Origin of the sequence: Azotobacter vinelandii CA (assembly GCF_000380335.1) — a bacterium.
GTDB classification, from domain to species: domain Bacteria; phylum Pseudomonadota; class Gammaproteobacteria; order Pseudomonadales; family Pseudomonadaceae; genus Azotobacter; species Azotobacter vinelandii.
Genome location: NC_021149.1, coordinates 1423323 through 1534432, shown reverse-complemented (window position 1 = coordinate 1534432; position 111110 = coordinate 1423323). Strand labels below are relative to the sequence as shown.

111 protein-coding genes and 3 tRNA genes (1 of these 114 only partly in view) are annotated in these 111110 nt (G+C 66.4%); 32 read left to right on the top strand and 82 right to left on the bottom strand.

Annotated features, from left to right (window positions below; translation table 11 throughout):
• The 5 genes from AVCA_RS07115 to AVCA_RS07095 all read left to right on the top strand — a co-directional run.
• A protein-coding gene (locus AVCA_RS07115) for a septation protein A (protein ID WP_012700194.1) crosses the window boundary here: on the top strand, nt 1–230 show its final stretch. The gene continues 370 nt to the left of window position 1, outside the view; only the last 230 of its 600 coding nucleotides appear in the window; its start codon lies off the left edge, out of view; its stop codon occupies nt 228–230.
• 1 nt (nt 231) lies between these two features.
• A complete protein-coding gene (locus AVCA_RS07110) occupies nt 232–531 on the top strand; it encodes a YciI family protein (RefSeq protein ID WP_012700193.1) in 300 nt (99 codons plus the stop codon).
• Nucleotides 532–543: 12 nt separating this feature from the next.
• The gene (locus tag AVCA_RS07105) at nt 544–1221 is read left to right on the top strand and encodes a response regulator transcription factor (RefSeq protein ID WP_012700192.1); all 678 of its coding nucleotides are present in this window, start codon (nt 544–546) and stop codon (nt 1219–1221) included.
• 107 nt (nt 1222–1328) lie between these two features.
• A complete protein-coding gene (locus AVCA_RS07100; RefSeq protein ID WP_012700191.1) occupies nt 1329–1778 on the top strand; it encodes a Spy/CpxP family protein refolding chaperone in 450 nt (149 codons plus the stop codon).
• 195 nt (nt 1779–1973) lie between these two features.
• Nucleotides 1974–3314 (top strand): sensor histidine kinase, encoded by a 1341-nt coding sequence (locus tag AVCA_RS07095; protein ID WP_012700190.1) that lies wholly within the window; start codon nt 1974–1976, stop codon nt 3312–3314.
• 12 nt (nt 3315–3326) lie between these two features.
• Here the strand turns inward: AVCA_RS07095 and AVCA_RS07090 are convergent, their stop codons facing one another.
• Nucleotides 3327–3887, bottom strand: coding sequence for an NAD(P)H nitroreductase (locus tag AVCA_RS07090; protein ID WP_012700189.1), 561 nt, complete (start codon nt 3885–3887; stop codon nt 3327–3329).
• A 50-nt stretch (nt 3888–3937) separates the two neighbouring features.
• On the bottom strand, nt 3938–4309 hold the full coding sequence (locus AVCA_RS07085) for a YkgJ family cysteine cluster protein (RefSeq protein ID WP_041807067.1): 372 nt from the start codon (nt 4307–4309) through the stop codon (nt 3938–3940).
• 223 nt (nt 4310–4532) lie between these two features.
• Here AVCA_RS07085 and AVCA_RS07080 point away from each other — a divergent pair, with 223 nt between their 5' ends.
• Nucleotides 4533–5984, top strand: a complete 1452-nt coding sequence (locus tag AVCA_RS07080) for a TrkH family potassium uptake protein (protein ID WP_012700186.1) — start codon at nt 4533–4535, stop codon at nt 5982–5984.
• Nucleotides 5985–6005: 21 nt separating this feature from the next.
• Here AVCA_RS07080 and queF read toward each other — a convergent pair whose 3' ends face one another.
• Nucleotides 6006–6836, bottom strand: coding sequence for an NADPH-dependent 7-cyano-7-deazaguanine reductase QueF (gene queF, locus AVCA_RS07075; RefSeq protein ID WP_012700185.1), 831 nt, complete (start codon nt 6834–6836; stop codon nt 6006–6008).
• 124 nt (nt 6837–6960) lie between these two features.
• Between queF and AVCA_RS07070 the strand changes: the two genes are divergently transcribed.
• Together AVCA_RS07070 and AVCA_RS07065 are read left to right on the top strand one after the other, a co-directional pair.
• Nucleotides 6961–7644, top strand: a complete 684-nt coding sequence (locus AVCA_RS07070; protein WP_012700184.1) for a heavy metal response regulator transcription factor — start codon at nt 6961–6963, stop codon at nt 7642–7644.
• Nucleotides 7641–8936 (top strand): heavy metal sensor histidine kinase, encoded by a 1296-nt coding sequence (locus AVCA_RS07065; protein ID WP_012700183.1) that lies wholly within the window; start codon nt 7641–7643, stop codon nt 8934–8936. The genes AVCA_RS07070 and AVCA_RS07065 overlap by 4 nt, the downstream gene beginning before the upstream one ends.
• Before the next feature lie 28 nt (nt 8937–8964).
• Here the strand turns inward: AVCA_RS07065 and AVCA_RS07060 are convergent, their stop codons facing one another.
• Nucleotides 8965–9744: an ABC transporter permease gene (locus tag AVCA_RS07060; protein WP_012700182.1), complete on the bottom strand. Its 780-nt coding sequence runs from the start codon at nt 9742–9744 to the stop codon at nt 8965–8967.
• On the bottom strand, nt 9741–10673 hold the full coding sequence (locus AVCA_RS07055) for an ABC transporter ATP-binding protein (protein ID WP_012700181.1): 933 nt from the start codon (nt 10671–10673) through the stop codon (nt 9741–9743). The genes AVCA_RS07060 and AVCA_RS07055 overlap by 4 nt, the downstream gene beginning before the upstream one ends.
• A 180-nt stretch (nt 10674–10853) precedes the next feature.
• Between AVCA_RS07055 and AVCA_RS07050 the strand changes: the two genes are divergently transcribed.
• Together AVCA_RS07050 and AVCA_RS07045 are read left to right on the top strand one after the other, a co-directional pair.
• Nucleotides 10854–13301 (top strand): acyl-CoA dehydrogenase, encoded by a 2448-nt coding sequence (locus tag AVCA_RS07050; RefSeq protein WP_012700180.1) that lies wholly within the window; start codon nt 10854–10856, stop codon nt 13299–13301.
• 98 nt (nt 13302–13399) lie between these two features.
• A complete protein-coding gene (locus AVCA_RS07045; protein ID WP_012700179.1) occupies nt 13400–13807 on the top strand; it encodes a PA2817 family protein in 408 nt (135 codons plus the stop codon).
• A 90-nt stretch (nt 13808–13897) separates the two neighbouring features.
• Here the strand turns inward: AVCA_RS07045 and AVCA_RS07040 are convergent.
• The 4 genes from AVCA_RS07040 to AVCA_RS07025 all read right to left on the bottom strand — a co-directional run bounded on the left by AVCA_RS07040 (nt 13898) and on the right by AVCA_RS07025 (nt 15277).
• A tRNA-Gly gene (locus AVCA_RS07040) sits at nt 13898–13973 on the bottom strand.
• Between the two features lie 118 nt (nt 13974–14091).
• Nucleotides 14092–14167 (bottom strand) — tRNA-Gly (locus AVCA_RS07035).
• A gap of 2 nt (nt 14168–14169) precedes the next feature.
• Nucleotides 14170–14245, bottom strand: a tRNA-Glu gene (locus AVCA_RS07030).
• Nucleotides 14246–14395: 150 nt separating this feature from the next.
• Nucleotides 14396–15277 (bottom strand): ATP-binding protein, encoded by an 882-nt coding sequence (locus AVCA_RS07025; protein WP_012700178.1) that lies wholly within the window; start codon nt 15275–15277, stop codon nt 14396–14398.
• Nucleotides 15278–15378: 101 nt separating this feature from the next.
• On the opposite strand from AVCA_RS07025, the gene AVCA_RS07020 reads away from it, so the two are divergent.
• On the top strand, nt 15379–17697 hold the full coding sequence (locus AVCA_RS07020) for a hybrid sensor histidine kinase/response regulator (RefSeq protein ID WP_012700177.1): 2319 nt from the start codon (nt 15379–15381) through the stop codon (nt 17695–17697).
• Between the two features lie 89 nt (nt 17698–17786).
• Here the strand turns inward: AVCA_RS07020 and AVCA_RS07015 are convergent, their stop codons facing one another.
• Both AVCA_RS07015 and msrB read right to left on the bottom strand, forming a co-directional pair.
• The gene (locus tag AVCA_RS07015) at nt 17787–18263 is read right to left on the bottom strand and encodes a glutathione peroxidase (RefSeq protein WP_012700176.1); all 477 of its coding nucleotides are present in this window, start codon (nt 18261–18263) and stop codon (nt 17787–17789) included.
• A 74-nt stretch (nt 18264–18337) separates the two neighbouring features.
• On the bottom strand, nt 18338–18739 hold the full coding sequence (msrB, locus tag AVCA_RS07010) for a peptide-methionine (R)-S-oxide reductase MsrB (RefSeq protein WP_012700175.1): 402 nt from the start codon (nt 18737–18739) through the stop codon (nt 18338–18340).
• Nucleotides 18740–18986: 247 nt separating this feature from the next.
• Here msrB and AVCA_RS07005 point away from each other — a divergent pair, with 247 nt between their 5' ends.
• The 3 genes from AVCA_RS07005 to AVCA_RS06995 all read left to right on the top strand — a co-directional run bounded on the left by AVCA_RS07005 (nt 18987) and on the right by AVCA_RS06995 (nt 22081).
• Complete coding sequence (locus AVCA_RS07005) at nt 18987–20198, top strand: pyridoxal phosphate-dependent aminotransferase (protein ID WP_012700173.1); 1212 nt, start codon at nt 18987–18989, stop codon at nt 20196–20198.
• 266 nt (nt 20199–20464) lie between these two features.
• Nucleotides 20465–21337, top strand: coding sequence for a protease HtpX (gene htpX, locus AVCA_RS07000; protein ID WP_041807065.1), 873 nt, complete (start codon nt 20465–20467; stop codon nt 21335–21337).
• Nucleotides 21338–21433: 96 nt separating this feature from the next.
• A complete protein-coding gene (locus AVCA_RS06995; RefSeq protein WP_012700170.1) occupies nt 21434–22081 on the top strand; it encodes a DUF2959 domain-containing protein in 648 nt (215 codons plus the stop codon).
• 30 nt (nt 22082–22111) lie between these two features.
• Here AVCA_RS06995 and AVCA_RS06990 read toward each other — a convergent pair whose 3' ends face one another.
• Entirely contained in the window at nt 22112–22768 is a 657-nt protein-coding gene (locus AVCA_RS06990; RefSeq protein WP_012700169.1) for a thiopurine S-methyltransferase, read from the bottom strand.
• A gap of 119 nt (nt 22769–22887) precedes the next feature.
• Nucleotides 22888–24564: a DEAD/DEAH box helicase gene (locus AVCA_RS06985; protein ID WP_012700168.1), complete on the bottom strand. Its 1677-nt coding sequence runs from the start codon at nt 24562–24564 to the stop codon at nt 22888–22890.
• Between the two features lie 466 nt (nt 24565–25030).
• Between AVCA_RS06985 and hmgA the strand changes: the two genes are divergently transcribed.
• On the top strand, nt 25031–26332 hold the full coding sequence (hmgA, locus tag AVCA_RS06980; protein WP_175555975.1) for a homogentisate 1,2-dioxygenase: 1302 nt from the start codon (nt 25031–25033) through the stop codon (nt 26330–26332).
• 42 nt (nt 26333–26374) lie between these two features.
• Here the strand turns inward: hmgA and AVCA_RS06975 are convergent, their stop codons facing one another.
• The gene (locus AVCA_RS06975) at nt 26375–27130 is read right to left on the bottom strand and encodes a spermidine synthase (protein WP_041807062.1); all 756 of its coding nucleotides are present in this window, start codon (nt 27128–27130) and stop codon (nt 26375–26377) included.
• A 315-nt stretch (nt 27131–27445) separates the two neighbouring features.
• Between AVCA_RS06975 and AVCA_RS06970 the strand changes: the two genes are divergently transcribed.
• Nucleotides 27446–27694: a DUF2790 domain-containing protein gene (locus tag AVCA_RS06970; protein WP_231876277.1), complete on the top strand. Its 249-nt coding sequence runs from the start codon at nt 27446–27448 to the stop codon at nt 27692–27694.
• Between the two features lie 45 nt (nt 27695–27739).
• On the opposite strand, the gene AVCA_RS06965 is transcribed toward AVCA_RS06970, so the two are convergent.
• Nucleotides 27740–28489, bottom strand: a complete 750-nt coding sequence (locus AVCA_RS06965; protein ID WP_012700163.1) for a sulfite exporter TauE/SafE family protein — start codon at nt 28487–28489, stop codon at nt 27740–27742.
• Nucleotides 28490–28589: 100 nt separating this feature from the next.
• Between AVCA_RS06965 and AVCA_RS06960 the strand changes: the two genes are divergently transcribed.
• The 3 genes from AVCA_RS06960 (at nt 28590) to AVCA_RS06950 (ending at nt 30651) form a co-directional block, all read left to right on the top strand.
• The gene (locus tag AVCA_RS06960; RefSeq protein ID WP_012700162.1) at nt 28590–29546 is read left to right on the top strand and encodes a LysR family transcriptional regulator; all 957 of its coding nucleotides are present in this window, start codon (nt 28590–28592) and stop codon (nt 29544–29546) included.
• Nucleotides 29547–29627: 81 nt separating this feature from the next.
• Nucleotides 29628–30077, top strand: a complete 450-nt coding sequence (locus tag AVCA_RS06955; protein ID WP_175555977.1) for a MarR family winged helix-turn-helix transcriptional regulator — start codon at nt 29628–29630, stop codon at nt 30075–30077.
• Nucleotides 30078–30222: 145 nt separating this feature from the next.
• Nucleotides 30223–30651 carry an organic hydroperoxide resistance protein gene (locus AVCA_RS06950; protein ID WP_012700160.1) on the top strand — a complete coding sequence of 143 codons (429 nt, stop codon included), beginning with the start codon at nt 30223–30225 and terminating at the stop codon, nt 30649–30651.
• 71 nt (nt 30652–30722) lie between these two features.
• Here the strand turns inward: AVCA_RS06950 and efp are convergent, their stop codons facing one another.
• From efp to AVCA_RS06925, 5 genes are all read right to left on the bottom strand, one after another.
• The gene (gene efp / locus AVCA_RS06945; RefSeq protein ID WP_012700159.1) at nt 30723–31289 is read right to left on the bottom strand and encodes an elongation factor P; all 567 of its coding nucleotides are present in this window, start codon (nt 31287–31289) and stop codon (nt 30723–30725) included.
• Nucleotides 31290–31331: 42 nt separating this feature from the next.
• The gene (gene earP, locus AVCA_RS06940; RefSeq protein ID WP_012700158.1) at nt 31332–32465 is read right to left on the bottom strand and encodes an elongation factor P maturation arginine rhamnosyltransferase EarP; all 1134 of its coding nucleotides are present in this window, start codon (nt 32463–32465) and stop codon (nt 31332–31334) included.
• Between the two features lie 637 nt (nt 32466–33102).
• Entirely contained in the window at nt 33103–33750 is a 648-nt protein-coding gene (locus tag AVCA_RS06935) for a hypothetical protein (RefSeq protein WP_236616355.1), read from the bottom strand.
• A 130-nt stretch (nt 33751–33880) separates the two neighbouring features.
• Nucleotides 33881–34576 carry an orotidine-5'-phosphate decarboxylase gene (gene pyrF, locus AVCA_RS06930; protein WP_012700156.1) on the bottom strand — a complete coding sequence of 232 codons (696 nt, stop codon included), beginning with the start codon at nt 34574–34576 and terminating at the stop codon, nt 33881–33883.
• Between the two features lie 79 nt (nt 34577–34655).
• Entirely contained in the window at nt 34656–35396 is a 741-nt protein-coding gene (locus AVCA_RS06925; RefSeq protein WP_012700155.1) for a ZIP family metal transporter, read from the bottom strand.
• Between the two features lie 202 nt (nt 35397–35598).
• Between AVCA_RS06925 and AVCA_RS24505 the strand changes: the two genes are divergently transcribed.
• A complete protein-coding gene (locus tag AVCA_RS24505) occupies nt 35599–35772 on the top strand; it encodes a DUF2897 family protein (RefSeq protein ID WP_012700154.1) in 174 nt (57 codons plus the stop codon).
• Between the two features lie 38 nt (nt 35773–35810).
• On the opposite strand, the gene AVCA_RS06920 is transcribed toward AVCA_RS24505, so the two are convergent.
• The 5 genes from AVCA_RS06920 to AVCA_RS06900 all read right to left on the bottom strand — a co-directional run bounded on the left by AVCA_RS06920 (nt 35811) and on the right by AVCA_RS06900 (nt 39575).
• Nucleotides 35811–36623, bottom strand: a complete 813-nt coding sequence (locus AVCA_RS06920; protein ID WP_012700153.1) for an OmpA family protein — start codon at nt 36621–36623, stop codon at nt 35811–35813.
• The gene (locus tag AVCA_RS06915) at nt 36623–36973 is read right to left on the bottom strand and encodes a DUF4398 domain-containing protein (RefSeq protein WP_012700152.1); all 351 of its coding nucleotides are present in this window, start codon (nt 36971–36973) and stop codon (nt 36623–36625) included. The genes AVCA_RS06920 and AVCA_RS06915 overlap by 1 nt, the downstream gene beginning before the upstream one ends.
• Before the next feature lie 11 nt (nt 36974–36984).
• Complete coding sequence (locus AVCA_RS06910; protein ID WP_012700151.1) at nt 36985–37800, bottom strand: substrate-binding periplasmic protein; 816 nt, start codon at nt 37798–37800, stop codon at nt 36985–36987.
• Nucleotides 37801–37894: 94 nt separating this feature from the next.
• A complete protein-coding gene (locus tag AVCA_RS06905) occupies nt 37895–38824 on the bottom strand; it encodes an electron transfer flavoprotein subunit alpha/FixB family protein (RefSeq protein ID WP_012700150.1) in 930 nt (309 codons plus the stop codon).
• A 1-nt stretch (nt 38825) separates the two neighbouring features.
• Entirely contained in the window at nt 38826–39575 is a 750-nt protein-coding gene (locus AVCA_RS06900) for an electron transfer flavoprotein subunit beta/FixA family protein (protein ID WP_012700149.1), read from the bottom strand.
• Between the two features lie 290 nt (nt 39576–39865).
• Between AVCA_RS06900 and AVCA_RS06895 the strand changes: the two genes are divergently transcribed.
• Complete coding sequence (locus tag AVCA_RS06895) at nt 39866–41518, top strand: electron transfer flavoprotein-ubiquinone oxidoreductase (protein ID WP_012700147.1); 1653 nt, start codon at nt 39866–39868, stop codon at nt 41516–41518.
• Nucleotides 41519–41562: 44 nt separating this feature from the next.
• Here the strand turns inward: AVCA_RS06895 and AVCA_RS06890 are convergent, their stop codons facing one another.
• From AVCA_RS06890 to mhpD, 5 genes are all read right to left on the bottom strand, one after another.
• Complete coding sequence (locus AVCA_RS06890; protein ID WP_012700146.1) at nt 41563–42834, bottom strand: OprD family porin; 1272 nt, start codon at nt 42832–42834, stop codon at nt 41563–41565.
• A 103-nt stretch (nt 42835–42937) separates the two neighbouring features.
• Nucleotides 42938–44179 carry a 3-(3-hydroxy-phenyl)propionate transporter MhpT gene (gene mhpT, locus AVCA_RS06885; protein WP_012700145.1) on the bottom strand — a complete coding sequence of 414 codons (1242 nt, stop codon included), beginning with the start codon at nt 44177–44179 and terminating at the stop codon, nt 42938–42940.
• 83 nt (nt 44180–44262) lie between these two features.
• On the bottom strand, nt 44263–45282 hold the full coding sequence (gene dmpG, locus AVCA_RS06880) for a 4-hydroxy-2-oxovalerate aldolase (RefSeq protein WP_012700144.1): 1020 nt from the start codon (nt 45280–45282) through the stop codon (nt 44263–44265).
• A gap of 10 nt (nt 45283–45292) precedes the next feature.
• Nucleotides 45293–46228 (bottom strand): acetaldehyde dehydrogenase (acetylating), encoded by a 936-nt coding sequence (locus tag AVCA_RS06875; protein ID WP_012700143.1) that lies wholly within the window; start codon nt 46226–46228, stop codon nt 45293–45295.
• A gap of 36 nt (nt 46229–46264) precedes the next feature.
• Entirely contained in the window at nt 46265–47059 is a 795-nt protein-coding gene (mhpD, locus tag AVCA_RS06870) for a 2-keto-4-pentenoate hydratase (protein WP_012700142.1), read from the bottom strand.
• 204 nt (nt 47060–47263) lie between these two features.
• On the opposite strand from mhpD, the gene AVCA_RS06865 reads away from it, so the two are divergent.
• Nucleotides 47264–48085 (top strand): DNA-binding transcriptional regulator, encoded by an 822-nt coding sequence (locus AVCA_RS06865; protein WP_012700140.1) that lies wholly within the window; start codon nt 47264–47266, stop codon nt 48083–48085.
• Nucleotides 48086–48221: 136 nt separating this feature from the next.
• Here the strand turns inward: AVCA_RS06865 and AVCA_RS06860 are convergent, their stop codons facing one another.
• From AVCA_RS06860 to AVCA_RS06840, 5 genes are all read right to left on the bottom strand, one after another.
• Nucleotides 48222–49088, bottom strand: coding sequence for an alpha/beta fold hydrolase (locus AVCA_RS06860; protein WP_012700139.1), 867 nt, complete (start codon nt 49086–49088; stop codon nt 48222–48224).
• A 19-nt stretch (nt 49089–49107) separates the two neighbouring features.
• Nucleotides 49108–49659 carry a flavin reductase family protein gene (locus AVCA_RS06855; protein ID WP_012700138.1) on the bottom strand — a complete coding sequence of 184 codons (552 nt, stop codon included), beginning with the start codon at nt 49657–49659 and terminating at the stop codon, nt 49108–49110.
• Nucleotides 49660–49731: 72 nt separating this feature from the next.
• A complete protein-coding gene (locus AVCA_RS06850; RefSeq protein WP_012700137.1) occupies nt 49732–50925 on the bottom strand; it encodes an acyl-CoA dehydrogenase family protein in 1194 nt (397 codons plus the stop codon).
• Between the two features lie 47 nt (nt 50926–50972).
• On the bottom strand, nt 50973–51911 hold the full coding sequence (locus AVCA_RS06845) for a 3-carboxyethylcatechol 2,3-dioxygenase (RefSeq protein WP_012700136.1): 939 nt from the start codon (nt 51909–51911) through the stop codon (nt 50973–50975).
• Between the two features lie 372 nt (nt 51912–52283).
• Nucleotides 52284–52850 (bottom strand): DUF1285 domain-containing protein, encoded by a 567-nt coding sequence (locus AVCA_RS06840; RefSeq protein ID WP_012700135.1) that lies wholly within the window; start codon nt 52848–52850, stop codon nt 52284–52286.
• Between the two features lie 86 nt (nt 52851–52936).
• Here AVCA_RS06840 and AVCA_RS06835 point away from each other — a divergent pair, with 86 nt between their 5' ends.
• Both AVCA_RS06835 and AVCA_RS25740 read left to right on the top strand, forming a co-directional pair.
• Entirely contained in the window at nt 52937–54070 is a 1134-nt protein-coding gene (locus AVCA_RS06835) for an aminotransferase class V-fold PLP-dependent enzyme (RefSeq protein WP_012700134.1), read from the top strand.
• Between the two features lie 55 nt (nt 54071–54125).
• Nucleotides 54126–54883 (top strand): IS5 family transposase gene (locus tag AVCA_RS25740; protein WP_144061659.1). Its coding sequence is split into 2 segments (ribosomal slippage): nt 54126–54441 and nt 54441–54883, totalling 759 coding nucleotides; the frame shifts between segments, so codons are not numbered across the junction.
• Between the two features lie 363 nt (nt 54884–55246).
• On the opposite strand, the gene AVCA_RS06820 is transcribed toward AVCA_RS25740, so the two are convergent.
• From AVCA_RS06820 to AVCA_RS06760, 13 genes are all read right to left on the bottom strand, one after another.
• On the bottom strand, nt 55247–56032 hold the full coding sequence (locus AVCA_RS06820; protein ID WP_012700132.1) for a TatD family hydrolase: 786 nt from the start codon (nt 56030–56032) through the stop codon (nt 55247–55249).
• 5 nt (nt 56033–56037) lie between these two features.
• A complete protein-coding gene (locus AVCA_RS06815; protein WP_012700131.1) occupies nt 56038–56394 on the bottom strand; it encodes a PilZ domain-containing protein in 357 nt (118 codons plus the stop codon).
• A gap of 34 nt (nt 56395–56428) precedes the next feature.
• Nucleotides 56429–57415, bottom strand: a complete 987-nt coding sequence (locus AVCA_RS06810; protein WP_012700130.1) for a DNA polymerase III subunit delta' — start codon at nt 57413–57415, stop codon at nt 56429–56431.
• Nucleotides 57408–58043 (bottom strand): dTMP kinase, encoded by a 636-nt coding sequence (gene tmk / locus AVCA_RS06805; protein WP_012700129.1) that lies wholly within the window; start codon nt 58041–58043, stop codon nt 57408–57410. The genes AVCA_RS06810 and tmk overlap by 8 nt, the downstream gene beginning before the upstream one ends.
• Nucleotides 58040–59116, bottom strand: a complete 1077-nt coding sequence (gene mltG / locus AVCA_RS06800; RefSeq protein WP_012700128.1) for an endolytic transglycosylase MltG — start codon at nt 59114–59116, stop codon at nt 58040–58042. Before mltG ends, tmk begins: the two co-directional genes overlap by 4 nt.
• Before the next feature lie 6 nt (nt 59117–59122).
• Entirely contained in the window at nt 59123–59938 is an 816-nt protein-coding gene (gene pabC, locus AVCA_RS06795; protein ID WP_012700127.1) for an aminodeoxychorismate lyase, read from the bottom strand.
• The gene (fabF, locus tag AVCA_RS06790) at nt 59938–61182 is read right to left on the bottom strand and encodes a beta-ketoacyl-ACP synthase II (protein ID WP_041807055.1); all 1245 of its coding nucleotides are present in this window, start codon (nt 61180–61182) and stop codon (nt 59938–59940) included. The genes pabC and fabF overlap by 1 nt, the downstream gene beginning before the upstream one ends.
• Before the next feature lie 215 nt (nt 61183–61397).
• The gene (gene acpP, locus AVCA_RS06785; protein ID WP_003283670.1) at nt 61398–61634 is read right to left on the bottom strand and encodes an acyl carrier protein; all 237 of its coding nucleotides are present in this window, start codon (nt 61632–61634) and stop codon (nt 61398–61400) included.
• A gap of 187 nt (nt 61635–61821) precedes the next feature.
• Nucleotides 61822–62565 (bottom strand): 3-oxoacyl-ACP reductase FabG, encoded by a 744-nt coding sequence (gene fabG / locus AVCA_RS06780; RefSeq protein ID WP_012700125.1) that lies wholly within the window; start codon nt 62563–62565, stop codon nt 61822–61824.
• A 14-nt stretch (nt 62566–62579) separates the two neighbouring features.
• Nucleotides 62580–63518, bottom strand: coding sequence for an ACP S-malonyltransferase (fabD, locus tag AVCA_RS06775; RefSeq protein ID WP_012700124.1), 939 nt, complete (start codon nt 63516–63518; stop codon nt 62580–62582).
• A 95-nt stretch (nt 63519–63613) separates the two neighbouring features.
• On the bottom strand, nt 63614–64630 hold the full coding sequence (gene plsX, locus AVCA_RS06770) for a phosphate acyltransferase PlsX (protein WP_072432604.1): 1017 nt from the start codon (nt 64628–64630) through the stop codon (nt 63614–63616).
• Nucleotides 64631–64633: 3 nt separating this feature from the next.
• Nucleotides 64634–64816 carry a 50S ribosomal protein L32 gene (gene rpmF / locus AVCA_RS06765; RefSeq protein ID WP_007160601.1) on the bottom strand — a complete coding sequence of 61 codons (183 nt, stop codon included), beginning with the start codon at nt 64814–64816 and terminating at the stop codon, nt 64634–64636.
• A 13-nt stretch (nt 64817–64829) separates the two neighbouring features.
• Nucleotides 64830–65357, bottom strand: a complete 528-nt coding sequence (locus AVCA_RS06760) for a YceD family protein (RefSeq protein ID WP_012700122.1) — start codon at nt 65355–65357, stop codon at nt 64830–64832.
• Between the two features lie 111 nt (nt 65358–65468).
• Here AVCA_RS06760 and AVCA_RS06755 point away from each other — a divergent pair, with 111 nt between their 5' ends.
• Nucleotides 65469–66047: a Maf family protein gene (locus AVCA_RS06755; RefSeq protein ID WP_012700121.1), complete on the top strand. Its 579-nt coding sequence runs from the start codon at nt 65469–65471 to the stop codon at nt 66045–66047.
• Nucleotides 66048–66078: 31 nt separating this feature from the next.
• Here the strand turns inward: AVCA_RS06755 and AVCA_RS06750 are convergent, their stop codons facing one another.
• Genes AVCA_RS06750 through rluC form a run of 3 tightly spaced genes read right to left on the bottom strand, consistent with a single transcriptional unit; the run spans nt 66079 to nt 68685 of the window.
• Nucleotides 66079–67056, bottom strand: coding sequence for a S49 family peptidase (locus AVCA_RS06750; RefSeq protein WP_012700120.1), 978 nt, complete (start codon nt 67054–67056; stop codon nt 66079–66081).
• Between the two features lie 2 nt (nt 67057–67058).
• Nucleotides 67059–67739 carry an HAD-IA family hydrolase gene (locus tag AVCA_RS06745; RefSeq protein ID WP_175555952.1) on the bottom strand — a complete coding sequence of 227 codons (681 nt, stop codon included), beginning with the start codon at nt 67737–67739 and terminating at the stop codon, nt 67059–67061.
• A complete protein-coding gene (gene rluC, locus AVCA_RS06740; RefSeq protein ID WP_041807050.1) occupies nt 67732–68685 on the bottom strand; it encodes a 23S rRNA pseudouridine(955/2504/2580) synthase RluC in 954 nt (317 codons plus the stop codon). Before rluC ends, AVCA_RS06745 begins: the two co-directional genes overlap by 8 nt.
• A gap of 568 nt (nt 68686–69253) precedes the next feature.
• Between rluC and rne the strand changes: the two genes are divergently transcribed.
• Nucleotides 69254–72673, top strand: a complete 3420-nt coding sequence (gene rne / locus AVCA_RS06735) for a ribonuclease E (RefSeq protein WP_012700116.1) — start codon at nt 69254–69256, stop codon at nt 72671–72673.
• A 98-nt stretch (nt 72674–72771) separates the two neighbouring features.
• On the opposite strand, the gene murB is transcribed toward rne, so the two are convergent.
• The 8 genes from murB to AVCA_RS06695 all read right to left on the bottom strand — a co-directional run bounded on the left by murB (nt 72772) and on the right by AVCA_RS06695 (nt 79599).
• Nucleotides 72772–73791 (bottom strand): UDP-N-acetylmuramate dehydrogenase, encoded by a 1020-nt coding sequence (gene murB / locus AVCA_RS06730; protein WP_012700115.1) that lies wholly within the window; start codon nt 73789–73791, stop codon nt 72772–72774.
• Complete coding sequence (locus AVCA_RS06725) at nt 73788–74252, bottom strand: low molecular weight protein-tyrosine-phosphatase (RefSeq protein WP_012700114.1); 465 nt, start codon at nt 74250–74252, stop codon at nt 73788–73790. Before AVCA_RS06725 ends, murB begins: the two co-directional genes overlap by 4 nt.
• A complete protein-coding gene (gene kdsB / locus AVCA_RS06720) occupies nt 74252–75016 on the bottom strand; it encodes a 3-deoxy-manno-octulosonate cytidylyltransferase (protein ID WP_012700113.1) in 765 nt (254 codons plus the stop codon). The genes AVCA_RS06725 and kdsB overlap by 1 nt, the downstream gene beginning before the upstream one ends.
• Nucleotides 75013–75198 carry a Trm112 family protein gene (locus AVCA_RS06715; protein WP_012700112.1) on the bottom strand — a complete coding sequence of 62 codons (186 nt, stop codon included), beginning with the start codon at nt 75196–75198 and terminating at the stop codon, nt 75013–75015. Before AVCA_RS06715 ends, kdsB begins: the two co-directional genes overlap by 4 nt.
• 60 nt (nt 75199–75258) lie before the next feature.
• The gene (gene lpxK, locus AVCA_RS06710; protein WP_012700111.1) at nt 75259–76260 is read right to left on the bottom strand and encodes a tetraacyldisaccharide 4'-kinase; all 1002 of its coding nucleotides are present in this window, start codon (nt 76258–76260) and stop codon (nt 75259–75261) included.
• Entirely contained in the window at nt 76260–76688 is a 429-nt protein-coding gene (locus tag AVCA_RS06705; RefSeq protein ID WP_012700110.1) for an ExbD/TolR family protein, read from the bottom strand. Before AVCA_RS06705 ends, lpxK begins: the two co-directional genes overlap by 1 nt.
• Nucleotides 76685–77317 carry a MotA/TolQ/ExbB proton channel family protein gene (locus AVCA_RS06700; protein ID WP_041807047.1) on the bottom strand — a complete coding sequence of 211 codons (633 nt, stop codon included), beginning with the start codon at nt 77315–77317 and terminating at the stop codon, nt 76685–76687. The genes AVCA_RS06705 and AVCA_RS06700 overlap by 4 nt, the downstream gene beginning before the upstream one ends.
• Nucleotides 77318–77388: 71 nt before the next feature.
• A complete protein-coding gene (locus tag AVCA_RS06695; protein ID WP_156483617.1) occupies nt 77389–79599 on the bottom strand; it encodes a DNA internalization-related competence protein ComEC/Rec2 in 2211 nt (736 codons plus the stop codon).
• 135 nt (nt 79600–79734) lie between these two features.
• Between AVCA_RS06695 and AVCA_RS06690 the strand changes: the two genes are divergently transcribed.
• Nucleotides 79735–80262 (top strand): DUF2062 domain-containing protein, encoded by a 528-nt coding sequence (locus tag AVCA_RS06690; protein WP_012700107.1) that lies wholly within the window; start codon nt 79735–79737, stop codon nt 80260–80262.
• Between the two features lie 24 nt (nt 80263–80286).
• Here AVCA_RS06690 and AVCA_RS06685 read toward each other — a convergent pair whose 3' ends face one another.
• Genes AVCA_RS06685 through AVCA_RS06675 form a run of 3 tightly spaced genes read right to left on the bottom strand, consistent with a single transcriptional unit; the run spans nt 80287 to nt 83475 of the window.
• Complete coding sequence (locus tag AVCA_RS06685; protein ID WP_012700106.1) at nt 80287–81531, bottom strand: lipoprotein-releasing ABC transporter permease subunit; 1245 nt, start codon at nt 81529–81531, stop codon at nt 80287–80289.
• Between the two features lie 2 nt (nt 81532–81533).
• Nucleotides 81534–82232, bottom strand: a complete 699-nt coding sequence (gene lolD / locus AVCA_RS06680) for a lipoprotein-releasing ABC transporter ATP-binding protein LolD (protein ID WP_012700105.1) — start codon at nt 82230–82232, stop codon at nt 81534–81536.
• Entirely contained in the window at nt 82225–83475 is a 1251-nt protein-coding gene (locus AVCA_RS06675; RefSeq protein WP_012700104.1) for a lipoprotein-releasing ABC transporter permease subunit, read from the bottom strand. Before AVCA_RS06675 ends, lolD begins: the two co-directional genes overlap by 8 nt.
• A gap of 247 nt (nt 83476–83722) precedes the next feature.
• Between AVCA_RS06675 and AVCA_RS06670 the strand changes: the two genes are divergently transcribed.
• Nucleotides 83723–84445 (top strand): glycerophosphodiester phosphodiesterase, encoded by a 723-nt coding sequence (locus AVCA_RS06670; RefSeq protein WP_012700103.1) that lies wholly within the window; start codon nt 83723–83725, stop codon nt 84443–84445.
• Between the two features lie 42 nt (nt 84446–84487).
• On the opposite strand, the gene sthA is transcribed toward AVCA_RS06670, so the two are convergent.
• From sthA to AVCA_RS06620, 10 genes are all read right to left on the bottom strand, one after another.
• Nucleotides 84488–85882: a Si-specific NAD(P)(+) transhydrogenase gene (sthA, locus tag AVCA_RS06665; protein WP_012700102.1), complete on the bottom strand. Its 1395-nt coding sequence runs from the start codon at nt 85880–85882 to the stop codon at nt 84488–84490.
• A gap of 131 nt (nt 85883–86013) precedes the next feature.
• Complete coding sequence (nqrM, locus tag AVCA_RS06660; RefSeq protein WP_012700101.1) at nt 86014–86247, bottom strand: (Na+)-NQR maturation NqrM; 234 nt, start codon at nt 86245–86247, stop codon at nt 86014–86016.
• On the bottom strand, nt 86244–87206 hold the full coding sequence (locus tag AVCA_RS06655) for an FAD:protein FMN transferase (RefSeq protein WP_373878236.1): 963 nt from the start codon (nt 87204–87206) through the stop codon (nt 86244–86246). The genes nqrM and AVCA_RS06655 overlap by 4 nt, the downstream gene beginning before the upstream one ends.
• A 65-nt stretch (nt 87207–87271) precedes the next feature.
• Nucleotides 87272–88495 (bottom strand): NADH:ubiquinone reductase (Na(+)-transporting) subunit F, encoded by a 1224-nt coding sequence (gene nqrF / locus AVCA_RS06650; RefSeq protein WP_012700099.1) that lies wholly within the window; start codon nt 88493–88495, stop codon nt 87272–87274.
• A gap of 15 nt (nt 88496–88510) precedes the next feature.
• Nucleotides 88511–89119, bottom strand: coding sequence for an NADH:ubiquinone reductase (Na(+)-transporting) subunit E (gene nqrE / locus AVCA_RS06645; RefSeq protein ID WP_012700098.1), 609 nt, complete (start codon nt 89117–89119; stop codon nt 88511–88513).
• Nucleotides 89119–89793, bottom strand: a complete 675-nt coding sequence (locus AVCA_RS06640) for an NADH:ubiquinone reductase (Na(+)-transporting) subunit D (RefSeq protein WP_175555953.1) — start codon at nt 89791–89793, stop codon at nt 89119–89121. Before AVCA_RS06640 ends, nqrE begins: the two co-directional genes overlap by 1 nt.
• The gene (locus AVCA_RS06635; RefSeq protein ID WP_012700096.1) at nt 89790–90578 is read right to left on the bottom strand and encodes a Na(+)-translocating NADH-quinone reductase subunit C; all 789 of its coding nucleotides are present in this window, start codon (nt 90576–90578) and stop codon (nt 89790–89792) included. The genes AVCA_RS06640 and AVCA_RS06635 overlap by 4 nt, the downstream gene beginning before the upstream one ends.
• A complete protein-coding gene (locus tag AVCA_RS06630; RefSeq protein ID WP_012700095.1) occupies nt 90571–91782 on the bottom strand; it encodes an NADH:ubiquinone reductase (Na(+)-transporting) subunit B in 1212 nt (403 codons plus the stop codon). The genes AVCA_RS06635 and AVCA_RS06630 overlap by 8 nt, the downstream gene beginning before the upstream one ends.
• A gap of 3 nt (nt 91783–91785) precedes the next feature.
• On the bottom strand, nt 91786–93123 hold the full coding sequence (locus AVCA_RS06625; protein WP_012700094.1) for a Na(+)-translocating NADH-quinone reductase subunit A: 1338 nt from the start codon (nt 93121–93123) through the stop codon (nt 91786–91788).
• A gap of 292 nt (nt 93124–93415) precedes the next feature.
• Nucleotides 93416–94864, bottom strand: a complete 1449-nt coding sequence (locus AVCA_RS06620; RefSeq protein WP_041807044.1) for a glyceraldehyde-3-phosphate dehydrogenase — start codon at nt 94862–94864, stop codon at nt 93416–93418.
• Nucleotides 94865–95023: 159 nt separating this feature from the next.
• Here AVCA_RS06620 and mfd point away from each other — a divergent pair, with 159 nt between their 5' ends.
• A complete protein-coding gene (gene mfd / locus AVCA_RS06615) occupies nt 95024–98473 on the top strand; it encodes a transcription-repair coupling factor (RefSeq protein WP_012700092.1) in 3450 nt (1149 codons plus the stop codon).
• An 11-nt stretch (nt 98474–98484) separates the two neighbouring features.
• Nucleotides 98485–99009: a CsiV family protein gene (locus AVCA_RS06610; protein ID WP_012700091.1), complete on the top strand. Its 525-nt coding sequence runs from the start codon at nt 98485–98487 to the stop codon at nt 99007–99009.
• A gap of 53 nt (nt 99010–99062) precedes the next feature.
• Here the strand turns inward: AVCA_RS06610 and AVCA_RS06605 are convergent, their stop codons facing one another.
• The 4 genes from AVCA_RS06605 to AVCA_RS06590 are packed head-to-tail and all read right to left on the bottom strand — an operon-like array spanning nt 99063 to nt 102108.
• The gene (locus AVCA_RS06605) at nt 99063–99800 is read right to left on the bottom strand and encodes an S-methyl-5'-thioinosine phosphorylase (RefSeq protein WP_012700090.1); all 738 of its coding nucleotides are present in this window, start codon (nt 99798–99800) and stop codon (nt 99063–99065) included.
• Between the two features lie 9 nt (nt 99801–99809).
• Nucleotides 99810–100808, bottom strand: coding sequence for a beta-N-acetylhexosaminidase (gene nagZ / locus AVCA_RS06600; RefSeq protein WP_041807041.1), 999 nt, complete (start codon nt 100806–100808; stop codon nt 99810–99812).
• Nucleotides 100809–100818: 10 nt separating this feature from the next.
• Nucleotides 100819–101343, bottom strand: a complete 525-nt coding sequence (locus AVCA_RS06595) for a L,D-transpeptidase (RefSeq protein ID WP_175555951.1) — start codon at nt 101341–101343, stop codon at nt 100819–100821.
• 45 nt (nt 101344–101388) lie between these two features.
• Entirely contained in the window at nt 101389–102108 is a 720-nt protein-coding gene (locus AVCA_RS06590; protein WP_012700087.1) for a TetR/AcrR family transcriptional regulator, read from the bottom strand.
• Between the two features lie 162 nt (nt 102109–102270).
• On the opposite strand from AVCA_RS06590, the gene lexA reads away from it, so the two are divergent.
• Both lexA and sulA read left to right on the top strand, forming a co-directional pair.
• Nucleotides 102271–102879, top strand: a complete 609-nt coding sequence (lexA, locus tag AVCA_RS06585; protein WP_012700086.1) for a transcriptional repressor LexA — start codon at nt 102271–102273, stop codon at nt 102877–102879.
• A gap of 8 nt (nt 102880–102887) precedes the next feature.
• Complete coding sequence (gene sulA, locus AVCA_RS06580) at nt 102888–103358, top strand: SOS-induced cell division inhibitor SulA (RefSeq protein ID WP_012700085.1); 471 nt, start codon at nt 102888–102890, stop codon at nt 103356–103358.
• Nucleotides 103359–103419: 61 nt separating this feature from the next.
• Here sulA and AVCA_RS06575 read toward each other — a convergent pair whose 3' ends face one another.
• The 6 genes from AVCA_RS06575 to fadB form a co-directional block, all read right to left on the bottom strand.
• Nucleotides 103420–103653 carry a hypothetical protein gene (locus tag AVCA_RS06575; protein WP_012700084.1) on the bottom strand — a complete coding sequence of 78 codons (234 nt, stop codon included), beginning with the start codon at nt 103651–103653 and terminating at the stop codon, nt 103420–103422.
• 86 nt (nt 103654–103739) lie between these two features.
• Complete coding sequence (locus AVCA_RS06570; protein ID WP_012700083.1) at nt 103740–104264, bottom strand: DUF6586 family protein; 525 nt, start codon at nt 104262–104264, stop codon at nt 103740–103742.
• 148 nt (nt 104265–104412) lie between these two features.
• Nucleotides 104413–107019: a type I DNA topoisomerase gene (gene topA / locus AVCA_RS06565; protein ID WP_012700082.1), complete on the bottom strand. Its 2607-nt coding sequence runs from the start codon at nt 107017–107019 to the stop codon at nt 104413–104415.
• A 264-nt stretch (nt 107020–107283) separates the two neighbouring features.
• A complete protein-coding gene (locus tag AVCA_RS06560) occupies nt 107284–107520 on the bottom strand; it encodes a DUF1653 domain-containing protein (RefSeq protein WP_012700081.1) in 237 nt (78 codons plus the stop codon).
• An 84-nt stretch (nt 107521–107604) separates the two neighbouring features.
• Complete coding sequence (gene fadA, locus AVCA_RS06555) at nt 107605–108780, bottom strand: acetyl-CoA C-acyltransferase FadA (protein WP_012700080.1); 1176 nt, start codon at nt 108778–108780, stop codon at nt 107605–107607.
• A 16-nt stretch (nt 108781–108796) separates the two neighbouring features.
• Nucleotides 108797–110944, bottom strand: a complete 2148-nt coding sequence (fadB, locus tag AVCA_RS06550) for a fatty acid oxidation complex subunit alpha FadB (RefSeq protein WP_012700079.1) — start codon at nt 110942–110944, stop codon at nt 108797–108799.
• Between the last annotated feature and the right edge of the window lie 166 nt (nt 110945–111110).

Sequence of the window (111110 nt, the reverse complement as noted above, 5' to 3'; positions counted from 1 at the left end):
GCCTGCCGGCGCCGCTGTGGACGCGTCTGAATCTCGCCTGGGTGGCGTTCTTCGTCTTCAGCGGCTGCGCCAACCTGTTCGTCGCCTTCACCTTCCATGAGTTCTGGGTCGACTTCAAAGTGTTCGGCAGCCTGGGCATGACCGTCCTGTTCCTGGTCGGCCAGGGGGTCTTCCTCGCCCGCCACATGCACGAACACAGCACCGAATCCGCAGCCAAATCCAAGGACTGACATGCTCTACGCCATTATCGCCACCGACGTGGCAAACTCCCTGGACAAGCGCCTGGGCGCTCGTCCCGCCCATCTCGCCCGTCTGCAGCAACTGAAGCAGGAAGGCCGCCTGGTGCTGGCCGGCCCGCACCCCGCCGTGGACAGCTCCGATCCCGGCCCCGCCGGCTTCAGCGGCAGCCTGGTGGTCGCCGAGTTCGAATCCCTGGAGGCCGCCCGCGCCTGGGCCGATGCCGATCCCTATTGCGCCGCCGGCGTGTATGCCGAGGTCAGGGTCAAACCCTTCAACAAGGTCCTGCCCTGACCCCGCACCCCCATGAGCGAACTACTGCTGATCGACGACGACTGCGAGCTGTGCGAGCTGCTGGGCAGTTGGCTGACCCAGGAAGGCTTCCAGGTGCGCGCCTGCCATGATGGCCAGGCCGCTCGCGGCGCCCTCGCCGAAAAGACTCCGGACGTCGTGGTGCTGGATGTGATGCTGCCCGACGGCTCCGGCCTGGAACTGCTCAAGCAGTTGCGCGGCAACTTCCCGGATCTGCCGGTGCTGATGCTCTCCGCCCGAGGCGAGCCGCTCGACCGCATCCTCGGCCTGGAACTCGGCGCGGACGACTATCTGGCCAAACCCTGCGACCCGCGCGAGTTGACCGCCCGCCTGCGCGCCGTGCTGCGCCGCAGCCAGCCGCCGGCGACCTCCAGCCAGTTGGAACTGGGCGATCTATGCTTCAGCACGGTGCGCGGAGTGGTCGACATCGCGGGGCACGAGGTCGCTCTCACCGCCTCCGAGAGCCGCCTGCTCGAAGCCCTGCTGCGCCAGCCCGGCGAGCCGGTGGACAAGCAGACCCTGGCGCAACTGGCCCTCGGCCGCAAACTGACCCTCTACGACCGCAGCCTGGACATGCACGTCAGCAACCTGCGCAAGAAGCTCGGTCCCCACCCCGACGGCAGCCCGCGCATCCTCGCCCTGCGCAGCAGGGGCTACTACTACAGCGCCTGAAGGTACCTTTACCCAGCCTTTACCCTCGCCTGACTCCACCTGACCGTGCTTTCCCTAGACTGAAGTCGTCCGGCAAACAAGCCGATTCCGCACCGAGGAGACATATCATGCGCAAGACCCTTTCCATGCTGCTGCTCGCCGCCGCCCTGCCCGCCGCCGCGCTCGCCGCCGAACCGGGCCATCCGCCCTGCGCCATGGAGCCCGGCCATCACCAGCACAAAGGCCGGGAAGGCATGCACGGGATGATGGGCCCCGAGCACGGACTCAAGCTGACCGACGAACAACGCAAGGCCGTGTTCGAAGCCCGCAAGGAGGCTACCAAGGAGAAGCGCGAGATCACCCAGCGCTACCTGGACAAGCTGTCCGAGGCCGACAAGGAAGCGATGAAGAAAGAATTGCAGGCGAGCCGCGAGAAAGCCGACAAGGCTTTCCGCGACCAGTTGACCCCGGAACAGCAGAAAGCCTTCGACGAGCGCAAGGCCGAGCAGGAGAAGCGCCGCGCCGAGTGGGAAGAGTTCCGCAAGTGGAAGGCCGAGAAGGAAGGCAAGCCGCAATAAATCCACCCAGCCGGGTCGCTCTCGGGCGATCCGGCTTTTCCGTCCAGAGGCCTGCTCGGTTGGCTGGTTGACCCGGATGGCCGGGGCCTCGATCCCGAGCCCGCTTCCCGTCACGACGAGAGGCGGCTCGGGATCGGAGCCCCGGCGCCGCACCGGTCGATCGAAGCGTCCAGACACACCGGCACCGGATTCCCTATGCGCTCACTCTTCTGGCGAGTCCTGGCAGCGTTCTGGCTGGCCCTGGTGCTGGTCGCCGGGCTGTCCATGCTGCTCGGCCGGGCATTGAACAACGATGCCCTGATCATCGCCCGCCACCCCGGCATGCAGGACCTCGCCGCCCGCTGGACGGAGCGCTACGAGGCCCAGGGCGCACTGGCCGCGCAATTCCTGCTGGACGAAAACCGCCGGCAGTACCGCGTTTCCGTCCAGGTGCTGGACGACGCCGGCCGCCACCTGTCCAGCCGCGACCCCATTGTCCGCCACAACCGGCCGCCGCCACCGCCCGAGTCCGACAATCGCCCCCATCTGCCGCGCTTTCCCTGGCGCCAGTTGAGCCAGGAGTACACCAGCCCGAAAACCGGGCAGAGCTACTTTTTCATTTACCGGATTCCCCATGAGGAACTGCAGGAGTGGCGCCACGATAGCCTGCTCTGGCCGCTCAGCGCCCTGTTCATCGCGCTGGTGGTGCTGACCCTGTTCAGCCTGCTGCTGACCGCCTCCATCACCCGCCCGCTGAACCGACTGCGCCGCGCCGTGCACGATCTCGGCCAGACCAGCTATCAGCAGAACAGCCTGGCGCGACTGGCCGACCGGCGCGACGAACTGGGCGTGCTGGCGCTCGACTTCAACCGCATGGGTGCGCGCCTGCAGGGCCTGATCGGCAGCCAGCGCCAGTTGCTGCGCGACGTCTCCCACGAACTACGCTCGCCGCTGGCGCGGCTGCGCATCGCTCTGGCCCTGGCCGAGCGCGCCGATGCGCAGGAGCGTGCCCACCTGTGGCCACGCCTGACCCAGGAATGCGACCGCCTGGAGGCGCTGATCGGCGAGATCCTCGCCCTCGCGCGCCTCGACGCGGATCTCGGCGCGGCCCGCCCGATCGATCTGACCGAACTGGTCGCACGCCTGCGCAACGACTACGCCCTCAGTACTCCGGACCGGGAAATCCGCAGCGAACTGGCGCCGGGACTCGAACTGTCGGGCTGGCCGGACATGCTCGAGCGGGCGCTGGACAACCTGCTGCGCAATGCCCTGCGTTTCAGCCCGGCGGGCCAGCCGGTGGAAATCCACGCCAAACGCCAGGGCGAACACCTGCTGCTCAGCGTGCGCGATCACGGCCCGGGCGTGGCGGAGGAACACCTGGCCCGCCTGGGCGAGCCCTTCTACCGCGCGCCCGGGCAGAGCGCGGCCGGCCACGGATTGGGGCTGGCCATCGCCCGCCGCGCCGCGGAACGCCACAACGGCCGGCTGATCCTCGCCAATCACCCGGACGGTGGCTTCGTCGCCACCCTCGATCTGCCGCTGACCACGCCCCGCTGATCCCTCTTGCCTTCAGCCCGGCCAGGCGTCGACGAACTCGGCCACATCCAACCGGTGCGGCACCCGTGGCTCGCCTTCTGGCGTTCCCAGGTAGAGAAAACCGACGATCCGCTCGTTGCCGGCCAGGCCCAGGCCGGCCGCCACCAGCGGATCGTAGGCCGCATCGCCGGTCCGCCACATGGCGCCGAGCCCCTGGGCATGGGCGGCCAGCAGCAGGGCATGGGCGGCGCAGCCGGCACTCAACACCTGCTCGATCTCAGGCACCCTGGGATGCGCCTTCGGGCTGGCGATCACCACCACCAGCAACGGCGCCCGCAGCGGCGCGTTGCGAGCCTTCTGCAGGACCGTCTCGTGGGCATCCGGCTGGCTGGCGGCAATGGCGCGGGCGAACAACTCGCCGAGACGTACCCGGGCCTCGCCCTCCACGCTCAGAAAGCGCCAGGGCCGCAATTGGGCATGATCCGGCACGCGCAAGGCGGCAGCGAACAGGCGCTCGCGCTGCTCGGCGCTCGGCGCCGGATCACGCAGGCGAGCGACGGAAACGCGGTTGAGCAGGGCATCGAGAGCCTCCATGGGCACCTCCTTGGACTGTGCGGGGAAAAGTCTACGCCGGGCTCCGCCCCTCAGGCCACCCGCTGCGGGGCCAGATCCGGCTGCAACGGCGGCGTCAACGGTGGCAGGCCATGGGCGGCGCGGGCCCTGTCGCAGCAGGGATTGGCCTGGCCGTTGCTCCAGGAGGCCTCGAACTCCCGGCAGGTACTGGAGCGCTGCCCATAGAGGGTACAGCGTACCGAGCCGCCGACCTCGCCGAGCAGTCCGGTGCAACGCACCGGCCTGCTCTCGGTGCCACGCATCGCCACCAGATGCGGGCCCACCGGCAGCACCAGATCGTCGGGAACGGGTCCGCCGGCGGAATGGCACTCGCCCCAATAGAAGGACACGCGAAAGTGCGCGCAGCAGGCGCCGCACGTCAAACAAGGATTCTGATCGGACATGATTGGGAAACGACAAGAAACCGGCACGGGCCGGCGCCCAGGCTGCGTGAAGGAACGGCAAGAAAGCCGCAGGACGCCCTCCGCCCGCCTGCCCCGGAAAAGCGTCGCTATTCTATTCGCCGGCATGCGCTTGTGAAGAGGGCCCGCAGCCGGACGAGCGGTTTACAGGGCGACCGACGCGGGTAGAATGGCCCGCCTTGAACACTCAGCCCAGGCTCTTTCCATGGCTCTGCCGACCCTGCGCATCATCGGCTTCATTCTCGGCCTCTTCCTGATCACGCTCGCCACCGGCATGGTTCTGCCGATGCTGACCCTGGTGATCTACGAACACACCCACGAGATCGAATCCTTCGTCTGGGCGAGCATGATCACCCTCGGCGCCGGGGTCGCCCTGATCCTCCCCGGCCGCCCGGAGCAGGTGCATCTGCGTCCGCGCGACATGTACCTGCTGACCACCGCCAGTTGGCTGGTGGTCTGCGTCTTCGCCGCCCTTCCGCTGAACCTGCTGCAGAACATCAGTTACACCGACGCCTTCTTCGAAACCATGTCCGGCATCACCACCACCGGCTCGACCGTGCTGTCCGGGCTGGACAGCGCCTCGCCCGGCGTGCTGATGTGGCGCTCCATGCTGCACTGGCTGGGCGGCATCGGCTTCATCGCCATGGCGGTGGCGATCCTGCCACTGCTGCGCGTCGGCGGCATGCGCCTGTTCCAGACCGAATCCTCGGACTGGTCGGAAAAGGTGATGCCGCGCTCGCACATGGTGGCCAAGTACATCGTCGGCATCTACGTCGGCTTCACCCTGATCGGCATCCTGGCCTTCCATCTGGCCGGGATGAACTGGTTCGACGCCATCAATCATGCAATGTCGACCATTTCCACTGGCGGCTTTTCCACCTCGGACGCCTCGATGGGCAAGTTCAGCCCGGCCGCACACTGGATAGCCATCGTCTTCATGCTGCTCGGCAGCCTGCCCTTCACCCTCTACGTATCCACCCTGCGCGGCAACCACCAGGCCCTGTTCCGCGACCATCAGGTGCGCGGCTTCCTGCTGATGCTGATTCTCACCAGCCTGCTGTTCGGCCTCTGGTACTGGCGGCACTCCGACCACTCGCTCATCGACGCCCTGCGCGTCGTCACCCTGAACGTGGTGTCGGTGGTCAGCACCACCGGCTTCGCCCTCGGCGACTACACCCAGTGGGGCGGGTTCGCGACCATGCTGTTCTTCTACCTGACCTTCGTCGGCGGCTGCTCGGGCTCGACCACCGGCGGCCTGAAGATCTTCCGCTTCCAGGTCGCCTATGTGCTGCTCAAGTCCAACATGCGCCAGTTGATCCACCCCCGGGCGGTACTCAAGCAACAGTACAACGGCCACAACCTCGACGAGGAAATCGTCCGCTCGATCCTCACCTTCTCGTTCTTCTTCACCATCACCATCGGCGCCATCGCCCTGGGCCTCAGCTTCATCGGGCTCGACCTGATCACCGCCCTGACCGGCGCGGCCACCGCGGTGTGCAACGTGGGTCCCGGCCTCGGCCCCACCATCGGCCCGGCCGGCAACTTCGCCAGCCTGCCGGACTCCGCCAAATGGCTGCTGTCGATCGGCATGCTGCTCGGCCGCCTGGAGATCATCACCGTGCTGGTGCTGGTGACGCCGAGCTTCTGGAAGCACTGAGCGGGCAGTACGCCCGCCCCGTCACTGGCGCGCCAGGCGCCGGTTGTCCGCGACCACCGCCCCGGTGCTGCGCCAGGGGTTGATATCCAGCCCGCCACGGCGCACGTAGCGCGCGTAGACGGTCAGCCGCCCCGGCTCCAGCAGGCGCAGCAGATCGAGGAAGATGCGCTCGACGCACTGCTCGTGGAAATCCGCATGCTGGCGGAAGCTCACCACATAGGCCAACAGACTGGCGGGGTCCAGCGCCGGGCCATGGTAATCCACCACCAGGCTGCCCCAGTCCGGCTGACCGGTCACCGGGCAGTTGGACTTGAGCAGATGGCTGTGCAGCACCTGTTCCACCCGGCGCGCAGGGTCGCAGCGCAGCAGCTCGGCCGACGGCTGCCCATAGCGGCCGATGGTCACATCCAGTTCGTCGATGCACTGCCCGGGCAATGCCGCGACGCCCTGCTCCTGCACTTCGCCCAGACTGCGCAGGCGCACCGCCACCGGCGCGCCGGTGGCGGCGGAAAGATCCCTGGCCAGAGTCTGGCGCAGCGCTTCGCGGTCGGCGAAGACGGTCTGATTGAGCGAGTTGAGATAGAGCTTGAAGGACTTCGATTCGACGATGTTCGGCGAATCGGCGGGGATCACGAACTCGCCAACGGCCACCACCGGCTTGCCGGAAGGCAGCAGCCAGGACAGCTCGTAGCAGTTCCACACATCTACCCCGCGGTACGGCAGGTTTTCGGCCGCCAGCCCCAGCTCGGCCCATTTCGGCGCGCGCGGGATGGGGAACAGCAGGGACGGCGTGTAGGTGTCGAGGTATTCGCTGGACTTGCCCAGCGGGGAATCTTCGGCGGCGGGATGCATGATGCGAAAACCGGGTGACCTGATCGAGCGCGGCAGTGTATCGGGTTCGCGACCGGCTTTCATGCCGCAGGACGAACGGGCCCGCAGCCGGTATAAAGGATCTCCTTTCCTGGCGGACATGACGATGAAATTGCTGATCGTCGAAGACGAACCCAAGACCGGCCGCGCCCTGCTGCAGGGACTCGGCGAGGCCGGCTTCGCCGTCGATCTGGCCGTCGACGGCACGAGCGGCGAACGCCTGGCGCTGGCGGGCAAGTACGATCTGCTGATCCTCGACGTGATGCTGCCCGAGCGCGACGGCTGGCAGATCCTGAACGCTGTGCGCCAGGCGGGCCTGGAGACGCCGGTGCTGTTTCTCACCGCCCGCGATGCGGTGGCGGACCGGGTGCGCGGCCTGGAGCTGGGCGCCGACGACTACCTGGTCAAGCCCTTCGCTTTCGCCGAGTTGCTGGCGCGGGTGCGCAGCCTGTTGCGCCGCGGGCAGGTCTCGGCCCCGGAAACCCGCCTGCAGGCCGCCGACCTGGAACTCGATCTGTTGCGCCGGAGGGTCCGCCGCAACGGCCGGCGCATCGAGCTGGCGCCCAGGGAATTCGCCCTGCTCGAGCTGCTGCTACGCCGCCAGGGCGAGGTGCTGCCCAAGTCGCTGATCGCCGCCGAGGTCTGGAACATGCACTTCGACAGCGGGACCAACGTCGTGGAAGTGGCCGTCCGCCGCCTGCGCGCGAAGATCGACGACGGCTTCGTGCCGCCGCTGATCCATACGGTGCGCGGCCTGGGCTATGTCCTCGAGGTGCGCGAGGCGCCATGAGGCCGCTGTCCCTCGGTACGCGCCTGAGCCTGCTGTTCGCCGTCTGCAGCGCGGCCGTCTCGCTGCTCGCCGGGCTCTTCTTCAACCAGGCCAGCGAGGCGCACTTCGTCGAACTCGACCGGCAACGACTGGCGGGCGAACTGGCGGTGCTGCGCGGCCTGCTTGACGGCGTCGCCGACCAGGCGGACCTGCCGGGCCGCCTGCCCGCCGTGCGGGAAGAGCTGGCCCGGCATCCGGAGCTGAGCCTGCATATCATCGGCGGCGACGGTCGCCTCTGGTTCGACAGCCTCCCCGATAGCGATCCCGCCGCCCAGCGCACCCTGGAGGCACGGAACGCCGATGGCACGCGGCTGGTCGTGCGCCTGAACATCGCTCACCACCGGCATTTTCTCGAAGACATGCAGCGCATGATCTGGCTCGGCGTCGGTCTGTCCGCCCTGGCCACCGCCCTGCTCGGCGCCTGGGCGGTGCGCCGCAGCCTGCGCCCGTTGCGGCGGATGGGCGAGGTGGCGGGCGGGATTTCCGCCAGCTCGCTGACCACCCGCCTGGAACAGGACCGCCAGCCCGCCGAGCTGGCCGAACTGGCGCAGGCCTTCAACGCCATGCTGGCGCGGCTGGAGGATGCCTTCGCCAGGCTCTCGGCCTTCTCCGCGGACATCGCCCACGAGTTGCGCACGCCACTGTCCAACCTGCTGACCCAGACCCAGGTGACCCTCTCCCGGCCACGCGCCCTGGAGGAGTACCGCGAGGCCCTGCATTCCAACCTGGAGGAACTGCAGCGGCTGGCGCAGATGGTCGCCGACATGTTGCTGCTGGCCAAGGCGGACCACGGCCTGCTGTTGCCGAACCGCGAGCCGCTGGCGCTCGGCGCGGAGATCGACACGCTGCTCGACTACTTCGCACCGCTGGCCGAGGATGCCGGGATACGCCTGGAACGCCGTGGCGATGCCCGGCTGATGGCCGACCGCGGCATGCTGCTCCGGGCGCTGTCCAACCTGCTGGACAACGCTCTGCGCTTCACTCCGGCCGGCGGCGAGATCCGCCTGGAGCTGAGCGGCACCCCGGGCCGCCTGCGCCTCGAGGTCGGCAACAGCGGCCCGGCCATACCGCCCGAGCAGTTGCCGAAACTGTTCGACCGCTTCTACCGGGTCGATCCGGCACGGCGCGAAGGCGACGGCGAGCACGCCGGCCTGGGCCTCGCCCTGGCCCGCTCCATCGTCCGCGCCCATGGCGGGGAGATCCGCTGCGAGTCCAGCGAGGGCTGGACGCGCTTCATCCTCGAATTCGCCTGAAGCCGACCATGCGCCGGCTGTGCCCGGCCTACTGGCGCAAGCCGCGTCCGCTCGCCAGCAAACGCAGGCAATAGGCGTACAGCAGCGCGCTGGCCAGCAGCATGAAGCCGATGGCGACGCCGATATGGATGTCGGAGACGCCGAGAATGCCGTAGCGGAAGGCGTTGACCATGTGCAGGATGGGGTTGCCCAGCGACACCGCCTGCCAGAACGGCGGCAACAGGTCGATCGAGTAGAACACTCCGCCGAGGTAGGTCAGGGGCGTCAGGACGAAGGTCGGGATGATCGAGATGTCGTCGAAGTTGCGCGCGAACACCGCGTTGACGAAGCCACCGAGGGAAAAGATGCTCGCGGTGAGCAGCACCACCAGCACTATCAGCCCCAGGTGATGCACCTGCAGATCGGCGAAGAACAGCGACAGCAGGGTGACGATCAGTCCCACCGCCAGGCCGCGCAGCACGCCGCCGATGACATAGCCGAGCAGGATGATGTGCGGCGAGACCGGCGCCACCATCAGTTCCTCAATCGAACGGTGGAACTTGCTGCCGAAGAAGCTCGACACTACGTTGCCATAGGAGTTGGTGATCACCGCCATCATGATCAAGCCGGGCACTATGTAGTCCATGTAGGCGAAGCCGCCCATCTCGCCGATGCGTCCGCCGATCAGGTTTCCGAAGATCACGAAGTACAGCACCATGGTGATCGCCGGCGGCAACAGGGTCTGCGGCCAGATGCGCAGGAAGCGGTTCACTTCGCGGACGACGATGGTCTTCAGGGCGACCAGGTTGGCGCGCAGCTCCAGACTCATGGCGCCACTCCGTCGAGACTCTTCTCCACCAGGGACACGAACAGCTCCTCCAGGCGATTGGTTTTGTTGCGCAGGCTGAGCACCTCGATGCCCTGCCGGTCCAGTTGGGCGAACAGCGCGGTCATGCCGTGGCTCTTCTCCACCTGCACCTCCAGGGTATGGTCGTCCACCAGCCGCGCCGGATAGCCCGATAATTGCGGCTCGACCAGTTGCGGCTCCTTGAGGTCGAGCAGGAAGGTCTCCAGGTGCAACTTCTTCAGCAGCTCGCGCATGCTGGTGTGCTCGACGATCCGCCCGTGGTCGATGATGCCGATATGGCGGCAGAGCTGCTCGGCCTCCTCCAGGTAGTGGGTGGTGAGGATGATGGTGATGCCCTGGCGGTTGAGTTCGCCGAGAAAGCTCCACATCGAGCGGCGCAGTTCGATGTCCACCCCGGCGGTCGGCTCGTCGAGGATCAGCAGGCGCGGCTGGTGGACCAGCGCCCGGGCGATCATCAGGCGCCGCTTCATGCCGCCGGAGAGCATGCGCGACGGCAGGTCACGCTTGTCCCACAGCCCCAATTGGGTCAGGTATTGCTCGGCGCGGACCCTGGCGATGCGCGCCGGGATGCCATAGTAGCCGGCCTGGGTGACGACGATGTCGAAAGTCTTCTCGAACTGGTTGAAGTTGAACTCCTGCGGCACCACGCCGAGGCAGCGCTTGAGACCGCTCGGGTCGCGATCGAGATCGTGACCGAACACCTGCACGCTGCCACCGGTCTTGTTCACCAGCGTCGAGAGAATGCCGATGGTGGTGGACTTGCCGGCTCCGTTGGGGCCGAGCAGAGCGAAGAAATCGCCCTCGGCCACGTCCAGGTCGATGCCCCGCAGGGCCTGGAAACCATTGGCGTAGGTCTTGGTCAGCTGCCGGATGGACAGGGCGGAACTCATGGGAATATGCGCACGTAACTGATCGGGAAAGCGGCATATTGGGGCGAGGCGCCACGATTGCAACCGCGGCCTCGAGAGCCCATCGCCCCGACCGCCTCCAGCCGCACTCGACTATCCTCAGGAGAATCGCGCCTTCCGGCAGGCCCATGCGCCGGTCTGCCCCTACCCGGGAGGATGCCCATGCTGCTCGCCTGGCTTCTGCTTCTGGCCATCGGCCTGCTCGTGCTGGCCCATCTGCGCACGCCGGCCCTGCCCGCCCTGGCACTGCTCGCCCTGTACCTGATCGCCATGGGACTCTCCGGCGATGCCCCCGGCTGGCTGCTGGCGCTGCTCTGGCTGCCCTGGCTGGCGCTCGTCCTGCCGCTGCTCGCGCCGCACCTGCGGCGGCGCTACTTCAGCGGCCCGCTGCTGAGCTGGCTGGGCAAGGCCCTGCCGCCCCTCTCCGACACCGAGCGCGAAGCCATCGAGGCCGGCAGCGTGTGGTGGGACGGCGAGCTGTTCGGCGGGCGACCGGACTGGAACAGGCTGCTGGGTTACCCGAAGCCCAGTCTCACTGCGGAAGAACAGGCCTTTCTCGACGGCCCCGTCGAGGAACTGTGCGCCATGGTCAGCGACTGGGAGATCGGCCAGCGCCTCGACTTGCCGCCCGAGGCCTGGGCCTTCATCAAGGCGCAGGGCTTCTTCGCCCTGATCATCCCGAAGGAGTACGGCGGCAAGGGCTTTTCCGCCCATGCCCATTCGCAGATCGTGATGAAGCTGGCCAGCCGCAGCGGCGATCTGGCCTCGACGGTGATGGTGCCCAACTCCCTGGGCCCGGCGGAACTGCTGCTGCGCTACGGCACCGATGCGCAGCGCCGCCACTACCTGCCGCGCCTGGCCGACGGCCGGGAAATCCCCTGCTTCGCCCTGACCGGCCCGCATGCCGGCTCCGATGCTGGCGCCATGCCCGACAGCGGCATCGTCTGCCATGGCCTGTGGCAGGGAGAAGAAGTACTCGGCCTGCGCCTGAATTGGGAGAAGCGCTATATCACCCTCGGCCCGGTGGCCACCCTGCTCGGCCTGGCCTTCAAGACCTACGACCCCGACCATCTGCTCGGCGACCGCGAAGAGCTGGGCATCAGCCTGGCGCTGATCCCCACCGACACGCCGGGCATCGAGATCGGTCGCCGCCACCTGCCGCTCGGCGCCGCCTTCATGAACGGGCCGAACGCCGGCCGGGACGTATTCGTGCCGCTGGATTTTCTCATCGGCGGCCAAGCGACGATCGGCAGAGGCTGGTCGATGCTGATGGAATGCCTGGCGGTGGGGCGCTCGATCTCCCTGCCGGCGGTCGGTACCAGCGTAGCCAAGAGCTGCAGCTACACCTGCGGGCGCTATACACGCATCCGCGAGCAGTTCGGCGTGCCGCTGGCCAGCTTCGAGGGCATCCAGGAAGCCCTGGCGCGCATCGGCGGCAACGCCTGGCTGATGGACAGCGCGCGCCTGCTCACCGCCGGGGCGGTGGATCTCGGCGAGAAACCCGCGGTACTCTCGGCCATCCTCAAGTTCCAGGCGACCGAGCGTGCCCGCGAATGCATCGCCCATGCCATGGACATCCACGGCGGCAAGGGCGTCATCCTCGGCCCGGGCAATTACCTGGCGCGCCTCTGGCAGATCGCACCGATCTTCATCACCGTGGAAGGCGCCAACATCCTCACCCGCAACCTGATGATCTTCGGCCAGGGCGCCGTGCGCAGCCATCCCTATCTGCTGCGGGAGATGAACCTCGCCCGCCGGGCGGATCAGGCCGGCGCGCTGGACGAATTCGATGCGGTGCTGCGCGGACACCTGGGCCACATCGTCGGCAATGCCGCCAGCAGCCTGCTGCTCGGTCTCGGTGGCGGCCGGCTGGATCGGGTACCGGGCGATGCCCCGAGCCGCCGCCACTTCCGCGCCCTCAATCGCCTGGCGGCGGCCTTCGCCCTGCTCGCCGACCTCAGCCTGCTACGGCTCGGCGCCGAACTGAAACGCCGCGAGCGTCTCTCGGCACGCCTGGCCGACGCCCTGAGCCACCTCTATCTCGGCTCGGCCGCGCTCAAGCGCTATCACGATCAGGGACAACCCCACGAGCAGCGCGCCCTGCTCGACTGGGCCATGGAAGAATCACTGGCCCGGACCGAAGAAGCCCTGGCCGGCATTCTCGCCAACTTCCCCGGTCGTGCCCTTGGCGTGCTGCTGCGCTTCCTGGTTTTTCCCCTCGGTCGTCGCCACTGGGGGCCGTCCGACCGACTGGATGCCCGGATCGCCGCCATCCTCGGCCGTGCCGAGGACGATCCGGCCCTGGCGGCGCTGCTCGACGGCTGTCATCGTCCGCAGTCCCCCGAGCAGCCGCTCGGCGCCCTGCGCCAGGCCTTCGAGCGGCTCACCGCCACCCGGGACAGCGCCGGAAAGTTGCGCGCGGCGCTTCGCGACGGCCGGCTGCGTCCGCCTCCCGGGGTCGATCCGATCGATGCGGCGCAGGCCGGCGGTGTGCTGGACGACGCCGAAGCCGCTGCCCTGCGGGCGGCGGAAGAGGCGCGGATGCGGGTCATACGGGTCGACGATTTCGCCCGCGAAGAGGTCCAATTGAGCGAAGGCAGGGTTCGCTGAGAACGAACCCGCGTGCCCGCGCACATCGGCCCCGCGGTGCGAAGGGAAGCGGCGCAGCGGACTGTTATACTTCGCACCCATTTCATCGCAGGTATCCCATGCCCACGTCCTACCTCGACCACAACCTCGCGCTGCTCGCCCAACTGCGTGCCCTGCTCATCGCACTGGGCGAAGCCGAACAAGTCTCCGACGAGAGCCATGCGCTGTTCATGGAACGCTTCGACGAGTTGCTGATGTCCCTGCCGAAGATCCCAGAGGATCGCCATCTGGGTCAGGACATGATCTGCCAGGTATTCCACCGCTATCCGCAGATCGCCCACCTGGTGCCGCGCGACCTGCTGTGGTTCTTCGGCGGGGACTGCCTGCATTTCATGCCGGACGAGGAAATCGCCCTGTACCAGGAACTCGACGAACGCCGCTTCGAGGCCGAAGAACAGGACAAGCCTTTCGACTGGAACCGGGAAAAACAGATGCTCGCCCTGCCGGAAGACAGCAGCAGGCACTGAACGCGAAAAGCCCGCCGAATGGCGGGCTCGCGAGGTCTGGTCGGGACCGGAAACGAAAACGCCGCCCGAGCGGCGGCGTTTTCGCGAATTTGGAGCGGGAAACGAGACTCGAACTCGCGACCCCGACCTTGGCAAGGTCGTGCTCTACCAACTGAGCTATTCCCGCGCGGGCAGTCCTTTCGGACTTTCGGATCGAACGGCCCTTTCCGGCCAGATCCTCAAGGCTCCTCGCTCGAACCTTGTGGTGAAAGTGACGACTCGTATCATCGACGCCTTCGAGAACTTGGAGCGGGAAACGAGACTCGAACTCGCGACCCCGACCTTGGCAAGGTCGTGCTCTACCAACTGAGCTATTCCCGCTTTGGCGTCCCCTAGGGGACTCGAACCCCTGTTACCGCCGTGAAAGGGCGGTGTCCTAGGCCACTAGACGAAGGGGACGCGGCCTGGAGCTTGTAACGGATCTTCCGGCTTCCAGCACCTGGCTTTCGCGTCGGCGCTGGAAGTGGGGCGCATTCTAGGGAGCCTTTCGAAAGCCGTCAACACCCGAACAAAGATTTTCCAAATCAAGGACTTCCCGGCACTGGACGGTCATCCGAGCAGTTGCAGGCCGACCCAGTGGCGGGCGAACTGGTAGGCGCAGCGACCATTACGGTTGCCGCGCCCTTGGGCCCAGCGAATCGCCGCCTTTTCCAGGGACTCGTCCCAGTCCCAGGCCAGTCCGCACTGTCCGGCCTGCACCGAGATCCAGTGGCGCACCACGGACAGGTAGTGATCCTGGGTGAAGGGATAGAAGGACAGCCACAGACCGAAGCGGTCGGACAGGGCGATCTTGTCTTCCACGGCCTCGTTCGGGTGCACCTCGCCGTCCACCAGTTGCCAGTTGTCGTTGTCGCTCTGCCGCTCCGGCACCAGATGGCGGCGGTTGGAGGTGGCGTAGAGCAGCACGTTGTCCGGCGCACGCTCCAGGGAACCGTCCAGCACGCTCTTGAGCACCCGGTAGTCGCCGTCGCCGGCCTCGAAGGACAGGTCGTCGCAGAACAGCACGAAGCGCTGCGGCAGACCGACCAGCCGCTCGACCACCCGTGGCAGGTCGGCCAGGTGGTCGCGTTCGATCTCGATCAGGCGCAGGCCGGCTCCGGCATGCTCGGCCAGCAGGGCGCGGACCAGGGAGGATTTACCGGTACCACGGGCACCCCACAGCAGGGCGTGGTTGGCGGGCAGGCCGGCGACGAACTGATGGGTGTTGCGCGACAGTTGATCGCGCTGGCTGTCCACACCGATCAGGTCGGCCAGATGCAGGTCCAGGTTCACCTGCAACGGCAGCAGCGCTCCGTCGCGTCCGCTGCGCTGCCAGCGCGCCGCCAGGGTGCGGCTCCAGTCGAGCGGGGGTTGCACGGCCGGCAACAGGGGTTCGAGACGGTCCAGCAGGACCTGCGCCTGGTCAAGAAATTCGTTCAATCTGGCGTTCACAATCCGTCCTTTATAGATAATCAGAATGCATGAAGGGTTCTGCCAGCCCGAGACATGCTTGAGTTATCCTACGCGGCTAGCATCTGGACTCCTGCCACTGCATGAACATAGCGCCAACCAACCGCCTCTCCTACAAGCAGGCCTCGCTGGCGGTACTGGCGGCGTTCGTGCTCGGTACCTTGCTCAGCCTGGCGAAGATCAGCCTGGATTATGCCAGCCAGAGCGCATCCATCGAACGCGAAATCAACAGTCTGCAGCAGATTAGCCTCAACCCGGCGGCGCGCATCGCCTACAACATCGATGCCGAACTGGCCCAGGAACTGCTGCTCGGCCTGCTGCGCTCGCCGGCGGTGATCGGTGCCGAGATCGTCGGCAGCGACCAGCGCCCCCTGGCGGCGGTCAGTCGCCCGGCGATGAACAGCGAATACCGGGTGTTCAGCGACATGCTGTTCAAGCCCAGGCGCTACTTCGAGGCACCGCTGAGCATTGCCCACGCCCCCGACGAAGCCCTCGGCTTCCTGCGCCTGGAAATCGACACCTATGCCTTCGGCAGCGCCTTTCTCGAACGCTCCGGACTCACCCTGCTGACCGGCTTCGCCAGCAGCCTGCTGCTCGCCCTGCTCCTGCTGGTGGTGTTCAACCGGATGCTGACCCGGCCGCTGATCGGCATCATCCAGCGCCTGAGCGAACACAACCCCAACGAGAGCCGGCCGCTGCCCTGCCCGCCGCGCCATGAAAGCGACGAGATCGGTATCCTGGTCCAGGCCATCAACCAGTTGCTGCGCAAGACCGGCCAGGAGATCGAGCAGCGGCGCGAGGCCGAGAACCGCCTGACGGAATATCTCGGCGAGCTGGAGAACATGGTCTCCGCGCGTACCGCCGAGCTGGAGGCGGCCAACGCCCGCCTGACGCAGAGCAACCGCGATCTGGAGGCTGCCCGCAGCACCGCCCTGGAGATGGCCCAGGCGCGCTCGGCCTTTCTCGCCAACATGAGCCACGAGATCCGCACGCCGCTGAACGGCCTGCTCGGCATGCTGTCCCTGTCTCTCGACGGCCCGCTCAGCAACGAGCAGCGCCAGCAGTTGTCGGTCGCGCACGCCTCGGGCAAGGTGCTGGTCCGCCTGCTCAACGATGTACTCGACCTGTCCAAGTTCGAGTCCGGCCAGATGGAGTTGGAGCGGATTCCCTTCGACCTCGGCGCACTGATCGAGGATGCTACCGCCCTGCTCTCGCAGAGCGCGGCGCCCGGCGTCGAGCTGACCTGCCTGATCGACCCCGGGCTGCCGACCCAGGTGATCGGCGACCCGACGCGGGTCAGGCAGATCGCCAGCAACCTGATCTCCAACGCGCTCAAGTTCACCCGCTTCGGACGGGTCGACGTCTGCCTGCAGGCTAGCAGCGAGAACGTACGGCTGGTCATCCGCGACACCGGCATCGGCATCTCCCGGGAAGCCCAGACACGCATCTTCCAGCCGTTCGCCCAGGCCACCGCCAACATCACCCGCCAGTACGGCGGAACCGGTCTCGGCCTGGCCCTGACCCGCAAGCTCTGCGAGGCCATGCAGGGCCAGCTCACCTTCTTCTCCAAGGAGGGCCTGGGCAGCACCTTCACCGTCGAGCTGCCGTTGCCCTGTCACACGCCGGCTACGCCTCGTGTCCCGCTGCACGGCCGCGTCATCGGCATGACCCCCGGCAGCAGCGGCCTGGCGCAACTGCTGGAGATGCACCTGCCGGGCTGGGGGCTGGAGTATCGGCGCCTGGACATCGGCAGCGGCCTGGCGGGAGTCGGCACCGACCTGCTGATCACCGACTGTCCGCAATGCCTGCTGGGCATGCGTCCGGCGGTCAGTGCGCCCTTCCTGGTGGTGGCCGCCTACGGCAGCTTCCTGCCACGGGAGGAGACACACGCCCTGGCGCCCCTCCAGCAACTGGCCCGACCGCTCTCCCGCGCGGCCCTGTACCAGGCGGTGGTACGCGCCCTGCAGGCCGTCGAGGAGCCTCAGCCCGCCGCCCTCGAGGCGGTGCAGGCGACGCCGCGACAGCGCCAGGTCCTGCTGGTCGAGGACAACCCGGTCAACCAGATGGTCGCCAAGGGGATGCTCGCCAAGCTGGGCTACGAGGTCGCCATCGCCCCCCACGGTGCCGAAGCGCTGTCCTATCTGGAACACGGCCCGGTCGATCTGATCCTTATGGACTGCAACATGCCGGTGATGGACGGCTACGAAACCAGCCGGCGGATTCGCCAGGACGGTCGCTGGTCGGAGCTGCCGATCATCGCGCTGACCGCCAATGTCCTGCCAGAGGAACGCGAACGCTGCCGCACCGCCGGCATGAACGACTACCTGGCCAAGCCCTTGCGACGCGAGGACCTGGCCAACATGCTGCATACCTGGCTACCGGGCGGGGCGAATGCCACATGAGCGGAGCCGACGATGGGCCCGACGACCCTGCGGCAAACGAGGAAACAGCACTACACGAGGCCTGCCTGATACTGGCCGTCGGCCAGGCCCTATTCAAGCAGGGCTTCGATTTCGCCGCACAGCTCGCGTGGGCCGGTCGCGGGAGCGAAACGCCTGACCACCCGGCCCTCCCGGCCGATCAGGAACTTGGTGAAGTTCCACTTCACCCTCTGGCTACCCAGCAGGCCTGGCGCGCGCTTCTTCAATTCCACGAACAGGGGGTGTGCCCGGGGCCCATTGACCTCGACCTTCTGAAACAGCGGAAAATCGACGCCATAGCGAAGCTGGCAGAACTCGGCGATTTCGAGTTCATTGCCTGGCTCCTGATGACCGAACTGATCGCAGGGGAAGCCGAGCACCACCAATCCCCTTTCCCGATAACGCTGCCAGAGCATCTGCAGGCCTTCGTACTGGGGCGTGAAACCGCAACGGCTGGCCGTGTTCACGACCAGCCAGGCGCGCCCGGGAAAATCGGCCAGCGTCCGCGGCTGGTCATCGAGGGGAATGCCGAACAACGGGTCGCGCATACGGAACGTCTCCCAAAAGCCCCGGGACTGTTCCGGACACAGCCCGGAACAGATCGGGAATGAAGTCTGCCGACTCAGCCCTCGTCGCGCGGCTTCAGGCGCAGCGAGGCGGAGTTGATGCAATAACGCAGCCCGGTCGGCGGCGGGCCGTCGGGAAACACATGGCCCAGATGGGCATCGCAGCGGGCGCAGAGCACCTCGATGCGGTGCATGCCGTGGCTGTAGTCGTCGCGGCTGGTCAGGGCGCTGGCGGCCACCGGCTGGAAGTAGCTGGGCCAGCCGCAGCCGGCGTCGTACTTGGCGTCGGAATCGAACAGCGGCGCATCGCAGCAGGCACAGTGGTAGACCCCGGGCACGCTGGTGGCGTAGTACTCGCCGCTGAAGGCCCGCTCGGTGCCGCCCAGGCGGCAGATGCGGAAACGTTCATCGGACAGGAGCTCCCGCCAGACATCAAGGGATTTTTCGAGCTTGTCCATGCGTGTTCCTCGTTCGACTGGAAAAAAGCCCGACCGATACCTTTCCACCGAATCGGGCCGCGACGTATGATTCACAGCCAGTTTGTCATCCGCGTCATCCATAGCCAAGGCCGCAAGGCCCGAATCGGCCCGGCGGCGAGGGATGGCTGCGTTCGCCGCCCCCGGTTCCCGGCCCCGGCCGGCACCACCGTCCTCCTTCCCTGCCCCGATTCCAGTTCCTGCGCGCTTCTTCTTCGGGATCACACACATGCAGGTCAGTAAATCGAACAAGCTCGCCAACGTCTGCTACGACATTCGCGGGCCGGTGCTCAAGCACGCCAAGCGTCTGGAGGAGGAAGGCCACCGCATCCTCAAGCTGAACATCGGCAACCCGGCGCCGTTCGGTTTCGAGGCCCCCGAGGAAATCCTCCAGGACGTGATCCGCAACCTGCCCACCGCCCAGGGCTACAGCGACTCCAAGGGGCTGTTCAGCGCCCGCAAGGCGGTGATGCAGTACTACCAGCAGAAGAAGGTGGAAGGCATCGGCATCGAGGACATCTACCTGGGCAACGGTGTGTCCGAGCTGATCGTCATGGTCCTGCAGGCCCTGCTCAACAACGGCGACGAAGTGCTGATCCCGGCGCCCGACTACCCGCTGTGGACAGCGGCCACCAGCCTGGCCGGCGGCAAGGCGGTGCATTACCTGTGCGACGAGCAGTCGAACTGGTATCCCGACATCGCCGACATCGAGGCCAAGATCACCCGCAACACCAAGGCGCTGCTGCTGATCAACCCGAACAACCCCACCGGCGCGGTCTACCCGCGGGAAGTGCTCGAGCGGATCGTCGAGGTCGCCCGGCAGCACAACCTTGTGATCTTCTCCGACGAGATCTACGACAAGATCCTCTACGACGACGCCCAGCACATTTCCACCGCCTCCCTGGCGCCGGACGTGCTCTGCCTGACCTTCAACGGCCTGTCCAAGGCCTACCGGGTGGCAGGCTTCCGCTCCGGCTGGGTAGCCATCTCCGGTCCCAGGCACAAGGCGCAGAGCTACATCGAGGGCCTCGACATCCTCGCCAACATGCGCCTGTGCGCCAACGTACCGGCCCAGCACGCGATCCAGACCGCCCTCGGCGGTTACCAGAGCATCAACGACCTGATCCTGCCCGGCGGCCGCCTTCTGGAGCAGCGCAACCGTACCTGGGAGTTGCTCAACGACATTCCCGGAGTCAGTTGCGTCAAGCCGATGGGCGCGCTCTACGCCTTTCCGAAGATCGACCCCAAGGTCTGCCCGATCCACAACGACGAGAAATTCGTCCTCGACCTGCTGCTGCAGGAAAAGCTGCTGATCGTCCAGGGCACCGCCTTCAACTGGCCGTGGCCGGACCACTTCCGCGTGGTCACCCTGCCGCGGGTCGACGACCTCGAACAGGCCATCGGCCGCATCGGCAACTTCCTCAAAACCTACCGTCAATAAAGGACACGATGGAGCCGGAGATCGACGATTTCCACAAGGATGCCGCAGCCGGCCGGCATGCGGCGGTTCCGCTCCAGCCCGGCCCGGCGGGCCCCGCTGGAAGGCGACGGCGAACACCCGGCAGGCTCCGGCCGTCTGATCATCGAGCAGCCGCCGACCCGCCCAGGGGACACAGTTTGAAATAGTCGCCGGGTTGAAGCCCTTGGGGACGCGACCTTATATAGCCCGGCATGAAACCCATGCCTCTGTGAGGAGAACCTGATTCCATGATGCGCATCCTGCTGTTCCTGGCTACCAACCTGGCGGTGCTGCTCATAGCCAGCATCACCCTGAAACTGCTCGGGGTCGACCGGTTCACCGGCCAGAACTACGGCAACCTGCTGATCTACTGCGCAGTGTTCGGCTTCGCCGGCTCCCTGGTATCGCTGTTCATCTCCAAATGGATGGCGAAGATGAGCACCGGCACGGAAATCATCAGCCAGCCGCGCACCCGCCATGAGCAGTGGCTGCTGCAGACCGTCGAGCAACTGTCCCGCGAAGCCGGGATCAAGATGCCGGAAGTCGGCATCTTCCCCGCCTACGAGGCCAACGCCTTCGCCACCGGCTGGAATCGCAACGACGCGCTGGTGGCGGTCAGCCAGGGCCTGCTGGAGCGCTTCTCGCCGGACGAGGTACGTGCCGTGCTGGCCCATGAGATCGGCCACGTGGCCAACGGCGACATGGTGACCCTGGCGCTGATCCAGGGCGTGGTGAACACCTTCGTGATGTTCTTCGCGCGGATCTTCGGCACCTTCGTCGACAAGGTGGTGCTGAAGAACGAGGAAGGCGAAGGCATCGGCTACTTCATCGCGACCATCGCCGCCGAACTGGTGCTCGGCATCCTCGCCAGCACCATCGTCATGTGGTTCTCCCGTCGCCGCGAATTCCGCGCCGACGAGGCCGGCGCCCAACTGGCCGGCACCCGCTCGATGGTCGGCGCCCTGCAGCGCCTGCAGGCCGAGCAGGAGATCCCGGTGCACATGCCGGACACCATGACCGCCTTCGGCATCAACGGCGCGAAGAAGGCCAGCCTCGCCGCGCTGTTCATGAGCCACCCGCCGCTAGAGGAGCGCATCCGGGCGCTGCTCCAGCGCGGCTGATGCATGCCGCCGGAGACGGCGGCCTGCTAAGATGGCGACAGGAAAAGGGGCGACCGCGGGTCGCCCCTTTCGTTTGTGCCGGAAACGGGAGATCCCATGCGCCGACTGATTCTCGCCTACTGTACCCTGCTCTCCCTCGGCGGCTGCCAGAGCGCCTACTACTCGATGATGGAAAAGGCCGGCGTCCACAAGCGCGACATCCTCGCCGACCGGGTCGAGGCCGCGCGCGACAGCCAGCAGGCGGCCAAGGAACGTTTCAAGGATGCACTCGAACGCTATCGCAGCGTGGTGCAGGTCCAGGGCGGCGATCTGGAAGAGCGCCATGCCGCCCTCGATCGCGAATACCGGGCCGGCGAGGCCAGCGCCAAAGCCGTGCGCCAGCGCATCGACGCCGTCGAGGACGTGGCCGCGGCGCTGTTCGTGGAATGGGAAGGCGAGCTCGACCAGTACCACAACGCTACCCTGCGCCGGGCCAGCGCCAAGGAGCTGGAACGTACCCGCAAGCAGTACAAGACCCTGCTGACCCGCATGCAGGCGGCCGAGAAACGTATCGAGCCGGTGCTCAGCGTGCTGCGCGACCAGGCGCTGTTCCTCAAGCACAACCTCAATGCCCGCGCCATCGGCGCCCTGCAGGGCGAATACCGCAGTCTGGAAAGCAACGTCGATCAACTGCTGCGCGACATGCAGCGCTCCATCGACGAAGCCGACAGTTTCGTGCGCCGCCTGCAGGCACCGCTCGGCTGAACGGCATGCAGCCGAATCGCCGCCGCTGCCCTAACGACGCTCCAGGCGGTAGACACGCTCCTCGAGCCGATCCAGCCCGCGCTGAAGGAACTTCCAGTTCTCCCTGAGCACGTCTGGTGCCTCCAGCAACCGGACTTGCCAGTCCGTCCCCAGAAGACGCCGCACCTCATGGTCATCGACGGCGAAAGGCGGGCCGCCCATCCGCGTCTGGTCGTAGTCGAGGCAGACCAGCAGCCCCCGGCAGCCCGACGGCAGGATCGCTGACAGATGGGCGGCATAGCGCTCGCGCATTTCCGTCGGCAGGGCGATCAGCGCCGCGCGGTCGTAGAGGCCCCGGCAGTCGGCGACATCCGCAGCGCTCAGGGCGAAGAAGTCGCCACAGCGGATCTCCAGCGAACCGACCCGGTAGACCCTGAAGACCCCCTGCGAGTCGACCTGCGGGATCAGTCGCTGCTCGTCGAAAAAATCGCGCACCGCCTTTTCCGCCAACTCGACGCCCAGCACCGCGAAGCCCTGCCCGGCCAGCCAGGCCAGATCCAGACTCTTGCCGCACAGCGGCACCAGCACCCGGCTTCCCGGAGCCAGCCCCAGGGTCGGCCAGTGGCGGCTCAGATAGGGATTGACCTGCGCCTGGTGGAAGCCGATCTCGTCGCGCGCCCAGCGCGCCTGCCAGAAATCCTCGTGCACGTGTTGCTCCTTCGAGTCGATGATGCGCAGACGACTTTACACACGAAATGCATGAGTGGGATGCACCAACGAAAAAGCCCTGCCTGCCGGCAGGGCTTTTTCTTCGCTTCGCCGAAAAATCAGTCTTCGCGATAGCGGCGCAGCTTCAGTTGCTTGCCGGCGACGCGGGTGTCGCGCAGCTTGCCGAGCAGACGCTCGAGGCCGTCCTCCGGCAACTCGATCAGGCTGAAGCTGTCGCGAACCTGGATGCGACCGATGGCGTCGCGGGCCAGACCGCCTTCGTTGAGGATGGCGCCCAGCAGGTTCTTCGCGGCGATCCCGTCGCGCGCGCCCAAGGCGGCGCGGCAGCGGACCCGGCCCTCCGGCAGGGGCATGGGTGCACGCCGCTCGCGGTGCACGCCGCGCTCCATGGAGCGATCGCTGCGCTCGCGACGTTCGCGCGGCGCCGAAACGCTCGGCACCGGAGGCTGTTCGCGCTCGACCTCGGACAGGGTCAGCGCCTGGCCGTTGGTGGCCTTGCGCAGCAGGGCCGCGGCCAGGGCGCGCGGACTGCAGCCGAGGCCGGCGGTCAGGCGGTCGAGCAGTTCGCCGTGGCTGGACTCGGACTCGGCCAGCAGCGGCTGCAGAGCGGCGGTCAGCTTGCGGATGCGCGCATCCAGCACCTGCTGGGCACCAGGCAGGTGCACCTCGGCGACCTTCTGCCCGGTGACCCGCTCGATCACCTGCAACATGCGCCGCTCGCGCGGGGTCACCAGCAGCAGGGCACGACCGTCGCGGCCGGCCCGGCCGGTACGACCGATGCGGTGCACGTAGGATTCCGGATCGTAGGGCATGTCGACGTTGAACACGTGGGTGATGCGCGGCACGTCGATACCACGGGCGGCCACGTCGGTGGCGACGACGATGTCCAGGCGGCCATCCTTGAGCGACTCGATGACCCGCTCGCGCTGGTTCTGGGCGATGTCGCCGTTCAGTGCGGCGGCCTTGTAGCCCTTGGCTTCAAGGGCACCAGCGAGGTCGAGGGTGGCCTGCTTGGTGCGCACGAAGGCGATCAGCGCGTCGAATTCCTCGACTTCCAGCAGGCGCAGCACGGCGGCGGTCTTCTGGTCGGCGTGGACCATCAGGTGGGCCTGGTCGATACGCGCCACGGTCTGGGTCTTGGCGGCGATCTTGACGTGCTGCGGCTCGTGCAGGTGCTTCTCGGCGATCTCGCGGATCGAGTGCGGCAGGGTCGCGGAGAACAGCACCGTCTGGCGGCTTTCCGGCAGGGCCGCGAAGATCACTTCGAGATCCTCCATGAAGCCGAGCTTGAGCATCTCGTCGGCCTCGTCGAGGACCAGGTGCTTCACGGTGGACAGCAGTTGCTCGTCGCGGCGCAGGTGGTCGCACAGACGACCGGGAGTGGCCACCAGAATCTGCGCGCCCTGGCGCAGCGCCTTCAACTGCGGGCCCATCGGCGCGCCGCCGTAGACCGCCACCACGCCGACACCGGGCAGTTGGCTGGCATAGGTCTCGAAGGCGGTGGCCACCTGCAGGGCCAGCTCGCGGGTCGGCGCGAGGATCAGCAGCTGCGGCTCGCGGCGCGCCGGGTCGATGCGCGAGAGCATCGGCAGGGCGAAGGCGGCGGTCTTGCCGGTGCCGGTCTGAGCCTGGCCGATCATGTCGTGGCCGGCAAGGATCACCGGGATCGCCTGGGCCTGGATGGGGGACGGTTCTTCGTAGCCCACCGCGGTGATGGCGGCGAGTACAGCGGGATGAATACCGAGTGCGGCGAAGCCGCCGGTCTCCTGGGTCATGGGATCTGCCTCATGTGCATCCGCAAACCCAAGACCCAAGGCTGCGCGCATGCCATGCAAAGACCCGAAGGTCACCCTGGCAGCCCGGTTGGCAGGAATTTGCGAGAACGCGTGATGGATGGGATGAATCGTCAAGGATAGTTCGCAGGACTGGCCTGCAGCCGAAGACAAGGCTTCGGAAAGGGTGCTACCTGAACGCAGCCGCTTGGGCTGGTGCCTACTATACAGGAAAAAGCTGGCAGATGTGCGCTCTTTGCACGACGGCTCGCACCGCCATTGGTCAGTCTGGAACGGAGTCGACCGGAAACGACGGCCCCGTGCCGATCGCGGCCGCCGACGTTGCGCGACCGAAGTCCTCCGCCACACTGAGGTTCAGGAGGGCATGCCTTTCGACAACCCCGCCGATGGGCCGGAACACGGCGCACGATGCTCCGGCGCACGGATCGATACTGACAGAGAGGTCGCCATGCACACGGCAGAACCATCCGCCCCGGGCTACCAGACGGGCTTCGGCAACACCTTCAGCAGCGAGGCCCTGCCGGGCGCCCTGCCCATCGGACAGAACTCGCCGCAACGTCTCCCCTACGGCCTGTATGCCGAGCAACTCTCCGGCACCGCCTTCACCGTGCCGCGCAGCGAAGCGCGGCACGCCTGGCTGTACCGCATTCGCCCCTCGGCCAACCACCCGGATTTCAAACGCCTGGGCTCACAGATCAGCGGCATCGAGCAGGGGCCGATCACCCCCAATCGGCTGCGCTGGGCGCCCTTCGAAGTACCGGCGGAGCACACCGACTTTCTCGACGGCCTGATCCGCCTGGCGGCGACCGCAGCGGCGGAACAGGCCGACGGCGTGAGCCTCTACGTCTATCGCGCCAACGCCTCGATGGAATCGGTATTCTTCGACGCCGATGGCGAACTGCTGCTCGTGCCCGAATCTGGGCGCCTGGGCATCGACACGGAACTGGGACGGCTGGAGATCGGCCCGCTGCAGATCGCCGTGGTGCCGCGCGGGGTGCGCTTTCGCGTCGAACTGCTGGACGCCACGGCGCGCGGCTACCTGTGCGAGAACCACGGCAGCCCGCTGCGCCTGCCCGAACTGGGCCCGATCGGCAGCAACGGCCTGGCCAACCCCCGCGACTTCCTCGTCCCGGTCGCTCGCTACGAGGACCGCGACGGGCCGGTGCAACTGGTGCAGAAGTTCCTCGGCGAGCTATGGGCCTGCGAGTTGAACCACTCGCCGCTGGATGTGGTCGCCTGGCACGGCAACCACGTGCCCTACAGCTACGACCTGCGCCGCTTCAACACCTTCGGCACGGTCAGTTTCGACCATCCCGACCCGTCGATCTTCACCGTGCTGACCTCACCCGGCAGTGTGCCCGGCCAAGCCAACGTCGACTTCGTGATCTTCCCGCCGCGCTGGATGGTGGCCGAGCACACATTTCGCCCGCCCTGGTTCCACCGCAATCTGATGAACGAGTTCATGGGCCTGATCCAGGGCGTCTACGACGCCAAGGCCGGCGGCTTCCTGCCCGGCGGCGCCTCGCTGCACAATCGCATGAGCGCCCACGGCCCCGACGCGGCGACCACCCGCCAGGCCATCGCCGCCGACCTGCAGCCACAGAAGTTCGAGAACACCATGGCCTTCATGTTCGAGACCGGCCAGGTCCTGCGCCCGAGCCGCCTCGCCATCGACTGCCCGCAACGACAGACCGACTACGATGGCTGCTGGTCGGGGCTGGCCGGGACCTTCGATCCGAACCGGAAATAGGCTCCGTTCGACGCGTCTACCCAAGGCACGCGCCTCGGCAGATCAGCTCGCCGGCCGCAGAGCCTCGATCAGCGGCCGCAGCGAGTAGCCCAGTTGCGGCGCCAGGGCCTCGGCACGCGCCAATAGCCCCTCGCGATCGAGGGACTGGTCGAGATCGGCGGGCACCAGCAGGATCACGTTGCCCTCCTTCACCGGACACTCCCAGTAATGGCGATGATAGAGTCCGCGCAGCAATGCGGCGCCGAGGGGCTTGCCATCGTCCCCGGCCCACTGGTTGATGACCAGCCAGCCGCCCGGATTGAGGCGCTTCTGGCAGTCGCCCAGAAAATTCCATGCCAGATGGGCCACGTTCGGCCCGGTATCCGTATACAGATCGACGAAGATCAGATCGGCGTGCTCCGCGCTGGGCAACAGCTCCAGGGCATCGCCGATGCGGATGGTCAGCCGCGGATCGTCGGCGAGTCCCAGGAACTCCATGGCCAGGCGCGGCACCTCCGGACGAAGCTCGATGACTTCGACATCCTCCAGCGACAGGAAGGCGAGGCAGGCCTGGGTCAGATTGCCGGCCCCCAGGCCGAGGAACAATGCGCTCTCCGGGGCCTCGTGGCAGAGTGCGCCGAGCAGCATGGCGCGGGTGTAGTCGTACTCCAGCCAACTGGGATCGGTGGTGAACACGCAACTCTGCTCCACCGCCTCGCCGAATTCGAGAAAGCGGTAATCGCCGACCTCCAGCACGCGGATCAGGCCGAACTCGTCATGGACCTCGGCGAGCAGGCGCTCCTCTTTTTCCATTGCCATTCCCCTGCGATGAGGCGGCTATGTTAGCGGGCGGCGATGGCCCGGCACAGCACGGCTGACCCGCCGGCCCCCTGGAACGGCTGCGCCATCGGGGTGCAGAGCGGCCTCCCGATGCCCCCTCGCGGACGACTGTCGGACGACGAGCCACACAGGCGCCTGTCCGTCAGGCATTGGCAACGAACTTGCAAGATCGCCCTGGCCATCGAAAGTGGCCTAACCTTTCAGAAAATGGAGCAGTCCGAACAACAACAATGCCGAACCATCGGCCCTGATATCTGAGGGGGTTGGATAAATCTCGTTTCCGAGGTGATCGACATGAAACTCTCGTATCTGGTGTTGCCTTTCTGCTGCGTGGCCTCTCTCACCCTGGCCGCCGAACCGCCCGTCCAGCAGTACCATTACGGCCTGCCCCTGGACATCGCCAAGGTCATTTCCATCGACGCTCCGTACGACCCCTATGTCTGCGAAGTCATAGACGCCAAGATGACCTACTTGAACTCCACGGGCGAAACCAAGGTCGTGGCCTATCGCAAGCTGTCCGCGGGCTGCCTCCTGAAGACCTGATGGCGCAGCCTTCTGCCCCCACGCAAAAGCGGGGGGCAGACCCCCTCAGTCGAGCAGCAGGAGCAACGCGCAGAACGACATGAGGCCACAGAACAGCAGGCCCAGAGCCCGCTCCGGCAACGCATGGGCCAGCCGTACGCCCCAGCCGACGCCGGACAGCCCGCCGATCGCCAGGGAAATGCCCAGCATCCAGTCGACCCGCCCGTGCAGGGCATAGGTCGCCAGACTGACCAGCGTGCTGGGGACGGCCAAGGCCAGCGACAGTCCCTGGGCGACGACCTGGCTGGCACCGAACAGGGCGATCAGCAACGGCGTAGCCACCAGCGCCCCGCCCACGCCGAACAACCCGCCCAGAGTGCCCGATCCCATCCCCAGCGGCACCAGCCAGGGCCAGGGCCGACACAGTTCGCCACCGGGTGCCGGACGCAGGAACAGGCGCAGGCCACTCCATGTCGCCAGCGCCAGGAGAAAGCCGCAGAAGGCCTGGCGCATATGCCCGGCATCCAGCAGGTTCGCCGCCTGGGCACCGAGCCATGCGGTGCAGAGGCCGCTGCCGGCCATCACCAATGCATGGCGCGGATCGATACGGTTGCGCTGGTGGTAGCGCCGCAGCGCCAGCAGCACGTTGGGCACCACCATGACCAGGGCCGAGCCCTGGGCCAAGTGCTGATCGAGACCGAACAGCAGGCCGAGCACCGGAATGGCGATCAGTCCGCCACCGATACCGAACAACCCGCCCAGGAAGCCCAGCACGAGCCCCAGGCCGATGTCGAGAAGAAACTGCAGCAGGTCCATTGCATCTCCGGCAAAAGACACATGCTAGAAAGACCTGGCTAGCAGGTAAACGCAAAGCCATGCACAATAGCTTTGCGCAATTCGCATAGCAGGAAGATATATGAATTCCGATGCGCTCGGCGGCCAGTTGGAACTGTTCCTCGACGTGCTGGAATGCGGCAGCTTCTCCGCCGCGGCCCGGCGCCGCCAGTTGACGCCATCGGCGGTGGCGCGGCGCATCGACGGGCTGGAACAGACGCTCGGCAGCCCGCTGTTCCAGCGCAGCACCCACGAGGTGCGCGCCACCCCGGCCGGCCTGGCCTTCGCAGAACGTTCCCGGCGTATCCTCGATGAGTTGCGCCTGGCACGGGCCGAAGTGGTCTCCCTGGACAGCGCCCCGGAAGGTCTGATCCGCGTCGATGCCCCGGCGCCCTTCGGCCGCCGCCGGCTGGCTCCGGTCATCGCCGAATTCCTAGCCGCCTATCCGGGAGTGGATGTGCAGTTGCGGCTGATCGACAGCTTCATCGATCAGCAGGGCGAACACCTGGGGCAGGTCGATCTGGTGTTACGCATCGGCCCCCTGGCCGACAGTCGCCTGGTCGCCACGCCGCTGGCGCCGATGCGGCGTATCGCTTGCGCCAGCCCCGACTACCTCGATCGCCGCGGCATTCCCGGCGATCCATGCGAACTGCCGGAGCACGACGGCCTCGACTGGGACGGGCTGGCACCGCCACACGCCTGGCGCTTCGCCATCGATGGCCAGATCCGCACCATCCGCCCCGGACGCCGCCGGATGACCGCCAACAATGCGGAAACCCTACTGTTCGGCGCCCTCGCTGGACTCGGTATCGCTCACCTGCCGACCTGGCTTATCAGCGAGCACCTGCTGCGTGGCGAACTGCTGCCGCTGTTTTGCGAGAACGGCCTGCCGCCCCCCGAATCCAGCGGCGTCTATGCCCTGCGCCAGCGGCCGGCCGGCGCCTCGCGCACACGACTTCTGCTGGACTTCCTGAAAAGCCGCTTCGGCCCGGTACCGCCCTGGGACCTGGCCCTGGATAACAGCCTGAATCGCTCCTGATTCGCCAGTTGCCGCACCGGTTGCATTTTGCCCACGAAAGGCTTGCGCGCTAAATTAGTCGATCATTACCGGGAGATCGCCATGGCCACCGACGAAACCTGCCAAGAGCTGCTGCTCGACAATCAGTTGTGCTTCGCCCTCTACTCCACCTCGCTGTTGATGACCAAAGTCTACAAACCGTTGCTGCAGGAGCTTGGCCTGACCTACCCGCAATACTTGGCCATGCTGGTGCTCTGGGAACGCGACGGCATCACCGTCGGCGAACTCAGCGCGCGCCTGCTCACCGATCCCGGCTCGCTCACGCCCCTGCTCAAACGCCTGGAGGCCGAAGGGCTGCTGAACCGCACCCGCAGCAGCAAGGACGAGCGCGTGGTGGAACTCCATCTCACCGAACGCGGCCGGGTCCTGTACGACAGGGCCAGGAATATTCCCTCCTGCATCGTCGCCGCCAGCGAGCAAACGCCGGACGCCCTTGCCGCCCTCAAGGAAGAACTGGTCAGCCTGCGCAACAGCCTGCAAAAGGCCGTCTGAACGGCTTATTCCAGTTTTCTCGGATCGTTATCTCGAAATCCTCCAAAAATTATCTTGCGCACAAGATAATTACGCCCTAACTTTAGCCCTGCGCAATTACTTATCGCGCAAAATTTTAACGATCAAATTTACTGGAGATAACGCCATGCAACGCATTCAAGCGCTCTACACCGCCACCGCCACTGCAACCGGCGGCCGTGACGGCCGTGCCGTCTCCTCGGACGGCGTCCTCGACGTGAAGCTGACCACCCCGCGCGAACTGGGCGGCCAGGGCGGCGAGGCCACCAATCCGGAGCAACTCTTCGCGGCCGGCTACTCGGCCTGCTTCATCGGCGCCCTGAAGTTCGTCGCCAGCCAGGGCAAGCGCCAGATTCCCGCCGACACCTCGATCACCGGAAAGGTCGGCATCGGCCAGATCCCCGGCGGCTTCGGCCTGGAAGTGGAACTCGACATCCACCTGCCGGGGCTGGAGCGCAGCATGGCCGAGGAACTGGTCGCCGCCGCCCATCAGATCTGCCCCTACTCCAACGCCACCCGCAGCAACATCGAGGTACGCCTGAACGTCGCCGTCTGAGCCTGCGGCAGGTGGACGCCGGAAACGAAAAAGCCCGGCGCAAGGCCGGGCTTTTCGTAACGCCAGGGAGATCAGGCCTTGGCGCGGGACTTGTATTCGAAGGTACGGGTATCGATCTCGATGTAGTCACCGATGTCGCAGAACTCGGCCACCCTCAGCTCATAGCCGCTGTTCAGGCGCGCCACCTTCATCACCTTGCCGGAAGTGTCGCCGCGCACGGCCGGCTCGGTGTAGGAGATCTGGCGCACGATGGTGGTGGGCAGTTCGATGGAGATCACGCGGTCGTTGTAGAACACCGCCTCGCAGACGTCCTGCATGCCATCTTCGATGAAGTTGTAGGCGTCGCCCAAGTCGTCCTTCTCGATCTCGTACTGGTTGAATTCGTTGTCCATGAACACGTACATGGGATCGGCGAAGTAGGAGTAGGTCACCTCCTTGCGCTCGAGGATAACCGGCTCGAACTTGTCGTCGGCCTTGTACACGGTCTCGGTGGCCTGGCCGTTGAGCAGGTTCTTCAGCTTCATCTTGACCACGGCGGCGTTGCGGCCGGACTTGTTGAATTCGGCTTTCTGGATGACCCAGGGCTCGCCATTGATCATGGCTACCTGGCCGGCACGGAATTCTTGAGCGGTTTTCATACGGGTATCCGTTTGGATGAATAACGAAAAATAGGCCGCGTATCATAGCCAATCCGCGTAAAACTGCACCAGTGCCGCGGCCAGATCCGGCCGGGCGGCCTGTCGGGCGCACCAGCGCTCGGCATGCGCGCGCAGCTCCGGCCACTGATCCGCCAGCGCCGACCAGGCCGGGCCCATCGCCGCCCCGGCGTTCCAGGCGCGCCAGAGCTCCTGCAGGGCGCCCGCGGCGGCCGGCGACAAACCCTCGAGATAGAGGGAAAGGAAGGCTTCCAGCTTGTCCCGGTGGGCGCCGTCCGCCTGCGGATAGATATGCCAGAGCAACGGCCTGCCCGCCCACTGGGCGCGCAGGAAGGAGTCCTCGCCGCGCACCGCGTTGAAATCGCAGCACCAGAGCAGGCGGTCGTAAGCCTCCTGGCGGACGAACGGCAGCACCTGGACGCGCAGGGCGCCACGCCGCTGGCCATCGCCGACGGCCAGCGCCGGCACCGCCAGCCAGCGCCGCAGATCGTCGAGAATGCGCCCCTCCGGCACCAGCAGCAGCGTCGGACGCCCTTCCGACGCCATGGCTTCCAGCCAGCTCGACAGAGCTGCATTTTCGTAGGCGAACAGCGAGATCAGCCGTTCGCCGGGACATGCCTGCACGCCGACCGACTGGAGAAAATCCGCGCGCGCCGCGGCATCGGCCTGGAAGGCCCGGCGTCGCTCGATCAGGCCCCGTTCGCGGAGCAGCCCGCCGGTATCCGTGGTGAATCCGGGGAAGAAGAAGAACTTCTGCAGCCCGCCGGGTTGCAAGGACGGCAGGCCGTGGCAGCCACCCACCCAGTCCTCGGCACTCAGGTATTCCAGGTTCAGCCAGAGCACCCGGCGCCGGCGATCCGCCATGGCCGCGACATGCGTCTCGGGCAAGCGGCAGGCGAAGGCCTCGATCACCACGTCGGCCGGCTCGACCGGCTGCCAGTGCGCGGGCCAGCGGCATATTTCCACGCCGGCCCGCCACTGCCGGGCCGCGTCGACGTCCGCCTCGGGGCAGAGACGCGCCAGTGCCGCCAGGTCGTCCACCCACAGCCTGACCCGCTGGCCGTGCTCGGCCACCAGTTGGCGGGCCAGGCGCCAGGTCACGCCGGCATCGCCATAGTTGTCGACGACAGTGCAGAAGATCTCCCAGAAGGCCCGCATGTCCACTCCCTTCGTCAAGGCACAGAAAAGGATGAAGTATGCCAGCGAGCGGCAGCAGCGGCCGCCCGGACGGAAGTCGCACCGGCGGAATGCCAGGGCCTGTCGACGCTCTGGCGTGGGCCGCGACGGTGGCTTCGCCCTTGCTGAGGACGCGCTTCACGAAGCGGGACAGCCAGCCGCCGGCGCTGTGGCGCCGGCCAGGGCCTGCGCGTCCGCACCACGCCGGCAGATCCTGGCACGCCTCGACGCCCCCTCGCCCGCCGCGTGGAGTCCACGACAGTCCGACGAAGAGATCGTGGATGCGCTCGTGGGCATGGCTGAACCGGCAGCCGGCCTTCTCCTTCAGCGACTCCTCGAAGGTGCAATGCGACACCGTGCATTCGACCGATTCCTCGATCACTATCTCCAGTGTCGTCCGGTCCGGAGCTTCGTGCAGCCGGTCGATCGTCTCGCCGACGCGCCTGTACCGCGTGTCGATCAACCCGACACCGCTGGTCGTTGCACCAACTCGGATGAGCCAGCTCGGCACTCCCCCTCTCAAGCGGCAATGGATGCCGATGCCACGCAGACTAGAGGGCCCCCATGACGGCCTTGAACCGGATCAATCCGCCCGCCCCGGCGCGCCGGATGCACGCGCTCAAGCGCGCCCGCGCAATTCCGCGGCGCCCCTGAAGAACACTCGCGCCAGCACCGCATAGGCGCCCATCAGGGGCAGCGCAGCCTGCGTCGCGAGCACCAGGGAGGCGAGCATGAGCCCTCCGGCGATCACCAGCCAGCCCATGCCGTACAAGGCCCTGAAGGCTTCGGGTACGCCGAGCAGACGCGCGCCGAGCCATACCAGCAGGCCGCCATAGCCGACCAGAGCGACGGCATAGAGCCAGGCCAGCCAGTCGGCGAGCGGGCCGGGCTCGAAGCGCAGCGCGACGACCTCCAGCAGAAGCCCCAGTACGACACACAGCCATACCGGCCAGCCCAGCCCTCGGGCGGCGAAGCGCGCTTCGACGAAGCCCTTCAGGCGCAACAGCAGGTAATTGCCCAACAGCACCAAGGCCAGGCCGAGCCAGTTGGCGTACAGGGCCACCCCGCGCATCCGGGTGAAACCGCCGAAGGACAGCAGCATGATCACCAGGGTGCCGAGCACCATGGCCAGGGCGAGCCAGCCGAGCACCCACAACTGTGCCGGCGACCAATCGGGCATGGGCGGCACACCCGGGGACGCCAGCAGGGCTTCCCGGGGTGGCGCGTAGGGGTTGTCGTCGCGCCGACCTGCTGGATCATCGCTCACGGGGGAACCCTCCTCCACCGGTCGGGCGGGTGCGCCACCCCCGGAACCCTCGAACCTCGCCGCCGCTCCGGCCTGCGAGGAGCCTTCGGCGCGGACGCGGCCCCGAAAGCCTTGCCGCGCCCGAACGCACTCAGTCCAGTTCGGCGACCAGAGCCGCCAGTGCCTGGGCCGGGTCGGCGGCCTGGCTGATCGGCCGGCCGATGACCAGGTAGTCGGAACCGGCCTCCAGCGCCTGGCGCGGAGTGAGGATGCGCCGCTGGTCGTCCGGGGCGCTGCCGGCCGGACGGATGCCAGGGGTCACCAGTTTCAGCCGCGGCCGGGCGGTCTTCAGCGCCGGCGCCTCCTGGGCCGAGCAGACCAGTCCGTCCAGCCCGGCCTGCTCGGCCAGGGCGGCCAGGCGCAGGACCTGCTGCTGCGGCTCGACATCCAGGCCGATGCCGGCCAGGTCCTCGCGCTCCATGCTGGTCAGCACCGTCACCCCGATCAGCAACGGCCGGCGGCCATGAATGCCGTCCAGGGTCTCGCGACAGGCGCTCAGCATGCGCAGACCGCCGGAGCAGTGCACGTTGACCATCCACACGCCCAGCTCGGCGGCGGCCTTCACCGCCATCGCCGTGGTGTTCGGGATGTCGTGGAATTTCAGGTCGAGGAACACCTCGAAGCCCTGCTGCTGCAGCGTCTCGACGATATCCGGGCCGCAGCGGGTGAACAGCTCCTTGCCGACCTTGACCCGGCACCGCGCGGGGTCCAGCCGGGCGGCGAGGGCCAGGGCCGCCTCGCGGCCGGGGAAGTCGAGGGCGACGATGATCGGGGTCTGGCAGGACATGGGGACGGGCTCCGGGAAAATCGCTGTGGCGGGCATTGTAGCGGACACCCCAAGCCCTCGGCCGTGGAGAATGGCGCGCCTAGGACAAATGTTCCAGGGCGAAGGCCAGCATGAAACCGGCCAGGGTGATCAGTCCGGTCAGCGCATGGGTGGCCTTGAAGGCCTCGGGAATCAGGGTGTCCACCAGCATGCAGAGCACCGCGCCGGCGGAGAGGCCCAGGGCGAAGGCCAGCCAGCCCGGCGACAGGTCCGCCAGCAGGGCGGGCCCGAGCATGGCGGCAAGACCCGACAGGCCGACGATGACACCCCACAGGGCGAACACCTGGCGCCGGCCGTAACCTTCGGCGCGCAGACTGGCCGCGCTGGCCAATCCCTCCGGCAGATTAGCCAGCAGCACGGCGACCAGCAGCGCCAGGCTCGGCCGCCCGTCGTCGAGCAGCCCGAGGCCCAGCGCCAGGGATTCCGGGATGCCGTCGAGAAAGGCACCGGCGGCGATCAGCAGACCGGCCAGCGATCCTCTGCCCGGCCTTCTGGCACGATGCCGCGCCTGCAGGCGATCGAGCCCCTCGTCGGCCAGGACGAAGACCACGCCGCCCGCCAGCAGACCGCCCAGGGTCGGCCAGATGCCACCGAGCCGCTCGGCTTCGGGCAACTGCTCGAAGCACAGGGCGGCGATCAGCACGCCGCTGCCGAAGGCCATCGACGCGGCGACCAGCCGCTCCGACAGCCGCGCCCCGAAGCCCAGCCAGGCACCGAGCAGCAGGCTGCTCGCCGCCAACCAGCCCCAGAAGCCCGCCTGCAGTATCAATGATTCCGACATGCCGTCCCCCCTTGTGCCGTGGCAAGGCTACCCACCTTCCCCAGCCTGCCGCCAGCCGTCCCGTCAGCGCCGGCGCGGACAGCCCGGTGACCCGGTGCCCCGTCGACCATCGGCGGGAAAAGAACGGCCTCGCGTTCGGCAAGGGGCCGGGCGAGCCGTCCCATCGCTTATGCTCATGACAGGCCCCCTGAGAGAACACGATATGCCCTGGTACGTCTGGCTGATACTGATAGTGGTGTTTGGCTCGGTGATCGGCAGCCTGCTGCTGTTGCGCGACTCGGCGAAGAAGCTGCCCCTGAGCGAGGAGCAGCTCGAGCGCATCCGCCAGCGCAACGCCGAACTGGATGCCAAGGAGAAACAGGAAAAGGAAAAATGACGGCGGGTCCCGCGCCGGCCGGACGGCGGACGCGGAAATCAGCGCTCCGCGCCCAGCCGGCCCTCCTCGTCGGAGAACACGATCTCCACCCGGCGATTGCGCGCGCGCCCCTGGCTGGAGGCGTTCTCGGCGACCGGATAGGCCTCGCCGTAACCGGCGACCTGGACACGCCCGGCGTCGACACCCAGGTCCACCAGCATGTCCTTGACCGACTGGGCACGCCCGCGGGACAACTCGAGGTTCAGCTGGTCATCGCCCTGGCTGTCGGTATAGCCCTCGATGCGCACCACCCGCCGCTGGTTGAGACGCAGGAACCTGGCCACCTGCACGACGGTGCGCGTCGCCGCCGAGCGCAACTCCTCCCGCCCGGTATCGAACAGCACGTCGCCCAGGGTCATCACCAGGCCGCGCTCGGTTTCGGTGGTGGTCCGGCCGAGCAATTGCTCTTCGAGCCACTCGCCCTGCTGCTCCGCGTTGAGCAGGCGGGCCTCGCTCAGCGCCAGTTGCAGGCGGTCGCGTTCCTTCTCCAGTTCGACGAGGCGCTCGGCGGCCTGGCGCTGCGCTCCATGCTCGCGGGCGATCTGGCCGTAACGCCGGCTCAGGTAGGCGTAATGCAGAACATCGTCCTCGCTGCCCAGATAGCCGGAAAAGCGCTCCGCCCGGGCCAGCGACTCCTCGGCCCGGGCCAGGTCCTTCTCGGCGCTGAGCCGGACCGCCGGCTCGGTACGAATGGCCAGCAGTTCGGCCCTGGCCTCGTCGAGCGCACGCAGCGTTTCCGGCGAGCTTGTGGCGCAGCCCCCCAGCGAAGCCAGGCACAGTAGGCCGAACGAAAAAACGGGCCATCCCTTCATCAAAGCTCTCCCAGTTGCTGGCGCAGCGCGCCGATCTGCCGCTTGAGTTCGGCCACCTGCTTGCGGCCCTTCTGGGTCAGCACCTGCTCCTCGGCCAGGCGAGCATCCAGCTCGGCCTGCTCGGCCAGCATGCGCGCCTCCCGGTGGCGGCCGGCGGTCAGGGCGGCCCCGGCCTGTTCGAACTTGCCCTGCGCCAGGGTCAGCTCCCCCTGATCCTCGCCGGCACCGACGGCCCTGGCCTGTCCCAGCGCCTGTTCGGTCAGGCGCAACTGTTCGTGCGGTGCGGGATCGCTGGCGCAGCCGGCCAGGGCGAGCAATAGCAGGGCGACGAAAAAACGTGCGCTATTCACGGATGGATTTCCTACTTGACAACGGATGGGGACGGCAAGCCCTGCGCCAGCCAGCGCGCGGCATTGCGTTGCAACAGGTTTCCCGCCAGTCCGGCGGCGTTCAGCTCGGTCAGTCCGGCCGCCAGCCGTGCGCGCAGCTCCGGCGTGTTGCAGGCGGAATCGCGGCCCACCGCCAGGTACAGACCCTCGCTGAGCAGCGGCGGCAGCGGCTGGACTTCCGCCAACATACCCAGCGACTCGGCGGCCGCCTGGACGACCTGCCGTTCGCCGAGCAGATAGGCGACCTCGCCTCGCCGTAGCATCCGCAGGGCTTCGTTCAGAGTCGGCGCCTCCTTGAGCGGCAGGGAGGTAGCGGACAGCGGATCGAACCCGCGGGTGAAACGGTCGCCGGCCTGGATCACCCCCTGATGAGCGTACAGATCGCTCCAGCCGCCATAGGGAAAGACCCGTTCCCGGCGCACCCAGGCCACGACGGACTGCACGAAGAGCGCGGGCTCGATGAAGTCCAGCGACTCACGCCGGGCGCCGCCGGGAAAGCTGCCCAGCAGCAGGTCGATACGGCCGCTCGCCACGTGCTGCTCGGCAGCCGGCCGGGAGCCCGAGCGGATCAGGTCGATCTTGAGATCCAGCGTCTTGGCCAGCAGCTCGAGCAGGTCGGCGCTGGCGCCGATCATTTGCCCGGGAGTCTGCGGATCGAGCCAGAGGTAGGGAGGCTGCTCGGGATCGCCGGTGGCGACCAGCCGCTCGCAGGCACCGGTTGCGCCCGCCACGGGCGAGAGCAAGCCGGCCAGCAATGCCAGCAGCACGGGAAGAAAGCGATTCTGCATGGGAGTTCCGCGAAAAGCGTGGATGGGGGCCATCATGGCCCAGTTGCAAGAAGCCCGCTCGATGAGCGGGCTTCGGGTCCGGCCGGAAAGCGGCTCAGAGCTGCTTTTCCAACTCCGGCAAAACTTCGAACAGATCCGCCACCAGACCGTAGTCGGCGACCTGGAAGATCGGCGCCTCCGGGTCCTTGTTGATCGCCACGATCACCTTCGAATCCTTCATCCCCGCCAGGTGCTGGATCGCCCCGCTGATGCCCACCGCCACGTACAGGTCCGGCGCCACTATCTTCCCGGTCTGCCCCACCTGCATGTCGTTGGCCGCGAATCCCGCGTCCACCGCCGCCCGCGAGGCGCCCACCGCCGCGCCCAGCTTGTCGGCCAGGGCGTAGAGCAGCTTGAAGTTGTCGCCGCTCTGCATCCCCCGTCCGCCGGAAATCACCACCCGCGCCGAGGTCAGTTCCGGCCGGTCCGACCTGGCGATTTCCTCGCCGACGAAACTCGACGTGCCGGCATCGCCCGTGCCGCTCACGCCCTCGATGGCCGCGCTGCCACCCTCGCCCGCCACTGGATCGAAGGCCGTGGCACGCACGCTGATCACCTTGATCGGCGCGCTCGACTGCACCGTGGCGATGGCGTTGCCGGCGTAGATCGGCCGCTTGAAGGTGTCAGGGCTTTCCACCGCGACGATTTCGGAGATCTGTTCGACATCCAGCAGCGCCGCCACCCGCGGCAGGTAGTTCTTGCCGTTGGTCGAGGCCGGCGCCAGCACGTGGCTGTAGCCTTGCGCCAGGCCGGCGATCAGCGGCGCGACGTTCTCCGCCAGCAGGTGGCCGTAGGCCGCGTCGTCGGCGACCAGCACCTTGCTCACCCCGGCGATCTTCGCCGCGGCTTCGGCGACGGCGGCGCACTGTTGTCCGGCGACCAGTACGTGGATGTCGCCGCCGATGGCCTGAGCCGCGGCGACGGTGTTGAGGGTCGCGGCGGCCAGGGCGGCGTTGTCGTGTTCGGCTATTACCAGGGTCGCCATCTCAGATCACCTTCGCTTCGTTCTTCAGTTTCTCGACCAGTTCGGCCACCGAGCCCACCTTGATACCGGCCTGGCGTTCGGCCGGCGCCTCGACCTTGAGCACCTTGAGAGTCGAGGCCACGGACACGCCCAGGTCCGCCGGCTTCACCGTCTCCAGCGGTTTCTTCTTGGCCTTCATGATGTTCGGCAGCGAGGCGTAGCGCGGCTCGTTCAGGCGCAGGTCGGTGGTGACGATGGCCGGCAGGCTCAGTTCCAGGGTCTGTAGCCCGCCGTCGATCTCGCGGGTGACCTTGAGCTTGTCGCCGGCCTGCTCGACCTTGGAGGCGAAGGTGCCCTGGGCGTAGCCGGTCAGCGCGGCGAGCATCTGCCCGGTCTGGTTGTTGTCGCTGTCGATCGCCTGCTTGCCGGTGATGACCAGTTGCGGCTGCTCCTTGTCGACCACCGCCTTGAGCAGCTTGGCCACCGCCAGCGAGCCCAGCTCCTCGTCGGTCTCGACCAGGATGGCGCGGTCGGCGCCGAGGGCCAGGGCGGTGCGCAACTGTTCCTGGGCGGCGGCCGGGCCGACGGACACGGCGACGATCTCGCTGGCGATGCCGCGCTCCTTCAGGCGCACGGCTTCCTCCACGGCGATCTCGCAGAAGGGGTTCATCGACATCTTGACGTTGGCCAGGTCGACACCGCTCTGGTCGGGCTTGACGCGCACCTTGACGTTGTAGTCGACCACGCGTTTGACAGCTACAAGAACCTTCATGGATTCCTCGTTACTCTCCGGTAAATGAAATGTCGCCAAGGCGAGCAATGGCCTGTGGTTGACGGCCGGAGCCGACGTCAGCCCCCTGCAGCGCGCGTAAAAATGCTCGTATCTTGACTGCAGGCCACCTCTCGGTCAACCGAGGCAGGCCCGGCTTTCCGGGGCTCCGGCAGGCGCCTCGGGGGCAGTGCGTTTCCGTCTTCGCATTGGTTCGGACGCTGGGGCCGGATATATAATGCCCGGCCCTCACCAGGGAACATGCGAAGAGAGCCCCGATCAGGAGATAGTTTGTGGAACGCGAATACATGGAATTCGACGTCGTCATCGTCGGCGCCGGTCCCGCCGGTCTGTCGGCCGCCTGCCGACTGAAGCAGCAGGCCGCCGAATCCGGCCAGGAGATCAGCGTGTGCGTGGTCGAGAAGGGTTCCGAGGTCGGCGCTCACATTCTCTCCGGCGCCGTCTTCGAACCGCGTGCCCTGAACGAACTCTTCCCGGACTGGAAGGAGCTGGGCGCTCCGCTGAACACCCCGGTCAAGCGCGACGACATCTATCTGTTCAGGAGCGCCGAAAAGGCCATCAGGCTGCCGGACTTCCTCGTGCCCAGGACCATGCACAACGAGGGCAATTACATCATTTCCCTGGGCAACCTGTGCCGCTGGCTGGCCCAGCAGGCCGAAGCCCTGGGCGTGGAAATCTACCCGGGCTTCGCCGCCCAGGAGGCGCTGATCGACGACGGCGGCACAGTGCGAGGCATCGTCACCGGCGACCTGGGCGTCGACCGCGAAGGCAGGCCGAAGGACAGCTATACCCCCGGCATGGAGCTGCGCGGCAAGTACACCCTGTTCGCCGAAGGTTGCCGCGGCCACATCGGCAAGCAACTGATCGCCCGCTACCGGCTGGACGACCAGGCCGATGTCCAGCACTACGGCATCGGCATCAAGGAGATCTGGGACGTCGAGCCGGCCCGCCACGAGCAGGGCCTGGTGGTGCACACCGCCGGCTGGCCGCTGGACGACGACAACCCGGGCGGCTCCTTCCTCTATCACCTGGAAAACGGCCAGGTGGTGGTCGGTCTGATCGTCGACCTGTCCTACAGCAATCCCTTCCTGTCGCCCTTCGACGAGTTCCAGCGCTACAAGCACCATCCGGCGATCGCCCGCTACCTGGAAGGCGGCAAGCGGGTGGCTTACGGCGCTCGCGCCATCTGCAAGGGCGGCCTGAATTCGCTGCCGAAGATGGTCTTCCCCGGTGGCGCGCTGATCGGCTGCGACCTGGGCACCCTGAACTTCGCCAAGATCAAGGGCAGCCACACCGCCATGAAGTCCGGCATGCTGGCCGCCGATGCGGTCCTCGCCGCCCTCGCCGGCGGCAGCCAGGGCGGCGACGAACTGAACGGCTACGTCGAGTCGTTCAAGTCCAGCTGGCTGTACGACGAACTGTTCCGCAGCCGCAACTTCGGCGCCGCCATCCACAAGTTCGGCGCGCTGGCCGGCGGGGCCTTCAACTTCATCGACCAGAACCTGTTCGGCGGCAAGATCCCGTTCACCCTGCACGACGACAACCCGGACCACGCCTGCCTGAAGCTGGCCTCCGAATCGAAGCGGATCGACTATCCCAAGCCGGACGGCAAGCTCAGTTTCGACAAGCTCAGCTCGGTATTCCTCTCCAATACCAACCATGAAGAAGACCAGCCCTGCCACCTGCGCCTGGCCGATCCGAGCATCCCGATCACCCGCAACCTGCCGCTGTACGACGAGCCGGCGCAGCGCTACTGCCCGGCCGGCGTCTACGAGGTGGTGAGCCAGGACGACGGCAGCCCGCGCTTCCAGATCAACGCGCAGAACTGCGTGCACTGCAAGACCTGCGACATCAAGGACCCAGCGCAGAACATCACCTGGGTGGCCCCGGAAGGCGCCGGCGGTCCCAACTACCCCAACATGTAAGCGCGACCATCGAGGCTCCGCGGGAGCCTCGAACCTTCCCGCCGTCACCAGAGCTTCCAGGTGTAATCGACGTTGACCCGCGTCTCGTTGTCGTCGCGCATCGTCGCGTTCGGCGCGAAGCTGTTCTGGTAGCGCGAGTTGCGCAGGCGCAGCGCCACGTTCTTCAGCGGGCCCGACTGCACCACGTAGGACAGCTCCAGGTAGCGCTCGGTCTCCTCCCGGTTGCCACCGCCCAGGCGTTCCGGCAGCTCGACGTTGGTCCCCTTCAGGAAGCGCGCCACGCCGATCAGCCCCGGCAGCCCCGCCGCCGCGAAGTCGTATTCGTAGCGCACATGCCAGAAGTGCTCGTCGGCGTTGAGGAATTCCGAGCTGATCGCGTATTCGGAAATCAGGTGCGGCTCCGAACCGGCGATGTAAGGCATCGCCGAGTCGCCGCTGGACAGCGCCCCGCCCACCGTCAGCCGGTGCCCGCCCAGCTTGTAGCCGAAGTTCAGGCCCACGTACTGGTTGTCCACCGAGCCGGCCTTGCCCTCGCCCTCCTCGTCGCTGAGGAACCAGCGGAAGTCGGTCTTGAATTCCCCCGGCCCCCACTTGAACTGGTGGATCGCGCCCAGGTAGTTCTGCTGGTAGATCTCGTCCAGCCGGGCGTGCCAGTAGCTCAGGGTCAGGTTCTTGCCCAGCGCGTAGTCGCCGCCGAGGAAGAGGAACTCGTCGGACTCCGCCGTGCCGTCGAAGCGGCCGTTGGGGCCGGCGATGGCGATCTTCTGGTAATCGGTGGAGTCGCGCTGGTTCATGCGGTTCAGGTAACCGGCCTGCAGGCTCAGGCCGGGGATGTCGGTAGAGCGCAGGTGGCCGCCCTTGAAGGTCTGCCAGAGCAGGCGGGCCGGGCTGCTGATGAGGATCGGCAGGCGCGGCATCACGGTGCCGACATGCAGTTCGGTCTGCGAGTAGCGGAGCTTGCCGGTGAGGCCGAGTTCAGCGTAGGAGTCCTGGGCCTCGCCGCTGCCGCGTTCGACCGGCAGCAGGCCGGTGCCAGCGCGGTCGCGCGAGGAGTCGAGCTGGACGCCGAGCATGCCCTGCAGGTCGAGGCCGAAGCCGACCGGCCCCTCGGTGAAGCCGGACTTGAGGTTGAGGATGAAACCCTGCGCCCATTCGCGACGCGCGGAGACGTTGGATTCGCCCTTGTAGTCGCGGTCGAAGTAGAAGTTGCGCAGGGTCAGGCTGCCCTGGCTGTCCTCGATGAAGCCGCCCTGTGCCGTTCCCTGGGCGAGCAGCAGCAGGGCCGCGCCCGCCGCGCCCCGTCTCGTGTCGAGCATGTTCGGTTACCTTATTTATTGTTCTTGTTGGCTGCCGCCCCTTCCATGACGGGGCGGCGAGAAAAACGCGATGGATGGAATGGGCGTGGCCAGGCCGGGCGAATCAGGCCGGCGCGCCCCGCTCGCGCCGCCGGCCGAGCAGGTAGAACACCGCCACGCCGGCCAGCACCAGGCCCGGCGCCGAGGCCAGCATCACCCCGGCGCTACCGAAGCCCAGCGCCAGTAGCTTGCCGGCCACCAGCGGGCCGCTCATGGCGCCCAGACGGCCGACCGCCACGGCGCTGCCGACTCCGGTGGCACGCACTTCGGTGCGGTAGAACAGCGGCGCCAGGGCATAGAGCACGCCCTGTCCGCCGGTGGCGAACATGCCGGCGGCGAAACCGGCCAGCAACATGCTGGCGAATGCCTCGGACAGCCCGAGAGCCGCCAGCGCGGCGAGCAGGCCGAGATAGATCAAGCCGGCCATCGCCAGCGGCCGCAGGCGCTCCATCAGCACACCGAGCATCAGGGTGCCGACCGCCGCGCCGATCTGCAGGGAGAACATCACCCAACTGGCCTCTCTGCCGGTGAAACCCTGGCCCACCAGCAGGCTCGGCAGCCAACTGATCAGCATGTAGACGACCATCAGGGTGAAGAAGTAGGACCCCCACAGCAGCAGGGTCGGCAGCGCGGCGCCATTGCGGAACAGACCCTCGGCGAGTGGAACGGGAGCGGCCCGGTTCGCTGTCTGCTGCCGGGCACGGAAGGCCGCCGACTCGGGCAGCCAGAAGGCCAGCAGCGGCACCACCAGCAGCGGCAGCACACCGCCGACGTAGTACACCAGCGTCCAGTCGGCGGAAAAGCCGGCGATGCCGATGGCCGCCGCCAAGGCCGCGCCCAGCGGTACGCCGCAGTACATCAAAGTCACCGCGGTGCCGCGCAGACGCTCGCCGGCACTCTCCGAACACAGCGCGATCAGGTTGGGCAGCGCGGCGCCCAGGCCGACACCGGTCAAGAAACGCGCCAGCAGCAGGCTGTAGAGGTCCCAGGCATGGGCGGTGGCGATGGAGAACAGGCCGAACAGCGCCACCGAAGCGATCAGCACGCGCTTGCGGCCGATGCGGTCGGCCAGCCAGCCGCCGACCAGGGCGCCGGGCAGCAGGCCGAGGATGCCGGCGCTGAATACCCAACCCATGTGCAACTTATCCAGACCGAAGGCGGCGGCCATACCCGGCGCCGCGATACCTGGCGCCTGGAAGTCGATACCTTCCAGCACCGCGACGGAAAAACACAGGGCGATGGTCAGCCATGTGCGGCGGTTGTCGAGTTCGACGGTCGCCGGGCATTGCGAGGTATAGGTCGTCATTATTGTTGTACCTGTGGTTTTTTGGGCTGTACGCGACCGGCCGGCGGCCCGAAGGCAGCCGGCGCAGCCTCGGTCTTTCGGGTTCAGCGCTCGAGCAGATCCAGCGCCACGTCGACGATCATGTCTTCCTGGCCGCCGACCATCCGCCGCCGGCCCAGCTCGACCAGGATGTCCACGGTGCTCAGGCCATACTTCTCGGCCGCCACCTCGGCGTGGCGCAGGAAGCTCGAATAGACCCCGGCATACCCCAGCGCCAGCGTCTCGCGGTCGACCCGTACCGGGCGGTCCTGCAACGGCCGGACGATCTCGTCGGCGGCGTCCATCAGGGTGTAGAGGTCGGTGCCGTGGTTCCAGCCCAGCCGCTCGGCCGCGGCGACGAACACCTCCAGCGGCGCATTGCCCGCCCCCGCGCCCATGCCGGCCAGGCTGGCGTCGATGCGGTCGCAGCCCTCCTCCACCGCGACGATGGAGTTGGCCACCCCGAGGCTGAGGTTGTGGTGGGCGTGGATGCCGGTCTGGGTCGAAGGCTCCAGCAGGTCCTTGACCGCGCGGAAGCGCTCGCGCACGTCCTGCATGCTCAAGGCCCCGCCGGAGTCGACCACGTAGATGCAGGTGGCGCCGTAGCTTTCCATCTTCTTCGCCTCGACGGCGAGGTTCTGCGGCGTGGTCATGTGGCTCATCATCAGGAAGCCCACGGTGTCCATGCCCAACTCGCGCGCGTAGGCGATGTGCTGTCTGGACACGTCCGCCTCGGTGCAGTGGGTGGCCACCCGGACGATGCGCGCGCCGGCCTCGTAAGCCTCCTTGAGGTGGTGGACGGTGCCGATGCCGGGCAGCAGCAGGGTGGCGATCCTGGCATGAGTCACCACCTCGGCCACCGCCTCGATCCATTCCAGGTCGGTGTGGGCGCCGAAGCCGTAGTTGAAGCTCGAACCCTGCAGGCCGTCGCCGTGGGCGACCTCGATGGAGTCGACTTTCGCCTGGTCCAGCGCGCGGGCGATGGCCTGCACGTTGGCGATCGAGTACTGGTGGCGGATCGCGTGGCTGCCGTCGCGCAGGGTCACGTCGGAGATGTACAGCTTCTTGCCGGGGTTGAAGGTCATGGCGGCGTCCTCAGGCGTTCAGCATGGATTGCGCCATGCGCTCGGCGGTAGCCAGCGCGGCGGAGGTCATGATGTCCAGGTTGCCGGCGTAGGCCGGCAGGTAATGGGCGGCGCCCTCGACCTCGAGGAACACCGAGGTCTTCAGGCCGGACAGGCGGCCGAGGCCGGGGATGTTCAGCGGCGCGGCGTCGGGGATCTCGTCGAACTGCACCCGCTGCTTGAGGCGATAGCCCGGCACGTAGCCCTGTACCGCCTGGGCCATTTCCGCGAGGGAGGCCTCGACCCGGGCCTGGTCGGCCGGCGCGGAGAGCACGTAGACGGTGTCGCGCATGATCAGCGGCGGCTCGGCCGGGTTGAGGACGATGATCGCCTTGCCCTTGCGCGCCCCGCCGATCGCCTCGATGGCTTTCGAGGTGGTCTCGGTGAATTCGTCGATGTTGGCGCGGGTGCCGGGGCCGGCCGACCGGCTGGCGATCGAGGCGACGATCTCGGCGTAGTGGACCCTGGCCACCCGCGACACCGCGGCGACCATGGGGATGGTCGCCTGGCCGCCGCAGGTGACCATGTTGACGTTGGGTTCGCGCAGGTTCTGCTCGAGATTCACCACCGGCACGCAGTAGGGGCCGACGGCCGCCGGGGTCAGGTCGATCAGCCGCAGGCCGGGCCTGAGGCCGCGCAGGAACGGGTCGTTCTTCACGTGGGCGGCGGCCGAGGTGGCGTCGAAGACGAAATCGATCTCGCCGAACCCCGGCAGGCGGGCCAGGCCCTCGACGCCCTCGGCGGTGGTGGCCACGCCGAGGCGCGCGGCGCGGGCCAGGCCGTCGGAATCCGGGTCGATGCCGACCAGGGCGCCCATTTCCAGGTGCTGGCCGTGGCGCAGGATCTTGATCATCAGGTCGGTGCCGATGTTGCCGGAGCCGACGATGGCGACTTTGAGTTTTTTCATGATTGTTCTCTCCGCTGTCCCCGGTTGGGGACGGATTCATGCGGCGCCGAATTCGACGCCGACCTGACCGATGCCTTCGATCTCGGCCTCGAAACGGTCGCCGGCGGCCACGCCCACCATCGGCCCGAGGGCGCCGGTGAGGATCAGGTCGCCGGCCTTGAGCGGCTCGCCCAGGCCGGCCATGGTGCGCGCCAGCCACACCGCGGCATTCAGCGGATGGCCGAGACACTCGGCGCCGCTGCCGCTGGAAACTTCCTCGCCGTTGCGGGTCATGCGCATCGCCGCCCGGCGCAGGTCGACGCCGGCCAGCCGGCGTACCGGCCCACCGAGCACGAAGCAGCCGCTGGAGGCGTTGTCGGCCACGGTGTCGACGAAGCGGATGTTCCAGTCCCGAACCCGCGAACCGACGATCTCCAGCGCCGGCAGCACCCAGCCGGTGGCCTCGGCCAGCTCGGCGAAGGTGGTGTCGGCGCGCGGCAGGTCGCGTTCGAGGATCAGGGCGATCTCCGCCTCGATCTTCGGCTGTAACACGCGTTTGATAGACAGCACCTCGTTGTCGCCATGGCTCATGTCGGCGAACAGGGTGCCGAAGTCCGGCTGGTCGACGCCGAGCTGCCGCTGCACCTTGGGGTTGGTCAGGCCGATCTTGCGACCGACCACGCGACGCCCGGCGGCCACGGCATGGGCAACGTTGAGGCGCTGGATGGCGTAGGCGGCCGTACCGTTATCCTCGCCGATCGCTCCGCGCAGCGGTTCGATGGCCGTCCCGTTCGCCTCGGCCCCGCGCAGGGCGGCGGCCAGTTGTTCCAGGGTCTGTTGAGTCACGCTCATGGACTACCTCGCAGGTTGCGGGCCGATGAGCCGAAGCCGGCGATGCCGTTCCAGAGGCTGGCGGGATGCACGCTTTGGCTCATTGTTGTTTCTGTTTTCCGCCTTCGGAGGCGAGTATAGGAATGCCCCTGAAACCCCTACAATGAAAAACCGGACCCATGTGCACTAAGTGCACAACATTGTTTTAAAAAGGCTTTTGCAGACATGAGCAGCGAACACGATACCGAATACAAGACCGTGCGTGGCCTGAGCCGCGGCCTGCAGATCCTCAACGCCCTCAACCGGGTGGATGGCGGCGCCAGCCCGACGAAGCTGGCCGAGCTGACCGGACTGCACCGCACCACGGTGCGCCGCCTGCTGGAGACGTTGCAGGACGAAGGCTATGTGCGACGCAGCGAGTCGGACGACAGCTTCCGCCTGAGCATGAAGGTGCGCGAGCTGAGCGAGGGCTTTCGCGACGAGCAGTGGATTTCCGCGCTGGCCGCGCCGCTGCTGGCCGAGTTGCTGCAGGAGGTGGTCTGGCCGACCGACCTGTGCACCCTGGACGTGGACGCCATGGTGGTGCGCGAGACCACCCACCGCTTCAGCCGGCTGTCGTTCCATCGTTCGATGGTCGGCCGGCGCATGCCGATACCGCTCACCGCCACCGGCCTCGCCTATCTCGCCTTCTGCCCGGACGCCGAACGCGAGCGCATCGTCGAACTCCTGGCCAGCCGCGACGACGAGGAAGGCCGCCTGGCGCGCGACCGTGCGGGCCTGGACAACCTGCTGCGACGCACGCGCCACCGCGGTTACGGCGAGAACTACGGCAGTTGGAACAGCGAGGAAAGGATCGCCGCCATCGCCGTGCCGATCCGTGGCGAGCAGCGGGTCTACGGCTGTATCAGTCTGATCTACGTGGCCAAGGCGATGACCATCGAGCAGGCCGCGAAACGCTACCTGCCGGCCCTGCAACGCTTCGCGGCCACCGTCGAACAGGGCATCCACGAGCGCGAACAGGCCGGACCGGCGCTGACGGGCAACTGAATGCACGCCGGGCCCGGTAAGCCAGCCGTGTAGGGTGGATGGCCGCAGCCATCCACCGTGACCAGCGGCGGCAACTGGTGGAAAACGCTGTGCGGTTTTCCACCCTACGGGCGGCGCCCCGCTGGCGGGCTGGGGATCAATGGCGGAGGAAGTCCAGCACCAAGCGGTTGAACCGATCCGCATGCTCCCACTGCGCCCAGTGGCCGCAGCGGTTGAACACATGCAGTTCCGCATTGGGCAGGCCGGCGAGCAGGCGCAGGCCGGTGTCCATGGGTACGAAGCGGTCGTTGCTGCCCCAGACGATCAGGGTCTGTGCCTTGATCTCGGCCAGCCGCAGGCCGAAGTCGGGGAACTGCTTCGGGTTGGCCGCCAGGCTCTCGACGAAGTTCTCCAGGTGGTCGCGGCGGCTCAGCATGTTGTCGAGGCGGGTCTGGAACAGTTCCTCGGTCAGATCGCCGGTGTCGTAGACGAAGACGTTCATCATCTTCTTCAGGTTGTCGATGGTCGGCTCGCGGTAGAGCCCCTGCAGCAGCTTGATGCCTTCGGTCGGCATCGGCGCGAAGGGACTGGCGCCGCCGGTGCCGCCGCCCATCAGCACCAGCTTGCCGACCCGTTCGGGGTTGGCCAGGGCGAAGGCCACGGCGCTGTGGCCGCCCATGGAGTTGCCGATGAGGTGCGCGCGGTCGATGCCGATGGCATCGAGCAGGCCCTTCAGCGCGCGGGCGTTGAGGTCCGAGCGCGAGCCGGTGCAGACGATGGGATCGCTCTTGCTCCAGCCCGGACAGTCCATCAGGATCACCCGGTAGCCGGCGGCGACCATGGGTTCGACGTTGCGGTTGAAGTTGGCCCAGCCGCTGGCGCCCGGTCCGGAGCCATGCAGCATGACCAGGGTTTCAGCGCCCGCGCCGCAGTCGTTGTAGTGCAGTTGCAGGGCGAGATCGCCCTCTTCGATGCAGACGAAGCGGCTGGTGGCGGCTTCGCTAAGGGTCTGTGCGGTAGTCATCCTGTGTTCTCCGGTCGGATCAGGGGGCGAGGCGGCGGAAGGCGCCGTTCAGGTACAGGAGCGGTTCGCCGCCCTGCCGGCCACGGCTGGCCAGCACCTCGCAGAGAAAGGCGTGATGGGTGCTCTCGTCGAAGACCTTGACCACCCGGCAGTCGAAGTTGGCCAGCGAATCCTCCAGTACCGGCGCGCCGGTGATCAGTTCGCGCCACTGGCCATGCTCGAAGCGTGCCTCGCCATGCACACCCTCGAGCATGCCGGCGAACACCTTCGCCTCGTGCTCCTGCCCGCCGGACAGTACGTTGATGCAGAGGGCGCCGCTGTTGCGGATCGCCTCGCAGGCGGCGACCTTCTTGTTGACGAACACCACCAGGCGCGGCGGATCGGCGGTCACCGAGCAGACCGCGGTGGCGGTGAGGCCGAGGCGGACGTCGCCGTCGCGGGTGGTGACGAGGGTGACGGCGGCGGCCAGGTTGCGCATGCCGTAACGGTGCTCGTCGGCGCTGACCAGTGGCAATCCGGCCAGTTCGGCGTTCGGAACCCAGTCCAGCAGTTGATTGATCTCTTTGCTCATGACATTCGCTCTCGCACAGCGGGCTGATGGGAAGAGGCCCGACGAAGCGCCGGACCTCGCCGACGGCTCGGCTCAGGCCTTGACGCCGAAGGGGTTGACGGCCGGCAGCGGGCTGCCGAGCAACTGGCCGCCCAGCAGGTCGCCGATGTTGTCCTGGTTCTGGGTGATGTGGTTGGCGCCGACCAGGATGTCGCGCATCTGCCGCTGCAGCGGACTGTTCAGCCAGATGCCGCGGGTCGAGGTCTTCTTGAAGATCATGTGCGCCGCCTCGAAGCACTCGCCGCCGGTGAACTGGTTGGTGGCGAAGTGGCGGACGCGCACGTCCAGCGGCACCAGTTCGCCGCGCGCGGCGTAGCTCCAGGCTTCCTCGGTGTTGTGCAGCACCCGGCTGGAGCAGGCGAGGATCTTCGCCGTGGCCTCGCCGAGGCGGTTCTTGATGAAGGGGTCCTGAACGGCGGCGCCGATGGCCTGGTTGATGTTCTGCCGCGGCTTCATGTGCTCGATGTAGAGATCGACCATACCGCGCGCCATGCCGATGATCACCGAGGACACGGCGGCGTAGAACACGTAGAAGAACGGCACCTTGTACAGGTTGTTCACCTGGCCGTGAGAGTCCTGGCCGTAGGCGCCGATCGCGTGGCTGCGGTAGGCCGGCACGAAGACTTCGCGGATCACCAGCTTCTTGCTGCCGGTGCCGGCCAGGCCGACCACCTGCCAGTCGTCGACGATCTCGAAGTCGCCGGCCTGGACCCAGAAGGAGCGGAACACCGTTTCGCCGTTCTCGGCGACGCGCCCGCCGAGGAAGGCGCCGCCGGCGGCATGGTCGCAGCCGCTGGAGGTCAGCCATTCGCCGTCGAGCAGGTAGCCGCCATCGACCGCGGTGACCGTGCCGAAGGGCGCGTAGGAGGACGACACCAGCCGGCTGTCGTCCTCGCCCCAGAGTTCGTCGCCGCAGCGTGAGTCGAGCAGGCCGACCTCGAAGGGGTGCACGCCCAGCACCATCACGTTCCAGGCGCTGGACGGACAGCCGCGGGCCAGCTCCATCAGTACCCGGTTCAGCACGTTGGGGTTCATTTCATAGCCGCCCCAGCGACGGGGCTGCAGGATCCTGAAGAAACCGGCCTCCTGGAACGCCTGGATGGTGTCGCGCGGGACCATGCGCGCCTTCTCGACGGCATCGGCCTTTTCGCGCAGCCAGGGGATCATGGCTTCGGCACGGGCGACCAGTTCGGTTTCGGTGGGAATGGGGGTAGCGATCGAGTTCATTGTTGTTCTCCGCGATTTCGTTGGGGATGCACAGCCCGGCGATGGGCTCAGCGTCGTTCGGCGCTCACCACGCCATAGCCGGCGATCCATTCGTTGATCGGCCGGTAGTAGTCCTGCCGGGCGCGATAGGCGCCGCCGGCCGCCAGTGCGGCGAAGGCGGCGACCCAGGTCCGGATCTCGTGGGTCGAGCGGCCGGCGGTCGTGGAAATCTCCTCGACCACGAAGTCGTCGATTTCCGCGAGGCGGCCCTGCACCAGCAGGTCGATGAAGGCCAGGTCCCAGTCGGTGTTGAGCGGGGTCAGCGGACTTTCCGCGGTGCCGTAGATTTTCCCGGCGGCGATGGTCCGCGCCTGGCGAGCGGCGCGCGCCTCCGGGGTCGGGTTGCGCCCGGCGATCAGGAACTCGGCGATTTCCTCGGCGGCACCCGACAGCAGCGGCACGGGCGGTTCGTGGGACAGGCCGCCGGTACCGAGGATCAGCACGCGCTTGCCGAGCGAAGCGACGAAGCGGCCGACCGCCTCGCCGAGCTTGCGGATGCGCCGGTAGGGAGCGAAAGGCGGTGCCACCGAGTTGATGATGATCGGGATCACCGGATAGCGGGTCAGGCTGCCGGTCAGTTCCTCGAGGGTCTGGGTGCAGCCGTGGTCGACCTGCAGGCGGTGCGACAGGGCGATGTCGAGGCCGCTGTCGAGGATGTGCCGCGTCAGGTCGAGCGCCAGATCCCTGGGAATCGACAGCGGGCCCGGCAGGGTTCCGTAGTCGGCGACCGACTCGGCGGCGGTGGCGATCACGAAGGGCGGCATCAGGTCGTAGAACAGGCCGTTGTAATGATCGGGTGCGAAGATCACGATCAGTTCGGGGTCGAAGGCCTCGACCTCGGCACGCGACCGGGCGAGCACCGCGTCGACTTCCGCGACGACATCGGCCCCCGGATCGTTCAGGCCACGCAAGGGGGTATGCGACAGGCATTTCAGTTTGATGGTCATCGAGCCTCCTGGAGCCCCGGATGCGAATGCCTTCCCGCCGCCCGGGAGGGGTCGGGAATGCGCAGCGGATGCACAGCGCCGGCGGTGGTCCGTTGCGCCAGTGGGCGAATCCGCTTCCTGGCTGTTTTTTGTTCGTTTCGGGCCTGGCCATTCTAGGAGTGGGCGATCGACAGCCTCAAAGGCTATCTACCCTTCCGTGCACTATGTGCACTTACTTGTTTTAAAAGGTTTTTTCAGAATCCACAGGGATGCCCCCCACGGATATCCGGGCGGGCGATGGGGATGGGGACACGGGGTCATGCGGGATTGGAGAACGTCGAGAAAGCGCGCGGAAGTGGCGAGGAGCGGGGCTTTGTCCTGCCCCGCTGCGCTTCAGTCCTGCGGACCGAGGGGGAAGAAGGCGCCGCGGCTCCACACGCCCAGCCAGGTGCGCCCGTCGATCAGCCGCGGCTCGGCCAGTTCGACCAGTTGGTAGAAGACGTTGCGGTGGATCAGCGCCTCCAGGTTGGCGCGCACCAGCAGGTAGGGCGCGGGCTCCTGGGTCTCGGCGTCGAGCGCGACCCGCAGCGGGTGCTCGGCGCCCGCCTCGACCTCGTCGCCGACCTGGGTGGTGAAGCGCAGCAACTGATCCTCGCCACGGCCCTCGACCTGCAGGGAGACGGCGACGAAGGGCGCGTCGTCGACCCGGATACCGACCTTCTCCACCGGGGTCACCAGGAAATATTGGTCGCCGTCACGGCGCAGGATGCCGGAAAACAGCCGGACCAGAGCCTTGCGCCCGATCGGGGTGCCCATGTAGAACCAACTGCCGTCGCGGGCGATGCGCATGTCGATGTCGCCGCAGAACGGCGGATTCCACAGGTGCACGGGAGGCAGCCCCTTGCGGCCGCCCTCGGGAATCTGCGCCAACAGTTCGTCGGCCTTGCCTGGATCGCTCATGGCTTCTCCTTCGCCTGGCGGGACAGTGACTTCAAGTGGAATATGATGCCTGACACCATGATTGCAAGACCGCAAGGAGCAAGCCCATGCATGCCATCCACGACGAATTTCCGCAGCTGGCCGGGCTGCGCTACCTCAACCACGCCGCCGTCGCCCCCTGGCCGATGCGGGCCGGCAAGGCGGTGAGCGCCTTCGCCGAGCAGAACGTGCACATCGGTGCGCGCGATTACCCTCGCTGGCTGGGCATCGAACGGCGCCTGCGCGAACGCCTGACGCGCCTGCTCAACGCACCGACCACGGCGGACATAGCCTTGGTCAAGAACACCTCGGAAGCCCTGTCCTTCGTCGCCTTCGGCCTGGACTGGCAGGCCGGCGAGCGGATCGTCATCAGCGACGAGGAGTTCCCCTCCAACCGCATCGTCTGGGAGGCGCTCAAGCCCCAGGGCGTCGAGATCGTCACGGTCGGCCTCAAGGGGGCCGATCCGGAAGCCGATCTGTTGGCGGCCTGCGGCCCGCGCACGCGCCTCCTGTCGATCAGCGCCGTGCAATACGCCAGCGGCCTGCGCCTGGATCTGGAGCGGCTCGGCCAGGGTTGCCGGCAGCTCGGCGTGCTGCTCTGCGTCGACGCCATCCAGCAGCTCGGCGCCCTGCCCTTCGACGTGCGCGCCTGCGACTGCGCCTTCGCCATGGCCGACGGACACAAGTGGATGCTCGGCCCGGAGGGGCTCGGCGTGTTCTACTGCCGCAGCGACCTGCGCGAACGGCTCAAGCTGCACGAATACGGCTGGCACATGCTGGAGAACGCCGGCGACTACGACCGCCTCGACTGGGAACCGGCGCGCACCGCCCGGCGCTTCGAATGCGGCAGCCCGAACATGCTCGGTGCCGTGGCACTGGAAAGCAGCCTGTCGCTGCTGGAGCAGGTCGGCATGGCCACGGTCGCCCAGGGACTGCGCGAACGGGTGGCCTGGCTCGAAGAAGGCCTCCTGCGGATTCCCGGCCTGCACCTGCGCAGCCCGCGCGATCCCGAGCGGCGCGCCGGCATCCTGACCTTCGCACTCGACGGCTGGGACAACCAGCAGTTGTTCGAGCGCCTCAAGCACGAGCAGATCGTCTGCGCCCAGCGTGGCGGCGGAATCCGTCTGTCGCCGCATTTCTACACGCCGACCGTGGTGCTCGACGAAACCCTCGCGGTCCTGCGCCAGCTGGCATCCGATTAGGGTCTGTTAACTCTATTTACTAGAATGCAGCAAAACAGTGTTGAGACCGAGTGCCATGCAACTGACCGCCGAGCAATTCAAACAAATCGGAGGCTTGTTGCCGCGCCAACGCGGCAATGTACGCCTGGGCAACCTGCAAGTACTCAACGCCATCCTGTATGTGGCAGCCAACGGCTGCAAATGGCGCGCGCTGCCCGAACGCTATGGCAACTGGCACACCGTCTACACCCGCATGATGCGCTGGAGCAAAGCCGGCGTGCTCGATCGTGTTTTCGAACAGTTGCAGCGCCAGCGACTTATGCAGATACGCATCGAGGCCATCAGCCTCGACTCCAGTATCGTGAAGGTGCATCCGGATGGTACGGGCGCGCGAAAAAAAACGGTCCTCAAGCCCTCGGTCGCAGCCGCGGCGGCTGGAGCACCAAACTGCATCTGGTTGCCGCGGATGATCGCAATGTCGTGACCTGGAGCCTGACGGCGGGGCAGGCTGGCGATGCCCCCGAAGGCAGGCGCTTGATTCAGGCGTTGGGACCTCACCACGGGCTCGTGGCTCTGTTGATGGACAGTGCATACCAAGACAATGCCACGCGCGAGCTGGCTTGCGGCCTGGGTTTCGTGCCGGTGGTGCCACCCAACCCCCGGCGGCGCCAGCCGTGGGAGTATGACAAACCGCTCTATCGCCGACGCAACGGTATCGAGCGGCTGTTTCGACGACTCAAGGCCTGGCGCCGCGTGTTCACGCGCTACGACAAGCTTGACCTCATGTACGCCGCCTTCGTCACTGTGGCTCTTATCGCTGAGGCCCTACGGTAGTGTTAACAGGCCCTAGCCTGCCGACACTGCTTCCCGCAACCGCGACGCGCCTGTTTTCGCATGGAGCCAGGCGCGGGGAGCGACGTCTGGTCGTTCGAACGAACGACGAGCGACGACACAGCGCGCCGAAACAGATCCTCGGTACTCAGCAACGGCGGAAGTATTCCAAAACCGTTTAAAAAATGAACAGCGCATACTGGACTGGAGCCGATCCACGACGATACTTCCTCTACTGACGTGGCATTTCCCCCGATGCCAGGCCAGCCGAAGGCATTCGAGGAACGCATGCCTTCGCTTACTCCTAACGCTTTTAACCCGGTTTCCTCCCCCAGACTCCGGGTTTTTTTTGCATGGCGGAAAGTATCAGCGGGCGACCCGTGCCAACGGAAACAGGCGGTGGAAGTTAGCGGTGGTCTGCTCGGCCAGCGTTTCGAAGGGAACACCCCGCAGCTCGGCGAGAAACTCCGCGACCTCGCGCACGTATTGCGGCAGGTTGGGCTTGCCCCGATGGGGAACCGGCGCCAGGTAAGGCGCGTCGGTCTCCACCAGCAGACGGTCCGCCGGCACCTGCCGGGCCACTTCGCGCAGGGCCTCGGCATTGCGGAAGGTGACGATGCCGGACAGCGAGATGTAGAAGCCGAGATCCAGCGCCGCGCGGGCCATCTCCCAGTCCTCGGTGAAGCAGTGCAGCACACCGCCCTGCGACAGCGCCGCTTCGCGCAGCAGCCGCAGGGTATCGGCGCGCGCCGCGCGGGTGTGCACGACGAGCGGCTTGCCGGTCAGGCGCGCGGCCTCCAGGTGCAGGCGAAAGGCCTGTTGCTGCAGGGCGGCGGCCTCCGGCCGGTAGTGATAGTCCAGCCCGGTCTCGCCGATGGCGACCACCCGCGGATGGGCGAGTTCGCCGAGCAGCCAGTCGAGGGCGGGCACGGCATCGGGCTCGACATCCAGCGGATGCACCCCGACCGCGCAATCCACGTCGGCATAACGCTCGGCCAGCGCCTTGACCGCGGCCGCGTTATCCGCGCTCACGCCGATACACAGAAAATGTCCGACCCCCCGGGCACGCGCCGCCTCCAGCGCGACCTCCAGGGAACCGCCATGGGCAGCGAGATCGAGACGATCGAGATGGCAGTGGGAATCGACCAGCATGGGAGTCACATCGTATGGGTTGGGTGGTCCGACTTCAGGGCGCCGGCCAGGTAGGTTTCAATCCTGTCGCGGGCCAGCTTGTCGCCGTCGCCGAACTGCACGCCGATCCCGGCGGCACGGTTGTCCTGAGCACCGGGCGGGGTGACCCAGACGACCTTGCCGGCGACCGGGATCTTCTCCGGTTCGTCCATCAGGCTGAGCAGCAGGAAGATTTCGTCGCCGAGCCTGTAGCTCTTGCCGGTAGGGATGAACAGGCCGCCATTCTTGAGAAAGGGCATGTAGGAGCTGTAAAGGACCGACTTGTCCTTGATCGACAAGGGCAGGATGCCGTTACACGATCCCGGACCGGATGGCAGGCTCATGCAGGTCTCCGGATGGCTGATTCGGGCAGCGATTCTAGCCCGGCCCGGGCAGGTCTGCCCACTGCACGAGCAACGCCTCGAGAAGCAGGACACGGTTGAGGTTGGCCTTGGCGAGCACCCTCTGACGCTGCGCCAGCAGCCAGTCCTGGATGGCCAGGACCCTGGACTGCGCGCTCTTCTCCGCCAGGTAGCGGACGACCCTGGCCATGTCGTCCAGCCCCAGGCCCCGCTCGTCGCCAGTCAACTGATAGCGCAGGATCAGCAGGCTCCAGTCGCAGAACCAGTCGAACAGCAGCAGCAGCGGCACACTGTTCCAGGCCTCGGCCAGTTGGCTGGCGCTGGCCTGCTGCTTGAGCAGTTGCTTCACCCCTTCCACCACCCGCGCACGCCGCTCGCGCACTCCTTCACCATGCAGCCGCAGGGCGGAAAGCGGCGAGCCGCCGGCCAGCACGAGCAGTTCGCCCAGTTCCGCCTCGCTCTGTTCCGGCAATGCTTGACGCAGCCAAGCGAGACTGTCGGCGGCCCCCGGCAACGGGCAGGCCTGCTGCACGCAGCGACTCCGGATGGTCGGCAGCAGGCGGCTCGGCTGGTGGCTGATCAGCAATAGCACGCTCTCTCCGGAGGGCTCCTCGAGACTCTTGAGCAGGGCATTGGCGGCGTTCGAGTTCATCGCCTCGGCCGGTTCCAGCAGGACGACCTTGCGCCCGCCAAGCTGGGCCGTCTGCGTGACGAACTCCACCAGATCGCGCACCTGATCGACGCGGATCGCCTTGTCCGCCTCTTCCGGCTCCAGCAGGAAATGATCCGGATGGCTGCCGGCCTGCAGCAGACGGCAGGACTTGCACTGGCCACAAGCCTCCAGGCCGGCCGGGCTCTGGCACAGCAGGCGGGCCGCCAGGCGTTCGGCCAGCGCCCGCTTGCCGATGCCGGCCGGACCGTGCAGCAGATAGGCGTGGGCATGCCGGTCGCGGCCTGCCAGCCGCCGCCACAACTCCTGCTGCCAGGGATGGACTTCAGCCACCGCGCGACTCCAGCAGTTGCGGCAGCAGGCCATCCAGTGTGCGCTGGACCTCCGCCAGGGGGCGCCCCGCATCCACCACCCGGTACCGGGCCGAATCGTTCGCCGCGCGACGCAGGTAAGCCTGGCGCACCGCTTCGAAGAAGGCGCGGTCTTCCTGTTCGAAACGATCCGGGCGGCCACGGGCGGCGGCGCGGGCCAGCCCCACCTCGACCGGCAGGTCGAAGAGCAGGGTCAGGTCGGGGCGCAGATCGCCCTGCACGAAATGCTCCAGGATCGCGATGCGCGCCTCGGGCACGCCACGGCCAGCGCCCTGGTAGGCATAGGAAGCATCGGTGAAACGGTCGCAGAGCACCACGGCGCCGCGCACCAGCGCCGGCCGGATCACACCGGCCAGATGCTGGGCGCGGGCGGCGAAGACCAGCAGCAGTTCGGTGTCCACCGCCATCGGCTCGCTGGCGGGCGCCAGCAGCAGTTCGCGGATGCGCTCGGCCAGCGGCGTTCCGCCCGGCTCGCGAGTCAGCACCACCTCGCGGCCAGCGGCGCGCAGGCCTTCGGCGAGGTAGTCGCGATTGGTGCTCTTGCCGGCCCCCTCCGGCCCTTCGAGGGTGATGAACAGACCTCGGCTCACGGGTTTTCCTCGTCGTCTTGCCGCTCGGAACGCTCCACCGCCTCGGACGATGGGCTGGAGCGGTAGTCGGTGCGGCGCTTGAGCTGGTACTCGCGCACCGCCTGGTTGTGCGCCTCCAGGGTTTCGGAAAAGATATGGCTACCATCGCCGCGGGCGACAAAATACAGCTCGCGGCCCTCCGCCGGATGCAGCGCCGCATGGATCGCCTCGCGTCCCGGCAGGGCGATCGGCGTCGGTGGCAGGCCGGGCTGGACATAGGTGTTGTAGGGCGTGGTCGCGAGCAGCTCGGCGCGCCCGAGCTTGCCGTTGTAGCGCTCGCCCAGGCCATAGATGACCGTCGGATCGGTCTGCAGCAGCATGCCCTGTTCCAGGCGCCGCACGAACACGCCGGCGATCTGCTCGCGTTCGCGGGGAATGCCGGTTTCCTTCTCGACGATCGAGGCCATGATCAGCGCCTCGTAGGGCGTCGCGTAGGGCAGGTCCGGCGACCGCCCGGCCCATTCCTCGGCGAGCACCTGCTGCAGGCGGGCATGGGCCTGCCTGAGCAGCTCGAAGTCGCTCATGCCGCGCACATAGCGGTAGGTATCGGGGAAGAAGCGCCCCTCCGGGTGGGCGTCCGGCTGACCCAGCCGAGCCATCAGCTCGGCATCGGAAACCCCTTCCAGGGACTGCTCCAGTTTGTCGGTCCGGGCCAATGCGGCCCGAACCTGACGGAAGCTCCAGCCCTCCACCAAAGTGAGGTTGTACTGCACCACCTCGCCACGCTGCCAGAGTTCGAGCAGTTCGGCGGCCGTCATGCCTGGCTCCAGGCGATATTCGCCGCTGCGCATACCCTGCTCGGACAGATTGAAGCGCCAGTACAGGCGCAGCCAGAAGCTCCCGTGCAACAGTCCCTCGTCCTGCAGACGATTGAGCAGACCGCCGGGCGTGGCACCGCTCGGAACCTCCAGCAGACGCTCCTCGGCGAGCCTCAGAGGCTGTTCGAGCGCGGCCCTCTGCTGCCAGACGGCGGACGACAGGAGCAGTCCCCCCACCAGCAGGCCACTTTCCAGCAGCAGCAGCCATTTTCGCATCACGTATCAGGAGTCCAGTAGCTTGCGGATCGAGCCCTGCAGTTTACGGGTGAGCGTGCCGACCGGCCAGTCGTGTTCTTCGAACCGGCGGACCGGCCAAATGCCATAGAGACTGTTGCAGAGAAAAACCTCGTCCGCCGCCAGCAGCTCGGCGAAGTCGATGTCACGTACCTGCAGCGCGATGCCCGCCCGTTCCGCCTGTTCGAGGATTTCCGCGCGCATGACCCCGGCCACCCCGCAACGGCACAGGTCGGCGGTCAGCAGGACACCGTCCCTGACCAGGAACAGGTTGCTGAAAACCCCCTCGATCACCCGTCCCGACAGATCGCGCATCAGTCCTTCGGCGTGCTCGGCATCCCGCCACTCGGCGCGGGCGAGCACCTGCTCCAGGCGATTGAGATGCTTGAGTCCGGCCAGCAGGGGCTGCTCGGCCAGGCGGGTACGGCAGGGATAGAGCCGCACGCCCTGCGCGGCATTGCCCGGCGGATACCGCGGCGGCGGACTGCCCAGGAGGATGCGCCGCGACTGCGGCGGCTGGGGGGCCGCATAACCGCGTAGACCGTCGCCGCGGGTCAGCAGCAGCTTGGCCACGCCCTCGCCCAACGCGGCCGAAAAGGCCAGCAGTTCGGCGCGGATCGAGGCCGGGTCGCCGGGAAGCGCCAGCCTGGCACAGCCCTCGCCCAGACGCGCCAGGTGCCGCTCCAGCAGCAGCGGCTGCCCTCGACGCACGGCGATGGTCTCGAACAGGCCATCGCCATAGGCCAGACCACGGTCGGTCGGAGGTAGCGGCTCATCGGGCCGGCCGTCGATCCAGCAGGCCATCAGTCGGCGAATCGGCGGAACACCAGCGAACCGTTGGTCCCACCGAAGCCGAAGGAGTTGGAGAGCACCACCTCGATCGGCAGCCTCTTGGCCTCATGGGCCACGAAATCGAGATCGCAGCCTTCGTCGGGCTCGTCCAGGTTGATGGTCGGCGGGGCGACCTGATCGCGGATCGCCAGTATGCTGAAGATGGCCTCGACCGCACCGGCGGCACCGAGCAGATGACCGGTCATGGATTTGGTCGAGCTGACCGACAGCCGGTAGACGCTCTCGCCGAAAACCGACTTGAGCGCGGCCACCTCGGCCAGATCGCCAGCCGGCGTCGAGGTGCCGTGGGCATTGATGTACTGGACCTGGTCGACGTTCAGGCCGGCATCGCGCAGGGCGTTGCGCATGCAACGGGCCGCACCGGCGCCGTCTTCCGGCGGCGAGGTCATGTGGAAGGCATCGCCGCTCATGCCGAAGCCGACCAGTTCGGCATAGATGGTGGCGCCCCGCGCCTTGGCATGCTCCAGCTCTTCCAGCAGCAGCGCGCCGGCGCCGTCGGAAAGCACGAAGCCGTCGCGTCCCTTGTCCCAGGGACGGCTGGCACGTGCCGGCTCCTCGTTGCGGGTGGACAGCGCCCGGGCCGCGCCGAACCCGCCGATGCCCAGCCCGCAGGCCGCCATTTCGGCCCCGCCGGCGACCATGGCATCGGCTTCGCCATAGGCGATGTTGCGCGCCGCCATGCCGATGCAGTGGGTACCGGTGGTGCAGGCGGTGGCCAGAGCGTAGTTCGGTCCCTGCAGGCCCAGGTGGATCGACAGGAAGCCGGAAATCATGTTGATGATCGAGCCCGGTACGAAGAACGGAGAAATACGCCGAGGCCCCTGCTCGATGAGGGACCGGCAGTTGTTCTCGATATTGGTGAGACCGCCGATGCCGGACCCCATGGCCACACCGATGCGCTCCCGATTGGCGTCGGTGATTTCCAGGCCGGAATCGCGCACGGCCTGGAAACTGGCAGCCAGGCCATACTGGATGAACAGATCGAGCTTGCGGGCCTCCTTGAGCGACAGGTATTGCTCGACGTCGAACCCCTTCACCGAACCGCCGAAGCGGGTGGAATAGGCGGACAGATCCATGTGCTCGAGCGGAGCGATGCCACTGCGACCAGCCAGGACCCCCTGCCAGCTGCTCGGCACATCGGTACCCAGCGGCGACAACATCCCCAGTCCAGTGACCACGACGCGTCTACGTGACAAAGCAATCTCCTCATGTTCTTCGTTACTGCGCGAGGCCGGCTCGATAGCCTGCCTGCAGGCGATAAGCGCCCCTCTGGGGACACCGCCTCCTGTTACCACCTTGGCAAAGTGAACAGAACCGACAAGTATCGGATAAAATTCTAATTATTTCCGTTAAAGAAAAACCGCACGCCTTTTGGGCTGTGCGGCTTTTCCGAGTCGGGAGCGACGATTACTTATTGCGCGTGAGCATTGATGTAATCGATGGCTTCCTGCACAGTGGTGATCTTCTCGGCCTGTTCGTCCGGAATCTCGGTCTCGAACTCCTCTTCGAGAGCCATCACCAGCTCGACGGTGTCAAGAGAGTCGGCGCCCAGGTCTTCGACAAAGGAAGCGCTGTTGGTGACTTCCTCTTCTTTGACGCCAAGTTGCTCAGCAACGATCTTCTTGACGCGTTCTTCGATGGTGCTCATACCTTATTTTCACTCCTATGGACAAACCAGGCAGATGGAATGCGAGTAAGTTTATAGAAAGGGATTTCAGCATTTCAAGCCGAAGCCCTCCCCCTCCGGACAGCCCCGACGACCTGCCTTTTCCGGCTCGGCAGTTCGGTGAGATTTCGGATTGCTCTTTGACTGTTGTCTTGGGGCGCGCGTCACATCAACTCATGTACATTCCACCGTTGACCGGAATGGTAGCTCCGGTGACATAGGATGCACCATCGGAGGCCAGGAAGGCGACAACCTGAGCTATCTCTCCCGCCTGCCCCAGGCGGCCCAGCGGAATCTGGCCCAGCAGCGCATTGCGCTGCGCCTCGGGCAGTTCGCGGGTCATGTCGGTATCGATGAAACCGGGCGCCACCGCATTGACGGTGATCCCGCGCGAGCCGACCTCACGGGCCAGGGCACGGCTGAACCCCTCCAGCCCGGCCTTGGCGGCTGCATAGTTGACCTGACCGGCATTGCCCATCGCGCCCACCACCGAGCCGATGTTGACGATGCGTCCCCAGCGGGCCTTGGTCATGCCGCGCAGGACCGCCTTGGACAGGCGATAGAGGCTGTTGAGGTTGGTATTGATGACGTCGTGCCACTCCTCGTCTTTCATCCGCAACATCAGGTTATCGCGGGTGATGCCGGCATTGTTGACGAGGATGGCGGGTTGGCCGAGATGCTGCTGGATATGCTCCAGGGTCGTGGCGACGGACTCGTCGCTGGATACATCCAGCACCAGACCGGCACCCTCGATGCCATTGCTCTTCAGGGTCTCGGCGATGCTTTCGGCGCCGCTCGAGGAAGTGGCCGTGCCGATCACCACGGCGCCCTGCCGGCCCAGCTCCAGCGCGATCGCCTGGCCGATGCCACGGCTGGCGCCGGTGACCAACGCCACTTTGCCTTGCAGACTCATTCTCATCTCCTTGTTCAGGCCAGCGCGGCACGAGCCGCAGCGAAGGCCTCGGGGGTATCCAGGTTGTGGGTATTGATGCCCTTGACACAACGCTTGTTCAATCCGGAAAGCACCTTGCCCGGGCCGCACTCGAGCAGATCGGTGACTCCCCGGCCAGCCAGGCAGATCATGGACTCGACCCAGCGCACCGGGCTGTAGAGCTGCGCCAGCAGATCGCGCTTGAGGACATCCAGATCGCTGACCACGGCGGCGCTGACATTCTGCACCAGCGGAATGCGCGGCGCCTGCCAGGCGATCGCCTCCACCGCCTCGGCGAAACGCTCCGCCGCGGGACGCATCAGGGCGCAATGCGACGGCACGCTGACCGGCAAGGCCATTGCGCGTTTGGCGCCGCGCGCCTTGCAGGCCTCGATGGCACGGCCGACCGCCGCGGCGGAACCGGCGATCACCACCTGTCCCGGTGCGTTGAAGTTCACGGCGCTGACCACCTCGCCCTGCTCGGACTCGGCGCAGGCGGCCAGAACATCGGCATCATCCAGGCCGAGAATCGCCGCCATGCCTCCCTGGCCGGCGGGCACGGCCTGCTGCATCAATTGCCCCCGGCACTCGACCAGTCTCAGCGCATCGGCGAAAGGCAGGCTGTCGGCGGCGACCAGCGCGGAATACTCGCCGAGGCTGTGTCCTGCGACGAAGGCTGGAAGCCCCCCGCCCTCGGCCTGCCAGAGTCGCCACAAGGCGACCGAGGCAGCCAAGATCGCCGGCTGGGTCTTGTCGGTCTGGTTGAGCAAGCCTTCCGGTCCCTGCTGGACCAGTGCCCAGAGATCGTAGCCGAGGGATTCGGAGGCTTCGGCAAAGGTGGTACCGATCAGCGGATACCGGGCAGCCTGATCGGCCAGCATGCCGAGGGACTGCGACCCCTGGCCAGGAAAGACGAATGCGGGGGAAACAGACATATGAACAGATCCCTGATGATCTTTCTTCGGGAGCGCCCGGAGCATGCCGGACGCATGTTAATCAGTTGGATGACGGGCCCACGGCCACGGTCACATCAGTGCCCGACCAACAGCGTCTGCAGGCGGTCGTGCAGATGTTGCGGAAGGTTCTCGCGAATCTCCGCCTGCGCATGAAGTATCGCGCTACGAAACCCTTCGGCACCTGCCGCGCCATGACTTTTCACCACTATTCCCTGCAAGCCGAGAAAACTGGCCCCATTGTGTCGGGCCGGCGCCAGGCGGGCCTGCAATCGACGCAAGAAGGGCAAGGCCAGGACACCGACCAGCCGCGAGGCGAGGCTGCCTCCGAATTGCGCCCTGACCTCTCCGGCAATCATGGCGGCCAGACCTTCGCTGGCCTTCAGCAGGATATTACCGACGAAGCCGTCGCAGACCACCACATCGGCCTCCCCGCGGTAGAGGCCATCGCCCTCGATGAAACCGACGTAGTTGATTCCCCTGGCCCGTTGCAGCAGAACGGCGGCCTGCTTGACCTGCTGATTGCCTTTGACCTCCTCGGTACCGACGTTCAGCAATGCCACCCGCGGACGCTCCATGCCGAGCGCTTCCGCGGCGACCGAGCCCATCACCGCGAACTGATACAGGTGCTCGGCGGTGCAATCCATGTTGGCACCCAGGTCGAGAAGGTGACAGACCCCCTGCTCGGTGGGGAGAGCCGCGAACATCGCCGGCCGGTCGACGCCCGGCAGGGTCTTCAGGACACGCCGGGACAACGCCATCAGCGCTCCCGTATTGCCAGCGCTGACACAGGCCTGCACCTGCCGCTCACGCAGCAACTCCAAGGCCACACGCATGGACGAGTCGGCCTTGCTGCGCAAGGCATGGGCGGGACGCTCGTCCATGGCGATCACTTCCCCGGCATGCACGACGCTCAGGCGCGCGCGATCGACCCGGGGATGGCGGGCAATCAGCTCTTCGAGAAGGGGAGCCTGGCCGACGAGGACCAGTTGCAGCGAGGGAATCTCGCCCAGGCAGGCGAGACAGGCCGGAACAACACAGCGGGGACCGGAGTCCCCGCTCATTGCATCGACAGCGATGAGCGAAGCGGACAAGAGTTACTCGTCGGAGCCCTTGTCGATCACCTTGCGGCCACGGTAGAAGCCATCCGGGGACACGTGGTGACGCAGGTGCACTTCACCGGTGCTCTTCTCGACGGACAGGGCATTTGCCTCCAGCGCGTCGTGGGAACGACGCATGTCACGTGCGGAACGGGACTTTTTGTTCTGCTGAACAGCCATAACTGATTAACTCCTAAACGTTTGGGTCGCGCTTTAACTGCGCCAATACGCTGAACGGGTTGGACCGCGATACCTCGTCCTCGCTCGGTTCGGGCACTTCGGGCCCGGCCGGCGGCTGGCAAACATCAGGGTCATGGAGCGGAACGATGGGCAAGGCGAGCAGCAGCTCATCCTCGATCAACGCCAACAGATCCAAGGGTTCTTCCCCAACCTCCAGCACGTCATAGTCCTTGGGCAACGACTGAGCGTTCGCCCCCACCTTCACCACCGCGTAATGGCATTCGCTGTGGATCGGCAGGGCGACCAGCTCCAGACAACGCTGGCAAACCATCCTGACCTCGACATCGAGCTCACTGTGGATGACCACAGTCTTGTGCTCGTCGCGCTCAAAACGGAATTTCGCACGTACAAGCCCCACATCTTCGGCAAGTGGATCGCGAAGACGAGACAAACCAGCCAGCGACAGCTCACCCTCGAGGGTCGCACTGCGATCGGCCAGCTTGCGTGGGTCAACGTGAGGTGGAATCGGCCCATTCAACATAGGGGCGGCATTCTAGGGATGGGCCGGAGCGCTGTCAAAGGGAATTCCACCCTGTCCGCCGGTCGACAGCACCGCTAGAATCGCGCCATCCTCCGGCACCGGGAGAATGCCATGCCGTCCCTCGTACTCGCCTCCAGCTCCCCCTATCGCCGCGAACTGCTGAGTCGCCTGCGACTGCCCTTCACCTGGAGCGCACCGTCCATCGACGAAACCCCTTTCCCCAGGGAAAGCGCCGATGCCCTGGTCAGACGCCTGGCCGCGGAAAAGGCCGGCGCCCTCGCCCAGGAATATCCGCATCACCTGCTCGTCGGCTCGGACCAGGTCGCCGTACTGAACGGACGAATCCTCGGCAAACCGCACGACCTGCCACGCGCCCGCGCCCAGCTGCAGAGCGCCAGCGGCAATAGCGTGACCTTCCTGACCGGGCTGGCCCTGCTCAACACCGCCAGCGGAACGGCGCAGATCGACTGCATCCCCTTCACGGTGCATTTCCGCCATTTGGACGCAGCGCGAATCGAACGCTATCTCGCCGCCGAGCAGCCTTTCGACTGTGCCGGAAGCTTCAAGTCGGAAGGACTCGGCGTAAGTCTTTTCCGCGCCACCGAGGGTGAGGACGCCACCAGCCTGATCGGCTTGCCGCTGATTCGCCTGGTCGACATGCTGCTGGCCGAGGGCGTACAGATCCCCTGACCTGCCCAAGGGCCGATATCAGACCACCGCCTCAGCGCAGGACCGGCGCCTGCAGGCCCATCCACACGCCAAGACGCTCGACCACCCCGCTTCCCAGCTTCTTGGCGAAACGATCGAAGGGGGTTTCCCGCACCGTGAAATCGACCAGATCCTCTGCCCCCACCACTTCGCGAGCCACATGACTGGCGCTGCCCAGGGCATCGACCAGGCCCAGTTGCAAGGCCTGCTCGCCGGACCAGACCAGACCGGAGAACAGTTCGGGATGCTCCTTGTCCTTCAGCCGTTCGCCGCGCCCCTGCTTGACACTGTCGATGAACTGCCGGTGGGTGACCTCCAGCACCTCTTGCCAGAAGCGCACCTCTCCCTCCTTCTGCGACTGGAACGGATCGAGGAACGCCTTGTGCTCGCCGGCCGTATAGACCCGACGCTCGACGCCCAGCCGCTCCATCGCCCCGACAAAACCGAAGCTTGCCGCCGTTACCCCGATCGAGCCGACCAGGCTGGCCTTGTCCGCATAGATGGCGTCGGCGGCGCTGGCGACATAGTAGGCGCCGGAAGCACCGAGATCGGTAATGACCGCATAGAGCTTGGTATCCGGATGCTCGGCACGCAGCCGGCGGATCTCGTCGTAGATGTAGCCGGACTGCACGGGACTGCCGCCGGGACTGTTGATACGCAGCACCACACCCTTGGTGTGCTTGTCCTTGAACGCGGCCCGCAGACTGCCGACGACGTTGTCGGCACTGGCGGCCTCGTCGTCGGCGATCATCCCGCGCACCTCGACCAGCGCCGTGTGCTCGCCGCTACGCGCCGCCTCCCTGAGGCTCAGCGCCGGGGAGAACATCGCCAGGAGCGCCACCAGATAGGCGAACCCCAGCAACTTGAAGAAGATCCCCCAACGACGCGCCCGCCGCCGCTCCTCCACGGTGGCGAGCAAGGTCTTTTCCAGCAGTTTCCAGCTCTTCTCGTCGCCCCCCTCCGGCGGCGACTTCCACTCGTCGTTCGTCATGCCTATCCCCCAGCGACGACTTGCGCCGGCCGGACGCCCAGCCAGGCACACAACTCGCCCAAGTCATCGATAATCAAACGCGGCTCGTGCAGGCGCAGCGCCTCCGGAGACTGCGCTCCGTAGCTGACCGCCACCGACCCCATCCCGGCATGTCGGGCCATCTGCAGATCGAACGAGGAATCCCCCACCATCAGGGCCTGACGGGGCGATACCCGGCAGTGCGCGAGGATCTCGTGCAGCATTCGAGGATCCGGCTTGCTGGCAGTTTCATCGGCGCAGCGACTGACGTCGAAATATTCCTGCCAACCATGCCCCGCCAGCACCCGGTCGAGCCCCTGGCGCGTCTTGCCAGTGGCTACCGCCAGACGATACCCCGCCGCCCGGAATCCCTCCAGCGCCTCGGCCACCCCGGCATACAGCGGCGACGGTTCGCGCTCCAAGGTCAGGTAATGTTCGCTATAGAGTCGGCGGAACCGATCCAGCAATCGAACATCATGCAGATCCGGATAGAGCGTACGGATCGCCTCGGGCAACCCCAGCCCGATGATGCCCTTGATCGTCTCGTCGCCGAGCGGCGCGAGGTCGCAGGCCCCCGCCGCGACACGCATGGATTCGACGATACGCCCGATGGAATCGACCAGCGTGCCATCCCAATCGAAGATCAATAACCGATAGTCAGACACTCAAACGCTCCAGAGCCTGTGCCCACATCTCATCCACCGGCGCCTCCAGGCGCAACTCGCCCCCCTCCGGCAGCGGCACCGCCAGCGAATAGGCATGCAGGAACAGACGCTTGCCACCGAGCGCACGGATCTCGCGGGTGAACGTCTCGTCCCCATACTTGGCGTCGCCAGCGATAGGATGCCCGGCATGACGGGCATGCACCCGGATCTGATGCGTCCGCCCGGTGACCGGCTTGGCCTCCACCAGCGTGGCGAAGTCACCGAAACGCCGCAGCACGCGGAAAAGGGTCAGCGCCTCCCGCCCCTCCTCGTCGACTTCCACCATCCGCTCGCCGGAACGCAGGGTATTCTTTTGCAACGGGGCGCTGACCTGCTTCCGGGCACTGGGCCAGGCTCCACGCACCAGCGCCAGATAGCGCTTGTCCACGCCGTCGCCGCGCAACGCCTCGTGCAGATGGCGCAACATGCTGCGCTTCTTGGCGATCATCAACAGCCCCGAGGTATCCCGGTCGAGTCGGTGCACCAGTTCCAGATCCCTGGCCTCCGGACGCAACTGGCGCAACGCCTCGATGACACCGTGGCTGAGACCACTGCCGCCATGCACGGCGATCCCGGCCGGCTTGTTCAGCACTATCAGCGACTTGTCTTCATGGACGATGGCTGCCTCGAGCCGCTCGAGCAGTCCCTGCGCCAGCGGAACCGGCTCGTCACGCTCGGCCAGACGCAGCGGTGGCACGCGCACCAGATCGCCCGCCTGCAGCTTGTACTCGGGCTTGATCCGTCCCTTGTTCACCCGCACCTCGCCCTTGCGCAGGATGCGATAGATCAAGGTCTTTGGAGCCCCCTTGAGTCGAGTGCGGAGGAAATTGTCGATTCGCTGACCGGCCGTATCCGGCCCGATCTCAAGCAACTGGACGCCAGAATTCGCATGGGGGGGATTTATCATTGCGATATCATATCAATTTTTAGAGAATTGAAGCACTTATTAATAGGTGCTATAATTACAAGTGCCGTTTTTACGGCCAGGCCAGCGGATAGGCGCAAAACCGAACAGCCATCCTATCCGCATGCTGCCCATGAAGGACGTAAGGCCGTCCGACGGGGCTTCCTCGAACATCGCGAAGCCTCGGAAACAAATGCCTTAGCTACATGATGGCGTACCTCCCATCCACAGGAGGTCGCAATAGTTGCCAATTCGCTGCAGATTCTGCGGACGGCACCCGATTTTCAAAGGATACGTGCAGGGTGGAGATGCACAACCATCGGATTGCGTAGCTGCAAGCTTTCATCCAGACGCACAAGGCGTCCGCTGCCGATGCTTGATTCCTCCTCCTGATTGATTGCTTTCTGCCACAACAGTAAGCAGGAGACGTAGTCGCGACTCTGGCCACCAGCCAAATGTTGCTTGACACGGGAACGGACGACAACCTTTCCTGAACGGCCCCTGTCACCGACCGCGAGAGTCGTGTGTGCCGAACGCCGTTTCCGGCAGCCCGGAAACCGAACGGTACTACATGAAGAGAATGCTGATTAACGCAACTCAGCCCGAGGAGTTGCGTGTTGCCCTGGTCGATGGCCAACGCCTCTATGACCTGGATATCGAATCGGGCGCCCGCGAACAGAAGAAGGCCAATATCTACAAAGGCCGTATCACCCGGGTCGAGCCGAGCCTCGAAGCGGCGTTCGTCGACTTCGGCGCCGAGCGCCACGGCTTCCTCCCGCTCAAGGAAATCTCCCGCGAGTACTTCAAGAAGTCTCCCGAAGGCCGCATCAACATCAAGGACGTGCTCTCCGAAGGCCAGGAAGTCATTGTCCAGGTCGAGAAGGAAGAGCGCGGCAACAAGGGCGCGGCCCTGACCACCTTCATCAGCCTCGCCGGCCGCTATCTGGTGCTGATGCCGAACAATCCGCGAGCCGGCGGCATCTCCCGGCGCATCGAGGGCGAAGAGCGCAACGAACTGCGCGAGGCCCTGAACGGCCTCGACGTGCCCGCCGACATGGGCCTGATCGTGCGCACCGCCGGCCTCGGCCGCTCCAGCGAAGAACTCCAGTGGGACCTCGACTACCTGGTCCAGTTGTGGACCGCGATCAAGGAAGCCTCGCTGGACCGCTCGCCCCCCTTCCTGATCTACCAGGAATCCAACGTCATCATCCGGGCGATCCGCGACTATCTGCGCCAGGACATCGGCGAAGTGCTGATCGACAGCGTGGAAGCCCAGGAAGAAGCCCTGAGTTTCATCCGCCAGGTGATGCCGCAGTACGCCAGCAAGATCAAGCTGTACGAAGACAGCGTGCCGCTGTTCAACCGCTTCCAGATCGAGAGCCAGATCGAAACCGCCTTCCAGCGTGAAGTGAAGCTGCCGTCCGGCGGCTCCATCGTCATCGATCCGACCGAAGCCCTGGTATCCATCGACATCAACTCGGCGCGCGCCACCAAGGGCGGCGACATCGAGGAAACCGCGCTGCAGACCAACCTGGAGGCGGCCGAGGAGATCGCCCGCCAGTTGCGCCTGCGCGACATCGGCGGCCTGATCGTCATCGACTTCATCGACATGACGCCGGCGAAGAACCAGCGCGCCGTCGAGGACAAGATGCGCGAGGCCTTGGAGGCCGACCGTGCGCGCGTGCAGATCGGCCGTATCTCGCGCTTCGGTCTGCTGGAAATGTCCCGTCAGCGCCTGCGCCCCTCCCTCGGCGAGACCAGCGGCATCGTCTGCCCGCGTTGCAGCGGCCAGGGCATCATCCGCGACGTCGAATCCCTGTCCCTGGCGATCCTGCGCCTGATCGAGGAAGAGGCCCTGAAGGACCGCACCGCCGAAGTGCGCGCCCAGGTGCCGATTCCGGTCGCCGCCTTCCTGCTCAACGAAAAGCGCAACTCCATCACCAAGATCGAGCTGCGCACCCGCGTGCGCATCGTCATCCTGCCGAGCGATCACATGGAGACGCCCCACTTCGAAGTACAGCGCCTGCGCGATGACAGCCCGGAAGTGCAGAGCGCCCAGTCGAGCTACGAAATGACCCCGGCGGAAGTGGAGGAAGTCCAACTGGTCAGCTCCACCCGCACCCTGGTGCGCCAGGAGGCTGCGGTCAAGACCGCTCCGCCGCGCAACGCCCTGGTGCCGGTTCCGGCCGAAATACCGGCGGCGCCGGCGGCAGCCCCCCACCCGGCCTTGGAGCTCAATCTGTTCAAGGGACTGGTGAAGTCGCTGGTCAGCCTGTTCGCCGGCAAGGAAATCGCCAAGCCCGTTGTCGCCGAGCGCCTGGTCGAGGAGCGCCTGACGCGCAGCAGCGAGGAACGCCGCAGCAGCCGCCAGCAGAATCGTCGCCGCGAGAGCCGTCATGGCCGCGACGAGGAGCGCAGCAGGCCACGCGAGGAGCGTCAACTTCGCGAAGTGCGCGAAGAACGGGTGCCGCGCCCGGCACGCGAGGAACGCCCGGCACGCGAAGAGCGTCACCCCAGCGAGTTCGTGGAACCCCGGGAGCCACGGGAAAGCCGCCGCGAGCGCCCGCCCCGCGAGGAGCGTGCGCCACGCGAAGAGCGCCAGGCCGTGGAAACCATGGAGCCGCGCGAACCGCGCGAGCCACGGGAAACCCGCCGCGAGCGCCCGCCCCGCGAAGAACGCCGCCGCGAACTGCGCGAACCGCTCGATATCCAGGAAATCCAGGAAAGCCCGCGGGAAGAGCGCACTGTCCGCCCGCCGCGCGAGGAGCTTCCCCAGCGGGAAGAGCGTCAGCCCCATGAAGAACGTCCGGTGGTGAACGAGCCGAAGATTCCCGAGGAGCAAGTGCTGCCCCACGAGGAAATTCAGGAAGAAGAGGCCGAGGCCAGTGGCGAGGAGCGTCCCCGCCGTCGATCCCGCGGCCAGCGCCGCCGCAGCAATCGCCGCGAGCGCCAGCGCGACGGCCAGGGCAGCGAAATCGAGGGCGTCGAAGAAGACGAGGCCGCTGCCGTCGCGGCGGAGTCCACGGCCGCAACGGTAAGCGCCGTACCGGCCCAGGCCGACGAAGCCACGGCGGAAGCCTCCACCACTGCCAGCCCGCCCAGCGGTCAGCCGGCAGTCGAGGAAACTCAACCCGCAATCGAAACCGTCGCGATCGCTGCTCCCGTCGCCGAGACCGCCCCTGTGGAAATTCCGCAGCCCATCCTCCAGCCCGAACAGGTACAACCTGCCGGAGCCGAGGAGCCGGTAGCCGAGCCGAGCGAGGCACTGCAAGTACCTGCGCAGCCGGTCCAGGAGCCGCCGGCAACCACCGAGCCCTCGGCCGAGGTTGAGGTTCCGCGCAGCACCGCCCGCGCGGCCAACGACCCACGCGAAGTCCGGCGCCGCAAGCGCGAAGCTGCCGAGGCGGAAGCCAAGCGGGCCGCCGAAGCCACGAAGGCAGCGGAAGCCGCAAAGATTGCGGAGGCCAGCGCCATCGCTGCCGCCGCGGCGGTAACCGAGACGCGGGCGGAGGCCGGCCCCGTTCCGGTCGCCAGCACGCCGGAAGCACCGGAGGAAAGGATCGAGATCCCGCTCGAACAGCCTCGGACCGCCAGCGAGCCATCTCCGGCATCCATGGAATCGGTCGAATTGCCGAGCGAGCAGGTCAGTCCCGAGCCGGAAGCCTTCTCCACGGTTGCCGAACCGGTCGAGGCTCCGTTCGAGCTGATACAGCCGGAGGTACCGGCTGCCGTCGCAGCGGAAGAACCGATCGAAACGACGTCCGAGCAATCGGCTCCCGTGGAGGAAGAGCGCTCCGAAGATCGGAAAGAGCAGCAGACGCTCGACCTCCTGCCCGTCGCCGGGCAACCGGAAGAGCTCGTCGACGAAGCGCAGATCGCTCCCGGAGTGGAAAACGAGGAGGTTGCCGAGCCTCGGCGCAAGGAAGCCGAAAGCGGGAATGCGACCGCCGAGGCGAAGCTGACCGACGAACAGGATCGGACGGCTGGCTGAAGCAGAAAGTCAGGGCCGGCCTCGATGCCGGTCCTCGATGACCAAAAGGGGATGCCAGGCATCCCCTTTTGCGTTTCGCCGATGCCGTCCCGGCGAACTCAGATCACGCGGGGCTCGATTTCCAGGCACACTCCGAAGCGCCTCTCGATGTCATCCCGGACGCGTTGGGCCAATGCCAGCACTTGCCCGCCGCTGGCCTGCCCATGATTGACCAGCACCAGCGCCTGCAAGCGATGCACGCCGACATCGCCCTCGCGATATCCCTTCCAGCCAGCCCGCTCCAGAAGCCAGCCCGCCGCCAGCTTCACCGCATCGTCGGCCTGCGGGTAGGCGACCAGATCGGGATACTGGCTGCGCAGCCGCTCGGCTTGCTCGGCGGAAACCAGCGGGTTCTTGAAGAAACTGCCGGCATTGCCCAGCACGGCGGGATCGGGGAGTTTCTCCTGGCGGATGGCACAGATCGCCCGGCTGACATCCCGGGGTGTCGGCGATTCCACCCCCCGTTCCGCCAGCCACTGGCGCACCGGACCGTAGTCCAGATGGAGTCGCGGCGTGCGCTGCAGCGCGAAACGCACACGCAGGATCAGCCAGCGCCCGGCCTGGCGCTTGAACAGGCTGTCGCGATAGCCGAAGGCACACTCCTCGCGGGCGAACTCGCGCAGTTCGCCGCTCTGCCGGTCGATCGCGACCAGGCTGGCGAGCACATCCTTGATTTCCACGCCATAGGCACCGATGTTCTGCATCGGCGCGGCCCCCACCGTGCCCGGGATCAGGCTGAGGTTCTCCAGCCCCGCCAGCCCCTGCTCCAGCGCATGTTGCACGAAAGGGTGCCAAGGCTCGCCCGCCTCCGCCTCGATCAGCACCCGCTCGCCGTCATCGGCCAGCAACCGCACGCCGCGACTGGCCATACGCAGCACCAGTGCCTCGACATCCCGGGTCAGCAACAGGTTGCTGCCACCGCCCAGCACCAGTAGCGGCAAGCCGCGCTCGGCAGCCAGGACCAGCGCCTCGCGCACCTCGTCGTCGTCATGGGCCTCGGCGAACAACCGGGCGCGCGCCTCCAGGGCAAAGGTGTTGTAGGGCTTGAGGGAAACGTTTTCCCGTAGCTGCAGGCTCACAGACGCCTCCGGATCTCGGCGAGCAGTTCGTCGCCGGCCCGTTCGAGAAGATCGAGAACCCGCTCGAACCCTTCTTCGCCTGCGTAATAAGGATCTGGAACTTCATCCTCCCCCAGCGCATAGCGGCGCAGATAGAGATCCAGCTCGCCAGCCGCTCCCGCCGGGCGAATGGCCTGCAGGTCCCGCAGGTTGCCATGGTCCATGGCCAGGATCAGGTCGAAGCGGGAGAAGTCCTCCCGACAGACCTGACGGGCGCGCAAGGCATCCAGATCGTAGCCGCGCCGGCGGGCAGCCTGCCGCGCACGGATATCCGGCGCCTTGCCCACATGCCAGTCGCCAGTACCGGCCGAGTCGATGCGAATGCGCTCTCCCAGTCCGGCCGCATACGCCCGCTGGCGGAACACGCCCTCGGCAGTGGGCGAACGGCAGATATTGCCGAGACAGACGAATAGAACTCGCATCAGGCCCCCAACAGGCGCCGTACGCGCTCGAGGTCTTCCTGGGTATCCACACCGGCCTGCGGCGCCTCCAGGGCATCAGCCACATGGATGCGCGCACCATGCCAGAGCGCACGCAACTGCTCCAGGCTTTCGACGCTTTCCAGCCAGCACGGCCCCCAGGCGACGAAATCGCGGAGAAAGCCCGCCCGATAGGCGTAGATGCCGATGTGCCGGCGATAAGGCACACCCGCCGGCAAGCATTCGCGGCTGCCGGCGAAGGCATCCCTCGCCCAGGGCAAGGGAGCGCGGCTGAAGGTCAGGGCCAGGCCGTGGATATCGCTCGCGACCTTCACCACATTCGGATTGAACAGGGCCTCGGCGCTGTCGATCGGCTCGGCCAGGGTAGCGATGGCCGCCTCCGGATGGGCCGCCAGGTTTTCCGCCACCTGGTCGATGAGCGCGGGAGGGATCAACGGCTCGTCGCCCTGCACGTTGACCACTACGGCGTCGTCGGCCAGGCTGAGCCGTCCAGCCACTTCGGCCAGCCGATCGGTCCCGGAGTTGTGCTCGACACGGGTCAGCAACGCCTCGGCCCCGAAGGACTGGCAGGCCGCCTCGATGCGCGCATCGTCAGTGGCCACCACCACCCGCTGCGCCCCACTGCGCCGGGCCTGCTCCCAGACATGTTGGATCATCGGCTTGCCGGCGATGTCCTGCAGCGGCTTGCCCGGCAGGCGACTCGAGGCGTAGCGGGCGGGAATCACCACGCAGAAGGCTTTGCTCATTTGTCCAGGCGCTCGTCGACATTGAGCGTGCGGGCCTCGCTCTCCAGCATCACCGGGATGCCGTCGCGCACCGGGAAGGCCAGGGCATCGGCCTTGCAGATCAGCTCGGACTTGTCGTCGGTCAGCTTCAGCGGCCCCTTGCAGATCGGGCAGGCGAGAATGTCGAGTAGTTTCGGGTCCATGGTGAAATCCTGGGAAGGCAATGGAAAGCCGGCGATAGCGCCCGGCAGAGGGACGAACGCTCAGCTCGATGCCAGCAGACGGGCGAGAGCTGCGTCGAACCAGTCGGCGAAGGCCGGAGAAGGGACGGCATCGACGGCCAGATACCAGCAATCGGCAGGAGCGAAGGCCCGGCATTTCACCGCATCCTTTTCCGTCATCACCAGCGGCAGCGCCGGCGAGAAACGCAGTTGCTCGGCGCGATAGCGGGCATGGTCGGCGAAGGCATGCGGAATCGGGCGCCAGTGTAGCGCCTCGAGCGTGGCGAAGAAACGCCGGGGATTGCCGATGCCGGCCAGGGCATGCAGGGCGGTTCCCGGCGGGAAATGATCCAGGGGCCGGCGTTCGCCCGTGGCCATATGAACCAGGGCGCTGGGCAGGAGGGAGAAGGCGTAGCCGCCCGGCGGGTCCCAGGCGGCCCCGTTGTGCAACACCGCATCCACGCTGGCCAGCCGTTCGGCCGGCTCGCGCAGGGGGCCGGCCGGCAGGCAATGGCCGTTGCCGAGGCCGCGCACGGCATCGAGCAGGACCAGCTCCAGATCGCGGGCCAGCCGGTAGTGCTGCAGGCCGTCGTCACTGAGGATGAGATCGAGAGGCTGCTCCTTGAGCAGGGCCCGCACGGCCCGTGGGCGATCCGGATCGATCGCCAGCGGCACGCCCGTGCGCTGGACGATCAACAACGGCTCGTCGCCAGCCTGCCCGGCGCTCTGGTCGGCCGTGACCCGCCAGGGCAGGCGCGGCGGCCTGGCGCCGTAGCCGCGGCTGACCACGCCGACCCGCAGGCCGCGGCGCCGGCAGGCCTCGATCAGCCAGAGAATCAGCGGGGTCTTGCCGGTACCGCCGACGGTGACGTTGCCGACCACCACGACCGGCACCGGCGCCCGGTAGATGCCGCCCTCGCCGCGCAGGAAGCGCTCCCGGCGACGTTGTGCCACACAGCGGAACAACGCTTCCAGCGGGCGCAGCAGGACCAGGGCGGGATGGCCACGGTACCAGGCCTCGAGCAGGCGGTCGGCAAGGGCCATCAGGGCGCCGCCCGGGCCTCGACCGTGGTGATGCGCAGATGGGCGAAGCCGAGCTTGCCGGCGGCATCCATGGCGGTGACGACCGCCCGATGGGGAGTCTTGCCGTCGGCACTGATGACCAGCGGCAGGTCGTTGTCGCCTGCCGACTCCTTCTGCAAGGCGCGCATCAGGCTGTCCAGATCGCTGCTGAGCAGAGCCTGGCCATTGAGCGAATAGCTGCCGCCGGCATCGATCAGCACTTCCAGCCGCTTCGGTTCGGCGCTCTCGGGCGGCGTGCCGCTGACCGCCTCGGGCAGCTCGACCTTGAGCTGGGTTTCGCGGGTGAAGGTCGTGGTGACCACGAAGAACAGCAGCAGGATGAACACGACATCGATCAGGGAAGCCAGATTGATCTCGACGTTCTCCCGCGGTTTGCGCCGGAATTTCACGCCCTTCCCCCGTTGAGATCGACCTCGCGATCGCCCTGCAGCACCTCCACCAGCTTGATCGCCTCCTGTTCCATGCCGACCACCAGTTCATCGACGCGCCGTTGCAGATAACGATGGAAGAACAGCGCGGGAATCGCCACGAACAGACCGGCGGCGGTGGTGATCAGCGCCGTGGAGATACCGCCGGCGAGCTGCGAGGCATTGGCCATCCCGGACCCCATGAAACTGCTGAAAATCTCGATCATGCCCAGCACGGTGCCGAGCAAACCGAGCAAGGGGGCGATGCCGGCGATGGTACCGAGCGCATTGAGGTAGCGCTCCAGATCATGGATGACGCGCGCCGCCGCTTCCTCGATGCACTCCTTCATGACCTCCCGGCCATGCTTGGAATTGGCCAGCCCCGCCGCGAGGATCTGTCCCAGCGGGGAACCCGCCCGCAGTTCCTTGAGCTTGTCGCCATTCAGTTGCTTGTCCTGTATCCAGCGCCAGACCTGTCCGAGCAGATTCGGCGGAGTCACCCGGCCAGGCCGGAGGCTCCAGAGACGCTCGATGATGATGGCGAGGGCGACGATGGAACAGAGAACGATCGGCAGCATCATCCAGCCGCCCGCTTTGACAAGCTCCCACACGGTGGCAAATCCCCTTGGAAAAAGTGGCGCAACTCTAGCACAGGCGTACCTGCTCGCCGACGGCAGTCGTCTCATTTTTCCCGCCAGAAGCGGGGCTCTTCGCGCAGCCCGCGCGCCCGGCCCCAGTCGCCCAGGCGAAACCGCAGGGCCCCCTGGCGCGCAGTATCGTGAATCACGGCCGGCAGCTTCCGGTAACGCTCCACGACCTGCGCATGGGGATGGCCGAAGCCGTTGTTCCAGCCGCGCGAGATCAGCACCGCGCGCGGCGCCAGGGCCTTGAGCAGAGCCGGCGAAGACGAACTGCGGCTGCCGTGGTGAGGCGCCAGCAGCCAGTCGGCGCGCCACTCCGGGTGGCTGTCGAGCAGTGCCCGCTCGGCTGCGGCATCGATATCGCCGGTCAGCAGCAGGCGCTCGCCGGCGGCCTCGACCAGCAGCACGCAGGAAGCCCGATTGCCCTCTTGCACGGCCGTCCAGTGCCAGGTGGCGAAACGCACACCATCCCACTGCCAGGCGCGACGGGCGCAAGGCTGCGCGGCGAGCGCCGCCGATTGCGCCTGCGCCTCGCCGGCGACGACCTCGCCCACCGGCAGAGCGCGCCGCACGGCCAGGGCGCCACCGGCGTGGTCGCCATCGGCATGGCTGAGCAGCAGGCGATCCAGGCGGCCCACGCCGAGATTGCGCAGCGAAGGCAGGACCACGCGCTCGCCCAGATCGAAATCGCCGAAACGCGGCCCAGCATCATAGAGCAGGTCGTGCCCGCGGGTACGCACAAGCACGGCAAGGCCCTGCCCGACATCCAGCAGCCAGACATCGGCCCGTGCCTGCGGGATTCGCTCCTGCGGCGGAAATGCCAGGGGCAGCAGCAGCGCCAGTCCCGGGACACGCAGCGGCACTCCCGCCGGCAGCAGGATCAGCAGGGTCCCGAGCAGCGCCAGCAGCCAGCCCCAGACCGGCACCGCGTGGGGCAGCCAGGCCGGTACGGCGCCGGCGATCTCGCCGAGCAGCCGAAACAGCGTCTCCAGCAAGGCGCCGGCCAGCCAGAGAAGGCCCTCGCCCATTGCCGGCAAGGGCAGCAGCAGGGTTCCGAGCAGAGCCAGCGGGACCACCGCGAAACCGACCCAGGGTACCGCGACCAGATTGGCCAACGGACCGCTGAGACTGATCGGCAGGCCCAAGGCCAGCAACAACGGTAGCAGTCCCAGCGCACTGGTCCACTGCGCTCGCCACAGGGTCTGCCGCCACGACCAGGCACCCAGCCGGCCGCCGAAGGCCAGGACGAGGATCACCACCGCACCGAACGACAGCCAGAACCCCGGCTGCAGGCTGGCCAGGGGCTCGAGCAGCAGTACGCCGTCCAGCGCCAGCAGGATGGGTAGCCAGAGACCCAGGTGGCGGAAACGCAGGCGCCAGAACAGCACCACGGCGAGCATGGCGCAGGCCCGCTGTACTGGTACCCCGAAGCCGGCCAGCCAGCCATAACCGAGCGCGGTGGCGAAGGCCAGGCCGCAGGCACAGGGCAACCAGGGCAGAAAACCCGGCCACAGGCCAAATCTCGCCAGCAGGACCACCAGCCCGTAGACCAGGCCGGCAAGCAGGCCGACATGCTGGCCGGAGATCACCATCAGATGCACGGTGCCGGTATCCTGCAGGAGCTTCCAGTCCGCCACGCTCAGCCCGGACGCGTCGCCCATCACCAGCGCGGCGAGCGCGCCCTCACGGCCATGGGCATCGACCTGCAGCAGGCGCTGGCGCAGGGAATCGCGCCAACCGTCGGCGTTTTCCGGCGTTCCGAGTCGCTCTCCCGCTTTCACCGTCCCGGTGGCGCCGATCCGCTGGGCCAGCAGCCAGGCCTCGTAATCGAAACCCTGCGGGTTGACCAGGCCGCGCGGACGCTTGAGGCTGACCGCCAGGCGCCAGCGCTCCCCGGCGCGGACCTCCGGCCCGGCGTGCCACGCTAGGCGCAGTCGCCCGGGCAGTTCGGCGCGCCGGGAAGAGGCCTCCTCCAGTTGGAAATGCAGCGTGCCGTCGATGCGCGCCGGCAGACCGACCACCAGCCCCTCCAGCCACAGGGTGCGACCATCGAGTTCGACAGGCAACCGTTCCTCCAGCGCCCAGTGCGCCGACAGGCAGGCCCAGCCGAGACCGAAGAGAAAGAGCGCCGGCGAATAGCGACGCGCCGCCAGAAGGATCGCAGCGCCCAGCGCCATCGGCGACCACAGCCACCAGGGCGGTAGGGCCGGAAGGAAACGCAGGACGAGCAGACCTGCGGTGAGCGCCAACATCCCTGTGCGCAACATTCGAGACGACTCCGCAATCGATTCGTCGGAACGGCCAGCGGAATCGGCAGACACAATACCTACAGCGGGCCGTCATCAATGCATGCATAATACTGGCGCTTCGAACTGCCGAGTGTCGCCATGCCCCGTCGCATCTTTAAGCGCTACATGCCGCATCCGGATAGCATCAGGGAACACAAATCCCTGCGCTTTTTGGGCACCCTGATCCACGACCCCAACCTCTGGCACCTGAACCGCCACTCGGTATCGCGCGCCATGCTCGTCGGTCTTTTCAGCGCCTTCATACCGATCCCGATGCAGATGCTTCTCGCCGCCGGCCTGGCCATTCCAGTGCGGGCCAACCTGCCGATCGCCATCGGCCTGGTCTGGCTGACCAACCCCATCACCATGCCGCCGGTGTTCTACTGTACCTACAAGGTCGGCAGTTGGGTTCTGGACACCCCGCCGATAACCCTGCCCAGCGAACTGAGCATGGCCTGGATCAGCGAACGGATAGCCACCCTGTGGGAGCCGATCCTGGTTGGCTCGTTCATCACCGGCGTCGTGCTCGGCGTCGTCGGTTACTTCGCGACCATGCTGTTCTGGCGCTGGTGGGTCCGCCACAACTGGCGCAAGCGTCAGGAAAGACGGCGCAATCCCCAGCCCTGAGGCAAGGCAGCGCCGCTCGGCCCATCACTCGTAGCGCAGGGCCTCGGCCGGCTGGGTGCGGGCGGCACGCCAGGACGGATAGAGGGTGGCGAGAAAACTCAGGACGAGAGCGGCCGTGCAGACCAGCGCCACATCCAGCATCTGCAGGTCGGACGGTAGGTAGCTGACGAAATAGATGTCCGAGCTGAGGATCTGTCGGCCGCTGACCGACTCCAGCCAGCCGATCAGATCGCTGACGTTCAACGCTACTATCATGCCCAACACGGCGCCGATCAGGATGCCGAACGCCCCGATCACCGAGCCCTGCACCATGAAGATCGCCATGATCTGCCCCGGCGTGGCGCCCAGGGTGCGCAGGATGGCGATGTCTGCGCCCTTGTCGGCGACCACCATGATCAGGGTGGCGACGATGTTGAATGCTGCCACTGCGACGATCAGCAACAGCAGCAGCCCGATCATGGTCTTTTCCATCTGCATGGCACTGAACAGGCTACCCTGGGTCTGCGTCCAGTCGACGGCGCGATAGGCCGCGCCGAGCTCGCCGGCGATTCCGCCCGCCACCTTCGGCGCCTGGTACAGATCCTTCAGCGCCAGACGCACACCCTGTACCTGCCCGGGCTGCCAGCGCATCAGGTGCGCCGCATCGGCGACATGAATCAGCGCCAGCGAGCCGTCCAGTTCGGCGCCTATCTTGAAGATCCCGACCACGCTGAGCCGCTGCATGCGCGGGGTGACGCTGCCCGAAGCGCCGTTCAGCTCGGGAACGATCAAGGTCAGCTTGTCGCCGACCTGCAGAGCGAAGCGTCGCGCGGTGATCTCGCCGATGATCGTGCCGAACTCGCCGGGCGCCAAGTCGGTCAGACGGCCCTGCTGCAGGTGGTCGGCGATTATGGACACCTTCGGCTCCTCGAAGGGATCGATCCCCTGGACCTGAATCGGCTGCATCGTCCCCTTGTAGGACAGCATCCCGTCCAGCTCGGTGAGCGGCGCCACGGCCCGTACCTGCGGATTGGCCAGCGCCGTTCCGGCCAGGGAACGCCAGTCGTCGAGCGGCTGTGCGCCGACGATGGCGGCATGCGGCACCATGCCGAGAATCCGTGAACTCATCTCCTTCTGGAAACCGTTCATGACCGACAGCACCACGATCATCGCCAGCACGCCGAGGGCGAGACCGAGCATCGAGGTCAGCGAGATGAAGGAAATGTAGTGGTTGCGCCGTTTGGCCCGGGTATAGCGGGCACCGATATAAACCGCGAGGGGACGAAACATGCTCACTCCGCGACCAGCCGACCGTCTTCGAGACGCAGTATCCGGTCCATCTGGCGGGCCAGTTGGAGATCGTGCGTCACCACCAGGAAAGCCGTTTGCAGGGAGATGCTGAGCTCCAGCATCAACTCCTGGATACCCTGGGCGGTGTGCTGGTCGAGATTGCCGGTCGGCTCGTCGAGCAACACCAGGCCCGGCCGGTTGGCCAGGGCCCGGGCGATCGCCACGCGCTGGCGCTCGCCGCCGGAGAGCTCCGCCGGCTTGTGCCTGAGACGATGGCCCAGGCCGACCCGCTCGAGCAGCGCGGCGGCCCGCTGGCGCGCCTCGGGAATCGCCACCCTGGCGATCAACAGGGGCATGCAGACGTTTTCCAGAGCGGTGAACTCCGGCAACAGGTGATGGAACTGATAGACGAAGCCCAACGCGCGGTTGCGCAGCAGGCCCCGCGCCTTCTCGCTGAGCGCCGAGAGCTCCTCGCCGGCCAGCCACACGCTGCCCTCGCTGGGCGTGTCCAGGCCACCGAGCAGATTGAGCAGGGTGCTCTTGCCGGAACCCGAACTGCCGACGATGGCCACCCGCTCGCCCGGCTGCAGGTCCAGCTCCAGGCCGGAAAGCACCACCACCGACTGCGGGCCCTCCTCGTAGCGCTTGCCCAGGTTACGACAACTGAGAACGGCCCGATCTTTCATGGCAATGTCACTCATAACGCAGGGCCTCCGCGGGCCGGGTACGCGCGGCGCGCCAGGCCGGATACAGGGTGGCGAGGAAACTCAGCGACAGGGCCGCCCCACAGACCAGCAGCACGTCCTCGCCCATCAGTTGCGAAGGCAGGTAATCGATGAAATAGACGTCCGCACTGAGGAACTTGTGGCCCAGCAGCCCCTCGAGGGCGGCGATCCAACTGCCGATGTTGAGCGCGGCGAGAATGCCCAGGGCGCCACCTATCAGGGTGCCGATCACGCCGATCACCGTGCCCTGCACCATGAAGGTGGCCATGATCTGCGCCGGCGTGGCGCCCAGGGTGCGCAGGATGGCGATATCGCCCTTCTTGTCGGTGACCACCATCACCAGCGTGGAAATGATATTGAACGCCGCCACCGCGACGATCAGCAGCAGCAGCAGGCCGATCATGTTCTTTTCCATGCGGATCGCCTGGTACAGATTGCCGTGGCTGCGCGTCCAGTCGCGGGCGTAGAAATCTCCGCCCTTCAGCCGCTCCGCTATCGCCCAGGCGGTCCGCGGCGCCTGGAACAGGTCGGCGAACCTGAGCCGCAGGCCCTGGACCTGGCCGCTTTTCCAGCGCTGCAGCCGCCCGATGTCGTCGAGATGGGCCATGGCCACGTAGCCGTCCAGCTCGCCGGCGCCGACATGGAAGATCCCCTGCACGGTGAAGCGCTTCATTCGAGGAAACATGCCGGCCGGGGTCACCGCCACCTCGGGAGCGATGAAGGTGACCCGGTCGCCGATGCCGACACCCAGCTTGGCAGCGGCCTTGTCGCCGATGAGGATGCCGAACCCGCCCGGCTGCAACGCCGCCAAGCCGCCCTGGCGAAAGAAGTCGCCGATGATCGATACGTGGGGTTCGAGAGCGGGATCGACGGCGTTGATCAGCACCTTCTGTACCTGGCCGTCATGGGTCAGGAGCCCCTGCACCTGGGTGAAGGGCGCCACCGCGACGACCTGCGGATGCGTCCGTGCCTGCGCCGCCAGGCTGCGCCAGTCGTCGATCGGCACCGGACTTTCGATGGTCGCGTGCGGGACCATGCCGAGCACCCGAGTGCGCATCTCGTGGTCGAAACCGTTCATCACCGACAGCACCACGATCATCACCAGCACGCCCAAGGCCAAGCCGATCATCGAGGTCAGGGAAATGAAGGAGACGAAATGGTTGCGCCGCTTGGCACCCGTGTAGCGCAAGCCGATGAAGACGGACAGCGGTCTGAACATAGCGAGGAAATCGTTATCGTCGGCGAAAGGAAAAGCGCCACCCGGCGGAACCTGAAGGCCGAGCCCAACTGTTAAACTCGGGGCCGGCAGTTGGCCTGGGAGATGCCATGTCGACATGGAATCGCCGCGCATACTACCGTATCGCCGCGACGGATGGCATCGGAAATTGCCCGCCCTGCGCGCAGGCTCCCGCCCCGCTTTCGCCCCCTCAACCACGCAGAGCGAAACCGCTCCGAAAGGACCCATAGTGACTCTCATCTACGGCCACCGCGGCGCCAAGGGCGAAGCCCCGGAAAACACTCTAGTCGGCTTCCAGCGCTGTCTCGAACATGGCGTACGACGCTGCGAACTCGATCTGCACCTGTCTCGCGACGGCGAACTGATGGTCATCCACGATCCGACCCTGAAGCGCACCACCGGTCGCCGCGGCAAGGTCAGCGAACAGGATGCCGCCGAACTGGCGAACATCGACGCCCGCCAGGGCGGCCCCGGCTGGGTACAGCCCTGCCCCATCCCGCGCCTTGCCGAACTCTTCGAGAAATGCGACTTCGAACACTGGCAACTGGAAGTGAAGAGCGCTTCGCGGGTACGCGCGACGCGCACCGTACTGGCCATCCAGGAACTCGTCGAGCGCCACGGACTGCGCGAGCGGATCACGGTGACCTCGAGTTCGCGGGAAGTCCTGCGCGCCCTGCGCCGGCTGGCACCCGATCTGTCGCGCGGCCTGGTCGCCGAATACGCCTGGCTCGATCCGCTGAAGGCGGCTCGCAACCATGGCTGCGAACTGCTCGCCCTGAACTGGACGCTGTGTACCCCGGAGCGTTTGAAAAGGGCGCGCCAGATGGGATTGCGGGTATCGGTATGGACGGTGAACGAACCGGCGCTGATGCGCCGGCTCGCCGATTTCGGGGTGGACAGCCTGATCACAGACTTTCCCGGTTTGGCCATTGCCACCCTTGGGAAAGGCTGAAGTCGTCCCCTCCGACCGGCTCAGGCCACCGGTCGGAGCCTCTCAAAAAAGCCGATTGAGACCGTCGTAGGCCGCCACCCGGTAGGCCTCGGCCATGGTCGGGTAGTTGAAGGTGGTGTTGATGAAATACTTGAGGGTATTCGCCTCGCCCTTCTGGTTCATGATCGCCTGGCCGATATGGACGATTTCCGAAGCCTGATAGCCGAAGCAGTGCACGCCGAGGATTTCCAGCGTCTCGCGGTGAAAGAGGATCTTCAGCATGCCGGCCTTCTCGACGGCGATCTGTGCCCGGGCCATGCCCTTGAAGAAGGCCTTGCCGACCTCGTAGGGAACCTTCGCCTGGGTCAGTTCGCGCTCGGTCTTGCCGACCGAACTGATCTCCGGAATGGTGTAGATGCCGGTCGGCACGTCGTCGACGAAACGCCAGCTATCGTTCTCGGTGATACTGCCCGCGGCCGAACGACCCTGGTCATAGGCGGCGCTGGCCAGGCTCGGCCAGCCGATCACGTCACCAGCGGCATAGATGTTGCTGACTTCGGTACGGTAGTGCTCGTCGACCTGGATCTGTCCGCGACCATTGGCCTTGAGACCGATGTTCTCCAGGCCCAGCTTGTCGGTATTGCCGGTACGGCCGTTGCTCCACAGGAAGGCGTCGGCCTTGATCTTCTTGCCGGACTTGAGGTGCAGGATCACCCCGTTGTCCAGGCCTTCGACACGCTCGTATTCCTCGTTGTGGCGGATCAGCACGTTGTTGTTGCGCAGGTGGTAGCTGAGCGAGTCGGAGATTTCGTCGTCGAGGAAACTGAGCAGTTGGTCGCGGTTGTCGATGAGGTCGACCAGCACGCCCAGCCCACTGAAGATGGAGGCATATTCGCAGCCGATCACCCCCGCTCCGTAGATGATCAACCGGCGCGGCGTGTGGCCGAGGCTGAGGATGGTGTCGCTGTCGTAGATGCGCGGATGGGTGAAATCGACATCGGCCGGGCGGTAGGGACGCGACCCGGTGGCGATGACGAACTGCTTGGCCACCAGCGTTTCCACCATACCGTTGAGGTGGACGACCTCGATGGTGTGCTCGTCGCAGAAGCTCGCGGTCCCGAAGAAGGTATCGATACGGTTGCGCGCATAGTAGCCGGTCCGCGAGGAAACCTGCTTGGCGATGACCTGCTCGGCGCTCTTCAGGACATCGGCGAAGGAAAACCAGCGCGGCTCGCCGATCTGGCGGAACAGCGGATTGTTGTTGTACTGCATGATCTGCCGCACCGAGTGGCGCAGCGCCTTGGAGGGAATGGTTCCGAGGTGGGTGCAGTTGCCGCCGACCTGGGGGCGATCATCCACGACCGCTACCTTGCGCCCGGCCTTCACGGCATTCATCGCTGCCCCTTCGCCAGCAGGGCCTGTGCCGATTACCACCACATCGTAGTTATATACAGCCATACTTACTCCTGAAAACGCGCCGGGGCGCCCCCCGGCGCGGTTGACGAATTCGCTCGGAACCCGACTGAATACTCCAACGCCGGTCCCGTCGCTATAGGCCTTTTGGGTATCTCCAGCCCGCCCTAGAGCGGTCAATCCCTGTTGGCGTCATAGGCGAGGCGGGGCTTGGCCGCCTTATCGCTCCCGGCATTCGCCTCTTCGCACTTGTCCTGATCGCCACCGCAGATGGGACAGTCGTCCTTCTCGATCCCCAGGTTGGCGATACCGCCACAGGAGCCGGCGATCGGCTTGCGGCCCATGATCACACCGATGGACATGCCCAGTACCACCAGCAGCATGACGAGAAAAACCAGTACCCAGGTCATTGCTTGTCTCCCTTGCCGAACAGTCGGTCGAAGGTTGCCGTACTTTTGGTGACGAACGCCTGCCCGTCACGAATCACCAGAAAGGCGGCGATACCCCGCTGCTCCGCGAAAGCCAGGCCGCGTTCCTCGCCGAGCACCATCAGGACAGTGGACAGACCGTCCGCCCGGAGAGCCGAAGGGTCCACGACCGTCACCGCGGCCAGCCGGTGGGCGACCGGTGCGCCGAGCCTGGGGTCCACCGTATGGGAATAGCGCTTGCCATTCTGCTCGAAGAAATTGCGGTAGTCTCCCGATGTGGAAACCGCATAGCCGTCGAGGGCGATGATCCGCTGCGCGACCCGTTCGTTGTCATGGGGTGCCTCGATGGCGATCCGCCAGGGCGTGCCGTCGGGCTTGTGCCCCCTGGCCTTGAGTTCGCCGGTGATTTCCACCAGGTAGCTGTCCACGCCCAGCGCCTCGAACCGGGCGGCGACCCGGTCGACCGCATGGCCGGCGGCGATGCTGTTGAAATCCACCTGCACCGGGGCATCCTTGCACAACCGCTCGCCGTCGATGCGCAGATACTGGTGCCCCACGCGCTGGCGCGCCGCGGCGATCGCCTCGGCATCCGGCACCTGTTCGCCATGGCCGTGCGGACCGAAGCCCCAGAGATCGAGCAGGGGGCCGACGGTCAGATCCAGCGCGCCCTCGCTCTCCACGGAAAGACGTTCGCCGGCGGCCACCAGGGTGCGCACCTCGTCCGGCACCGCTGCGCAACTGCCCGTGGGAAGCGTGTTGAAGCGTTCGATATCCGAGTCGGAACGGTAGGTGGACACCTGTCGATCGAGATCGGCCAGGATCGCCTCGGTCTCGCGCTGCAACTCCTCCTTGGCAGGAGTTCCCCGGCGCTGGACGTACTTCACCGAATAGGTACTGCCCATGGTCGGGCCGACGAAGCTTTCCACCTGTTCAGAAAACATACAGCCCGCCATCGTGGCCGCCAAGGCGGCCACGATGGCGGGCTTCAGCAGTGCAGCGACCACCTCTAGCCGCCGAAATCATCGAGCAGGATATTCTCCCGTTCGACGCCCAGATCGAGCAGCATCTTGATCACCGCCGCGTTCATCATCGGCGGGCCGCACATGTAGAACTCGCAGTCCTCCGGAGCCGGATGGTCCTTCAGGCAGTTCTCGTAGAGCACGTTGTGGATGAAGCCGGTCAGCCCCGTCCAGTTGTCCTCGGGCTGCGGGTCGGACAACGCCAGGTGCCAGCGGAAGTTCGGGTTCTCCGCCTGCAACTGATCGTACTCCTCGACGTAGAAGGCCTCGCGCAGGGAGCGTGCACCGTACCAGAAGCTCATCTTGCGCTTGGATTTCAGGCGCTTGAGCTGGTCGAAGATGTGCGAACGCATCGGCGCCATGCCGGCGCCGCCGCCGATGAACACCATCTCGGCATCGGTGTCCCTGGCGAAGAACTCACCGAAGGGACCGTATACCGTGACCTTGTCGCCCGGCTTCAGGTTGAACACGAAGGAAGACATCTTGCCCGGCGGAATGTCGTCGCGGTTCGGCGGCGGCGAGGCGATGCGGATGTTGAACTTGACGATGCCTTTCTCTTCCGGATAGTTCGCCATGGAGTAGGCGCGGATCGTCGTCTCGTCCACCTTGGAGACGAAGCGCCACATGTTGAACTTGTCCCAGTCGCCGCGGTATTCCTCCTGGATGTCGAAATCCTTGTAGTGGACCACGTGCGGCGGGCACTCCAGCTGGACATAGCCGCCGGCGCGGAAGTCCACGCTCTCGCCTTCCGGCAGGCGCAGGGTCAGTTCCTTGATGAAGGTGGCCACGTTGGGGTTGGACTCCACCGTGCACTCCCACTTCTTCACACCGAAGACTTCTTCCGGCACTTCGATCCTCATGTCCTGCTTGACCGGGGTCTGGCAGGACAGGCGCCAGCCCTCCTTGGCCTGGCGGCGGGTGAAGTGCGACTCCTCGGTGGGCAGCATCTCGCCGCCGCCGGACTCGACGACGCACTTGCACTGCGCGCAGGTGCCACCGCCACCGCAGGCGGAGGACAGGAAGATATTGTTGGCCGCCAGGGTCTGCAGCAGTTTGCCGCCGGCCGGCACGGTAATGCTGCGCTCGCCGTTGATCTCGATGCTCACGTCGCCGCTGGACACCAGCCTGGCGCGGGCGGCGAGGATGATCACCACCAGCGCCAGCACGATGGCGGTGAACATGCCGATGGCGAGGAATATTTCGTTACTCATCTGCTCATCCCATCCTTACAGCTGAATGCCGGAGAAAGACATGAAGCCGAGGGACATCAGGCCAATGGTGATGAAGGCGATCCCCAGCCCCTGCAGCCCTTCGGGCACGTCGCTGTATTTCAGCTTCTCGCGGATACCGGCGAGCAAGGCGATGGCCAGCGCCCAGGAGAAACCCGAGCCGATGCCGTAGACCACGCTTTCCGGGAAGTTGTAGTCGCGCTCGACCATGAACAGCGAGCCGGCCATGATGGCGCAGTTCACCGTGATCAGCGGCAGGTAGATGCCCAGCGCGTTGTAGAGCGAGGGTACGTACTTGTCCAGGAGCATCTCGAGGATCTGCACGATGGCGGCGATCACCCCGATGTAGCTCAGAAAGCCGAGGAAGCTGAGGTCGATGTCGGGCAGGCCGGCCCAGGCCAGCGCCCCTTCCTTGAGCAGATAGGCATAGAGCAGGTTGTTGGCCGGCACGGTGATGGCCTGGACCACCACGACCGCGATGCCGAGGCCGATGGCGGTCTCCACCTTCTTGGAGATGGCGATGAAGGTGCACATGCCGAGGAAGAACGCCAAGGCCATGTTCTCGATGAACACGGACTTCACGAACAGGCTGATGTAGTGCTCCATTAGTAAGCCTCCTTGTTCGAGACCTGCGGGGCCAGGCGGTAGGCCGGCTTCTCGACCTGATCCCGCCTCCAGGTGCGCAGGCCCCAGACGATCAGACCGATGAGGAAGAAGGCCGAGGGCGGCAACAGCAGCAGCCCGTTGGGCTGATACCAGCCACCGTCGTTGACGACCGGAATGATGGTGAAGCCGAACAGTTTGCCGGCGCCGAACAACTCGCGGAAAAAGCCCAGCACGATCAGCATGACGCTATAGCCCAGGCCGTTGCCGATACCATCGTAGAACGACAGGGCCGGCGGGTTCTGCATGGCGAAGGCCTCGGCACGCCCCATCACGATGCAGTTGGTGATGATCAGGCCGACGAACACCGAGAGCTGCTTGGACAGCCCGTAGGCGAAGGCCTTGAGCAACTGGTCGACCACGATCACCAGCGAGGCGATGATCACCATCTGCACGATCATGCGGATCGAACTGGGGATCTGGCTGCGGATCATCGAGATGAACATGCTCGAGCAGGCCGTCACCAGGGTCAGCCCGATGGCCATCACCAGCGCGGTCTTCAGGTTCGAGGTGACCGCCAGCGCCGAACAGATACCGAGGATCTGCAGGCCGATGGGGTTGTTGCTGAAGATCGGATTTAACAGGACTTCCTTGATGGTCGGTTGCGCCATGCTCAGGCCCCCCCATTGCGCAGGTTAGCGATAAACGGACCAAAACCCTTCTGACCGAGCCAGAAGCGCAGCAGATTCTCGACACCGTTGCTGGTCAAGGTCGCGCCGGCCAGGCCGTCGACCTGATGGATTGCCTTCGGGTTTTGCGAATCGACGTTGCCCTTGACGATGTCCACAGCCAGGCGGCCATCCTCGTCGAACAGGGTCTTGCCCGGCCACAGGGCCTTCCATTTCGGATTGTCCACCTCGCCGCCCAGACCGGGAGTCTCGGCATGCTGGTAGAAGCCCATGCCGGCCACGGTATTCAGGTCGCCCTTGAGCGCCATGAAGCCGTACAGGGTCGACCACAGGCCGTAGCCGCGTACCGGCAGGATCAGGGTATCGAGCCGGCCATCCTTCTCCACCAGATAAACGGTGCTGAAGCGCTCGCGGCGCTTGATCGAGGCGATGTCCTGCTCGCCCGGCAAGGCATCGGACAGCTTGGAATCCTTGGCCGCCTTGAGCGGATCGAAGGTGCTCGCGTCCTGCGCATCGCTGAACCTGCCACTTTCCAAGTCCACCACCTTGGCGACGATGCGCTCCTTGTACAGTTCCTTGACCTGCTTGCCGGACAGGTCGGCATCGCCGAGCCCGGCGATCGCCAGGATGCTGCGCTGCTTGTCCAGCTCCTTGTTCTCGACCTGGGTCGACTTCAGTGCCACGGCTGCACCGGCGACGAACACCGAACACACCAGGCAGACCACCAGGGCCACCGTCAGCGTGCGGACGGTGGATTCTTTCTGATTAGACATTGCGTGCCAGCCTCCGCTTGATGTTGGCCTGAACGACGAAGTGGTCGATCAGCGGTGCGCACAGGTTGCCGAACAGGATCGCCAGCATCATGCCCTCGGGGAAGGCCGGGTTGACCACACGAATCAATACGACCATCACCCCGATGAGGATGCCGAACGCCCACTTGCCGGTATTGGTCATGGATGCCGAAACCGGATCGGTGGCCATGAACAGCGTGCCGAAGGCGAAGCCACCGGCGACCAGATGCCAGTACCAGGGCATGGCGAACATGGGGTTGGTATCGGAGCCGATCAGGTTGAACAGGCTGCTCAGGACGACCATGCCGACCATCACGCCGGCGACGATGCGCCAGGCTGCGATCTTGGTCAGCAACAGCACGGCACCGCCGATGAGGATGGCCAGGGTGCTGGTCTCGCCGATGGAGCCCTGCTCGATGCCCAGGAAGGCATCCATCCAACTGACACCGGCGGACACCACGCCTTCGACACCCCCGGCAGCGGCCAGGCTGAGGGCGGTGGCGCCGGCATAGCCATCGACGGCGGTCCACACGCCATCGCCGGACAGTTGCGCCGGGTAGGCGAAGAACAGGAAAGCCCGGCCGACCAGCGCCGGGTTGAGGAAGTTCTTGCCCGTACCGCCGAACACTTCCTTGCCGATCACCACGCCGAAACTGATGCCCATGGCCACCTGCCAGAGGGGAATGCTCGGCGGCAGGGTCAGGGAGAACAGCACGGAGGTGACGAAGAAGCCCTCGTTGATCTCATGCTTGCGCACCGAAGCGAACAGCACTTCCCAGAAGCCGCCGACGATGAAGGTCACCGCATAGATCGGCAGGAAGTAGGCAGCCCCCTGCACGAAACAGTCCCACAGGCTGTTCGGATCGAATCCGGCCAGGGCGCCGGTCAGGGCGAAACGCCAGCCACCCTGGGCCGCCAGCAGTTCGGGGTTTCCGGCGAAGATCAGGTTGGCCTGGTAGCCGGTGTTCCACATGCCGAAGAACATCGCCGGGAAGGTACAGAGCCAGACCAGGATCATCATCCGCTTGAGATCGATGCCATCGCGCACATGGGCAGTGGTCTTGGTCACGCTGGCCGGGCGGTAGAGGAAGGTATCGACGGCCTCGTAAAGGGCGTACCACTTCTCGAATCTGCCGCCCTTTTCGAAATTGTGCTCGATCTTATCGAGAAACGCTCGGATTACCATCGATCAACCCTCTTTCTCGATACGGGTGAGGTTGTCCCGGAGAATCGGGCCGTACTCGTACTTGCCGGCACAGACATAGCTGCACAGGGCCAGATCCTCTTCGTCCAGCTCCAGCACGCCGAGCTTCTGCGCCATCTCGGTGTCGCCGACGATCAGGCTGCGCAGCAACTGGGTCGGCAGGATATCCAGCGGCATCACCTCTTCGTAGTTGCCGACCGGCACCATGGCGCGCGGGCTGCCGTTGGTGGTGGTGGAAAAGGCGAAGCGCTTGTCCTCCGCCAATTTGGAAACGAACACGTTGAGCAGCGAATGCTTCTCCGTGCCCGCGCGCAGGTAATGCAGCAGCTCCCGCTCGTCGCCCTCCCTCAGGCAGGACACCTGCAGGTGGTAGCGACCAAGGTAGGCGAAGGCACCGTGCGCCGTGCGGCCGCCGAGCAGCGAGCCGGACACCACACGGTTGTAGCCGGGCTGCAATTCGCCGGCGGTCAGTTCGTCGAGGCAGGCGCCCAGGCGGGTACGCAGCAGGCGCGGACGCTCGACCACCGGCCCGCCCAGGGCGACGACGCGCTCGACCGACAACCGGCCGCTGGTGAACAGCTTGCCGATGGCGATCACATCCTGATAGTTGATGGTCCAGACGGTCTTGCCGCTGCCGACCGGATCGAGGAAGTGGATGTGGGTACCGGCCAGGCCGGCCGGATGCGGACCGGCGAAAGCCTCGGCCCGCACCTTGGCCAGTTGTTCGCCGGGCAAGGCGACACGGTCGGCCTTGCACAGGTAGACCCCGGCGAGATTGCCGAGCACCTTGAGACCGTTCTCGAAATCCGCCGCCCGCTCGGTGATGATCAGCGCCGGATTCGCCGCCAGCGGATGGGTGTCGAGCGCGGTGACGAAGATCGAACTGGGCGTCGCGTCGATAGCCGGTACGCGACTGAACGGACGGGTACGCAACGCGGTCCAAAGCCCGGAACGCTGCAGATTCTCGCGTACTTGCTCGCTGCTCAGGCTTTCCAGTTGCTCCTGCGGATACTGGACGAAGATTTCCTCTTCGTCGCCCTCCAGGTCGATGACCACCGACTGGAGGACGCGCTGGGCACCGCGGTGGATGGCGCTGACGACCCCGGCCCCCGGAGCGGTGTATTGAACCCCGGGGGTCCTCTTGTCGCTGAACAGGACTTGACCGAGCTTGACCCGGTCGCCGACCTGCACGTTCATGGTTGGCTTCATGCCGTGATAGTCGAAGCCTATCACGGCTACGCTGCGAACCGGTCTCGCAGCTTCTATGCGCTGCGTCGGCTCGCCTGTGATGGGCAAGTCGAGCCCTCGTTTGATTCTGATCATAGGTTCAAGGCCTAACCCATTGATTTAAAAGCAAAATTTCAGGACTCAAGGCAGCATTGATCAAGAAACGGCGCGGCAAGCCGCAACCGTTCCTGCGCTCTGCAGTCTTCGAATCCAGGAAAAAAATCCGCCCGATTATAGGGATGCCGTGGGGTGATAACCACCCAAGAGCTTGTTTTTTATGGTTTCTTGAAGAGAATTTTTCTTTTTGGCATGTGCAGTGACAGGGACGTGCGAAGAGCCCAAACGAAAACGGGAGCCCATGGGCTCCCGTTTTCGTGTCTTGTAACGATCAGTTGGGGAAAACCGGCGGATTGACTCCGGCTATTTCCTCGAGCACGCGTACCACCTGGCAACTGTAGCCGAACTCGTTGTCGTACCAGACATAGAGCACGACTCGATTGTCGGTGCAGATGGTGGCTTCGGCATCCACCACCCCGGCATGGCGGGAACCGACGAAGTCGGTGGATACCACCTCGGACGAGTTGACGAAGTCGATCTGCTTGTGCAGTTCGGAGAACATCGCCACCTGACGCAGGTATTCGTTGATCTCGTCGCGGCTGGTGGACTTTTCCAGGTTCAGGTTGAGGATCGCCATGGAAACGTTCGGCGTCGGCACGCGAATCGCGTTGCCGGTCAGCTTGCCCTTCAACTCGGGCAGGGCCTTGGCCGCGGCGGTGGCCGCCCCGGTCTCGGTGATCACCATGTTCAGCGGAGCGCTTCGACCGCGGCGGCTGCCCTTGTGGAAGTTGTCGATCAGGTTCTGGTCGTTGGTGTAGGAGTGCACGGTCTCCACGTGACCATTGACGATGCCGAACTTGTCGTTCACCGCCTTCAGCACCGGCACGATGGCATTGGTGGTGCAGGAAGCCGCGGAGACGATCTTGTCCTCGTCGGTGATGTCGCGATGGTTGATGCCATGCACGATGTTCTTCAGCGCCCCCTTGCCCGGAGCGGTCAGTACCACGCGGGCGACGCCCGGGCACTTCAGATGCTGGCCGAGGCCTTCGGCGTCGCGCCACTTGCCGGTGTTGTCGACCACGATGGCGCTCTGGATGCCGTACTGGGTGTAATCGACGGAGGTCGGGTCGTTGGAGTAGATCACCTGGATCAGGTTGCCGTTGGCGAGGATGGTATTGCTTTCCTCGTCCACGGTGATGGTGCCTTCGAACGGGCCGTGCACCGAGTCACGGCGCAACAGGCTGGCGCGCTTGGCCAGATCGTTGTCGGCGCCCTTGCGCACGACGATGGCGCGCAGGCGCAGTCCGTCGCCGCCGCCGGTCTTCTGGATCAGGATGCGCGCCAGCAGGCGGCCGATGCGGCCGAAGCCATAGAGCACCACGTCGCTGCCCTTGTGCTGGATGCTGTTCTGCCTGCCGACGACCTCGGACAGCTCGTCGCGCACGAACTGCTCGACGGAGCGACCGGCACCGGCCTCCCGGTACTTGCCGACCATCTTGCCCAGATCGACGGAAGCGGCGCCGAGCTTCAGCTCGCTCATGGCCTTGAGGATCGGGAAGGTCTCGTGCACCGAAAGCTCGGCCTCGTCGGTCTGGCGGTGGCGGGCGAAGCGATGGGCCTTGAGGACCGCGATCACGGACTGGTTGATCAGGGGACGTCCGAAAATCGAGGTCACCACGTTGTTGTTGCGATAGAGCTGACCGATCAGCGGGATCATCGCCTCAGCGAGCGCTTCACGGTCAATCCATTCACCAAGACACTGGTCGGGCTTCTGATTCACGGGCAATACCTTCTTACGTGTAGGGGCAACTAAAAATGACTACATTATGGCCATGCCGGCATGGACCGGCAATGTACGGCGGATGAAACACTGACAGCAAAGCGCGCGGATAGTTACAATCGACCGGATATCATTTTTTTACCGGAGCCACGCCTCCCCGTGTCCGTATTGCGTTTTCCGACCCTGCCGGCGGCCCCCGGCAAACAACACTGGGGCAACCTGCCGGGCACGGCGCTTCCCCTGGCGATCGCCGAAGCCGCCAGCGCCGCGGCCAAGCGCTTCACCCTGCTCCTGACCGCCGACAGCCTGAGCGCCGAACGCCTGGAACAGGATCTCCGCTTCTTCGCCCCGGAGCTTCCGGTGCTGCAATTCCCGGACTGGGAAACCCTGCCCTACGACCTCTTCTCGCCGCACCAGGATATCGTCTCGCAGCGCATCGCCAGCCTCTACCGCCTGCCGGAACTGAACCACGGCGTGCTGGTGGTGCCGATCACCACCGCCCTGCACCGTCTGGCGCCGAAGCCTTTCCTGCTGGGTAGCAGCCTGGTGCTGGACGTCGGCCAGCGGCTCGATGTGGAACAGATGCGCCAGCGCCTGGAAGCGGCCGGCTACCGCTGTGTGGAAACCGTCTACGAACACGGCGAATTCGCCGTGCGCGGCGCCCTGATCGATCTCTTTCCCATGGGCAGCGAGCGCCCCTACCGCATCGACCTGTTCGACGACGAGATCGAGACCCTGCGCACCTTCGACCCGGAGACGCAGCGCTCGATCGACAAGGTCGAGTCGGTACGTCTGCTGCCGGCCCGCGAATTCCCGCTGCGCAAGGAAGCGGTCGCCGCCTTTCGCGCCCGCTTCCGCGAGCGTTTCGACGTCGACTTCCGCCGCTGCCCGATCTACCAGGACCTCGCCAGCGGTATCACCCCGGCCGGCATCGAGTACTACCTGCCGTTGTTCTTCGAGGAAACCGCCACCCTCTTCGACTACCTGCCGTCCACCACCCAGGTGTTCTCCCTGCCCGGCATCGAACAGGCCGCCGAGCACTTCTGGAGCGACGTGCGCAACCGCTACGAGGAGCGCCGCCTCGATCCGGAACGGCCGCTGCTGCCGCCCGCCGAGCTGTTCCTGCCGGTGGAGGACTGTTTCGCACGCCTGAAGAGCTGGCCCCGGGCGATCGTCTCGGCCGAAGAGATCGAACCCGGTGTCGGCCGCGAGCGCCTGCCCGCACGCGCGCTGCCGTCGCTGGCGATCGACGCCAGGGCTGGCCAGCCGCTGGCGGCCCTGGCCGGTTTCCTCGACGGCTTCCCGGGCCGCGTGCTGTTCACCGCCGAGTCGGCCGGACGCCGCGAAGTGCTTCTGGAACTGCTCGCACGCCTGAACCTGCGCCCGCAGAGCGTCGACGGCTGGCCGGGCTTTCTCGCCGCCACGGAGCGCCTGGCCATCGCCATCGCCCCGCTGGACGAGGGCCTGCTGCTCGACGAGCCCGCCCTGGCATTGATCGCCGAGAGCCAATTGTTCGGTCAGCGGGTGATGCAGCGCCGGCGCCGGGAAAAGGCGCGCGACGGCGGCGACAACGTCATCAAGCACCTCACCGAACTGCGCGAGGGTGCGCCTGTGGTGCATATCGACCACGGCATCGGCCGCTACCGCGGGCTGGTCACCCTGGAGGTCGAGGGCCAGGCCGCCGAGTTCCTCATGCTGGAGTACGCCGAGGAAGCCAAGCTCTACGTACCGGTGGCCAACCTGCATCTGATCGCCCGCTACACCGGCAGCGACGACGCCCTCGCCCCGCTGCACCGGCTGGGCTCGGAGCAATGGCAGAGGGCCAAGCGCAAGGCCGCCGAGCAGGTCCGCGACGTCGCCGCCGAGCTGCTCGACATCTATGCCCGGCGCGCCGCCCGCGCGGGCTTCGCCTTCAAGGACCCGGCCACCGACTACGAAACCTTCAGCGCCAGCTTCCCCTTCGAGGAAACCCCCGACCAGCAGGCCGCCATCGACGCGGTGCGCACCGACATGCTGGCGCCCCGGCCGATGGATCGCCTGATCTGCGGCGACGTCGGCTTCGGCAAGACCGAAGTGGCCATGCGCGCCGCCTTCATCGCCGTGCATAGCGGCAGGCAGGTCGCGGTGCTGGTGCCGACCACCCTGCTCGCCCAGCAGCACTACAACAGCTTTCGCGACCGCTTCGCCGACTGGCCGGTGAAGGTCGAGGTGATGAGCCGCTTCAAGTCGGCCAAGGAAGTCGAAGGCGCCATCGCCGCACTGGCCGAAGGCAAGATCGACATCGTCATCGGCACCCACAAGCTCCTGCAGGACGACGTCAGCTTCAAGAACCTGGGCCTCGCCATCATCGACGAGGAACACCGCTTCGGCGTGCGCCAGAAGGAGCAGCTCAAGGCCTTGCGCAGCGAGGTGGACATCCTCACCCTGACCGCCACGCCGATCCCGCGCACCCTGAACATGGCCGTCGCCGGCATGCGCGATCTGTCGATCATCGCCACCCCGCCGGCGCGCCGACTGTCGGTACGCACCTTCGTCATGGAGCAGCAGAACACCCTGATCCGCGAGGCGCTGCTGCGCGAGCTGCTGCGCGGCGGCCAGGTTTACTACCTGCACAACGAGGTGAAGACCATCGAGAAATGCGCCCGCGAACTGGCCGAACTGGTGCCCGAGGCACGCATCGCCATCGGTCACGGGCAGATGCGCGAGCGCGAACTGGAACAGGTGATGGGCGACTTCTACCACAAGCGCTTCAACGTACTGGTGGCCTCGACCATCATCGAGACCGGCATCGACGTGCCCAGCGCCAACACCATCGTCATCGAACGCGCCGACAAGTTCGGCCTGGCCCAGTTGCACCAGTTGCGCGGCCGGGTCGGTCGCAGCCACCACCAGGCCTATGCCTACCTGCTCACCCCGCCGCGCAAGCAGATGACCGAGGACGCGCAGAAGCGCCTGGAAGCCATCGCCGGCGCCCAGGACCTCGGCGCCGGCTTCGTCCTGGCCACCCACGACCTGGAGATCCGCGGCGCCGGCGAACTGCTCGGCGAGGGCCAGAGCGGCCAGATCCAGGCGGTCGGCTTCACCCTCTACATGGAAATGCTCGAGCGCGCGGTCAAGGCCATCCGCAAGGGCGAGCAGCCGAACCTCGAGCAGCCGCTGGGCGGCGGCCCGGACATCAACCTGCGGGTTCCGGCGCTGATCCCCGAAGACTACCTGCCGGACGTGCACGCCCGCCTGATCCTCTACAAGCGCATCGCCTCGGCGAGCGCAGAGGAAGAACTCAATGAACTGCAGGTGGAGATGATCGACCGCTTCGGTCTCCTGCCCGAGCCGACCAAGCACCTGATGCGCCTGACCCGCCTGAAGCTGCAGGCGGAACGGCTCGGCATCGCCAAGATCGATGCCGGCCCCCAGGGCGGACGCATCGAATTCGCCGCCCACACCTGCGTCGATCCGTTGGTGCTGATCAAGCTGATCCAGAGCCAGCCGAGCCGCTACAAGTTCGAAGGCGCCACCCTGCTCAGGTTCCAGATACCCATGGAACGCCCGGAAGAACGCTTCAACACCCTCGAGGCGCTGCTCGAGCGCCTGACTCCGCCATCCGCGTAAGGACAGACCCCATGCGTGCGCTACGCCTGCTTCCCCTGCTGCTCGCCCTGCTCGCCCCCGCTGCGTTTGCCGAAGGGCTGTACCAGGTCGAATTGATCCTGTTCCGCCAGCCCGGCGACCCGCTGCCCGCGGGCCAGCCGCCGGCGGAGAACTGGGCCGCCGGCGCGCAGACCCTGAACGACACGAACCGCCGGACACCGGCGCTCGAGGAGCAGGCGGCCAAGCTGGCCGGGGCAGAGGGTTACAAGGTGCTGCTGCACCAGGCCTGGCAGCAGCAGTTGGGCGGCACGGCGAGCCGGATGGCATTGAGCGCCGGCAAGGAAAGCCACGGCCACCACCCCATCGAGGGCACGCTGAGCCTGACCCAGGGACGCTACCTGGACGTCGCCGCGGAATTCTGGATCAACCGCTTCGACAACGTCGGCTTCCTCGCCGGCAGCGAGCGCCTGAAACAGGCCAGCCGCCTGTCCACCGGCCAGTTCACCTTCCTCGACCACGGCAACCTGGGCCTGCTGATCCGGGTCACGCCCCTCTGACGCATGCCGAACGACGAGGACCGCTGGAATCCTCGTCGTTTTCAGGAAACGGCTCAGGCCGTCAGGACCCGCCCCAGCACAGCCCTGGCCTTGCCCATTCCCGCGCCTATGGCGCGCTCGATGTCGTCCATGGTGATCAGCGCCGTGCTCTTGCCCGCCGCCGGATTCACCACCAGCGCCAGGCAGGCGTAGGGCAGCTCCAGCTCCCGGGCCAGCACCGCCTCGGGCATGCCGGTCATGCCGACGATGTCGCAGCCGTCCCGCTCCAGGCGGACCACCTCGGCGGCGGTCTCCAGGCGCGGCCCCTGGGTGCAGCCATAGACCCCGTGCCCGCTGAAGGCGCAGCCCTCGGCGGCCAGGGCCGCGATCAGCCGCCGGCGCAGGGTCTCGTCATAGGGGTGGCTGAAATCCACATGGGTGACGGTGTCGAGATCGTCCTCGAAGTAGGTGTGCGCCCGGCCGAAGGTGTAATCGACGATCTGGTGCGGCACGCAGAAATGCCCGGTGCCCATCGCCGCATGAATGCCGCCGACCGCATTGACCGCGAGGATCGCCGTGGCGCCGGCCTGGCGCAGCGCCCAGAGGTTGGCCCGGTAATTGACCCGATGCGGCGGAATGCGGTGCGGGTGGCCGTGGCGAGCCAGGAACAGCACCTCGCGGCCGGCGTAGTCGCCGCGCAGGATGTCCGCCGAAGGAGCGCCGAAGGGCGTCTCCAGCGACAGGGACTGATGGATGCGCAGTCCTTCCAGTTGGGTCAGACCGGTACCGCCGATGATCGCATGGACCGTCATGTCATCTCCTCAATCGATCAGCCGGGCCTGGCGCAGACTCTCGAGCGCGCGCAGCCAGCGTGGGTTCTGCTTGTAATCGACGCCAGGGAAGGCTCGCCGGCGCATCCCCGCCAGGCGCGGCGACGGCTTCGCGTCGAGGCGCTGCAGGGCGGACAGGGCCAGTTCGGCCGCCGCCCGGTCGTTGCATACCAGTCCTATGTCGCAACCGGCGGCGAGCGCCGCCTCGATCCGTGCGGCCGCATCGCCGGCCACATGGGCGCCGGCCATCGACAGGTCGTCGCTGAACACCACCCCGCCGAAGCCCAGCTCGCCGCGCAGGATGTCCTGCAGCCAGCGGCGGGAGAAGCCGGCCGGCTGCTCATCGACCTGCGAATAGATGACGTGCGCCGGCATCAGCGCATCCAGTTGGCCGCCGAGGCGCTGGAAGGGCAGCAGATCCTGAGCGCGGATCGCATCGAGACTGCGCTCGTCGGTGGGGATGGCAACATGGGAATCGGCTTCCGCCCAGCCATGGCCGGGGAAATGCTTGCCAGTAGCGGCCATGCCGGCGGCATGCATGCCACGGACGAAGGCCCCGGCCAGGCGGACGACCGCCTCCGGTTCGCCGGCGAAGCCGCGCGAGCCGATCACCGCGCTACGCCCATGATCGAGATCCAGCACCGGCGCGAAACTGAAATCCAGCCCGGCTGCCAGCACCTCGGTCGCCATCAGCCAGCCGCACTCCTCGGCCAGCCGTTCGTCCTCCCCATGTGCGGCCAGCGCCCCCATCGCCGGCAAACGCACGAAACCCTGGCGCAGGCGTTGCACACGGCCGCCCTCCTGATCCACGGCGAGCAGCAGGTCGGGGCGCTCGGCACGGATCGCCGCGCAGAGTTCGCGGACCTGGGCCGGGTGCTCGATATTGCGGGCGAACAGAATCAGGCCGCCTACCTCGGGCTGGCGCAGCAACTGGCGATCCTCGGCGGTCAGCCAGGTGCCGGCGATGTCCAGCATCAAAGAGCCTTGCATGGAAAATCCTTCAACTGAAATCGGTCGCCGCCCACTCGGGACACGGCGCTTCTTCGATCCGCACGCGGCAGTGCAGGGGCACGCGCGGGTAAAGCTCCAGCAGGTCGGCGTTGCGCAGGCGCACGCAGCCGTGGGAGCGCGGCACCCCCATGGGCTCGCTGTCCGGCGTGCCATGGAGATAGATGTAGCGACGGAAGGTGTCCACCGGACCGAGCCGGTTGCGGCCGATTTCGCAGCCGCTCAGCCAGAGGATCCGACTGAGGATCCAGTCGCGGCCGGGAAAGGCTTCGTGCAGCTCCGGCGTCCAGACCTCGCCGGTCCAGCGCCGCCCACGCAGCACGGCTCCCGCCGGCAGGCCTGCGCCGATCTTCGCACGCACCTGATGCAGGCCGCGCGGCGTACAGCCGGAACCGGACCGCTCGCCGGGACCGTTCAACGCGGTGGAAACCGCCAGGCGCAGGAGCAGGCGACCGTCGGCGAAACCGTACAGCGCCTGATCCGCCAGGGAAATGTGAAGAAAGTCGAGCATTCGCATGGGCCGCTAGCTTAGCCGATCGGGACGATGCCGCCCACCGCTCCGCTACTCGTCCGCCTCGGGCGAAACGGGACGAACCGCGCTGGCGGGCTGCACCGCCTTGCCGCGCGGCCTGGGCCGGGCATTGGCCAGTTGCGGGTCCTCGATGGCACTCCCGGCGCGCATGCCGGCGGCGAGAAAGGGCACCAGCAGGCGCAACGCCTGTTCGCTGGAAGTCTGCACCTCGAAACGCTCCGCGGCGAAGGCGCGCAGCGTTTCGATTCCGGACAGGCTGAAGGTGGCCGCGCCGAGCATGAAATGGGTGCGCCAGAACAGCTCCAGCGGCGGAATCCCCGGCACCGCCTCCTCCAGTAGCAGCAGGTAGCGACGGAAGAGCTTGCCGTAGGTGTCCTCGAGATAGCGCCGCAGGTGTTCCTGTCCCTGGTTCAGAACCAGACCGAGCAGACGCATGAAGATCGCCATGCCGCTGCGCGGACGCGCCGCCTGCGCCTGTGCGATGGTGATTTCCAGAAGCTCCTCGAGGCCCACGCCCACGGCCTGGCGGCGGTCCAGCTCACGCCCCAGGCCGCTGCAGAAGGGGCCGAGCACCCGGGAGAAGACCGCCTCGATGAGCGCGCTTTTCGAACCGAAGTGGTAGTTCACCGCGGCCAGATTGACATCGGCCTTGCTGGTGATCAGTCGTAGCGAGGTCTCGGCGAATCCCCTTTCCGCGAACAGCTGCTCGGCAGCGTCCAGGATGCGCTCGACAGTTTCCGAGTGGGGCATGCTTCCTCCGCCAGTGACGACCTTATTCCTTTGAACCGCCATTGTATTGCAATTCGGACAGCGGACTGAGCAGGGATTGCAAGCATCCTCGACCGAGCGGTTGCCAGTCGAAGAATACTGTATATAATCACAGTAACTGGATAAAAAGACAGAGCAGCCTCCATGCACAAACTGACGCCTCGCCAAGTCGAAATCCTCGCCTTCATCAAGCGCTGTCTGGAGGAGAACGGTTATCCGCCGACCCGGGCGGAGATCGCCAGGGAACTCGGCTTCAAGTCCCCCAACGCGGCGGAAGAGCATCTCAAGGCGATGGCGCGCAAGGGAGCGATCGAAATGACTCCGGGGGCCTCCCGCGGCATCCGCATTCCCGGCAGCGAAGTCGAGAGCGAACCGACCAGCCTGCCCATCGTCGGCCGGGTCGCGGCCGGCGCACCGATCCTCGCCCAGCAGCACATCGAGGAAACCTGCCAGATCGATCCGGGCTTCTTCCATCCCCGCGCCGACTACCTGTTGCGGGTACGGGGCATGAGCATGAAGGACGTCGGCATCTACGATGGCGACCTGCTCGCCGTGCACACCTGCCGCGAGGCGCACAACGGCCAGATCGTGGTGGCGCGCCTCAACGACGAGGTCACCGTCAAGCGCTTCAGGCGCGATGGGGACAAGGTCTGGCTGATCGCCGAAAACCCGGAATTCTCTCCGCTCGAAATAGACTTGACCGAGCAGGACCTGACCATCGAAGGATTGAGTGTCGGCGTGATACGCCGCTAGGAGGAAGCATGCAGCTCTCGCAGTCCCTGAACGCACAGTCGTTGCCGTTCGAAGCGGCGCTGGCCCGGCCATCCCGCCGCGACGACGGGAAAACGCCCGGATCGCCCGCCGCCAGGCAGACGGAGCCATTCAGCGAACTCAGCCTGCGTGGCGATGCCGGTCAATGCCTGTTCCTGCTCGCCCCCATGCTGCGCGAACTGAGCCAGGGCGACGACGGACGCTGGCTGACCCTGGTGGCCCCCCCGGCCAATCTGAGCCACGGCTGGCTGCGCGAGGCCGGCCTCAATCGCGAGCGGATTCTCCTGCTGCACCCCTCCCGCGAACAGGAAGCGAGCGAGCTGGCGTGCGAAGCCCTGCGCCTGGGGCGCAGTCATACGGTGGTCAGTTGGCTGGACCAGGTGAGTCGGCCGACCAGACACCGGTTGCTCCAGGCCGCGCGAATCGGTCGGGCCCAGAGCCTGAACATCCGACTGGGTTGAAGTCCACGACCTGGCGGCGAAAGGCGAATACGGCACCCGCTCCCCACGGGCACGGCCGACTTCAGTGCAAAACGCGCGGCAGTTCGTCGCTCTCGAAGTCGCCCTCGGCCAGACGCCCGGCCATCTGCACGCCCACGTTCAGCATGGCCTTGGCTACCTCGATGTGATGCCCCTGCAGAAAGCTCTTCGCGCTTTCGGAAAAGTCGAGGATGACCAGCTCTTCTTCGTCGTCGGCGCGACGCAAGGCGATGCGCCCATCGGGCAGTTCGACGATTTCGAGAAAGGACGTAGGCATAGGGGGCTGCTCGTGGAAAAGGCTGGACATTGTAATGTAACAGCCGATCCCGGGCATCACTGGATGACCGTCGCTCCCCTACCCGCTCAGCATTCGGTCAGGGACTCGCGAAAGCGCAGGGCCAGATCCTTGAGCGACTGTCTCCACTGCTCCAGTTGCGTGGTGCTCGGGAGCGGCGACGCCTCTTCCTCGTCCAGGCCCACCGTTTCGATCAGCGGCAGCCGCGGATCGACCTTGGCTTTCTTCGGCGCCTGTGGCGGCTGGAACAACCGGGTATGCTGGTCCAGCAGTTCGGCCAGCCAGGTTTCCGGCTGGCTGGCCAGTTCCACCAGCTCCGCCAGTTCCGGACTGGGCGCCGCACACAGCAATCCGGCATCCAGGAAGCGTTCGACCCGCGGCACGCCCGCCTCGGGCAGGCGGTAGAAGCCGGCGATTTCATGGCACAGCCCCAGCAGGGCGCCATGCAGGTGAAAAAGCACCGCCTCGCGCTCCGCCATGGCCTGCGCCTGGGCATTCAGCGCCCGGCTTTCCTCCGCCCGGCGCAGGGATGCCAGCGCCAGGCCGGCGAAATAGAGTTTCTGGTTGGTGCGTGTATAAAGCTCGTGGGCCATGCAGGCGCCCTCCGGTTCGAGACAGCCACTGTATACCAGGCCAAAGTGCGATCAAGTATGGACCCGCGGCATGGACGGCACCGGCCATCTCCGACGGGCCGTCCACGACAGGCGCCCTTTTCCGCTGGGAGCGCGACACACCGGAGGATCAGTGCTTGTCCTCGACCACCCAGCGGCCGTCCCGATGGAAGGCGCGCCAGCCGCTGGGCTTGCCCTCGACCTCGCTCTGCACGTATTGCTCCTTGGTCTTGCGGCTGAAGCGGATCACCGCTGGGCGCCCTTCCGGGTCGTGGCTAGGGGCTTCCAGCAGGAAGTGGTACTTCGGGTCGATTTCGTCCCGATGCGGCAACAGTTCCAGGACCAGCGGCGCACGGGTCTCGCGGTTCTTCGGGAACTGGCTGGCGGCGAGGAACAGGCCGGAAGCGCCGTCGCGCAGCACGTAGACATCGTCGACCTTCTCGCAGCGCAGCTCCGGCATTTTCACCGCATCCATCTTCGGCGGCGCCGGCTCGCCGTTCTTCAGCAGCTTGCGGGTGTTCTTGCAGGCGGCGTTGGTACAGCCGAAGAACTTGCCGAAGCGGCCGGTCTTGAGCTGCATCTCGCTACCGCACTTGTCGCACTCCAGGGTCGGCCCCTCGTAGCCCTTGATGCGGTACTGGCCCTCCTCGATCTCGTAGCCGGGGCAGTCCGGATTGTTGCCGCAGATGTGCAGCTTGTGCCGCTCGTCGAGCAGATAGGCGTCCATCGCCGTGCCGCACTTCGGGCAGCGACGCTTGTGGCGCAGCAGCAGGGATTCGGATTCGCCCTCGTCGTCCGCGGCGATCTCGTCGCCCGGGATCAGGTTGACGGTCGCTTTGCAGCGTTCCTTGGGCGGCAGGTTGTAACCCGAGCAGCCGAGGAACACGCCGGTCGAGGCGGTGCGGATCATCATCGGCCGGCCGCATTCGCGGCAGGGAATGTCGGTCAGGGTCGGCTGGTTGGCGCGCATGCCGGCCTCGCTGGATTCGGCCGCCTCCAGCTTCCTGCGGAAATCGCCGTAGAACTCGTCGAGCAGGTTCTTCCAGTCGCGCTCGCCCTGGGCGACGTCGTCCAGATGCTCCTCCATGCTAGCGGTGAAGCCGTAGTCCATCAGGTTGGCGAAGCTCTCGCCGAGCCGCTCGGTGACGATCTCGCCCATCTTCTCCGAATGGAAGCGGCGATTCTGCAGGGTCACGTAGCCGCGCTCCTGGATGGTCGAGATGATCGCCGCGTAGGTGGACGGCCGGCCGATCCCGCGCTTTTCCATCTCCTTGACCAGGCTGGCCTCGCTGTAGCGCGCTGGCGGCTTGGTGAAATGCTGGCTGGGATCGAGCTTGAGCAGATCGAGCAGTTCGCCCTCGCTCATCTCCGGCAGCACGTCGTCCTCGCCGGGCTTGGCCAATTGCGGCAACACGCGGGTATAGCCGTCGAACTTGAGGATGCGGCCCTTGGCGCGCAGCTCGAAGTCGCCGGCCTGGACGCTGACGTTGGTCGACAGGTATTCGGCCGGCGGCATCTGGCAGGCGACGAACTGGCGCCAGATCAGCTCGTAGAGGCGCTCGGCGTCGCGCTCCATGCCGGCCAACTGGTTCGGCCGCAGGTTGACGTCGGAGGGACGGATCGCCTCGTGAGCCTCCTGGGCGCCTTCCTTGCTGGTGTAGACATTGGGCTTGGCCGGCAGGTACTTCCCGCCGAACTCGCTGTCGATGAAGCCGCGCGCCATCTCCAGGGCATCGGCGGAGAGGTTGGTCGAGTCGGTCCGCATGTAGGTGATGTAACCGGCCTCGTACAGGCGCTGAGCCATCATCATGGTCTTCTTCACCGAGAAGCCGAGGCGGTTGCTCGCCGCCTGCTGCAAGGTCGAGGTGATGAAGGGCGCCGAGGGCTTGCTGCGGGTCGGCTTGTCCTCGCGCTTGAGCACCTGGTAGCTGGAGGCCTTGAGCTTCTCCAGCGCGGCCATGGCCTGGGCCTCGTTGAGCGGGCGGAAGACCTCGCCCTGCTCCCTGGCCACCTCGAAGCGCACCTTGTCGCCGCGGGCGGTGCCCAGGTCGGCATGCACCTCCCAGAACTCCTCCGGGATGAAGGCGCGGATCTCCCGCTCGCGCTCGACGATCAGCTTCACCGCCACCGACTGCACGCGGCCGGCGGACAGGCCGCGAGCGATCTTCTGCCAGAGCAGCGGCGAAACCATGTAGCCGACCACCCGGTCGAGGAAGCGCCGCGCCTGCTGCGCGTTGACCCGGTTGATATCCAGGTCGCCCGGCTGGGAGAAAGCCTCCTGGATCGCCTTCTTGGTGATTTCGTTGAACACCACGCGCTTGTAGCGCTCCTCGTCGCCGCCGATGGATTCGCGCAGGTGCCAGGCGATGGCCTCCCCTTCGCGGTCCAGGTCGGTGGCGAGATAGATGGTGTCGGCTTCCCGGGCCAGGCGGCGCAACTCGTCGACCACCTTTTCCTTGCCCGGCAGGATTTCGTAATGGGCCTGCCAGCCGTGCTCGGGATCGACCCCCATGCGCGCGAACAACTGACGCTTGGCCTTGTCCCTGGGCGACAACGCCGGCCCTTCGGCCACGCCCTTGCCGCGCTTGGCCGGCTCCTTGGCGGTACTGGCCGAGCCGCTGGTGGGCAGGTCACGGATATGGCCGATGCTCGACTTCACCACGTACTGGCTGCCCAGATACTTGTTGATGGTCTTGGCCTTGGCCGGGGATTCCACGATGACCAGCGATTTACCCATGGATCGGAGCATTCCTAATTCGAAAGGTGAAAGCGGGGAGCGTCTGCCTGCCAGGCCGGTACTTGAACGCAGATTCGGCCGAGGGAAATTCCGAGACAAGGCGCTGTGACGGGGTCATAGCCGGGCTATGACGAGGAGCGGCAACGCAGTTCGGGGCCTCGGACGCCGAAAGTGATTCAATCAACCGACCGCAAGGCTCCTGTTCGGCGCTATATATAGTGGCCGCCGACGCGCGGTCAAGGGTGGCCCGGCCGTACTTATGGCCTAGATAGCCGGAAAAGCCGGGGTTTCCACCCGAATCAAAGCAAAGCGCGGCATCCGGCGACCGTCAACTTCGACGCTTTCGGCGAACATCGCCAGCGGCCGGACCCAGAGCCCGAAATCGCCGTACAGGGCCTGGTAGAGCACCAGTTCCTCCTCGCTCTCGGAATGCCGGACCACGCCGAGCACGCGGTATTCGGCTCCCTTGTAATGTCGGTAGAGACCGGGTTGTACAGTCATGGCGCTCTCCGGGAAAGGAATACGCCCAGGGGGCGCGAAAAACGCGACCGGGGCATGAACCCCGGTCGCACTGGCCGAGCGGGATCAGGCGCGCTCGAAGACGGTGGCGATGCCCTGGCCGAGACCGATGCACATGGTCGCCAGCCCCAGGGTGCCACTCTTCTGCCGCATGATGTTCAGCAGGGTGCCGGAAATCCGCACTCCCGAACAGCCGAAGGGGTGGCCCAGGGCGATGGCGCCGCCGTGCAGGTTGACCTTGTCGTCCAGCACGTCGAGCAGCTTGAGGTCCTTGAGCACCGGGATGGCCTGGGCGGCGAAGGCCTCGTTGAGCTCGACGAAGTCGATGTCGGCCATCGACAGTCCGGCCCGCGCCAGCGCCCTCTGGGTGGCCGGCACCGGACCGTAGCCCATGATCGACGGGTCCACCCCGACCACCGCCATGGCGCGCACCACGGCCAGCGGCTGGATGCCCAGGTCGCTGGCGCGCTGGCCGGACATGACGATCATGCAGGAAGCGCCGTCGGTGATCTGCGAGGAACTGCCCGCGGTGACGGTGCCGCTCTTCGGGTTGAACACCGGCTTGAGCTTGGCCAGGCCCTCCAGGGTGGTGTCCGGGCGGATCGTCTCGTCCTGCTCGAAGACCCGCAACTGGCCGTGCTCGTCGTAACCCTCGATCGGCGCTATTTCCTCGGCGAAGTGGCCCTCGACCGTGGCGCGGTGCGCCCGCTGGTGCGAGCGCAGGGCGAAGGCGTCCTGCTGCTCGCGGGTCACGCCATGCATCATCGCCAGCATCTCGGCGGTCAGTCCCATCATTCCGGCGGCCTTGGCCACCTGTAGGGACAGCTTCGGGTTCGGATCGACCCCATGGGTCATCGGCAGGTGGCCCATGTGCTCGACGCCACCGACCACGAACACCTCGCCGTTGCCGGTCTGGATCGCCTGCACCGCGCTGTGCAGCGCGCTCATCGAGGAGCCGCACAGGCGGTTGACGGTCTGCGCGCCGCTGCCGTGCGGGATCGGCGTCAGCAGCGCAGCCATGCGCGCGATGTTCCAGCCCTGCTCCAGGGTCTGGTTGACGCAGCCCCAGATCACGTCCTCGACCTCCGCCGGGTCGACCTGCGGATTGCGCGCCAGTAACTCGGTGATGAGATGCGCGGAAAGGTTCTCGGCGCGGGTGTGGCGGTGCATGCCGCCCTTGGAACGGCCCATCGGGGTGCGGGCGAAGTCGACGATGACGGCGTCTTTCGGATTCGGACTCATGACTCGGCTCTCCCCCTCAGGCAAAGAACGTACGGCCCTGACGGGCCATTTCGCGCAGTTGTTCGGTCGGTCGGTACAGCGGCCCCAGGTCGGCGTGGCGGTCGGCCAGTTCGACGAAGCGGGCGACGCCGAGGGTGTCGATGTAGCGCAGCGCACCGCCGCGGAAGGGCGGGAAACCGATGCCGTAGATCAGGCCCATGTCCGCCTCGGCGGCCGACTCGACGATGCCCTCCTCCAGGCAGCGCACCGCCTCCAGGCACAGCGGCAGCATCAGCCGCGCGACGATCTCCTCGTCGTCCAGCTCGCCCGTCTCGCGCACCAGCGGACCGAGCAGTTCGGCCGCCCGCGGGTCCTCCAGCTTCTTCGGCTTGGCGCCGCCGTCGCGCTCGTAGGCGTAGAAGCCGCTGCCGCTCTTCTGGCCGAGACGGCCGGCCCTGAGCAGCACGTCGATGGCGGTATCGCCCTCCTCCTTCATCCGCTCGGGATAGCCTTCGGCGAGCACGTTGCGCGCATGCACCGCCGTGTCGATACCGACCACATCGAGCAGGTAGGCCGGCCCCATCGGCCAGCCGAACCCTTCCATCACCCGGTCGATGCGCCGGAAGTCGATGCCGGCGGCCAGGAGCCGGGTGAAGCCGGCGAGATACGGAAAGAGCACGCGGTTGACCAGGAATCCCGGACAGTCGTTGACCACGATGGGCGTCTTGCCCATCTTGCGCGCGTAGGCGACGGTGGTGGCGATGGTCCGCTCGTCGGTCTGCCGGCCGCGGATGACCTCCACCAGCGGCATCAGCGGCACCGGGTTGAAGAAGTGCATGCCGCAAAAGCGCTGCGGACGCTTGAGCGAGTCGGCCAGCCGGCTGATGGAGATGGTCGAGGTGTTGGAGGCGATCACTGCCTCCCCCGGCACCTGGGCCTCCACCTCGGCGAGCACCGCCTGCTTGACCTCTAGCCGCTCGACCACCGCCTCGACCACCAGGTCGACCTGGGGGAAATCACCGTAGGACAGGGTCGGACGGATGCCGTTGAGCACCTCGGCCATCTGCCCCACCGTCAGGCGGCCTTTCTCCACCCGCTTGGCGAGCTGCTTGTCGGCCTCGGCCAGACCCTGGCGGATGGACTCCTCGCGAATGTCCTTCAGCAGGATCGGCGTCCCCTTGAGCGCCGACTGGTAGGCGATGCCGCCGCCCATGATGCCGGCACCGAGCACCGCCGCCTGCTTCACCTCGCGGGCGTCCTTGTCGTATTTCCTGGCCTTGCGCTTGAGCTCCTGCTCGTTGAGGAACAGCCCGACCAGGCTCTGCGCCACCGTGGTGGCGGCCAGCTTGACGAAGCCGCCGACCTCGATCTCCAGCGCCGCCTCGCGCGCGGAGTTGGCGGCCTTCTGGATGGTCTTCACCGCCGCCAGGGGCGCCGGATAATGCGGACCGGCCTGGGCGGCCACGTAGGCCTTGGCGCTCTCGAAGGCCATCATCTGTTCGATGTTGCCGAGCTTGAGCGGCTCCAGTTTCGGCTGGCGGCGGGCGCGGAAGTCCAGCTCGCCGGCGGCGGCCCGCTTCAGCAGGTCGAGGGCCGCCTCGCGCAGCCGCTCGTCGGCGACCACGGCATCCGCCGCGCCGACCTTGAGCGCCTCGGCGGCGCCGTTCTCCTTGCCGGCGGCGATCCACTCGATGGCATTGTCGCTGCCGATCAGCCGCGGCAGGCGCACGGTGCCGCCGAAGCCGGGGTTGATCCCCAGCTTGACCTCCGGCAGACCCACTCTGGCCGACTCGGCCATCACCCGGAAGTCGCAGGCCAGGCACATCTCGAAGCCGCCACCGAGAGCCAGACCGTTGATCGCGACCACGGTCGGCACCGGCAGGTCCTCGAAATCCGAGAAGATCCGGTTGATCTCCAGGCACCAACCGCGCAGCTCTTCCTCGGGCGCCCGGAACAGTTCGAGGAATTCGGTGATATCGGCGCCAACGATGAACATACCCTTGGCGCTGGAAACCAGCACACCCTTGAGCGAAGTCTCCGCCTGCAGCGCATCGACCGCCTGGCGGAACTCGTTCAGCGTGAGGCGGTTGAATTTGTTGACGGAATCGCCCTCGAGGTCGAACTGCATCTCGGCGATGCCATCCCCGAGGGCCTGAACCCTGATGGCTTTCCCTTTATAGATCATCGGCTGATTCTCCCAGTAGAAGCTGAACTGGCCGCGTCGGAACGGCCGCGGATCGCGCGAACCGCCGCGGCCCCGTGCGATCGCTGCCGGCCTCAGGATAGTCGTGCGACACCCGGAGCGGCTCGGACACTGCCCGCCGGAGGAGTCCCGACGGTAGGCCATGGGT

Bases quoted from the DNA above. Each gene is read 5' to 3' on its own strand.
- AVCA_RS06570 (WP_012700083.1), bottom strand. From the start codon at position 104,264: ATGGCCCACGAGCTTTATACACGCACCAACCAGAAACTCTATTTCGCC.
- AVCA_RS06715 (WP_012700112.1), bottom strand. From the start codon at position 75,198: ATGGACCCGAAACTACTCGACATTCTCGCCTGCCCGATCTGCAAGGGG.
- rpmF (WP_007160601.1), bottom strand. From the start codon at position 64,816: ATGGCTGTTCAGCAGAACAAAAAGTCCCGTTCCGCACGTGACATGCGT.
- efp (WP_012700159.1), bottom strand. From the start codon at position 31,289: ATGAAAACCGCTCAAGAATTCCGTGCCGGCCAGGTAGCCATGATCAAT.
- AVCA_RS07055 (WP_012700181.1), bottom strand. From the start codon at position 10,673: ATGAGTTCCGCCCTGTCCATCCGGCAGCTGACCAAGACCTACGCCAAT.
- AVCA_RS06635 (WP_012700096.1), bottom strand. From the start codon at position 90,578: ATGTCTAATCAGAAAGAATCCACCGTCCGCACGCTGACGGTGGCCCTG.
- AVCA_RS06890 (WP_012700146.1), bottom strand. From the start codon at position 42,834: ATGCTCGACACGAGACGGGGCGCGGCGGGCGCGGCCCTGCTGCTGCTC.
- AVCA_RS07065 (WP_012700183.1), top strand. From the start codon at position 7,641: ATGAGGCCGCTGTCCCTCGGTACGCGCCTGAGCCTGCTGTTCGCCGTC.
- AVCA_RS06995 (WP_012700170.1), top strand. From the start codon at position 21,434: ATGCGCCGACTGATTCTCGCCTACTGTACCCTGCTCTCCCTCGGCGGC.
- AVCA_RS07015 (WP_012700176.1), bottom strand. From the start codon at position 18,263: ATGCGCGACCCGTTGTTCGGCATTCCCCTCGATGACCAGCCGCGGACG.
- AVCA_RS07005 (WP_012700173.1), top strand. From the start codon at position 18,987: ATGCAGGTCAGTAAATCGAACAAGCTCGCCAACGTCTGCTACGACATT.
- AVCA_RS06820 (WP_012700132.1), bottom strand. From the start codon at position 56,032: ATGCTGGTCGATTCCCACTGCCATCTCGATCGTCTCGATCTCGCTGCC.
- AVCA_RS06985 (WP_012700168.1), bottom strand. From the start codon at position 24,564: ATGACCCAGGAGACCGGCGGCTTCGCCGCACTCGGTATTCATCCCGCT.
- sulA (WP_012700085.1), top strand. From the start codon at position 102,888: ATGCAGCTCTCGCAGTCCCTGAACGCACAGTCGTTGCCGTTCGAAGCG.
- AVCA_RS07100 (WP_012700191.1), top strand. From the start codon at position 1,329: ATGCGCAAGACCCTTTCCATGCTGCTGCTCGCCGCCGCCCTGCCCGCC.
- AVCA_RS06860 (WP_012700139.1), bottom strand. From the start codon at position 49,088: ATGACTACCGCACAGACCCTTAGCGAAGCCGCCACCAGCCGCTTCGTC.
- AVCA_RS07020 (WP_012700177.1), top strand. From the start codon at position 15,379: ATGAACATAGCGCCAACCAACCGCCTCTCCTACAAGCAGGCCTCGCTG.
- mhpT (WP_012700145.1), bottom strand. From the start codon at position 44,179: ATGACGACCTATACCTCGCAATGCCCGGCGACCGTCGAACTCGACAAC.
- AVCA_RS06685 (WP_012700106.1), bottom strand. From the start codon at position 81,531: ATGTTTCGTCCCCTCGCGGTTTATATCGGTGCCCGCTATACCCGGGCC.
- nqrE (WP_012700098.1), bottom strand. From the start codon at position 89,119: ATGGAGCACTACATCAGCCTGTTCGTGAAGTCCGTGTTCATCGAGAAC.
- AVCA_RS07105 (WP_012700192.1), top strand. From the start codon at position 544: ATGAGCGAACTACTGCTGATCGACGACGACTGCGAGCTGTGCGAGCTG.
- lpxK (WP_012700111.1), bottom strand. From the start codon at position 76,260: ATGGCCCTTGCCGACCGCCTGCTCGAGGCCTGGTACCGTGGCCATCCC.
- AVCA_RS06900 (WP_012700149.1), bottom strand. From the start codon at position 39,575: ATGAAGGTTCTTGTAGCTGTCAAACGCGTGGTCGACTACAACGTCAAG.
- AVCA_RS06760 (WP_012700122.1), bottom strand. From the start codon at position 65,357: ATGTTGAATGGGCCGATTCCACCTCACGTTGACCCACGCAAGCTGGCC.
- AVCA_RS06625 (WP_012700094.1), bottom strand. From the start codon at position 93,123: ATGATCAGAATCAAACGAGGGCTCGACTTGCCCATCACAGGCGAGCCG.
- fabG (WP_012700125.1), bottom strand. From the start codon at position 62,565: ATGAGTCTGCAAGGCAAAGTGGCGTTGGTCACCGGCGCCAGCCGTGGC.
- AVCA_RS06835 (WP_012700134.1), top strand. From the start codon at position 52,937: ATGCATGCCATCCACGACGAATTTCCGCAGCTGGCCGGGCTGCGCTAC.
- sthA (WP_012700102.1), bottom strand. From the start codon at position 85,882: ATGGCTGTATATAACTACGATGTGGTGGTAATCGGCACAGGCCCTGCT.
- AVCA_RS06920 (WP_012700153.1), bottom strand. From the start codon at position 36,623: ATGAAGGGATGGCCCGTTTTTTCGTTCGGCCTACTGTGCCTGGCTTCG.
- pyrF (WP_012700156.1), bottom strand. From the start codon at position 34,576: ATGTCCTGCCAGACCCCGATCATCGTCGCCCTCGACTTCCCCGGCCGC.
- dmpG (WP_012700144.1), bottom strand. From the start codon at position 45,282: ATGACCTTCAACCCCGGCAAGAAGCTGTACATCTCCGACGTGACCCTG.
- rluC (WP_041807050.1), bottom strand. From the start codon at position 68,685: ATGATAAATCCCCCCCATGCGAATTCTGGCGTCCAGTTGCTTGAGATC.
- lolD (WP_012700105.1), bottom strand. From the start codon at position 82,232: ATGAGTGACATTGCCATGAAAGATCGGGCCGTTCTCAGTTGTCGTAAC.
- AVCA_RS06975 (WP_041807062.1), bottom strand. From the start codon at position 27,130: ATGGCAATGGAAAAAGAGGAGCGCCTGCTCGCCGAGGTCCATGACGAG.
- hmgA (WP_175555975.1), top strand. From the start codon at position 25,031: ATGCACACGGCAGAACCATCCGCCCCGGGCTACCAGACGGGCTTCGGC.
- AVCA_RS06605 (WP_012700090.1), bottom strand. From the start codon at position 99,800: ATGACGGTCCATGCGATCATCGGCGGTACCGGTCTGACCCAACTGGAA.
- AVCA_RS06815 (WP_012700131.1), bottom strand. From the start codon at position 56,394: ATGAGCCTGCCATCCGGTCCGGGATCGTGTAACGGCATCCTGCCCTTG.
- nqrM (WP_012700101.1), bottom strand. From the start codon at position 86,247: ATGACCTGGGTACTGGTTTTTCTCGTCATGCTGCTGGTGGTACTGGGC.
- AVCA_RS07050 (WP_012700180.1), top strand. From the start codon at position 10,854: ATGCTGCTCGCCTGGCTTCTGCTTCTGGCCATCGGCCTGCTCGTGCTG.
- AVCA_RS24505 (WP_012700154.1), top strand. From the start codon at position 35,599: ATGCCCTGGTACGTCTGGCTGATACTGATAGTGGTGTTTGGCTCGGTG.
- acpP (WP_003283670.1), bottom strand. From the start codon at position 61,634: ATGAGCACCATCGAAGAACGCGTCAAGAAGATCGTTGCTGAGCAACTT.
- AVCA_RS06590 (WP_012700087.1), bottom strand. From the start codon at position 102,108: ATGCCCCACTCGGAAACTGTCGAGCGCATCCTGGACGCTGCCGAGCAG.
- AVCA_RS07090 (WP_012700189.1), bottom strand. From the start codon at position 3,887: ATGGAGGCTCTCGATGCCCTGCTCAACCGCGTTTCCGTCGCTCGCCTG.
- htpX (WP_041807065.1), top strand. From the start codon at position 20,465: ATGATGCGCATCCTGCTGTTCCTGGCTACCAACCTGGCGGTGCTGCTC.
- mhpD (WP_012700142.1), bottom strand. From the start codon at position 47,059: ATGAGCGTGACTCAACAGACCCTGGAACAACTGGCCGCCGCCCTGCGC.
- AVCA_RS06950 (WP_012700160.1), top strand. From the start codon at position 30,223: ATGCAACGCATTCAAGCGCTCTACACCGCCACCGCCACTGCAACCGGC.
- AVCA_RS06925 (WP_012700155.1), bottom strand. From the start codon at position 35,396: ATGTCGGAATCATTGATACTGCAGGCGGGCTTCTGGGGCTGGTTGGCG.
- AVCA_RS06970 (WP_231876277.1), top strand. From the start codon at position 27,446: ATGAAACTCTCGTATCTGGTGTTGCCTTTCTGCTGCGTGGCCTCTCTC.
- fadB (WP_012700079.1), bottom strand. From the start codon at position 110,944: ATGATCTATAAAGGGAAAGCCATCAGGGTTCAGGCCCTCGGGGATGGC.
- AVCA_RS06910 (WP_012700151.1), bottom strand. From the start codon at position 37,800: ATGCAGAATCGCTTTCTTCCCGTGCTGCTGGCATTGCTGGCCGGCTTG.
- AVCA_RS06750 (WP_012700120.1), bottom strand. From the start codon at position 67,056: ATGACGAACGACGAGTGGAAGTCGCCGCCGGAGGGGGGCGACGAGAAG.
- AVCA_RS06955 (WP_175555977.1), top strand. From the start codon at position 29,628: ATGGCCACCGACGAAACCTGCCAAGAGCTGCTGCTCGACAATCAGTTG.
- AVCA_RS06655 (WP_373878236.1), bottom strand. From the start codon at position 87,206: ATGTTTTCTGAACAGGTGGAAAGCTTCGTCGGCCCGACCATGGGCAGT.
- pabC (WP_012700127.1), bottom strand. From the start codon at position 59,938: ATGGCCTGCTGGATCGACGGCCGGCCCGATGAGCCGCTACCTCCGACC.
- AVCA_RS06865 (WP_012700140.1), top strand. From the start codon at position 47,264: ATGAGCAGCGAACACGATACCGAATACAAGACCGTGCGTGGCCTGAGC.
- AVCA_RS06690 (WP_012700107.1), top strand. From the start codon at position 79,735: ATGCCCCGTCGCATCTTTAAGCGCTACATGCCGCATCCGGATAGCATC.
- queF (WP_012700185.1), bottom strand. From the start codon at position 6,836: ATGCATCCCGCCGCCGAAGATTCCCCGCTGGGCAAGTCCAGCGAATAC.
- AVCA_RS06595 (WP_175555951.1), bottom strand. From the start codon at position 101,343: ATGCGAATGCTCGACTTTCTTCACATTTCCCTGGCGGATCAGGCGCTG.
- AVCA_RS06695 (WP_156483617.1), bottom strand. From the start codon at position 79,599: ATGTTGGCGCTCACCGCAGGTCTGCTCGTCCTGCGTTTCCTTCCGGCC.
- AVCA_RS06575 (WP_012700084.1), bottom strand. From the start codon at position 103,653: ATGCCTACGTCCTTTCTCGAAATCGTCGAACTGCCCGATGGGCGCATC.
- fadA (WP_012700080.1), bottom strand. From the start codon at position 108,780: ATGAGTCCGAATCCGAAAGACGCCGTCATCGTCGACTTCGCCCGCACC.
- AVCA_RS06965 (WP_012700163.1), bottom strand. From the start codon at position 28,489: ATGGACCTGCTGCAGTTTCTTCTCGACATCGGCCTGGGGCTCGTGCTG.
- msrB (WP_012700175.1), bottom strand. From the start codon at position 18,739: ATGGACAAGCTCGAAAAATCCCTTGATGTCTGGCGGGAGCTCCTGTCC.
- AVCA_RS06840 (WP_012700135.1), bottom strand. From the start codon at position 52,850: ATGAGCGATCCAGGCAAGGCCGACGAACTGTTGGCGCAGATTCCCGAG.
- AVCA_RS07085 (WP_041807067.1), bottom strand. From the start codon at position 4,309: ATGTCCGATCAGAATCCTTGTTTGACGTGCGGCGCCTGCTGCGCGCAC.
- lexA (WP_012700086.1), top strand. From the start codon at position 102,271: ATGCACAAACTGACGCCTCGCCAAGTCGAAATCCTCGCCTTCATCAAG.
- AVCA_RS06755 (WP_012700121.1), top strand. From the start codon at position 65,469: ATGCCGTCCCTCGTACTCGCCTCCAGCTCCCCCTATCGCCGCGAACTG.
- mltG (WP_012700128.1), bottom strand. From the start codon at position 59,116: ATGCGAAAATGGCTGCTGCTGCTGGAAAGTGGCCTGCTGGTGGGGGGA.
- AVCA_RS06845 (WP_012700136.1), bottom strand. From the start codon at position 51,911: ATGACCATCAAACTGAAATGCCTGTCGCATACCCCCTTGCGTGGCCTG.
- rne (WP_012700116.1), top strand. From the start codon at position 69,254: ATGAAGAGAATGCTGATTAACGCAACTCAGCCCGAGGAGTTGCGTGTT.
- AVCA_RS06630 (WP_012700095.1), bottom strand. From the start codon at position 91,782: ATGGTAATCCGAGCGTTTCTCGATAAGATCGAGCACAATTTCGAAAAG.
- AVCA_RS06905 (WP_012700150.1), bottom strand. From the start codon at position 38,824: ATGGCGACCCTGGTAATAGCCGAACACGACAACGCCGCCCTGGCCGCC.
- AVCA_RS07045 (WP_012700179.1), top strand. From the start codon at position 13,400: ATGCCCACGTCCTACCTCGACCACAACCTCGCGCTGCTCGCCCAACTG.
- kdsB (WP_012700113.1), bottom strand. From the start codon at position 75,016: ATGAGCAAAGCCTTCTGCGTGGTGATTCCCGCCCGCTACGCCTCGAGT.
- nqrF (WP_012700099.1), bottom strand. From the start codon at position 88,495: ATGAGTAACGAAATATTCCTCGCCATCGGCATGTTCACCGCCATCGTG.
- AVCA_RS07070 (WP_012700184.1), top strand. From the start codon at position 6,961: ATGAAATTGCTGATCGTCGAAGACGAACCCAAGACCGGCCGCGCCCTG.
- AVCA_RS06610 (WP_012700091.1), top strand. From the start codon at position 98,485: ATGCGTGCGCTACGCCTGCTTCCCCTGCTGCTCGCCCTGCTCGCCCCC.
- AVCA_RS06675 (WP_012700104.1), bottom strand. From the start codon at position 83,475: ATGTTCAGACCGCTGTCCGTCTTCATCGGCTTGCGCTACACGGGTGCC.
- AVCA_RS06560 (WP_012700081.1), bottom strand. From the start codon at position 107,520: ATGACTGTACAACCCGGTCTCTACCGACATTACAAGGGAGCCGAATAC.
- nagZ (WP_041807041.1), bottom strand. From the start codon at position 100,808: ATGCAAGGCTCTTTGATGCTGGACATCGCCGGCACCTGGCTGACCGCC.
- AVCA_RS06855 (WP_012700138.1), bottom strand. From the start codon at position 49,659: ATGAGCAAAGAGATCAATCAACTGCTGGACTGGGTTCCGAACGCCGAA.
- AVCA_RS07080 (WP_012700186.1), top strand. From the start codon at position 4,533: ATGGCTCTGCCGACCCTGCGCATCATCGGCTTCATTCTCGGCCTCTTC.
- AVCA_RS06960 (WP_012700162.1), top strand. From the start codon at position 28,590: ATGAATTCCGATGCGCTCGGCGGCCAGTTGGAACTGTTCCTCGACGTG.
- AVCA_RS06875 (WP_012700143.1), bottom strand. From the start codon at position 46,228: ATGAAAAAACTCAAAGTCGCCATCGTCGGCTCCGGCAACATCGGCACC.
- earP (WP_012700158.1), bottom strand. From the start codon at position 32,465: ATGCGGGCCTTCTGGGAGATCTTCTGCACTGTCGTCGACAACTATGGC.
- AVCA_RS07095 (WP_012700190.1), top strand. From the start codon at position 1,974: ATGCGCTCACTCTTCTGGCGAGTCCTGGCAGCGTTCTGGCTGGCCCTG.
- topA (WP_012700082.1), bottom strand. From the start codon at position 107,019: ATGGGTAAATCGCTGGTCATCGTGGAATCCCCGGCCAAGGCCAAGACC.
- AVCA_RS07110 (WP_012700193.1), top strand. From the start codon at position 232: ATGCTCTACGCCATTATCGCCACCGACGTGGCAAACTCCCTGGACAAG.
- AVCA_RS07060 (WP_012700182.1), bottom strand. From the start codon at position 9,744: ATGAGTCTGGAGCTGCGCGCCAACCTGGTCGCCCTGAAGACCATCGTC.
- AVCA_RS06850 (WP_012700137.1), bottom strand. From the start codon at position 50,925: ATGAACTCGATCGCTACCCCCATTCCCACCGAAACCGAACTGGTCGCC.
- AVCA_RS06725 (WP_012700114.1), bottom strand. From the start codon at position 74,252: ATGCGAGTTCTATTCGTCTGTCTCGGCAATATCTGCCGTTCGCCCACT.
- fabD (WP_012700124.1), bottom strand. From the start codon at position 63,518: ATGTCTGTTTCCCCCGCATTCGTCTTTCCTGGCCAGGGGTCGCAGTCC.